Annotated in this window: 103 protein-coding genes, 1 tRNA gene and 3 rRNA genes (1 of these 107 running past the window's edge); 81 read left to right on the top strand and 26 right to left on the bottom strand. The window is 67.0% G+C overall.

What is annotated here, in order from left to right; genetic code table 11:
• The 4 genes from ACQVDU_RS09550 to ACQVDU_RS09535 all read left to right on the top strand — a co-directional run.
• Positions 1-780: the 3' portion of a Dyp-type peroxidase gene (locus ACQVDU_RS09550; protein WP_300591140.1), read on the top strand. It extends 504 nt beyond the left edge of the window; only the last 780 of its 1284 coding nucleotides appear in the window; its start codon lies beyond the left edge, outside the window; its stop codon occupies positions 778-780.
• Positions 781-828: 48 nt separating this feature from the next.
• On the top strand, positions 829-1728 hold the full coding sequence (locus ACQVDU_RS09545; RefSeq protein WP_443476985.1) for an alpha/beta fold hydrolase: 900 nt from the start codon (positions 829-831) through the stop codon (positions 1726-1728).
• Positions 1729-1841: 113 nt separating this feature from the next.
• A complete protein-coding gene (locus ACQVDU_RS09540) occupies positions 1842-3038 on the top strand; it encodes an LLM class flavin-dependent oxidoreductase (RefSeq protein WP_443477046.1) in 1197 nt (398 codons plus the stop codon).
• A 1-nt stretch (position 3039) separates the two neighbouring features.
• Positions 3040-3681, top strand: coding sequence for an FMN reductase (locus tag ACQVDU_RS09535; RefSeq protein WP_443476984.1), 642 nt, complete (start codon positions 3040-3042; stop codon positions 3679-3681).
• Between the two features lie 53 nt (positions 3682-3734).
• On the opposite strand, the gene ACQVDU_RS09530 is transcribed toward ACQVDU_RS09535, so the two are convergent.
• From ACQVDU_RS09530 to ACQVDU_RS09515, 4 genes are all read right to left on the bottom strand, one after another.
• Entirely contained in the window at positions 3735-5750 is a 2016-nt protein-coding gene (locus ACQVDU_RS09530) for a PTS fructose transporter subunit IIABC (RefSeq protein ID WP_443476983.1), read from the bottom strand.
• A gap of 20 nt (positions 5751-5770) precedes the next feature.
• Positions 5771-6736 (bottom strand): 1-phosphofructokinase family hexose kinase, encoded by a 966-nt coding sequence (locus tag ACQVDU_RS09525; RefSeq protein ID WP_443476982.1) that lies wholly within the window; start codon positions 6734-6736, stop codon positions 5771-5773.
• Positions 6733-7515 (bottom strand): DeoR/GlpR family DNA-binding transcription regulator, encoded by a 783-nt coding sequence (locus tag ACQVDU_RS09520; protein ID WP_363496563.1) that lies wholly within the window; start codon positions 7513-7515, stop codon positions 6733-6735. Before ACQVDU_RS09520 ends, ACQVDU_RS09525 begins: the two co-directional genes overlap by 4 nt.
• Positions 7516-7702: 187 nt before the next feature.
• Positions 7703-8329 carry a DedA family protein gene (locus ACQVDU_RS09515; RefSeq protein ID WP_363496560.1) on the bottom strand — a complete coding sequence of 209 codons (627 nt, stop codon included), beginning with the start codon at positions 8327-8329 and terminating at the stop codon, positions 7703-7705.
• 139 nt (positions 8330-8468) lie between these two features.
• Here ACQVDU_RS09515 and ACQVDU_RS09510 point away from each other — a divergent pair, with 139 nt between their 5' ends.
• The 6 genes from ACQVDU_RS09510 to ACQVDU_RS09485 all read left to right on the top strand — a co-directional run bounded on the left by ACQVDU_RS09510 (position 8469) and on the right by ACQVDU_RS09485 (position 16286).
• Entirely contained in the window at positions 8469-10547 is a 2079-nt protein-coding gene (locus tag ACQVDU_RS09510) for a glycosyltransferase (protein WP_443476981.1), read from the top strand.
• A gap of 244 nt (positions 10548-10791) precedes the next feature.
• Positions 10792-13071, top strand: coding sequence for a polyribonucleotide nucleotidyltransferase (locus tag ACQVDU_RS09505; protein WP_443476980.1), 2280 nt, complete (start codon positions 10792-10794; stop codon positions 13069-13071).
• A gap of 200 nt (positions 13072-13271) precedes the next feature.
• The gene (locus ACQVDU_RS09500; RefSeq protein ID WP_443476979.1) at positions 13272-14297 is read left to right on the top strand and encodes an aldo/keto reductase; all 1026 of its coding nucleotides are present in this window, start codon (positions 13272-13274) and stop codon (positions 14295-14297) included.
• A 64-nt stretch (positions 14298-14361) separates the two neighbouring features.
• Positions 14362-14964: a histidine phosphatase family protein gene (locus ACQVDU_RS09495; RefSeq protein ID WP_443476978.1), complete on the top strand. Its 603-nt coding sequence runs from the start codon at positions 14362-14364 to the stop codon at positions 14962-14964.
• A 42-nt stretch (positions 14965-15006) separates the two neighbouring features.
• A complete protein-coding gene (gene dapB / locus ACQVDU_RS09490; protein ID WP_443476977.1) occupies positions 15007-15837 on the top strand; it encodes a 4-hydroxy-tetrahydrodipicolinate reductase in 831 nt (276 codons plus the stop codon).
• Positions 15834-16286, top strand: a complete 453-nt coding sequence (locus ACQVDU_RS09485) for a tetratricopeptide repeat protein (protein ID WP_443476976.1) — start codon at positions 15834-15836, stop codon at positions 16284-16286. The genes dapB and ACQVDU_RS09485 overlap by 4 nt, the downstream gene beginning before the upstream one ends.
• A gap of 15 nt (positions 16287-16301) precedes the next feature.
• Here the strand turns inward: ACQVDU_RS09485 and ACQVDU_RS09480 are convergent, their stop codons facing one another.
• From ACQVDU_RS09480 to ACQVDU_RS09465, 4 genes are all read right to left on the bottom strand, one after another.
• Complete coding sequence (locus tag ACQVDU_RS09480; RefSeq protein ID WP_443476975.1) at positions 16302-17213, bottom strand: TIGR01777 family oxidoreductase; 912 nt, start codon at positions 17211-17213, stop codon at positions 16302-16304.
• Positions 17206-17631 (bottom strand): OsmC family peroxiredoxin, encoded by a 426-nt coding sequence (locus ACQVDU_RS09475; RefSeq protein ID WP_195693419.1) that lies wholly within the window; start codon positions 17629-17631, stop codon positions 17206-17208. The genes ACQVDU_RS09480 and ACQVDU_RS09475 overlap by 8 nt, the downstream gene beginning before the upstream one ends.
• Before the next feature lie 116 nt (positions 17632-17747).
• The gene (locus ACQVDU_RS09470; protein WP_443476974.1) at positions 17748-18215 is read right to left on the bottom strand and encodes a DUF4395 domain-containing protein; all 468 of its coding nucleotides are present in this window, start codon (positions 18213-18215) and stop codon (positions 17748-17750) included.
• Positions 18208-18645, bottom strand: a complete 438-nt coding sequence (locus ACQVDU_RS09465; RefSeq protein ID WP_443476973.1) for a TlpA family protein disulfide reductase — start codon at positions 18643-18645, stop codon at positions 18208-18210. Before ACQVDU_RS09465 ends, ACQVDU_RS09470 begins: the two co-directional genes overlap by 8 nt.
• A 145-nt stretch (positions 18646-18790) precedes the next feature.
• On the opposite strand from ACQVDU_RS09465, the gene thyX reads away from it, so the two are divergent.
• Together thyX and ACQVDU_RS09455 are read left to right on the top strand one after the other, a co-directional pair.
• Positions 18791-19516 carry an FAD-dependent thymidylate synthase gene (gene thyX, locus ACQVDU_RS09460; protein WP_300591421.1) on the top strand — a complete coding sequence of 242 codons (726 nt, stop codon included), beginning with the start codon at positions 18791-18793 and terminating at the stop codon, positions 19514-19516.
• Positions 19517-19544: 28 nt separating this feature from the next.
• Positions 19545-20309, top strand: a complete 765-nt coding sequence (locus ACQVDU_RS09455) for an SDR family NAD(P)-dependent oxidoreductase (RefSeq protein WP_443476972.1) — start codon at positions 19545-19547, stop codon at positions 20307-20309.
• Positions 20310-20315: 6 nt separating this feature from the next.
• Here ACQVDU_RS09455 and ACQVDU_RS09450 read toward each other — a convergent pair whose 3' ends face one another.
• Complete coding sequence (locus ACQVDU_RS09450) at positions 20316-20861, bottom strand: NUDIX domain-containing protein (RefSeq protein ID WP_443476971.1); 546 nt, start codon at positions 20859-20861, stop codon at positions 20316-20318.
• A gap of 56 nt (positions 20862-20917) precedes the next feature.
• Between ACQVDU_RS09450 and dapA the strand changes: the two genes are divergently transcribed.
• From dapA to dapF, 13 genes are all read left to right on the top strand, one after another.
• Complete coding sequence (gene dapA / locus ACQVDU_RS09445) at positions 20918-21895, top strand: 4-hydroxy-tetrahydrodipicolinate synthase (RefSeq protein WP_341579469.1); 978 nt, start codon at positions 20918-20920, stop codon at positions 21893-21895.
• 23 nt (positions 21896-21918) lie between these two features.
• The gene (locus tag ACQVDU_RS09440) at positions 21919-23595 is read left to right on the top strand and encodes a ribonuclease J (protein ID WP_363496521.1); all 1677 of its coding nucleotides are present in this window, start codon (positions 21919-21921) and stop codon (positions 23593-23595) included.
• A 52-nt stretch (positions 23596-23647) separates the two neighbouring features.
• Positions 23648-24142, top strand: coding sequence for a GNAT family N-acetyltransferase (locus tag ACQVDU_RS09435; protein WP_300591426.1), 495 nt, complete (start codon positions 23648-23650; stop codon positions 24140-24142).
• Between the two features lie 78 nt (positions 24143-24220).
• Positions 24221-26887, top strand: a complete 2667-nt coding sequence (locus ACQVDU_RS09430) for a DNA translocase FtsK 4TM domain-containing protein (RefSeq protein ID WP_443476970.1) — start codon at positions 24221-24223, stop codon at positions 26885-26887.
• 48 nt (positions 26888-26935) lie between these two features.
• A complete protein-coding gene (pgsA, locus tag ACQVDU_RS09425; RefSeq protein WP_443476969.1) occupies positions 26936-27526 on the top strand; it encodes a CDP-diacylglycerol--glycerol-3-phosphate 3-phosphatidyltransferase in 591 nt (196 codons plus the stop codon).
• Positions 27523-28014 carry a CinA family protein gene (locus ACQVDU_RS09420; RefSeq protein WP_443476968.1) on the top strand — a complete coding sequence of 164 codons (492 nt, stop codon included), beginning with the start codon at positions 27523-27525 and terminating at the stop codon, positions 28012-28014. Before pgsA ends, ACQVDU_RS09420 begins: the two co-directional genes overlap by 4 nt.
• Positions 28015-28192: 178 nt before the next feature.
• A complete protein-coding gene (locus ACQVDU_RS09415; RefSeq protein WP_195693428.1) occupies positions 28193-28501 on the top strand; it encodes a helix-turn-helix domain-containing protein in 309 nt (102 codons plus the stop codon).
• Positions 28502-28518: 17 nt separating this feature from the next.
• The gene (locus ACQVDU_RS09410) at positions 28519-28740 is read left to right on the top strand and encodes a DUF3046 domain-containing protein (RefSeq protein ID WP_443476967.1); all 222 of its coding nucleotides are present in this window, start codon (positions 28519-28521) and stop codon (positions 28738-28740) included.
• A 260-nt stretch (positions 28741-29000) separates the two neighbouring features.
• A complete protein-coding gene (gene recA, locus ACQVDU_RS09405; protein WP_331790378.1) occupies positions 29001-30050 on the top strand; it encodes a recombinase RecA in 1050 nt (349 codons plus the stop codon).
• A gap of 2 nt (positions 30051-30052) precedes the next feature.
• Entirely contained in the window at positions 30053-30775 is a 723-nt protein-coding gene (locus ACQVDU_RS09400; protein WP_443476966.1) for a regulatory protein RecX, read from the top strand.
• A gap of 113 nt (positions 30776-30888) precedes the next feature.
• Positions 30889-32436 carry a tRNA (N6-isopentenyl adenosine(37)-C2)-methylthiotransferase MiaB gene (miaB, locus tag ACQVDU_RS09395; protein ID WP_443476965.1) on the top strand — a complete coding sequence of 516 codons (1548 nt, stop codon included), beginning with the start codon at positions 30889-30891 and terminating at the stop codon, positions 32434-32436.
• A 132-nt stretch (positions 32437-32568) separates the two neighbouring features.
• Entirely contained in the window at positions 32569-33480 is a 912-nt protein-coding gene (gene miaA, locus ACQVDU_RS09390; protein WP_443477045.1) for a tRNA (adenosine(37)-N6)-dimethylallyltransferase MiaA, read from the top strand.
• Positions 33481-33530: 50 nt separating this feature from the next.
• Complete coding sequence (gene dapF / locus ACQVDU_RS09385; RefSeq protein WP_443476964.1) at positions 33531-34403, top strand: diaminopimelate epimerase; 873 nt, start codon at positions 33531-33533, stop codon at positions 34401-34403.
• A 17-nt stretch (positions 34404-34420) separates the two neighbouring features.
• Here dapF and ACQVDU_RS09380 read toward each other — a convergent pair whose 3' ends face one another.
• Entirely contained in the window at positions 34421-35062 is a 642-nt protein-coding gene (locus tag ACQVDU_RS09380; RefSeq protein ID WP_300592883.1) for a class I SAM-dependent methyltransferase, read from the bottom strand.
• A gap of 85 nt (positions 35063-35147) precedes the next feature.
• On the opposite strand from ACQVDU_RS09380, the gene hflX reads away from it, so the two are divergent.
• Positions 35148-36695: a GTPase HflX gene (gene hflX / locus ACQVDU_RS09375; RefSeq protein WP_443477044.1), complete on the top strand. Its 1548-nt coding sequence runs from the start codon at positions 35148-35150 to the stop codon at positions 36693-36695.
• Here hflX and ACQVDU_RS09370 read toward each other — a convergent pair.
• The 3 genes from ACQVDU_RS09370 to lexA form a co-directional block, all read right to left on the bottom strand.
• Positions 36658-38598: a prolyl oligopeptidase family serine peptidase gene (locus ACQVDU_RS09370; RefSeq protein ID WP_443476963.1), complete on the bottom strand. Its 1941-nt coding sequence runs from the start codon at positions 38596-38598 to the stop codon at positions 36658-36660. The two genes, hflX and ACQVDU_RS09370, sit on opposite strands and share 38 nt — an antisense overlap.
• Before the next feature lie 10 nt (positions 38599-38608).
• On the bottom strand, positions 38609-39979 hold the full coding sequence (locus ACQVDU_RS09365) for a hypothetical protein (RefSeq protein WP_443476962.1): 1371 nt from the start codon (positions 39977-39979) through the stop codon (positions 38609-38611).
• A gap of 63 nt (positions 39980-40042) precedes the next feature.
• On the bottom strand, positions 40043-40723 hold the full coding sequence (gene lexA / locus ACQVDU_RS09360) for a transcriptional repressor LexA (protein WP_292712095.1): 681 nt from the start codon (positions 40721-40723) through the stop codon (positions 40043-40045).
• A 266-nt stretch (positions 40724-40989) separates the two neighbouring features.
• Here lexA and ACQVDU_RS09355 point away from each other — a divergent pair, with 266 nt between their 5' ends.
• The 6 genes from ACQVDU_RS09355 to ACQVDU_RS09330 all read left to right on the top strand — a co-directional run bounded on the left by ACQVDU_RS09355 (position 40990) and on the right by ACQVDU_RS09330 (position 45378).
• Entirely contained in the window at positions 40990-41364 is a 375-nt protein-coding gene (locus ACQVDU_RS09355) for a LysM peptidoglycan-binding domain-containing protein (RefSeq protein WP_331790370.1), read from the top strand.
• A 43-nt stretch (positions 41365-41407) separates the two neighbouring features.
• The gene (locus tag ACQVDU_RS09350; RefSeq protein ID WP_443476961.1) at positions 41408-42502 is read left to right on the top strand and encodes a histidinol-phosphate transaminase; all 1095 of its coding nucleotides are present in this window, start codon (positions 41408-41410) and stop codon (positions 42500-42502) included.
• Positions 42499-43104: an imidazoleglycerol-phosphate dehydratase HisB gene (gene hisB, locus ACQVDU_RS09345; RefSeq protein ID WP_292712100.1), complete on the top strand. Its 606-nt coding sequence runs from the start codon at positions 42499-42501 to the stop codon at positions 43102-43104. The genes ACQVDU_RS09350 and hisB overlap by 4 nt, the downstream gene beginning before the upstream one ends.
• Before the next feature lie 17 nt (positions 43105-43121).
• Positions 43122-43769, top strand: coding sequence for an imidazole glycerol phosphate synthase subunit HisH (gene hisH / locus ACQVDU_RS09340; RefSeq protein ID WP_292712163.1), 648 nt, complete (start codon positions 43122-43124; stop codon positions 43767-43769).
• 63 nt (positions 43770-43832) lie between these two features.
• Positions 43833-44579, top strand: a complete 747-nt coding sequence (priA, locus tag ACQVDU_RS09335) for a bifunctional 1-(5-phosphoribosyl)-5-((5-phosphoribosylamino)methylideneamino)imidazole-4-carboxamide isomerase/phosphoribosylanthranilate isomerase PriA (protein WP_341579451.1) — start codon at positions 43833-43835, stop codon at positions 44577-44579.
• A complete protein-coding gene (locus tag ACQVDU_RS09330; RefSeq protein ID WP_300594220.1) occupies positions 44563-45378 on the top strand; it encodes an SseB family protein in 816 nt (271 codons plus the stop codon). The genes priA and ACQVDU_RS09330 overlap by 17 nt, the downstream gene beginning before the upstream one ends.
• A gap of 34 nt (positions 45379-45412) precedes the next feature.
• Here ACQVDU_RS09330 and ACQVDU_RS09325 read toward each other — a convergent pair whose 3' ends face one another.
• The gene (locus ACQVDU_RS09325) at positions 45413-45832 is read right to left on the bottom strand and encodes a DUF1844 domain-containing protein (RefSeq protein ID WP_443477043.1); all 420 of its coding nucleotides are present in this window, start codon (positions 45830-45832) and stop codon (positions 45413-45415) included.
• 287 nt (positions 45833-46119) lie between these two features.
• On the opposite strand from ACQVDU_RS09325, the gene infC reads away from it, so the two are divergent.
• From infC to ACQVDU_RS09150, 35 genes are all read left to right on the top strand, one after another.
• Positions 46120-46737 (top strand): translation initiation factor IF-3, encoded by a 618-nt coding sequence (gene infC / locus ACQVDU_RS09320; protein WP_292712167.1) that lies wholly within the window; start codon positions 46120-46122, stop codon positions 46735-46737.
• Positions 46738-46783: 46 nt separating this feature from the next.
• Complete coding sequence (gene rpmI / locus ACQVDU_RS09315) at positions 46784-46978, top strand: 50S ribosomal protein L35 (RefSeq protein ID WP_228177767.1); 195 nt, start codon at positions 46784-46786, stop codon at positions 46976-46978.
• Positions 46979-47008: 30 nt separating this feature from the next.
• Positions 47009-47392 carry a 50S ribosomal protein L20 gene (rplT, locus tag ACQVDU_RS09310; RefSeq protein ID WP_228177768.1) on the top strand — a complete coding sequence of 128 codons (384 nt, stop codon included), beginning with the start codon at positions 47009-47011 and terminating at the stop codon, positions 47390-47392.
• 127 nt (positions 47393-47519) lie between these two features.
• Positions 47520-48323 carry a TrmH family RNA methyltransferase gene (locus tag ACQVDU_RS09305; RefSeq protein WP_292712106.1) on the top strand — a complete coding sequence of 268 codons (804 nt, stop codon included), beginning with the start codon at positions 47520-47522 and terminating at the stop codon, positions 48321-48323.
• A 72-nt stretch (positions 48324-48395) separates the two neighbouring features.
• Positions 48396-49043 (top strand): LuxR C-terminal-related transcriptional regulator, encoded by a 648-nt coding sequence (locus ACQVDU_RS09300; RefSeq protein WP_443476960.1) that lies wholly within the window; start codon positions 48396-48398, stop codon positions 49041-49043.
• The gene (locus ACQVDU_RS09295; RefSeq protein WP_443476959.1) at positions 49036-51243 is read left to right on the top strand and encodes an ATP-binding protein; all 2208 of its coding nucleotides are present in this window, start codon (positions 49036-49038) and stop codon (positions 51241-51243) included. Before ACQVDU_RS09300 ends, ACQVDU_RS09295 begins: the two co-directional genes overlap by 8 nt.
• A 184-nt stretch (positions 51244-51427) precedes the next feature.
• Positions 51428-52468, top strand: a complete 1041-nt coding sequence (gene pheS, locus ACQVDU_RS09290; protein WP_443476958.1) for a phenylalanine--tRNA ligase subunit alpha — start codon at positions 51428-51430, stop codon at positions 52466-52468.
• Positions 52468-55002, top strand: coding sequence for a phenylalanine--tRNA ligase subunit beta (gene pheT / locus ACQVDU_RS09285; RefSeq protein ID WP_443476957.1), 2535 nt, complete (start codon positions 52468-52470; stop codon positions 55000-55002). The genes pheS and pheT overlap by 1 nt, the downstream gene beginning before the upstream one ends.
• A 130-nt stretch (positions 55003-55132) precedes the next feature.
• Complete coding sequence (locus ACQVDU_RS09280; protein ID WP_443476956.1) at positions 55133-58033, top strand: MMPL family transporter; 2901 nt, start codon at positions 55133-55135, stop codon at positions 58031-58033.
• A complete protein-coding gene (locus tag ACQVDU_RS09275) occupies positions 58030-59862 on the top strand; it encodes a hypothetical protein (RefSeq protein WP_443476955.1) in 1833 nt (610 codons plus the stop codon). Before ACQVDU_RS09280 ends, ACQVDU_RS09275 begins: the two co-directional genes overlap by 4 nt.
• A 226-nt stretch (positions 59863-60088) precedes the next feature.
• Positions 60089-61132, top strand: coding sequence for an N-acetyl-gamma-glutamyl-phosphate reductase (gene argC / locus ACQVDU_RS09270; RefSeq protein ID WP_443476954.1), 1044 nt, complete (start codon positions 60089-60091; stop codon positions 61130-61132).
• The gene (gene argJ / locus ACQVDU_RS09265; RefSeq protein ID WP_300592717.1) at positions 61129-62286 is read left to right on the top strand and encodes a bifunctional glutamate N-acetyltransferase/amino-acid acetyltransferase ArgJ; all 1158 of its coding nucleotides are present in this window, start codon (positions 61129-61131) and stop codon (positions 62284-62286) included. Before argC ends, argJ begins: the two co-directional genes overlap by 4 nt.
• Positions 62283-63182 (top strand): acetylglutamate kinase, encoded by a 900-nt coding sequence (gene argB, locus ACQVDU_RS09260; RefSeq protein WP_292712125.1) that lies wholly within the window; start codon positions 62283-62285, stop codon positions 63180-63182. The genes argJ and argB overlap by 4 nt, the downstream gene beginning before the upstream one ends.
• Before the next feature lie 32 nt (positions 63183-63214).
• Entirely contained in the window at positions 63215-64474 is a 1260-nt protein-coding gene (locus tag ACQVDU_RS09255) for an acetylornithine transaminase (protein ID WP_443477042.1), read from the top strand.
• On the top strand, positions 64471-65394 hold the full coding sequence (argF, locus tag ACQVDU_RS09250; protein ID WP_300592726.1) for an ornithine carbamoyltransferase: 924 nt from the start codon (positions 64471-64473) through the stop codon (positions 65392-65394). The genes ACQVDU_RS09255 and argF overlap by 4 nt, the downstream gene beginning before the upstream one ends.
• The gene (locus ACQVDU_RS09245; RefSeq protein ID WP_443476953.1) at positions 65373-66458 is read left to right on the top strand and encodes a heparan-alpha-glucosaminide N-acetyltransferase domain-containing protein; all 1086 of its coding nucleotides are present in this window, start codon (positions 65373-65375) and stop codon (positions 66456-66458) included. The genes argF and ACQVDU_RS09245 overlap by 22 nt, the downstream gene beginning before the upstream one ends.
• On the top strand, positions 66455-67882 hold the full coding sequence (gene argH, locus ACQVDU_RS09240) for an argininosuccinate lyase (RefSeq protein ID WP_300592732.1): 1428 nt from the start codon (positions 66455-66457) through the stop codon (positions 67880-67882). Before ACQVDU_RS09245 ends, argH begins: the two co-directional genes overlap by 4 nt.
• Positions 67883-67951: 69 nt before the next feature.
• Complete coding sequence (locus ACQVDU_RS09235; protein ID WP_363496438.1) at positions 67952-68596, top strand: SatD family protein; 645 nt, start codon at positions 67952-67954, stop codon at positions 68594-68596.
• A complete protein-coding gene (locus ACQVDU_RS09230) occupies positions 68593-69291 on the top strand; it encodes a hypothetical protein (protein ID WP_363496435.1) in 699 nt (232 codons plus the stop codon). Before ACQVDU_RS09235 ends, ACQVDU_RS09230 begins: the two co-directional genes overlap by 4 nt.
• Before the next feature lie 40 nt (positions 69292-69331).
• Complete coding sequence (gene tyrS, locus ACQVDU_RS09225) at positions 69332-70660, top strand: tyrosine--tRNA ligase (RefSeq protein WP_363496432.1); 1329 nt, start codon at positions 69332-69334, stop codon at positions 70658-70660.
• A gap of 513 nt (positions 70661-71173) precedes the next feature.
• Positions 71174-72695 (top strand): 16S ribosomal RNA (locus tag ACQVDU_RS09220).
• Positions 72696-73096: 401 nt separating this feature from the next.
• A 23S ribosomal RNA gene (locus tag ACQVDU_RS09215) occupies positions 73097-76198 on the top strand.
• Between the two features lie 102 nt (positions 76199-76300).
• Positions 76301-76417 (top strand): 5S ribosomal RNA (gene rrf, locus ACQVDU_RS09210).
• Together the 16S, 23S and 5S rRNA genes form the textbook arrangement of a ribosomal RNA operon.
• A 126-nt stretch (positions 76418-76543) precedes the next feature.
• A complete protein-coding gene (locus ACQVDU_RS09205) occupies positions 76544-76960 on the top strand; it encodes a hypothetical protein (protein ID WP_363496429.1) in 417 nt (138 codons plus the stop codon).
• A 59-nt stretch (positions 76961-77019) separates the two neighbouring features.
• Positions 77020-77673 (top strand): hypothetical protein, encoded by a 654-nt coding sequence (locus tag ACQVDU_RS09200; protein WP_443476952.1) that lies wholly within the window; start codon positions 77020-77022, stop codon positions 77671-77673.
• Positions 77673-78707, top strand: a complete 1035-nt coding sequence (locus tag ACQVDU_RS09195) for an HAD-IIA family hydrolase (RefSeq protein ID WP_443476951.1) — start codon at positions 77673-77675, stop codon at positions 78705-78707. The genes ACQVDU_RS09200 and ACQVDU_RS09195 overlap by 1 nt, the downstream gene beginning before the upstream one ends.
• Positions 78708-78764: 57 nt before the next feature.
• Positions 78765-78986 (top strand): hypothetical protein, encoded by a 222-nt coding sequence (locus tag ACQVDU_RS09190; protein ID WP_443476950.1) that lies wholly within the window; start codon positions 78765-78767, stop codon positions 78984-78986.
• Positions 78987-78996: 10 nt separating this feature from the next.
• Positions 78997-79797 (top strand): TlyA family RNA methyltransferase, encoded by an 801-nt coding sequence (locus ACQVDU_RS09185; RefSeq protein ID WP_443476949.1) that lies wholly within the window; start codon positions 78997-78999, stop codon positions 79795-79797.
• Positions 79794-80717, top strand: a complete 924-nt coding sequence (locus tag ACQVDU_RS09180) for an NAD kinase (RefSeq protein WP_443476948.1) — start codon at positions 79794-79796, stop codon at positions 80715-80717. The genes ACQVDU_RS09185 and ACQVDU_RS09180 overlap by 4 nt, the downstream gene beginning before the upstream one ends.
• The gene (gene recN / locus ACQVDU_RS09175) at positions 80714-82411 is read left to right on the top strand and encodes a DNA repair protein RecN (RefSeq protein WP_443477041.1); all 1698 of its coding nucleotides are present in this window, start codon (positions 80714-80716) and stop codon (positions 82409-82411) included. Before ACQVDU_RS09180 ends, recN begins: the two co-directional genes overlap by 4 nt.
• Before the next feature lie 17 nt (positions 82412-82428).
• Positions 82429-84180 carry a CTP synthase gene (locus ACQVDU_RS09170; RefSeq protein ID WP_443477040.1) on the top strand — a complete coding sequence of 584 codons (1752 nt, stop codon included), beginning with the start codon at positions 82429-82431 and terminating at the stop codon, positions 84178-84180.
• A gap of 7 nt (positions 84181-84187) precedes the next feature.
• The gene (locus ACQVDU_RS09165) at positions 84188-84778 is read left to right on the top strand and encodes an NUDIX domain-containing protein (protein WP_300594650.1); all 591 of its coding nucleotides are present in this window, start codon (positions 84188-84190) and stop codon (positions 84776-84778) included.
• Positions 84779-84780: 2 nt separating this feature from the next.
• Positions 84781-85704 carry a site-specific tyrosine recombinase XerD gene (gene xerD / locus ACQVDU_RS09160; protein WP_443476947.1) on the top strand — a complete coding sequence of 308 codons (924 nt, stop codon included), beginning with the start codon at positions 84781-84783 and terminating at the stop codon, positions 85702-85704.
• Positions 85705-85758: 54 nt separating this feature from the next.
• Positions 85759-86985 (top strand): aminotransferase class V-fold PLP-dependent enzyme, encoded by a 1227-nt coding sequence (locus ACQVDU_RS09155; RefSeq protein ID WP_443476946.1) that lies wholly within the window; start codon positions 85759-85761, stop codon positions 86983-86985.
• Positions 86986-86989: 4 nt separating this feature from the next.
• Positions 86990-88072 carry a DsbA family protein gene (locus tag ACQVDU_RS09150; RefSeq protein WP_443476945.1) on the top strand — a complete coding sequence of 361 codons (1083 nt, stop codon included), beginning with the start codon at positions 86990-86992 and terminating at the stop codon, positions 88070-88072.
• Between the two features lies 1 nt (position 88073).
• On the opposite strand, the gene ACQVDU_RS09145 is transcribed toward ACQVDU_RS09150, so the two are convergent.
• A complete protein-coding gene (locus ACQVDU_RS09145; RefSeq protein ID WP_443476944.1) occupies positions 88074-89018 on the bottom strand; it encodes an NAD-dependent epimerase/dehydratase family protein in 945 nt (314 codons plus the stop codon).
• A gap of 76 nt (positions 89019-89094) precedes the next feature.
• On the opposite strand from ACQVDU_RS09145, the gene ACQVDU_RS09140 reads away from it, so the two are divergent.
• Genes ACQVDU_RS09140 through der form a run of 7 tightly spaced genes read left to right on the top strand, consistent with a single transcriptional unit; the run spans position 89095 to position 95655 of the window.
• Complete coding sequence (locus tag ACQVDU_RS09140) at positions 89095-89997, top strand: ParA family protein (protein ID WP_292713229.1); 903 nt, start codon at positions 89095-89097, stop codon at positions 89995-89997.
• On the top strand, positions 89981-90826 hold the full coding sequence (locus ACQVDU_RS09135) for a segregation and condensation protein A (RefSeq protein ID WP_443476943.1): 846 nt from the start codon (positions 89981-89983) through the stop codon (positions 90824-90826). The genes ACQVDU_RS09140 and ACQVDU_RS09135 overlap by 17 nt, the downstream gene beginning before the upstream one ends.
• Positions 90816-91400 (top strand): SMC-Scp complex subunit ScpB, encoded by a 585-nt coding sequence (gene scpB / locus ACQVDU_RS09130; RefSeq protein ID WP_443476942.1) that lies wholly within the window; start codon positions 90816-90818, stop codon positions 91398-91400. Before ACQVDU_RS09135 ends, scpB begins: the two co-directional genes overlap by 11 nt.
• Positions 91397-92236, top strand: a complete 840-nt coding sequence (locus tag ACQVDU_RS09125; protein ID WP_443476941.1) for a pseudouridine synthase — start codon at positions 91397-91399, stop codon at positions 92234-92236. The genes scpB and ACQVDU_RS09125 overlap by 4 nt, the downstream gene beginning before the upstream one ends.
• Positions 92233-93366, top strand: coding sequence for a prephenate dehydrogenase (locus ACQVDU_RS09120; RefSeq protein WP_300593447.1), 1134 nt, complete (start codon positions 92233-92235; stop codon positions 93364-93366). Before ACQVDU_RS09125 ends, ACQVDU_RS09120 begins: the two co-directional genes overlap by 4 nt.
• The gene (gene cmk / locus ACQVDU_RS09115) at positions 93359-94117 is read left to right on the top strand and encodes a (d)CMP kinase (RefSeq protein ID WP_300593444.1); all 759 of its coding nucleotides are present in this window, start codon (positions 93359-93361) and stop codon (positions 94115-94117) included. The genes ACQVDU_RS09120 and cmk overlap by 8 nt, the downstream gene beginning before the upstream one ends.
• A 2-nt stretch (positions 94118-94119) precedes the next feature.
• On the top strand, positions 94120-95655 hold the full coding sequence (gene der / locus ACQVDU_RS09110) for a ribosome biogenesis GTPase Der (protein ID WP_443476940.1): 1536 nt from the start codon (positions 94120-94122) through the stop codon (positions 95653-95655).
• Positions 95656-95718: 63 nt separating this feature from the next.
• Here der and ACQVDU_RS09105 read toward each other — a convergent pair whose 3' ends face one another.
• Positions 95719-96483 carry an anaerobic ribonucleoside-triphosphate reductase activating protein gene (locus ACQVDU_RS09105; protein ID WP_300593439.1) on the bottom strand — a complete coding sequence of 255 codons (765 nt, stop codon included), beginning with the start codon at positions 96481-96483 and terminating at the stop codon, positions 95719-95721.
• On the bottom strand, positions 96480-98321 hold the full coding sequence (locus ACQVDU_RS09100) for a ribonucleoside triphosphate reductase (protein ID WP_300593437.1): 1842 nt from the start codon (positions 98319-98321) through the stop codon (positions 96480-96482). Before ACQVDU_RS09100 ends, ACQVDU_RS09105 begins: the two co-directional genes overlap by 4 nt.
• Before the next feature lie 408 nt (positions 98322-98729).
• Between ACQVDU_RS09100 and ACQVDU_RS09095 the strand changes: the two genes are divergently transcribed.
• Both ACQVDU_RS09095 and ACQVDU_RS09090 read left to right on the top strand, forming a co-directional pair.
• Positions 98730-101207: an FAD-dependent oxidoreductase gene (locus tag ACQVDU_RS09095; protein WP_300593434.1), complete on the top strand. Its 2478-nt coding sequence runs from the start codon at positions 98730-98732 to the stop codon at positions 101205-101207.
• Between the two features lie 227 nt (positions 101208-101434).
• Positions 101435-102388 carry an NUDIX domain-containing protein gene (locus ACQVDU_RS09090; RefSeq protein ID WP_443476939.1) on the top strand — a complete coding sequence of 318 codons (954 nt, stop codon included), beginning with the start codon at positions 101435-101437 and terminating at the stop codon, positions 102386-102388.
• A gap of 7 nt (positions 102389-102395) precedes the next feature.
• On the opposite strand, the gene ACQVDU_RS09085 is transcribed toward ACQVDU_RS09090, so the two are convergent.
• Together ACQVDU_RS09085 and ACQVDU_RS09080 are read right to left on the bottom strand one after the other, a co-directional pair.
• A complete protein-coding gene (locus ACQVDU_RS09085; protein WP_292727525.1) occupies positions 102396-102770 on the bottom strand; it encodes an RNA-binding S4 domain-containing protein in 375 nt (124 codons plus the stop codon).
• Positions 102767-103486 (bottom strand): lysoplasmalogenase family protein, encoded by a 720-nt coding sequence (locus ACQVDU_RS09080; RefSeq protein ID WP_443476938.1) that lies wholly within the window; start codon positions 103484-103486, stop codon positions 102767-102769. The genes ACQVDU_RS09085 and ACQVDU_RS09080 overlap by 4 nt, the downstream gene beginning before the upstream one ends.
• Before the next feature lie 221 nt (positions 103487-103707).
• Here ACQVDU_RS09080 and trxA point away from each other — a divergent pair, with 221 nt between their 5' ends.
• From trxA to ACQVDU_RS09060, 4 genes are all read left to right on the top strand, one after another.
• A complete protein-coding gene (trxA, locus tag ACQVDU_RS09075; protein WP_443476937.1) occupies positions 103708-104022 on the top strand; it encodes a thioredoxin in 315 nt (104 codons plus the stop codon).
• Between the two features lie 69 nt (positions 104023-104091).
• A tRNA-Pro gene (locus ACQVDU_RS09070) sits at positions 104092-104165 on the top strand.
• A 691-nt stretch (positions 104166-104856) separates the two neighbouring features.
• Positions 104857-105591: an NYN domain-containing protein gene (locus ACQVDU_RS09065; protein WP_300591359.1), complete on the top strand. Its 735-nt coding sequence runs from the start codon at positions 104857-104859 to the stop codon at positions 105589-105591.
• Between the two features lie 99 nt (positions 105592-105690).
• Positions 105691-108078, top strand: a complete 2388-nt coding sequence (locus tag ACQVDU_RS09060) for a TOTE conflict system archaeo-eukaryotic primase domain-containing protein (RefSeq protein ID WP_443476936.1) — start codon at positions 105691-105693, stop codon at positions 108076-108078.
• Positions 108079-108085: 7 nt separating this feature from the next.
• On the opposite strand, the gene ACQVDU_RS09055 is transcribed toward ACQVDU_RS09060, so the two are convergent.
• The 7 genes from ACQVDU_RS09055 to ACQVDU_RS09025 form a co-directional block, all read right to left on the bottom strand.
• Positions 108086-108352, bottom strand: a complete 267-nt coding sequence (locus tag ACQVDU_RS09055) for a helix-turn-helix domain-containing protein (protein WP_300591362.1) — start codon at positions 108350-108352, stop codon at positions 108086-108088.
• Positions 108353-108651: 299 nt separating this feature from the next.
• Positions 108652-109218 carry a LysM peptidoglycan-binding domain-containing protein gene (locus ACQVDU_RS09050; protein WP_300591363.1) on the bottom strand — a complete coding sequence of 189 codons (567 nt, stop codon included), beginning with the start codon at positions 109216-109218 and terminating at the stop codon, positions 108652-108654.
• Positions 109219-109259: 41 nt separating this feature from the next.
• Positions 109260-109919 carry a response regulator gene (locus tag ACQVDU_RS09045; RefSeq protein ID WP_300591364.1) on the bottom strand — a complete coding sequence of 220 codons (660 nt, stop codon included), beginning with the start codon at positions 109917-109919 and terminating at the stop codon, positions 109260-109262.
• Positions 109916-111151 (bottom strand): sensor histidine kinase, encoded by a 1236-nt coding sequence (locus tag ACQVDU_RS09040; protein WP_443476935.1) that lies wholly within the window; start codon positions 111149-111151, stop codon positions 109916-109918. The genes ACQVDU_RS09045 and ACQVDU_RS09040 overlap by 4 nt, the downstream gene beginning before the upstream one ends.
• 65 nt (positions 111152-111216) lie before the next feature.
• Complete coding sequence (locus ACQVDU_RS09035; RefSeq protein WP_443476934.1) at positions 111217-112437, bottom strand: serine hydrolase domain-containing protein; 1221 nt, start codon at positions 112435-112437, stop codon at positions 111217-111219.
• 17 nt (positions 112438-112454) lie between these two features.
• Positions 112455-113279: a hypothetical protein gene (locus tag ACQVDU_RS09030; protein ID WP_300591367.1), complete on the bottom strand. Its 825-nt coding sequence runs from the start codon at positions 113277-113279 to the stop codon at positions 112455-112457.
• Positions 113279-114010, bottom strand: coding sequence for an ATP-binding cassette domain-containing protein (locus ACQVDU_RS09025; RefSeq protein WP_300591368.1), 732 nt, complete (start codon positions 114008-114010; stop codon positions 113279-113281). The genes ACQVDU_RS09030 and ACQVDU_RS09025 overlap by 1 nt, the downstream gene beginning before the upstream one ends.
• Before the next feature lie 265 nt (positions 114011-114275).
• Between ACQVDU_RS09025 and ACQVDU_RS09020 the strand changes: the two genes are divergently transcribed.
• Positions 114276-115187, top strand: coding sequence for a L,D-transpeptidase (locus ACQVDU_RS09020; RefSeq protein ID WP_300591369.1), 912 nt, complete (start codon positions 114276-114278; stop codon positions 115185-115187).
• Positions 115188-115343: the final 156 nt, after the last annotated feature.

Here is a 115343-nt window from a genome sequence, read left to right as displayed (position 1 = left end):
GCGCTCCCTCCGTTCCTCGGCGACGACCTCGACCCCGGTCACACCGGGGGAGACCTGTGCGTTCAGGCGTGCGCCGATGATCCGCAGGTGGCGGTGCATGCCGTGCGCAACCTCAGTCGCATCGCTTTCGGGCGCGCGCGGCTTCGGTGGTCGCAGCTGGGGTACGGGCGAACCTCGCGCACATCGGCGACAAGCAAGACTCCCCGGAATCTCTTCGGCTTCAAGGACGGCACCGCCAACATCCTCGCGGATGACACGGCAGCCCTCGACGAGCACGTGTGGGTGTCCGCCAACGACGGACCGACATGGCTCGCGGGGGGCTCGTATCTCGTGGCGCGCAAGATCGCCATGAAGATCGAGACGTGGGATCGCGTGCGCCTGGCGGAGCAGGAGCGCGTCACCGGGCGCGCGAAGGGAACCGGGGCTCCCCTCAGTGGCGGTGACGAATTCGCGCCGCCCGACTTTGCGGCATCCGGTGCGGCGGGGCTCGCGATCGATCCGCGTTCGCACGTCTCCCGGGCCCATCCGGCCAACAACGGCGGGATCCGGATGCTGCGGCGCGGATACAACTACGTCGACGGCAATACGGCGCTGGGACGCCTCGATGCCGGACTGTTCTTCCTCGGTTACGTGCGCTCGCCGGATCGATTCATCACGGTGCAGCGCTCGGTGGCGACGGATCTGATGATGGAGTACGTCACGACCGTGGGCTCGGGCATCTGGGCAGTGCCTCCAGCGCCGAGTGAGGGATCTTTCGTCGGCGCGGGGCTGTTCTCCTAGCGGCGAATGCTGCCTGTGTGGGGAGGGCTGGAGTAGTCTCGGGCGTCGATGACGCTTACCGATGACGCCCGCGAGCGGGACGCGGCGATTCCCGATCTCGACTGGCGGGTCTTTCCCGCCGGCACTGTGCGTGACCACTTCTCTGCGCCGAGCGGGAGGCTCGCGCGGGTGGGTCTCGGAAGCGGTGCACGCGGTCGTGTCGTGCTCTTCCCGGGTGTGACGGGGTCCAAAGAGGACTTCACCCTCATGTTGCCGCTGCTCGCTGAGGCCGGCTACCGCGTGGAGGCTTACGATCTCGCTGGGCAGTATGAGTCACGGGATGCCGGTCCCGAGAACCTCGATCCGCCCCGCGCCCGCTACGACTATCCGCTGTTCATCAATGACCTGACCGCCGTCCTCGAGAGCGGGCCGCGAGCGCACGTCCTCGGGTATTCGTTCGCGGGACTCGTGTCGCAGCTGATCGTCGCTGCGCGGCCGGAGCTGTTTTCCTCGCTCACGCTGTTGTCGACGCCGCCGGCGACCGGACAAGTGTTCCGGGGGGTGAAGCGGATCGGCCGCTTCAGCAGTCTCGCGGGCCCGCGAAGCGGCGCATCCCTCATGCTGTGGGGCATCCGTAACAACTTGAACCGGGTCCCCCCGCAACGCATCGCCTTCGTTCGTGAGCGGTTCGCTCTCACCCGACGAGAAAGTGTCGATCACATCGTCGGGCTCATGATGCGGATGCCGGACGTCGCCGATGCGGTGCGCGCAGCATCCGTGCCCACGCTCGTCGCGACGGGCGCCCACGACCTGTGGCCGACCGAGCAGTATCTGTCGTACGCGCAGAGCATCGGTGCGCAGGTGGCGGTCTACGAGACGGGACACAGTCCCTGTGAAACAGCACCGCACCAACTGGTGCGCGACATGCTCGCGATGTTCGCCGAGATAGACGGCCCCATGGATCGGTGAGGTCTCGAGGCCGGCGGGAATAGATTCGACGCGGTCGCGTTACACGAGATACATTCACTTGCATAGATCGGCCGCACACCCCGCGACCGGGACCGGAGAGCACGATGAGCCAGATGCAGTTCGGGATCTTCACCGTCAGCGACATCACGGAAGACCCCACGACAGGTCACACCCCCAGCGAGGCCGAGCGGATCCGCGCGACGCTGCAGATCGCCAAGCACGCCGAGGAGGTGGGGCTGGATGTCTTCGCCCTCGGCGAGCATCACAACCCGCCGTTCTGGTCGTCCTCGCCGACGACGACGCTCGCCTACATCGCAGGCCAAACCGAGCGCATTCTGCTCTCGACCGCCACGACACTCATCACCACCAACGACCCCGTGAAGATCGCCGAAGACTATGCGATGCTTCAGCACGTCTCGGGCGGACGGGCGGACCTCATCCTCGGACGCGGTAACACCGGCCCCGTGTACCCCTGGTTCGGCAAGGACATCCGTCAGGGCCTGAACCTCGCCGTCGAGAACTACGCCCTGCTCCACCGGCTGTGGCGTGAGGATGTCGTCGACTGGCAGGGTCAATTCCGCACGCCGCTGCAGGGTTTCACCTCGACGCCGCGCCCGCTCGATGGCGTGCCGCCCTTCGTCTGGCACGGCTCGATCCGCACTCCCGAAATCGCCGAGCAGGCCGCCTACTACGGCGACGGGTTCTTCGCGAACAACATCTTCTGGCCCAAGGAGCACTTCCAGCGGCTGGTCGCCCTCTACCGTGAGCGGTTCGAGCACTACGGGCACGGCACTCAGGAGCAGGCGATTGTCGGGCTCGGTGGGCAGGTTTACATGCACCGCAACTCTCAGGAGGCGGTCCGCGAATTCCGTCCGTACTTCGACAACGCGCCGGTCTACGGCAATGGACCGAGCCTGGAGGACTTCACCGAGATGACGCCGCTGACGGTGGGTTCGCCGCAGCAGGTCATCGATCGGTACGCGGCGATGCGGGAGCACTTCGGTGACTACCAGCGCCAGATGTTCCTGATCGACCACGCGGGTCTGCCCCTCAAGGCCGTCCTCGAGCAACTCGACATCCTCGGCGGTGAGGTCGTACCGGTGCTCCGCAAGGAGCTCGCGAAGGATCGTCCGGAAGGCGTCGCTGACGCTCCGACTCACGAGAGCCTGGTGGTAGCGGCCGGGGGCGCGCGCGAGGCTCGGCCGCGGCCCAACCGCGGCGACAACGTCACCGGCGGTTCCCCGTACCGTGACAGCGCGCCGCTGGCGGGTGCCGCATTCGGTGCCGCAGCGACACGTCAGGGGGCGTGAGATGACCACGCGCCGCATCGCGGTCGTCACCGCGGGGCTCTCGAACCCGTCATCCACGAGGCTCCTCGCCGACAGGCTAGCGGAGGCCGTTCGTGCACAGCTGGCCGAACGCGAGATCGAGGTCGGGGTGGATGTGATCGAGCTGCGTGAGCACGCTCACGCGATCACCGACAATCTCCTCACCGGGTTCGCCCGCCCCGAGCTTGCTGAAGCGATCGAGACCGTGACCTCGGCAGATGCCCTCATCGCCGTCACGCCCATCTTCACGACGAGCTACTCCGGGCTGTTCAAGTCGTTCCTCGACATCCTGGACCCGGACTCGTTGCGGGGGATGCCGGTGCTGCTGGCAGCAACCGGCGGGTCGCCACGGCACTCGCTGGCCCTCGAGTACGCGATGCGCCCCCTGTTCACCTATCTGCACGCTGACCCGGTCTCGACATCCGTGTTCGCGGCATCGGAGGACTGGGCCGGCGGCGAGGGAGCATCCTCGCTGCGTTCGCGCACCGAGCGTGCCGCGGGAGAGCTCGCGGATGCCGTCGCTCGTCGGGGCGCAACAGTCGCTGAGGACCCGTTCGACCCGGCTACCTACCTCGGCGAGGGTCGCTCGTTCGAGAGCCTGCTCGGCGGACTCACCGCCGACTGACGCAGATACACGAATGCCCCGGCCGCACCCGACGGCCGGGGCATCGTGGGTTCTCAGGCGCGGACTGCGCCGCTGGCCAGCACGCCGCTGGCCTCAGTGTCGTCGGCAGCTCCCGCGGCTTCGACAGTCGCGGCGCTCGGGCGGCGACCGATGCGCTTAAGGCCGATGACCGCGACAGCGGTGATCACGGCGCCGATCGCAATGGACAGCAAGAACCACAGGATGTTCCCGATGGCGAAGAGTACGAATACTCCGCCGTGGGGCGCCTGCGAGGTGACCCCGAAGGCCATCGAGAGGGCGCCGGTGACGGCGCCACCGAGCATGGACGCGGGGATGACGCGCAGTGGGTCGGCTGCTGCGAAGGGGATAGCACCCTCCGAGATGAAGGATGCACCCAGCAGCCACGCCGCGACACCGTTCTCGCGCTCCACCGGAGTGAACTGCTTACGGGCAAGCACCGTCGATGCGAGCGCGAGTCCGAGTGGCGGAACCATGCCCGACGCCATGACGGCAGCCATGATCTCGAGCGGCACCTGGTTCGCCAGTGACGCGGCCCCGAGGCCCGCGACCGCGAACGAGTACGCGACCTTGTTGACGGGCCCGCCGAGGTCGAAGCACATCATGAGGCCGAGGATGACGCCGAGCAGCACGATTCCGACGCCGGTCAGGCTGTTCAGCCAGTCGGTCAGTGTAGTCATGAGCCAGGCGATCGGCCCGCCCAGGAACAGGATCATGGCTCCGGATGCGGCGATCGATGCCAACAGCGGAATGATGACGACCGGCATCAGCCCACGAAGCCAGCGGGGTGCCGGGATACGGGTGAGTGAGGCTGCCACGAGGCCCGCGAGCAAACCACCGACGATGCCGCCGAGGAATCCGGCGTTCATCATGACGGCGATCGTGCCGACCACGAACCCCGGCGCGATGCCGGGCCGGTCGGCCATCGCGTAGGCGATGAATCCTGCAAGGGCCGGCACGAGGAAGCCCATGGAAGCTGCACCGATGACAAACGCGACGGCGCCGATGTAGGTCCAGAAGCCGCCGTCGGGAAGGTTCCACAGGGATGACGAAGCGACGATGTCGCCGGCCGTCGCATTGATGTCGTATCCCGCCAGGCCAAAGCCGATGGCGATGAGCAGACCACCGCCGGCAACGAAGGGGATCATGTAGCTGACGCCGGTGAGAAGCCAGCGTTGCAGCTTGCGCCCGGCGTGTTCGCTGGCGGTGTCGGTTGTCGCCGTCGTGGTCTCGGTACCCGCGACCCGCGCAGCATGCGGGTTCGCGGCTGCGGCCAACGCCTCGTCGATCATGGCTCCGGGAGCTTCGACTCCACGCTTGACGGGGCCTTGAACGACCGGCTTTCCGGCGAAGCGTGCCCGATCGCGAACATCCACGTCCACCGCGAAGATCACGGCGTCGGCTGCGGCGATGACGGCTGGATCGAGCGCGGTCGATCCGCTCGAACCCTGCGTCTCGACCTCGAGGCGGATGCCGCGCTTCTTCGCCTCGGCGACGAGGGCGTCGGCAGCCATGTAGGTGTGGGCGATGCCGGTCGGGCAGGCGGTGACTGCGACGAGCACGCGCTCACCCGACGCCGCCGGTGCCGCGGTGGTCGCAGCAGGCGCCGGGGCGATCGCCTCATCGATAAGGCCGACGACCTCGGGCGCCGAGGTCGCGGCGCGCAGGGACTCCACGAACTCTTCCCGCACCAGCGCGCGGGCGATCGTGGAGAGGATCGCGAGGTGATCGGTGTCGGCTCCGACCGGTGCGGCGATGAAGAACACGAGATCGCTCGGGTCATCGTCGCCGAAGTCCACCGGGTCCGAGAGCCGTGCGAACGCGAGGGTGGGCTCCGTCACGGCGGCGGTGCGGCAGTGGGGGATCGCAATCCCGCCGGGCATACCGGTCGAGGTCTGCGCCTCGCGGGCGTGGGCGTCTGCCGCAAGCGCGTGCGCATCCGTTGTGCGACCCGCGCCCGCGACGATGGTGCTGAGGGCATCGATGACGTCCCCGGATGTCGCGCCCAACGCGACATCGAGAGCGACAAGCTCCGGGGTGATGATGGACATGTTCTCTCCTTTGATGAACGTCACGGTGCTGTGACCGTGGCGGGCAGGTGGATCTCGGTGACCGTGACCTGGTCAGGGCGGGTGTCTGTGGGGCGCGGGATGGTAGTCCCGGGCAGGGAGACGGCGGCCGAGCCGTACGCCACGGCGCGTGCGAGCCGCGCAGCGGGCGAGAGCCCCTCCGTGTCGGCGATGAGGTAGCCCGCCAGCGACGAGTCGCCGGCGCCGACCGTGCTGCGGGCGATCACTGGTCGGTGGGTGGCGTGCCAGGCGCCATCGGCGAAGGCGAGGACCGCGCCCGCGGCGCCGAGCGTTGCCAGCACGGCGACGATTCCGTCGGTCCGCAGTGCTGCGCTCGCGCTCGCCACGGCTTCCGGTGTTCCGAGAGCAGCGGGGTCCGATCCGGTCAACTCCGCGAGTTCCTCGATGTTGGGTTTGATCAGATCGATCCGCACGCCCGCGGTGCGCAGCGCTGCAAGCGGCGCACCCGAGGTGTCGACCGCGATGCGGATGCCGGGCGCGGCGATCCGCGCCGTCCGTGCCAGATCGGCGAGCAGTTCGACATCGGCACCCGGGGGGAGCGAACCGGCAAGAACCAGCCAGCTCGCCCGGGTTGCCTCGGCGGCCACGACATCGTGAAGGGCTGCCACGGCGGCGGTGCTCAGCGGTGAACCGGGTTCGTTGATCTTCGTGGTCGTGCCGTCGGGCTCGGCCAGCGAGATATTGGTGCGCACGGTGGCGCCCGGATCCACGGTGACAACTGCCAGTCCGCTCTCGACGAGTTCGCGCACGTACGGATCGTGGTAGTCGGCCCGCACGATCGCCCGTGTCGGTATGGATGCGTGAGCCAACGCCCGCGAGACGTTCACGCCCTTTCCGGCTGCCTGCGAGGTGACACCGCTCGCGCGAAGGACAGCGTCGCGCTCGAGTCGGGAGGGAAGTTGGATGGTGCGATCAACGCTCGGGTTGATCGTGACGGTGACGATCATGCTCGCACCAGATCCACGTCGGCGGCCCGCAGCGCTTCGCTCAGGTCGGCATCCGGTTCGCCGTCGGTCACGAGGGCGTCGATGTCATCGAGGCCTCCGAAGCGCACGAGAGATTCTTCGCCGAGCTTCGATGCGTCGGCAACGACGATCACCCGCCGCGCCGAGGCTACAGCGGCTCGCTTGACCTCAGCCTCGGCTTCGTCAGGTGTGCTCAACCCGAACTGTGCGTGCACGGCATTGGTCCCGATGATCGCCACATCCGGCCGCAAGCCGGCGATCTGCTCGATGGCTCCCGCGCCGACCAGGGCGCCGGTCAGCGCCCGAAGTCGTCCGCCGATCACGCGCACGGCAGGGGTCGTCAGGTGGCTCAGCGTCGACGCGGTGATCACGGAGTTGGTGATGAGCGTGAGCGAGGCGTTGCCGTCTTCTCGAGCGGCGAGAAGCCGCGCGACGCGGGCTGCCGTTGAACCGGCATCAATGTGAACGGCCCCGCCGAGACCGCGGGGGATCAGATCGAGCGCCGCCGCGGCGATGCGTTCCTTGGCCTCGGTTGCGGTGGCTTCGCGGGCAGCCAGGCTCGGCTCTGCGGCGCTCGTTCGGCCCGCGGGGACGGCGCCGCCGTGCACGCGGAGGAGCACGCCGTCGGCCTGGAGCTGGTCGAGGTCGCGGCGGATCGTCTCCTGTGCGACGCCGAACAGGGCTGACAGGGCGGTTACCGAGGCGCGACCCTCGTCGGTGACGATTCCAGCGATGCGCTGCTGGCGCTCCGTCGCGTACATGACTGTTCTCCCACCCGGCGTCATCCCTGACGTCGAAATCTGTGTATGTGTGAGAGTAGCTGTGAATGTGTTGGTTTACAAGAGTCGATCTGCATTTCGGGCGCGCCGTCCTGAGATCGCTGACGTGCTGCACTCGCCCGAGTGGGGCTGGGTGGCGACCGTGGGGTGTCTCGAACCGGGGTGCGAGCTAGGCGGGAGCGTCTTCTGTGCCGGAAGAGCGGCTGTCTCGCGCGGATGAAAGCCGCGTGACGATCAGGTCGACGATCAGGCCCAACACGATCGCGACCCCGATGGAGATGAGGACGGCAACGACGGGTCCGCCCGGAACGAGCTGTCCGACGATCGCGCCGACGGCGGCCTGGTACACCGCCCACCCCGTGGCTGCCGCGGCAACGAGAACGAGATAGCGAGGAGCCGGAACCCGCGATGCACCAGCGGTCAGGTTCACCGCCAGTCGGGCGAACGGGATGAAACGGGCGGTGAAGACCACGGTTGCGCTCGATCGATGCAGGCGGCGGTGCGCCCACCCGATCGCGGCGCTCACTCTGCGGCCCCGCATCCACGCCCACCGGTCCAGCCCGACGCGGCGCCCGACGGCGTACACGATCATGTCGCCGAGGAAGGCCGCGAGCGCTGCCAGGAGCACGACACCCAGCAGGGGGGGCGAGCCGACGGTCACCGCGAGTGCGCCGAAGGCGGTCACGGCGACCTCTCCCGGGACGACCACGAGGAGGCTGTCGGCGAGGACGAGAGCGAACATGAGGGGAAGCGCCCAGGCGCTACCGGCAACGTGCGTCAGCACCTCATCGATCACACCTCTGAGGTAACACGCGAGGGTGAACGGAGACGGAACGGGGCACGTCCGGTGACGCGATGGCGTGCATCCGGTGAACTCTCGGCAACCGTGCCTGCCTCAGCGTGTTCGGCGATCCGACACGCGTCACCCTGGAGACGTGAGAGTCGCGGTATTGGCGGAATCGTTCCTCCCCCACATGAACGGAGTCACCGGCTCGGTGCTCCAGATCCTTCGTCATCTGGCGAACGAAGGGCACGAGACCCTCGTCATCGCACCCAAGGCCGGCGACGTCGAGGTGGATCTGCACGGCGCTGATCTGTCCGGCGCTCGCACGACCATGCTCCGGTCAGTGCCGTTGCCCTCGTACCCACAAGTTCGCGTCGTGTTCGCTCGCGCGGCGAAGCTTGCGGCGCACCTGCGCGAGTTCCGGCCCGATGTCATTCACCTGGCATCGCCGTTCGTGCTCGGCTGGCAAGGAACGGCTGCCGCCGACGCGCTCAAGGTTCCCGTTGTCGCGGTCTACCAGACGGATGTAGTCGCGTACGCCCAGAAGTACGGGCTTCCGGCTGCGACGTCGATCGTGCAATCGCACCTGACGCGACTGCACCGCCGCTCGACGTTGACCCTGGTGCCGTCGTCGGCGAGCATGTCCCAGCTTGAAGATCTCGGCATCGATCGCCTGCGCCGGTGGGGGCGGGGAGTGGATGCCGTGCGCTTTGCTCCTGAGCATCGCAGCGCCAGCTGGCGGCAGCGCATCGCCCAGGGTGAGGCGATCATCGGTTATGTCGGGCGGCTCGCCCCCGAGAAGCAGGTCGAAGATCTCGCCGCCCTGCACGATCTTCCGGGAACCCGGCTGGTCATCGTCGGTGATGGACCCTCGCGACCCGCGCTCGAGCGCGCCCTGCCGCGTGCTGTCTTTCTCGGACACCTCTCCGGTGATGCGCTGGGCGAGGCCATGGCCTCGTTCGACGTTTTCGTCCACCCCGGCGAAAGCGAAACGTTCGGCCAGACGATCCAGGAGGCGCTCGCGGCGGGAGTCCCGGTTGTCGCGACGGGAACAGGCGGACCGGTCGATCTCGTTCGCAGCAGCGTCGACGGATGGCTCTATCGGCCGGGAGACCTCGCCGACCTCCGTGCGCGGGTGGCAGACCTCGTCGGCGACGACGCCAAGCGGCGCGCGTTTGCGACCGCGGCGCGCGAGTCCGTGCGCGATCGCACCTGGGAGGCCCTGGGCCGCCAGCTCGTCGGCCACTACGCCGAGGCTCGGATGCTGCGCCCGATCGACGACTCTTTGTTCGCCCGCGCCGCGACGCGACCGGCAGCGCCGCCAGCGCCAGCGACCGAGGGGGCACCCCGCTGGTGCCGTTTCGTTGCTCTCGGGGATTCTCTGACCGAGGGACTGTGCGACACCTCGCGGATGCCGAGGGGTCAGTACCGCGGGTGGGCCGACCGCCTCGCGGATCTGCTGGCCGGCGCCCGAGAGGCGAGACTTCCGGCGACCGCGGAGCCGTTCCGGTATGCGAATCTTGCCGTGCGCAGCCGCAAGATCCGGGACCTCCTCGTCGAGCAACTACCGCGTGCGCTGGAGATGGAGCCGGATCTGGTGTCGGTCTTCATGGGCGCGAACGACCTGGTCAGCCGCGGCGCCGATCCGCTCACCCTGGCCAAGGGACTCGAGCGGGCTGTCGTGGAGTTGCGCTCCCGTGGCATCGACGTGCTGCTGGTCAGCATCGTGCTGCCTCGGCGCCGGGCCGCGATGATCTTCGCCCGACGCGTCGCGATCTATAACTCCGAGATTCGACGCATAGCCGCCGACACCGGCTGCATGCTGCTCGATCTTGAGGCCCAGCCGGCGATCAGCGACCTGGACATGTGGGCCGATGACAAGGTCCACTTCCGATCGAAGGGCCATCGGTTCGTTGCCTATCGGGCCGCCGAGGCTCTGGGGGTGCCCTACGCTGACGAGCTCGCGAATCTCGACTCAGCCTTCCACGACGATGACACTCCCAACCCGCGCGGCTGGGTGCGTCGCGATGCCGCGCCCTGGCTCTGGCGGCGGCTTCGCGGGCGCACCGCCGGAGACGGCCTGAGCGCAAAGCACGCAGACTACGTCACGATCTCACGGCGACCGATCTCGACGCCGCCGCCGCTTGTCGCACCGGATTCCGGACCGCGCCCGGTGCAGCAATCGCCGGAGCGGCGGCCGGTCGACCCGGTGCGGCCAGCGCGGCCCTGATAGGATCGTTCGGGTTGCCTTACGGCATCCGCTCAACTTCACAGTGAGCTTCATGGAGCAGGCCGGCAGCGAGCTGGTCCCCTGTGGTGGGTTCCCCGTCTTTTGTGCCGGGTGGCTTTCTACTGGTGGCCAGCGCCGGCGAGAACGCGGGATGCCGCGCGTCGAACACTGCCTGTTCCTGCTCCTTCGCACGTTCTCGCGCGCCATTCGGGCGGGCGAGTCGAAACAAAGAAGGAGAGACCTCTTGGAAGGTCCTGAAATCACCGCCGCCGAAGCCGTCCTCGACAACGGACGTTTTGGCACCCGCACGATCCGGTTCGAGACCGGACGCCTGGCACAGCAGGCGCAGGGCGCTGTTGCCGCCTACCTCGATGAAGAGACGATGCTCCTGTCGGCCACCAGCGCCGGCAAGCACCCCCGTGAGGGCTTCGATTTCTTCCCGCTGACCGTCGACGTCGAAGAGCGTTCGTACGCTGCAGGCAAGATTCCCGGCTCGTTCTTCCGTCGTGAAGGACGTCCCTCCACCGAGGCGATCCTCGTGTGCCGTCTGATCGACCGGCCCCTGCGTCCGTCGTTCGTCGACGGCCTTCGCAACGAAGTGCAGATCGTCGTCACCGTGCTCTCGATCGCGCCTGGCGAGTTCTACGACGCGCTCGCGATCAACGCCGCCTCGCTGTCGACCCAGATCTCGGGGCTGCCCTTCTCGGGCCCGATCGCGGGTGTGCGTCTCGCGCTCATCCCCGGTCACGGCGAGCACGCCGACCAGTGGGTAGCGTTCCCGAAGGCCGAGCAGCTCGAGGATGCCGTCTTCGACCTGATCGTCGCCGGGCGCGTCCTGCCCGACGGTGACGTCGCGATCATGATGGTCGAGGCTGAGGCAACCGAGGGCAGCTGGAACCTCATCAAGGGTGGCGCCACCAAGCCCAGCGAAGAGGTCGTTGCGCAGGGCTTGGAGGCCGCCAAGCCCTTCATCAAGGAGCTCGTCGCAGCGCAGAACGTCGTCGCGAATACCGCCGCGAAGGAGATCCAGCCTTACCCGGTCTTCCCCGCCTACGCCGACGAGACCTACGACTTCGTCGCCGGGCGCGCCTACGACAAGCTCGTCCCGATCTACCAGATCGCCGACAAGGTCGAGCGTCAGAACGCCGACGACGAGCTGAAGGATGCCGTCAAGGCAGAGCTGGTCGCAGCCGTTGATGCTGGCGAGCTGCCCGAGACGGCGCTGGGTGAGTTCTCGGCAGCGTACAAGTCGGTGACGAAGAAGATCGTCCGCGGTCGCATCCTCACCGAGGGCGTGCGCATCGACGGTCGTGGACTTGCCGACATCCGTCCGCTGGATGCCGAGGTCCAGGTGATCCCGCGCGTGCACGGTTCGGCGATCTTCCAGCGCGGTGAGACCCAGATCCTGGGCGTCACGACGCTGAACATGCTCAAGATGGAGCAGCAGATCGATTCGCTCTCGCCCACGACGAGCAAGCGCTACATGCACCACTACAACTTCCCGCCGTATTCGACCGGTGAGACCGGCCGAGTGGGTAGCCCGAAGCGTCGCGAGATCGGCCACGGGTTCCTGGCCGAGCGCGCGCTCGTGCCGGTGCTGCCTCCGCGCGAGGAGTTCCCCTACGCCATCCGCCAGGTTTCCGAGGCGCTCGGCTCCAACGGGTCCACCTCGATGGGCTCGGTGTGCGCATCGACGCTGTCGCTGCTGAACGCGGGTGTGCCGCTTCGCGCACCCGTCGCCGGTATCGCGATGGGCCTGGTCTCAGACGAGGTCGACGGTCAGACTCGCTACGCGGCGCTGACCGACATCCTGGGTGCTGAGGACGCGCTCGGTGACATGGACTTCAAGGTCGCCGGCACGAGCGAGTTCGTCACGGCGATTCAGCTGGACACGAAGCTCGACGGCATCCCGTCGTCGGTGCTGTCGGCAGCTCTCACGCAGGCCAAGGAAGCGCGTCTGACGATCCTGAACGTCATCAACGCCGCCATCGACGGCCCCGACGAGATGGCCCCGACCGCTCCGCGCGTGATCAGCGTGCAGATCCCCGTCGACAAGATCGGCGAGCTCATCGGCCCCAAGGGCAAGACGATCAACGCGATCCAGGATGCGACCGGCGCCGATATCTCCATCGAGGAGGACGGCACCGTCTACATCGGCGCGACCGACGGCCCGTCCGCCGAGGCCGCCCGCGCACAGGTCAACGCGATCGCCAACCCCACCAACCCCGAGGTCGGCGAGCAGTTCCTGGGCACGGTCGTGAAGATCGCAACGTTCGGTGCGTTCGTCTCCCTGCTCCCGGGTAAGGACGGCCTGCTGCACATCAGCGAGGTCCGCAAGCTCGCCGGTGGCAAGCGTGTCGAGAACGTCGACGACGTCCTCTCGGTCGGGCAGAAGCTCCTGGTCAAGATCACCAAGATCGACGACCGCGGCAAGCTCTCGCTCGAGCCCGTCATCGACGAGCCCGCCGATCAGGAAGGCCGCGCTGCGGCGAATGAGGGCCCGGAGGCTCCGGCCGAAGGCTGATCCCTGTTTCGAGAACGCCCGTCCCGCTGGGGGCGGGCGTTCTCGCATTCTGGCGTGATCGAAGTGTTATGTAATATTCACGCCTGTGTCGCCTGGCGCCGCCGCGCCGCCGCCAGTACGCCGTACCCTCGAAACACGCGCCGGGGAGCGCGTCGGCATCCGTGACTCACCACCGCGGATACCGTGAAGGGGGTGAGGGAATGGCTGTTTTCGGCGTCGGTGCCGCGGCAACGGCAGGAGCCGGGGCAGTGAACCCCGCCCATCCCTCCGCCCCGATTCCCGTCCTGGGCCAGCCGCTCGGCTCGAACGTGCGCGTCGATCTCGGCGAGACCGGGATGTCGGTCTTCCCGCTGATCCTCGGCGGCGGTGAGTTCGGCTGGACCGTCGACGCGGCCACGAGCCACGAGATCCTCGACACCTATGTGCGTGCGGGCGGCAACGCCGTACACACGGCCGACAGCTTCTCGGGTGGTCGCAGCGAACACATCATCGGCAGATGGATGGCAGACCGCGGCATCCGCGATGACATCGTGCTTGCCGTGCGGGTCGGTGCCCACCCCGATCACCCGGGGCTCGGCCCTGTCGACCTCGTGCGGGCCGCAGAGGCCTCGCTCACGCGCCTCGGTACCGACCGCATTGATGTCCTCTACCTCGACGCTCGGGCAGACACGACCACCGCGGTGGAGGAGACGCTCGCCACCGCTGAGTGGCTCATCAGCGCGGGCAAGGTCCGCGCGATCGGGGCGATCGGGTATCAGGCTGCGCAGCTCGTGGAGGCTCGAATCCTGTGCTCCGCAGGGTACCCCCGGATCTCGGTTCTTGATGTTCCCTTCAACGTCCTGCGGCGGCACGAGTTCGACAGCGATCTGCGGCTGGTCGCCAGCGCTCAGTCGATGGCGGTGACGCCCTCTCACGCCCTCGAGCACGGGTTCTTGTCGGGTCTGCACCGCGACCGTCTCAACGGACCGCTGTCGGTTCGGGCGAAGCAGATCACAGCGAACGTCAACCGACGCGGCACACGCACCCTGAAGGCGCTGGATGCGATTGCCGCGGAGCTGGGCGTCACCAACGCCTCAGTCGCCGTTGCCTGGCTTCTCGCTCAGCGCATCATTACGGCCCCGATCATCAACGCGTTCGCCCCCCACCAGGTCGACGAGCTCGTGCAGGGCGTGGGCGTGCGGCTCACGCGAGCCCAGCTGGCAGATATCGCCCGCGCGGCGGACTGAGACCACCCGCCCGGGCCGAGAGGTTAGGGTAGGACTGTTCCGAGCACGTCGAGGAAGCGGCCCCGTGACCCACTACATCTACCTCGTTCGCCACGGTGAGCATCTGGATGCCGAGCATGGCCTGATCGACGGACCCCTGTCACCCCGCGGCAAGCGGCAGGCAGCTCTGTTGGCCGACCGCCTGTCGGGGATCCCTTTCAACGCGCTCTGGCATTCCCCGCTCGATCGTGCCGCCGAGACAGCGCGGGCAATCGCCGAGCGAATGCCGGCCCTCACCCCGACCCCGTCGGCCCTGCTGTTCGATTGCGTTCCCACGGGCATGGTTGAGGAGACCCCGGCTGTGTTTGAGCCGTTCTTCGGAGCGGTCACCGAAGAAGAGGTCGAAGCGGGTCGTGCGCAAATGGCCGACGCCGTCAACGCCTTCCTCGTGCGCAAATCCGGTGAAGTGCACGAACTGCTCGTGACCCACAACTTCGTCATCGGATGGTTCGTTCGCGAGGTCTTGCAGGCGCCCGAGTGGAAGTGGATGACGCTGAATCAGGCGAACTGCGGTCTGACGGTGCTGGCCCAGAAGCAGGGGAGACCGTGGACGCTGCTGTCTCACAACGACCTCGCCCATATTCCGGTCGAAGACCGCACCGGGCTTCCCGAGGCTTACGCGTTCTGAGCGTGCGCTGCGCGGCCGGATGCCGCGGATAGGCTGGAACCCATGACCACACGCGTCGCCATCGTCGGTGCCACGGGCAAGCTCGGCGGAATCATCCGCGATGTTGTTGCTGCTGAGCCCGGATTCGAGGTCCATGCTGAGCTCAACTCGCGCTCAGCGATGTCAGCCCTTGACGGCGCCGATCTCGTCGTGGATGCAACGATTCCCGCCGTGTCGATCGAGGTGGTGCGCGCCGCAGCGCAGCGCGGGCTCGATATCATCGTCGGGACCTCGGGGTGGTCGGCCGAGCGTATCGCGCGGGTGCGGCCCGAGATCGAACAGGCTGGCATCAGGGCGGTATTCATTCCGAACTTCTCGCTCGGATCCGTGATCGGTTCAGCGCTCTCTGCCGCCGCTGCTCCCTTCTTCCCGTCGATCGAGATCATCGAAGCGCACCGCGAGACCAAGATCGACTCGCCGTCAGGAACGGCGGTGCGTACCGCTGAACTGATCGCTGCGGCCCGTGCAGATGCAGGCCCGGTCGCCGCTCCCCACGTCGACCAGCGCGCACGAGGTCAGCAGGTCGCGAGCGTGCCCATTCACTCCCTCCGGCGGCCGGGAGTGGTCGCGAGTCAGAACGTCGTGCTCTCGGGGCCGGGGGAGACACTCACCCTCACCCACGACACCATCGACCCTGCAGCCGCCTATGCGCCGGGCATCCGGCTCGTGCTCGGAGCTGTCGCCGGTCGCGTTGCCGGCGTCGAGCCCGGCAGTGTCGTCATCGGGCTTGACACCTTCCTTGACATCGGCATCCGCCTGCCGTCATTTGTCGACCAGGCCCCCGTGGACGAGGGCGGCGTGCCGGGGCAGGTAGCCCGCGCCACCGGCGCATGAGTTCGCGCATCGCCGTCGGAGTGATGGCGGCGCTTCTGCTGCTGTACATCGTGCTGGTCGCTCAGCGGGCGTGGCTGTTGCTGATCAGCGGCGACCCGGTCGGTGTGGCGATGGGGGCGGTGCTGGTCGTCTTGCCGGTGATCGCGGTCTGGGCGCTGTGGCGCGAGCTGTGGTTCGGCGTGCGCGCCGAACAGCTCGGGCGACGTCTCGAGGCCGAGGGTGAGCTTCCGGACGATCTCGTCACGGTTCGCCCCAGCGGGCGAGTGATGCGCTCGGATGGGGACGCGCTGTTTCCTCGCTTCAAGGCCGACGTCGAAGACGCTCCGGAGGACTGGCGAGCCTGGTACCGATTGGGGATCGTCTACGACGCCGCGGGGGACCGGCGCCGAGCCCGGGAGGCCGTGAGAACAGCCATTCGGATCGAGCGCGACCAGGGGCGGCAGAACTGACCCGGCTGCGGCTTATCAGTTCTTGCCGACGGCTGCCCGAACCGCGTTCTCGGCCGTCTCGTGCGTCCACGTAAAGCCGGATGCTGCGAGCGCTTCGGGGATGACGTACGCGTCCGTGGTCAGCAGCGACTCGGTCGGGTCTGATCCCAGCACGAGCTTGAGGCCCCACTCAGGTACCCGCAGCAGGTACGGACGGTTCAACTCACGGGCAAGCGCGAAGCCGATGTCATTCGCGGTTGCACGGGTCGGTCCGCACATGTTCACGGGCCCTGTCGTGCCGCTGTCGATGATGTGCCGGATCGCTCGGACCTCGTCATCTAGCGAGATCCAGGGCCAGACTTGAGTTCCTCGCCCCAAGGGGCCGCCGAGTCCGAGCCTTGTGAGCAGGATCAGGGGCTTGAGTACACCATCGCGGTGGATGATGGGCGCCGTCCGTAGCGTCGTGACCCGCGCCTGTTCACCGGCACCGTAGGCGGCGCTCTCCCACTCACCGCACAGGTCGGCGAGGAATCCGTCGCCACGCGGGGCGTCCTCGGCGATGGCGCCGGGAGGGTAAGCGCCGTAAAAGCCCACTGCGGAGGCTGACACGAAATGCGGGGCGTTCTCGCCCAGCTCGCGAACGGCACGTGCCAGGGCTCGCGTCGGCGTGACCCGCGACCACAGCAGTGTGTGCTTGTAGGACGAGCTCCACGGGAATCGGCCGATGCTGGCTCCGTTCAAGCCGATAACCGCGTCTGCGCCGTCCAGCACTGCCGGGTCGAGCACGTCGGAGTCGACGAGCCACGGTACCTCGTCAGCACCCGGATCGGGGGTGCGGACGAGGGTCGTCACGCGGACACCGTCGGCCCGCAGACTCTCGGCGAGCGCCCGGCCGATGAGGCCGGACGCTCCGCCGATGACGACGTGTCGCAGAGCGGACTCAGGCAAGCGTCGCCTCGAGGGTGATCTCGATTCCCGCGAGGGCTGCCGAGACCGGGCATCCGGCCTTCGCGGCGTTCGCGATGCGGTCGAAGTCCTCCTGCGACAGGCCCGGCACGGATGCGTGCACGTTGAGGTGGCTTCCGGTGATTCCGGTGCCGGGGATGAAGGTGACAGCGGCCGAGCAGCGCACCGACTCGGGCGGGGTGCCGTTCTGGGTGAGCTCGTGCGAGAACGCCATGCTGAAGCAGGAAGCGTGAGCTGCCGCGATGAGTTCTTCGGGCGTGGTGACCGTCGAGGAGCCTTCGCTACGGGCCTTCCAGTTGACATCGAACGTGCCGAGGTGGGAACTGTCGAACGTCACTGTTCCCGACCCGTCGGTCAGGCTTCCGTTCCAGACGGTGGTGGCTTCGCTCGTCACGGACATGGGGACCTCCCTGGTCGTCACGCACCCGGAGTGGGCGCTTCCGCGGTCAGCCTAATGGCGTTTCGCGGGGGAGGGCAGGCTCGTGACAAAACCCGCGCGCTGGCCGGATGCCTGGATCAGGCGGCGCCGGCGGGGCGCCGACCGAGAACTCCCGCTCGCTGCAGCACGAGGTAGAGCTGGCATCCCAGGCACAGCCCGAACACGGCGTTGAGGAACGCTGCGACGAACGCTGCAGCGGCTGCTGCAGGAACTCCCCAGGGCACGCCGACAAGGAACAGGAGAATGCCGATCGCGGTGACGAACAGGCCCACCCCCTGCGCGAAGCGGGGCGGGCGGGGATCTTCGAGCTCGCTGGGCGGCGCCAGGCGGGGCTGGATGAGGGCGCGATACAGAGCGCCCCACGGGGCGGTGCGCGGCGAGACGACACCCCACAGGAACAGCAGGGCGATCGCGACCAGCAGTACGAAGGCCGCGATACTGGCGCCGGTCAGTCCGAGGAACACGTCGATGAGGAGCAGGACGGAGGTGATCGCGGCGGCGAACCGCGGACCCCGAGGGTCGATACCGCGGGCTTTGTCAGGCATGGGCGCTCTCTGTCGTCAGTCGCTGAAGCTCGAGCTCGAGCACGTGGCGGTTCGGCACGCCGCCGAATCGAGTCTGGACTGCGCCATCACGGTCGAGCACGAGGGTCGTGGGGGTCTGCAGCACGTTGAAGTGGCGCGCGATATCGGGGCGATGGGTGAGGTCGACATCCAGATGGCGAACTCCGGGACGCGACGCGGCGATCTCGGCGAGCGTGCGGTGGACCCCGGGGCATCTGCTGCACATCTCGGTGCTGAACTGCAGCAGTGTTGCCGCGTCCCCGAGTCGGTCCGCGCCGAGGCGTGCGGGTTCGACGATCTCATGGTTGACATCCCGCCGTGCGCGCCCCTGACGGGTGCGCAGCAGGATGCCGATCACGGCGCTGACCGCGACCAGAACGGCGATGCCCACGAGAGCAGAGACGGGTTCCACGGCATCCCACACTAAGCGACCTGGGCCGGGGAGGGGCGCACGTGACGGACTGTGACACGACGGCGGGCAGAACGCCGGTTGCAGGAGGCAGGACGCGCCCGGCGCGCACCGTGCCGCGCGAGGTTGCGCGAGTAGGGTGTGAGCCGTGACCGACATCGAGTTTCGCAGCGACGTGACCGTCGAGCTTGTCCGAGCCAGTGCCGCAGATTCCGACGTCTTGTTCGCGGCGCGGGTATCCACCCTGGGCGAACAGACCCTCGGCGATGCGGCAGCGGGGGTTGAAGCATCCGACCGCGACCGCGGATTGATCAACTACCTGATGCGCGACCGGCACGGTTCACCGTTCGAGCACAACTCGATGACCTTCTACGTGCAGGCGCCGATCTTCGTGTTCCGCGAGTTCATGCGGCACCGGATCGCCTCCTACAACGAGGAATCCGGGCGCTACCGCGAACTGCGGCCGGTGTTCTACGTTCCAGCCCCCGAGCGCAAGCTCGTGCAGGTCGGAAAGCCCGGCGCGTACGACTTCATCGACGGCACCCCCGAGCAGACCGAGATCGTCGACGAGGCGACACGCGAAGCATCCGTGCACGCGTTCGCGGCGTATCAACGGATGTTGGATGCCGGCGTCGCCCGCGAGGTTGCGCGCATCGTGCTGCCGCTGAACACTTACTCGTCGATGTACGTCACGATGAACGCCCGGTCGCTCATGAACTTCTTGTCGCTGCGAACCAAGGTCGAAGGCTCGCACTTCCCCTCGTTCCCGCAGCGAGAGATCGAGATGTGCGCCGAGAAGATGGAAGACCTGTGGGCGACGCTGATGCCGATGACCCACGCCGCGTTCGCAGCCAACGGACGCGTCGCTCCGTGATGGCTTGCCCCAGGATCCGCTGAGTCGCATGCCGAAGACCGTTCTCGTCACCGGGGCAAGCTCAGGGCTCGGCGCCGAGTATTCTCGCCGCCTCGCCGCACGGGGGGCCGATGTCGTGCTCGTGGGTCGGGACAGGGCAGCCCTGGATGCCGTTGCCACCGAGATCCGTGATCGCTACCGCGTTCAGGCCGAGACCCTCGTTGCCGACCTGACGAAGCCGCGGCAGCGGGCGAAGGTCGAAGCCCGGTTGACCGACCCCGAGCGCCCCATCGAGGTCCTGGTGAACAACGCCGGGTTCGGGTTGCCCCTCGCGTTCGAACGCAACGACATCGATGACGAGGCGCGGCATCTGGAGCTGCATGTTGAGGTGCCGATGCGGCTCATGCACGCGGCCCTCGGGCCGATGCTCAGCCGTGGTCACGGGCGAATCATCAATGTCGCATCCGTGGCCGCCTATACACCGCGATCGACCTATGGCGCCGTCAAGCGCTGGGTGGTCGAGTTCTCACGCTGGGCTAACGCTGCCTATGCGCCGTCCGGGGTGACGGTGACCGCGGTCTGTCCCGGCTTCACCCACACGAACTTCCACGAGCGGATGGGGCTGGCGCCGGGCCGCGAGGGCGTGGCCGATTGGCTCTGGCTCGATGCCGACGTCGTTGTCGAGCAATCCCTGCGCGATGCGGCCCGCGGCCGGGCCGTCTCGATCCCGTCGGTGAAGTGGAAGGCGATCACCGCCGTCGCGCGCCTGCTGCCGGCATCCGTCTCTGCAGCCGCGGGCCGCCGCGGTCGCTGAGACTCGTCAGTTCACGCGCCCCAGGTGGATGGCGGCGAACATCAGCGCCGCGATCGTCTCGCCGTCGCTGATCTCGCCATCACGAATCATCCCCAGCACCTCGGGGAATGGCACCCACGACACCTCGTCGATCCCCTCCTCGTGGCGCTCCGTCGCATCGGCTCCGGCGATGGGCTCGAGGCCGGTAGCGAGGAAGACGTGCTCGGGGGCGTCGGCGATGCCGTTGAGGGCATACATGAAGCCGATCTCGGTGAACTCGCTCGCCTGGAGCCCGGTCTCTTCACGCAGCTCGCGCTCCGCAGCGTCCCGCGGAGCCTCGCCGTCGGTGCCGCCCGCGGGAACCTCGATGGATCGGTTGCCGGTTGGATAGCGCTCGAGGGTGACCAGGCAGACCCGGTCGTGCGCATCGACGGCCACGACGAAAACTGCCGGATGCTGCATCCTGACCACGCCATAGATCCCTGCGCCGGCAGGGCCGCTGACGCTGTCTTCTCGAACCGCGATCCATCGGTTCTCATAGATCGATCTCGAGGATTCTGTGCGCCACGACATGGCACCAGGCTAGAGCGCCGAGGCGCCGCCGGATGCCGAACCGATAGCCTGAACCCATGACGCACTCGACAAACCCGTTCGGGCAGGTGCTCGTCGCGCTGGTCACTCCCATGACCGCCGACGGCGAGGTCGACTGGCCGGCGGTCGAGAAGCACATCGACGATGTGATCGGCGCCGGGGCCGACGGCATCGTCGTGACGGGAACCACGGGGGAGACCTCGACCCTGACTGACGCCGAGAAGATTCGCCTCGTCGAGGTCGGCAAGGATGTCGCGGCAGGCCGTGCCGCCATCATCACCGGCGGCGGCTCCAACGAGACCGCCCACGCGATCGAGCTTTACAAGGCCAGCGAGAAGGTCGGCGCCGACGGCATCATGATCGTCACGCCGTACTACAACAAGCCGACTCAGGCCGGCATCCTGACCCACTTCCGTCTCGTCGCCGACGCCACGGACCTCCCCGTCATCCTCTACGACATCCCGGGCCGAACCGGAGTTCCGATCCAGTACGAGACGATCCTGCGGCTCGCCAAGCACCCGAACATCCTCGCCATCAAGGACGCCAAGGGCGACTTCAGCGAGGTCAGCCGCGTGCTGAACCAGACCGACCTGATGTACTTCTCGGGCGACGATGCGAACGTGCTGCCACACCTGTCGATCGGGGCGACCGGCCTGATCGGGGTGACCGCCAACATCGCCGCGCAGCCCTACCGGGTGATCGTGGATGCCGTCAACGCCGGTGACCTGGCGGTAGCAACTGCGGCCCACCGCCAGCTCGAGCCGCTCGTGCGGGCCGTCATGACCCACGTTCCCGGCACCGTCTCGGCCAAGTACATCCTCCACGGGCTCGGCCGGATCACCAGCCCGCGCGTGCGCCTGCCGTTGGTGGGCCCGGAGGAGTGGGAAGCCGCCAAGATCGAGGACGAACTCGCTCTTGTCTCGGGTGTTCCCGGTGTCGATTTCTCGAACTTCCGCCCTGACCGCAACGCTGCCGCCGGCGGCGCCCTGCCCAAGGTCTCGGGCACCACGCGCTGATTCGCAGCGCCGATAGGAGTCGCATGTCCAACGCTGTTCTCGCCCCGCCCCCGCTCGAATCGGGGACGCTGCGCGTCATCCCGCTCGGGGGTCTCGGCGAGGTCGGCCGCAACATGACCATCTTCGAGTTCGACGGCAAGATCCTCGTCCTGGACTGCGGCGTGCTCTTCCCCGAGGAACACCAGCCGGGCGTGGATCTGATCCTCCCCGACTTCGAACCGCTCAAGTCGCGCCTCGACGACATCGTCGGCATCGTGCTCACGCACGGCCATGAGGACCACATCGGCGCCGTTCCGTACCTGCTCAAGCTCAAGGGTGATCTGCCGCTGATCGGCTCGGGGCTTACCCTTGCCCTCACAGAGGCCAAGCTCAAGGAGCACCGCCTGCGTCCCTACACCCTCACGGTGAAGGAGGGACAGGTCGAGCGTCTGGGCCCCTTCGAGCTCGAGTTCGTGGCGGTCAACCACTCGATTCCCGACGCGCTCGCGGTTGCCATCCGAACCGAGGCGGGTACGGTGCTGGCCACCGGCGATTTCAAGATGGACCAGCTCCCGCTGGATGGGCGCCTGACCGACCTGCGTGCGTTCTCGCGCCTCGGTGAAGCCGGGGTCGACCTCTTCCTCGTCGACTCCACCAACGCCGACGTGCCGGGATTCACGCCACTGGAGAAAGAGATCGGTCCGGTCCTTGACCAGGTGATCGGCAAGGCACCGCGCCGCGTCATCGTCGCAAGCTTTTCCAGCCACGTTCACCGCGTTCAGCAGGTGATGGATGCCGCAGCTGCCCACGGACGCCGTTTGGCGCTGCTCGGTCGCAGCATGGTGCGCAACATGACGATCGCCGAAGACCTCGGCTACCTGCACGTGCCCGACGGCCTTCTGATCGACTACAAGAAGGCGCGGAATCTGCCCGACGACCAGATCGTCTACATGTCGACGGGGTCGCAGGGAGAGCCGATGGCGGTGCTCTCGCGTATGGCCAACCTCGACCACGAGATCGAGCCCGGACCCGGCGACACCGTCATTCTCGCTTCGAGTCTGATCCCCGGCAACGAGAACGCCGTCTACCGGGTCATCGATGGGCTCACCAAGCTCGGCGCCAACGTCGTGCACAAGGCCAACGCCAAGGTCCACGTGTCGGGTCACGCTGCAGCGGGGGAGCTGCTCTACTGCTACAACATCCTGAAACCGCGCAACGTGCTGCCCGTCCACGGCGAGTACCGGCACCTGATGGCCAATGCTCAGCTTGCACAGCAGACCGGCGTCCCGGCCGAGAACACGATCGTCGCCGAGAACGGGTCGGTCATCGACCTGCGCGACGGTGTCGCGCGCAACGTCGGTCAGCTCGATCTCGGGTTCGTCTACGTCGACGGATCAAGCGTTGGTGAGATCACCGACGCCGATCTCAAAGACCGTCGCATTCTGGGCGAAGAGGGCTTCATCTCGGTGATCGTCGTCGTGGATGCCGCGACCGGCCGCATCATTTCCGGCCCCGAGGTCCACGCGCGAGGCTTTGCGGAGGACGCGGCAGTTTTCGAGAGTGTGAAGCCCAAGATCGCTGCAGCGCTCGCCGAAGCCGCGCAGTCCGGTGTGCGAGACAACCATGCGCTCTCACAGGTCGTGCGCCGAACGATTGGCCGGTGGGTCAACCAGTCCCTGCGTCGCCGACCGATGATCGTGCCGCTGGTCATCGAGGCCTGAGCTTCGGGGCCACCCCATCGGCGGTGGTTCGGCCACTCGCTACAATCACGGCATGCCCGCCACCTTCAGCATCCGCCCGGCGACCGCCGCCGACGGCGCGTTCCTGGGTGACATGGTCGTCGAGGCTGCGAACTGGTCTCCGGGGCGCTCGCGGCCGCGATACGAGGTGCTGACCGCCCCCGAGCACGGCAGGTACGTCTCGGGCTGGATTCGCCCGGGGGATGCGGGGTTCGTTGCGTCGGATCCGCAGGGCGAGCCGATCGGGGCGGCGTGGTATCGGATGTTTCCCCGATCCGATCCGGGGTTCGGCTACGTCGGGACGGGCGTTCCCGAGCTGATCATCGGGGTGCGGCCCATCTGGCGCGCGCACGGGGTCGGCCGCGCACTCCTGCGTTCACTGTCAGACAAAGCCCGTGCCGAGGGCTTCGCGCGGCTGAGCCTGAGTGTGGAGCGCGGCAACTTCGCGGCGGTCTTCTACCGCACGGAGGGTTTCGCGGTCGTCCAGAGCGGCTTCGGCCGCGACACCATGGTCAAGCGCCTGCGCTGAGAGGGCAGAACAGGGGCGGATGCCGACAGGCCGCGTCGTTCCGCGGAATTGTCGGTGGTCGCACCTACCGTGGAGGTCATGCCGAGGAGTAGCACCAAGACCTCGACCTCTGGTCGTGCGCCCGCCAAGGGTTCGCGTTCGCGCGCGTCAGCGCCGGCGCCCAAGCGGTACGTCGGTGACGAGGAGCGTCCCGCACTGATCGTGCGGATGTGGATGGGCCTGGCGCACGCGACCGGCGGGATGTTCCGCGCGTTCGGTCCCGAGACCCTCGAGAAAGACCAGCGCCGCGACGGATTCCCCTTCTTCCTCGGGCTCCTGGCAATCGCCGGTGCGGTCGTGGAGTGGTTCTTCATCGGCTCGGATGTCGGTGAGACGATCTCCGCCTACTCGGTCGGCGCGCTCGTCGGCCGCGTCGCCTTCGTGCTGCCGGTGCTGCTGGTGATCCTCGCGGGCTGGTTGTTCCGGCATCCGGCATCCGTTCACGACAACGGCAGGATCGGAATCGGTTTCGGCCTCATCATCCTGGTCATCGCGGCGTTCGCGCACGTCTACGGCGGCCGTCCGCAGCCGCGTGACGGCTTGCCCGCGCTCAGTGCCGCGGGAGGCGTCTTCGGCTGGATGCTGGGGGAGCCGCTCGCTCTGGGATTGACCTCGATCGGTGCGGGCATCGTGCTGAGCCTGCTCGGCATCCTCAGCATCCTGATCCTCACCAAGACGCCACCCAACCGTATCGGCAGGCGTCTGGGTGACCTCTATGCCTGGATGTTCGGTGCCGACCGTGCCACGGGCCCCGCCGAGTCGACCGATACCGACGAGACCGAGTCTGCCGAGCGTACGTCCTTGCCGTGGTGGCGTCGGAACAGCTCGGGGCGCGAGCAGGATCCCGATGGCGGCATGTCGACGGATGACTTCCTCACCGAACTCCTTCCGCCGGGCCCGCCCGAGGGAGGCTTCGATCAGGCCTTCGCGGCGGTGGCGTCGGATGCGCCGGCCCCCGATGCCCTCACCGAGGTCATCGATCCTGCCGTCCTCGACGGCGCGAAGAAGGCGGTCCGCGCTTCGCACACGGGCCTGCAGGATGACGACGCCGATGATGAGGATGCCGCGCTTCCCGGCGTGATCGGCATCGGAAGCGACGCTCCCCGCTCGGCTCCGACCGCGCCCTACCGTCTCCCGTCGGTGAACAACCTCTCGGCAGGAACTCCCGCGAAGTCGCGTTCGGAGGCCAACGACGCGGTGGTCCGAGCAATCACGAGTGTCTTCGAGGAGTTTTCGATCAACGCGCGGGTGACGGGCTTCTCCCGCGGACCGACAGTCACGCAGTACGAGATCGAGCTCGGCCCCGGCGTGAAGGTCGAGCGCATCACGGCGCTCACCAACAACATCGCTTACGCCGTCGCATCCAACGAGGTTCGTATCCTCGCGCCCATCCCCGGCAAGAGCGCGATCGGGGTCGAGATCCCCAACGCCGACCGTGAGATCGTCACGCTTGGCGACGTCCTGCGTTCGGCGGCTGCCACCGGGTCCACGCATCCGATGACGATCGGGGTGGGCAAGGATGTCGGCGGCGGATTCGTCATCGCGAACCTCGCCAAGATGCCCCACCTTCTGGTGGCAGGCTCCACGGGTTCTGGAAAGTCGAGCTTCGTGAACTCGATGATCACGAGCCTGCTGATGCGGGCCAAGCCGTCCGAGGTACGGATGGTCCTGATCGACCCCAAGCGCGTCGAACTGACCTCGTACGCAGGCGTGCCGCACCTGATCACGCCCATCATCACGAACCCCAAGAAGGCTGCCGAAGCCCTCCAGTGGGTCGTGAAAGAGATGGACATGCGCTACGACGACCTCGCGTCGTTCGGGTTCCGCCACATCGACGACTTCAACCGCGCTGTCGTCGCCGGTGAAGTGAAGCTGCCGCCCGGGAGCGAGCGTGTTCTCAAGCCCTACCCGTACCTCTTGGTCGTGGTCGACGAGCTCGCCGACCTCATGATGGTCGCCCCACGCGACGTCGAAGACTCGATCGTGCGTATCACCCAGCTGGCGCGAGCGAGCGGCATCCATCTCGTACTGGCGACCCAGCGACCCTCTGTGGATGTCGTGACCGGCCTCATCAAGGCCAACGTGCCCTCGCGTCTGGCCTTCGCGGTAACCAGCGTCACCGACTCTCGCGTCATCCTCGACCAGCCCGGCGCTGACCGCCTGATCGGCCAGGGCGATGCCCTCTTCCTGCCGATGGGGGCTTCCAAGACCCTCCGCGTGCAGGGTGCGTGGGTCAGTGAGTCCGAGATCGAGAAGGTCGTCGCTCATGTGACCGGGCAGGCGCGCCCCGAGTATCGCTCGGACGTGCAGGCAGCGGCCGAGAAGAAAGAAGTGGATGCCGACATCGGTGACGACCTCGAACTGCTGCTGGCTGCAGCAGAACTCGTCGTCTCGACGCAGTTCGGCTCGACCTCGATGCTCCAGCGCAAGCTCCGGGTCGGCTTCGCGAAGGCTGGCCGCCTGATGGATCTGCTCGAATCGCGGGAGATCGTCGGTCCTTCCGAGGGCTCAAAGGCGCGCGATGTGCTCGTGACGGCCGAGCAGCTGCCGGACGTGCTTGCGCGCCTGCGCGGCGAGGACGCGCCAGGTGTGGCATCCGAGGACCCGTACGGTCCTGACGCGGTCGATGGGCAGTTCGCCGGGTACGAGGTCGTTGACGGTGACGACGGCAGCGAGGATGCCTGGGGGCAGACCGGCCGCGACTGACCGGTCTCATCACGCGAGCGCGCGGGCCTCGCGCAGTAGGCTCGGCCCATGGCGATTCCGCGGCAGCTGCCCAACGCGATCACGATCGTGCGCATCCTCATGGCGCCGGTCTTCCTCTGGATGTTGCTGGCGGACGGGGGATCGGACGGTGCGCTCCGGTGGTGGGCTGCGGTGATCTTCATCGTCGCCATCGCCACGGACGGGATCGACGGGTATCTTGCCCGCAAGTACGAGATCGTCACTGACCTCGGCAAGCTCCTGGACCCGATCGCCGACAAGGTGCTCACGGGGTTCGCGTTCATCGGACTGTCGATCCTCGGCGAGTTGCCCTGGTGGATCACCATCGTGGTTCTGATTCGCGAGGTCGGAATCACGATCTATCGCTTCATTGTGGTGAGCGATCATGTTCTGGCTGCAGCCTGGATGGGAAAGCTCAAGACCGTCGCGCAGGCTGTTGCGCTCTCGCTCGCCCTGCTGCCGCTGTGGAACCTCGTCGGTGACTGGATCTTCTGGGTCAACGGCGTGGCGATGGCGATCGCCGTCATCCTGACCATCGCGAGCGGGATCGACTATGTCGTCACCGAGGTCCGAGCCGCTCGCGCGCGGCGGGGTGAGGTGGCGCGCTCGGCGGAGTCATGACGCCCGACGTCTCCGCGGATGCGTCCGAGGTCCTCGCGACACTTCGCTCCCGAGGATGGCGGCTGGGTGTTGCCGAGTCCCTCACCGGCGGCGCGCTCGCTTCGGCGTTCGTGTCGATCCCAGGAGCATCGGACGTCCTGCGCGGCGGCATCGTCGCGTACGCCACCGATCTGAAGGCAAGCCTTCTCGGGGTTGATACCGCGCTCCTGCACCGCGCGGGTGCGGTGCACCCCGAGGTTGCGGTTCAGATGGCCCGCGGCATCCGGGTCGCCACCGCTCACGATGGTGTCCTCGCCGAGGTCGGGATCGCCACAACCGGGGTCGCGGGACCTGACCCGCAAGACGGAGCACCGGTCGGACGCGTTTATGTTGCCGTCGTGACACCCGAACGCGAGGCGGTCACCGAGCTTCAACTCGCCGGTGGCCGGGCGGCGATTCGTGCGGAAGCGGTCGCGGCCGCCCTCGAGATGCTGCGCGTTTCGCTCTGAGCGAGCGCGGGCCGGAAGCGGGAACACCCGATGTTTCGGATGCGTTACTTTCGGTGATTCCCACCCATTCCCCAGAAGGCGGCGTTAGTGTGACCTACATCGGTGTTGTACTGTTGTCCACCCGCGACACCAGCGGAATCACCACCAACAGAAGCGGTCAGTGAGGAGGGGACCCGAGATGGTACTGGTACGTCAAGAGATCGGCGAAGTCCTGCGCGACTTCCGTCAGCAGAAGGGTCGCACCCTCCGTCAGGTCGCCAGCCGCGCAAGCGTCGCGCTGGGTTACTTGAGCGAAGTGGAGCGCGGCCAGAAGGAAGCCTCGAGCGAGATCCTCGCCTCTGTAGCCGAAGCGCTCGATGTTCCTATCTCGACGATCATGCGCGAAGTCGGTGACCGCCTCGCCGTACTCGAGGGCCTGCAGACCTTCCCCGATGTCGTCCCCGACGAGCTTGTCGCGTCGATGGACGCCGAGCTCTCGTTGCGCTGACCAGCGCCGCGATCTGCATGCGTCGTAGCGAATTCGATCGCGCCGTCACCGACGAGTTCGGTGCGCAGTCAGCTGCACTTCTCGCGGACCTCGTTCTGACCGGCGTCGGTGGGCGCACCGCGACCGAGGCGCTCACCGCTGGTGTTCCGCCGCGGGAGGTGTGGCTCGCGCTGTGCGCAGAGACGGACGTGCCCGCGCAACGCCGGTACGGCGTCGGTCGCCTCGAACCTCGCCGCTGATGTGACGGCGTGTCGTCGAAGATCTGTTCGATGACCCCGTAGTCTCCTGCACAAGTGGAGTCGAGAAGGCGTTCCCTCACGACACGCGGACGGACCGGCAGCGATGTCGGAGCCCCCACGTACCGTGAGCAGCGTCGAACGACACCACACGCCTTGTCGGGCTGATGCTCATCCGAGTCGCAGCGCGACAGCCTACAGGCGGCCGATTCTCCGGAGCCGGACAGACCGACGACGGACCGAGTGCTGAAGGAGCACACGCCATGCCCACACCCGCAGACCGCGAGAAGGCGCTCGATTCAGCGCTCGCGCAGATCGACAGGCAGTTCGGAAAGGGCTCGGTGATGCGACTGGGCAGCGACGAGCGCGCACCGGTCGAGGTCATCCCGACCGGCTCCATCGCCCTTGACGTGGCACTGGGCGTCGGTGGACTACCGCGCGGTCGGATCATCGAAATCTACGGTCCGGAGTCATCGGGAAAGACGACTCTCACCCTCCATGCCATCGCCAACGTCCAGAAGGCTGGTGGCATTGCTGCGTTCATTGACGCTGAGCACGCGCTCGATCCCGACTACGCACAGAAGCTTGGCGTCGACATCGATCAGCTTCTCGTCTCACAGCCTGACACGGGAGAGCAGGCGCTGGAGATCGCCGACATGCTGATCCGATCGGGAGCCATCGATCTGGTGGTCATCGACTCGGTCGCCGCGCTCGTGCCCAAGGCTGAGATCGAGGGCGAAATGGGTGACTCGCACGTCGGTCTGCAGGCTCGCCTCATGTCCCAGGCGTTGCGCAAGCTCACCGGTGGCTTGAACCAGACCAAGACGACGGCGATCTTCATCAACCAGCTGCGCGAGAAGATCGGCGTCTTCTTCGGTTCACCCGAGACCACTGCCGGTGGAAAGGCGCTGAAGTTCTATGCGTCGGTGCGCCTGGACATCCGCCGGATCGAGACGCTGAAGGACGGCACGGATGCCGTCGGTAACCGCACGCGGGTCAAGGTCGTCAAGAACAAGATGGCGCCGCCGTTCAAGCAGGCCGAGTTCGACATCCTCTACGGCACGGGCATCTCTCGCGAGGGGAGCCTCATCGACTTCGGCGTGGAGCATGGCATCGTGAAGAAGTCCGGAGCCTGGTACACCTACGAGGGCGAGCAACTGGGGCAGGGCAAAGAGAACGCACGATCGTTCCTGCTCAAGAACGAAGACATCGCGGCCGACATCGAGACGAAGATCAAAGAGAAGCTCGGTATCGGCGGGGCAAAGCCCGCGGGTGATGTCGAAGACGAACTCGCCAAGCGGCGCCCGGCCTGATCATGACGCGTGAGACCGGGGGCGAGCAGTCGCTCGCCCCCGTCATCCCGCTGTTCGGTGACGGGGCCTTCTCTCGCGGCGCAGCTTCCCGCGACGCAGCCTCCAGCCATGATGACCTCTTCGGTGAAGATCACGGTGAAGCCTGCGCGGAACTGACCGCAGGCACGTGGCATTCGACGTGGGTCGATGACGACGATCTTGCTGAGGATGATGACGACTCCTACTTCGCCGACCCATACGGGGAATCTCGTGCGTCGTCAGCCGTCACCCGTGCTGCGCTCGATCGACTGATCAAGCGGTTGCGCCGGCGCGGACTGTCGGAGGCGGAAGCCACCGATGAGCTGGTCGCGGACGGCGTTGAGAAGGTCGTAGCAGAGGTGCTCGTGGCCGAACTCGTGGGAAAGAGATGGCTCGGCGATGCCGACCTCGCAGAGCAGCTCGTGCACACCGCGGTCACCAGACGTCGCGAAGGGCGGCGCGCGATCGCCCAGGTGCTCGCCAAGCGCCGCATTCCCCGTGACGTCGCTGATGCGGCGCTGGCCAGGCTCCCTGATGACGACGCCGAACGGGCTCTCGAATTCGCACGTCAAAAGGCTGGCGGATACCGTGGCATCGCTGTCGACGTCGCGATCCGGCGCCTGGTCGGTCAGCTGCAGCGACGCGGTTACCCACCGGGGGTGGCGATGACTGCGGCGCGGCTTGCACTGGCTGACCCCCGCGACTGAGCCCGACCCTCGGACCCACCGGCTGCGTGGATATCGGTGGCTTGCCGTCGCTGATGCGGAGCAGACGCGCACTCGGCCAGTACCCCGGAGCGGCTCGTAGAATGGCAGGCACTATGACCACCCCATCCGCTTCGCCGACGTTCATCGCGCCGTCCGCCGCAGCCGTGTCACCCACGGGAGCGGCGCGGACGTACGAGGTGCGCACCTTCGGCTGCCAGATGAACGTCCATGACTCCGAGCGACTCTCCGGGTCGCTCGAGAGCGCTGGCTACGTGCGCGCGGCTGCCGGTGACGAAGCCGACATCGTCGTCATCAACACCTGCGCGGTCCGTGACAATGCCGCGGGCAAGCTCTACGGCACGCTCGGGCACCTCAAGTCCCGCAAAGACAAGCGCGAGGGAATGCAGATCGCCGTCGGCGGATGCCTCGCGCAGATGGACAAGGAGCGGGTCCTCGAGAAGGCGCCGTGGGTGGACGTTGTCTTCGGCACGCACAACATGGGTTCGTTGCCGACTCTGCTCGAGCGTGCGCGGCACAACGAGGAAGCGGAGCTCGAGATCCTCGAGTCGCTCGAGATCTTCCCCTCGACTCTTCCCACCAAGCGCGACAGCGCGGCGTCGGGATGGGTGTCGATCTCGGTCGGATGCAACAACACCTGCACGTTCTGCATCGTTCCGAGTCTTCGTGGCAAGGAGAAGGATCGGCGCCCCGGCGACATCCTGAACGAGATCCGACTGCTCGTCGACGACGGGGCGATCGAAGTGACCCTCCTCGGGCAGAACGTTAACTCCTACGGTGTCGAGTTCGGCGACCGGCAGGCGTTCGGCAAGCTGCTGCGCGCGGCGGGGGAGATCGAGGGCCTCGAACGCATTCGTTTCACGAGTCCGCACCCTGCCGCGTTCACCGATGACGTGATCGATGCGATGGCCGAGACTCCCGCGGTCATGCCCCAGCTCCACATGCCCCTCCAGTCGGGAAGCGACCGGATCCTGCGAGCCATGCGCCGCTCGTATCGGAGCGACAGATTCCTCGGCATCCTTGACCGTGTGCGCGAACGAATTCCGCATGCCGCGATCTCCACCGACATCATCGTTGGGTTCCCGGGCGAGACCGACGAGGACTTCGAAGACACGATGCGAGTCGTTGAACGCGCCCGGTTCGCCAGTGCCTTCACCTTCCAGTACTCGATTCGGGAAGGAACCCCGGCGGCGACGATGGCCGACCAGGTTCCGAAGGCGGTCGTGCAGGAGCGTTACAACCGGCTCATCGAACTTCAGGAACGCATCAGTCTCGAAGAGAACCAGGCTCAAGTCGGCCGGGAGCTCGATGTGCTCGTTTCGACGGGCGAGGGCAAGAAGGATGCCGAAACCCGACGCCTGACGGGCCGCGCCGAAGACAACCGGCTCGTGCATTTCGAGGTGCCCGAAGGCTCGGATGTCCCGCGGCCCGGCGATGTCGTCACGGTCGCGGTGACCCATGCTGCGCCGTTCCACCTCCTCGCCGATGCGCCCGAGGGTGGACGACTTCGGGTTCGCCGCACGCGCGCCGGCGATGCGTGGGATCGGTCGCTCGCCGAGTCGTGCGCCGTGCCGAGCCCGTCCGCGTCCGGTGAGCGGCGTGCGGTCTCGCTGGGTGTGCCCTCGCTCCGTGTGAGCGCGTGACGCCAACCCCGCGGGTCCCAAGCCGCTGCATCTGCGGCACGTGTGTGCGTGCGCTGTTCATCTTTCCGCCGCAAACGCACACAACAACAGCACACGTGGGGATCGGCCGGCATGGACGCGAGCGCTGACGTGATGGCGGAGCCGACGCTCTGGGTCATCGTCGGGGCCACGGGAACCGGCAAAAGCGAGACGTCCCTCGCCCTGGCTGAGGAACTGACGCGGCGCGGGCGGCGCGCAGAGATCATCAACGCGGACGCCATGCAGTTGTACCGCGGCATGGACATCGGAACGGCCAAGCTCCCCGAGGCGGAGCGCAGGGGCATCCCGCACCACCTCCTCGACGTGCTGGAGGTCACCGAGGAGGCTGCCGTTGCGGCATATCAGCCCGCAGCACGTGCGGCGATCGCAGATATCCAGGAGCGCGGCGCGGAAGCGATCCTCGTCGGCGGATCAGGGCTCTACGTCTCCAGCGTCATCTACGACTTCCAGTTCCCCCCGCGCGACCCAGCGCGCCGAGCCGCGCTTGAAGCCGAAGCCGCCGAGCAGGGCATCGGCGTTCTCATGACCCGCCTTCGTCGCGTTGATCCCGAGACCGCCGCGCGGATCGACCCGGCGAACGAACGGCGCGTGATCCGCGCTCTCGAGGTCATCGAATCGGGAGGCGCCGGACACGGCGCTGCGCTGCCGGATCGACCGCTGACGTGGCATCCGCGAACTCGGATCCTCGGCCGACGCATGCCGAGAGAGGAACTTATCGCTCGCCTCGATACGCGCGTTGAACGGATGTGGGCAGGCGGGCTCCTCGGCGAGGTTGAGGCCCTCCGTGCCGCCGGCATCGAGCGCGGGGTGACCGCTCGCCGCGCCATCGGCTACGCCCAGGCCTTGGCTCAGCTGGCGGGAGATCTCTCGCAAGCAGAGGCAATCGCGCAGACCCAGGCCCTCACGCGCCGTTACGCCCGTCGCCAGGTGTCGTGGTTCCGGCGGTACGCCGGTGTCCACTGGCTTGAACCTGACGACGACGCTACCCGGATGCTGGACCTGTGACGGGATCACCCCGGGGCGAACACGCGGCGGTGCGCTTCTAGACTGAAGGCATGTCGACCCCCATCTCGTTCACCAAGGGCCACGGCACGGGCAACGACTTCGTCATCGTGCCCGACGCCGACGGGGACCTCGACCTGTCCGACGACCAGGTGGCGGCGCTGTGTGACCGACGGTTCGGGGTCGGCGCCGACGGGCTGCTGCGGGTCGTCCGCGCCGCGGCGATCCCCGAGGGCGCTGCAGCCACCGCCGCCGGCGTGGAGTGGTTCATGGACTACCGAAACGCCGACGGGTCGGCTGCGGAGATGTGCGGGAACGGCATCCGTGTCTTCGTGCGGTACCTCACCGCGGTCGGCTGGGCGGATGCCGCAGCAGGCCCGGTGCTGGTGGGTACCCGCGCCGGCATCAAGCCCGTGACAGTCCATGAGCGCGGCTTCGAAGTGGATCTCGGCGCCTTCCAGATCGACGAGTCCGAGGTTCTGGTTCGAGCTCGGCATCTCGACGTCGCGCGGCCTGGAATCGGGGTGGATGTCGGCAATCCGCACGTCGTGGTCGCCCTCCCCACTGCCGATGAACTTGCCGGCATCGATCTCACGCGCGTCCCGCAGCTCGAGCCGGCTCCCGTCGCGGGCGCCAATGTCGAATTCGTCGTGCCGAACGATCCTCTGGTCCAGGGCGGCACGGGGGGCCTCCGCATGCGAGTCTTCGAACGCGGCGTCGGTGAGACGCTGTCGTGCGGCACGGGGGTGGCTGCGGCTGCCCTCGCGGTGCGCCACTGGGCCGGCGCTGCAGCGCCTGACACCTGGCAGGTCGGTGTGCCCGGCGGGGAGCTCGGGGTTCGCGTGGCATCGGTGGACGGCGTCTCGCACGTCTTCCTCGCGGGGCCTGCCACCCTCGTCTTCTCCGGCGAGATGGCGCTGGCCTGACCTCGTGTGGGCCGGCGTCAGACGATGTCGATGGCAGCCGTCGGAGTAGACCCGTGGCGGCGCACTCGCAGCACCCGGAATCCCTTGGCTGTCGCAGAGCGATGCACCGAGTACCCGCGGTGGAAGGTCGTGGTCATCCACCGCTGAAGGGAATCCGAACCGAGGTTGCGCGAGACGACGAGCCACGCATCCGAGCGCTCGTCCAGTCGCGGGATCCAGTCCTCGAGCAGCCCGTGCAACTGATTCTTGCCCACCCGGATCGGAGGATTGGATCGGATCGTTCGAAAGACGACGTCGCCGGGAACATCGTCCGGCAGCACGGCGTTGACATTGGGGAGACCGAGTTCGCTCGCGTTTGTGCGGACGAGGTCCAAGGCTCGCTCGTTGACGTCGACCGCCCACACCGTGGCGTGGGGCGCATCCATCGCAAGGGTAAGCGCGATGGGCCCCCAGCCGCACCCGAGGTCGAGCAGATGTCCGCCTGCGGGCGGGGGAGGCGTGTTCTCCAGCAGGACGGTTGTTCCGATGTCGATGTGATCCGGGCTGAAGATCCCGCCGGCCGTCGTTACCTCGACGGGATGCCCCGCAATCGAGACACGAATGCGGCGGAGATTTTCGGGACTGGAAGGCGACGACGTGAAGTAGTGATCGCTCTCCATGGCGACGAGCGTAGCGGAGGACGGGCCGCCTCCGGGAGGCTAGAGTTTACGGATGCCTGATGGCGGGCATCCCACGGAAATGATGATGGACGAAATCCCAGACACCCAGACCAGCCCAGCGGCGCACCCTGTCGACCCCGTCGACCGGGTGCTCGAGCGTGCCCGCGGTCGATCGGACGTGTGGGTGTTCGGGGCCGCACAGGCTCTGCAAGATGCCGCCACGGCCGGCGGAGCGGACTCGGACGGCGACCAGTGGGATCGCGAAGAGCGCGCCGCGCTGCGACGCATCCCGGGCCTGTCGACTGAACTCGAAGACGTCACCGAGGTCGAGTACCGCCAGCTCCGGCTCGAGAACGTCGTCCTCGTCGGGGTGCACCCGCAGGGCGAGCAGGAGAACGCGGAGAACTCCCTCCGGGAGCTGGCGGCGCTTGCCGAGACCGCCGGTGCCGTCGTGCTCGATGGCGTTCTCCAGCGTCGCCCTCATCCCGATCCCGCCACCTACCTCGGGCGAGGCAAGGCCGAAGAGCTCCGCGACATCGTCGCCACGCTCGGTGCCGACACGGTGATCGCCGACACCGAGCTGGCGCCGAGCCAGCGCCGTGCACTCGAAGACGTCGTCAAGGTCAAGGTGATCGACCGCACCACCGTCATCCTCGACATCTTCAGCCAGCACGCCAAGAGCCGCGAGGGCAAGGCGCAGGTCGAGCTCGCGCAACTCGAGTACCTCCTGCCGCGCCTGCGTGGATGGGGCGAATCGATGAGCCGTCAGGCCGGTGGCCAGGTCGGCGCCGGCGGTGCGGGCATGGGCTCGCGCGGTCCCGGTGAGACCAAGATCGAACTCGACCGCCGCCGCATCCGCACCCGGATGGCGCAGCTGCGGCGACAGATCCGCGACTTCGCGCCGGCGCGGGACGCGAAGCGTGCTGAGCGCCGCCGCAACACGGTGCCCTCGGTTGCGATCGCCGGGTACACAAACGCGGGAAAGTCGAGCCTGCTCAATCGGCTCACGAACGCCGGTGTGCTGGTCGAGAACGCGTTGTTCGCGACGCTGGATGCGACGGTGCGGCGCACCGAGGCATCCGATGGTCGGGTCTACACGCTCACCGACACCGTCGGTTTCGTACGCAATCTCCCACACCAGCTGGTTGAAGCCTTCCGGTCGACTCTCGAGGAGGTCGGCCAATCGGATGTGATCGTGCACGTCGTGGATGCTTCACACCCCGATCCCGCGGCGCAGTTGGCCACCGTTCGTGACGTCATCGGCGATGTCGGAGCGCGCGACCTGCCCGAGATCGTCGTCTTCAACAAGGCCGACCTCGTCGACGAATCGACGCGCATGGTTCTTCGCGGATTGGAGCCAGCGGCGCTGTTTGCCTCTTCTCGCACGGGGGAGGGCATCGCCGAGCTTCGGGCTGCCATCGAGCGGGCGCTTCCGCTTCCGGCGGTCGAAGTGCACGCGATCGTCCCCTATGACCGCGGTGATCTGGTATCCGCGGCTCACGAGTCCGGGCATGTCATTGCCATCACGCACGAGGAGTCCGGGACGGCCCTGCACGCGTTCGTGTCCGAGAAGCTTGCGGCTGAGCTTGCGGCGTTCAGCTCAGCGTCAGCGGTGCAACGCCCGGCGGAGTGAACCCGAACACGGCACCCAGGAAGGCAAGCTCTGTTTCGAGGGCGTGGATGACGGTCTCGGCGCGCCGGAAGCCGTGGGCCTCTCCCTCGTACAGGACGTAGGCATGCGGGATCCCGCGTGCGGCCAGCGCCTCCCGAATCGCCTCTGCCTGTGCCGGGGGTACGACCTCGTCCTCGGCTCCCTGAAGCAGGAGCATGGGGACGTCGAAGCCCTCGGGATGTGACAGGGGAGAACGCTCCAGGTAGAGGTGTTCCGCCTCGGGGAGCGGGCCGATGAGGCCATCGAGGTACCGGGCCTCGAAGTCGTGGGTATCGGCGGCAAGTGCCCGAGCATCGCCGACGCCGTAGCGGGAGACTCCGGCGGCGAACATGTCCGTGCGGGCGATCGCAGCCAGGACGGTCCACCCTCCCGCTGAACCGCCGTCGATCGCGATCCGGGCGGGGTCTGCGAGGCCGGCATCCCCCAGTGCGAGCGCCGCGTCGCGAACGTCCTCGACATCGACGACACCCCACTGTCCCCGAAGCCGCTCGCGATAGGCGCGCCCGTAGCCGGACGACCCGCCGTAGTTGACATCCAGCACACCGATGCCGCGGCTGGCGAAGTAGGCGATCTTCGGGGATGCTGCCCCGCCGACGTGACCTGTCGGGCCACCGTGGACGAGCACGACGTAAGGTGGGAGCTCGTCCTCCGGAGCCGAAGCTGTCGGGTTCGTCGGGGGGAAGGCGAAGGCATGGACCTCGCCCCGGGGGCCTTCGGTGGTCAACTCGATCGGGTGCGGCGTCCACTCTGCCGGCCAGGTCTTCTCTCCGCCGGCGACGGTCTCCCACTGCGCTGTGGCGGCATCGACGAGCCATACTCCGGCAGCGCCGTCCGATCGCGATCCGATGACCAGAGCGCGCTCACCCGCGGCATCCTCAACCGATGCCCCCGAACTCACCGGCCCGCCGAGGTTTCGGATCTCACCGTCCGGGGCGATCGCGATGATCCTGTCGGTGCCGTGGGTGCTGACGCAGACGGCCGTGCCGTCGGTGGTCAGCGAATACCAACGGCCCCCGAGTGACCACAGCGGCCCGCCGGTGTCCTCCGGGACCGCGGCGACGCACCTCGGTCCATGAGAGGCCGACCAGGTGTGCAGGTTCCAGCGGTCCTCGGGGTCGTCGAGGAAGAAGAGGCGATCGTTGTCGGCCCACTCGGGTTGCAGTGGCGCTCGGTCCGGGCCACCGGTGATCGCCTGCCACGTCTGAATCCGACCGTCAACGAGACTGCCGAGACGGAGCTCGGTGCTGTCCCACGGCATGGCCGGATGATTCCAGGCGATCCAGGCGAGTTGGGATCCGTCGGGCGAAACGGCGGGATGGGCGACGAAGTCACTCCCGGCCACGACGGAGACGATCTGGTCCGCGTCGTTCGCGGCAGAACCGTCGCGCGGAACTCTCACCATGTCGCGAGCGGGCACGCCGGGCCGCGTGTGATCTTCTCGGATCGCCCACAGCTCTCCGGCGGCGAACCGCAGCCCGCCGAATCGCATCCGCGTCCCCACCGGCGTCAGGGCGCGCGGCTCAGACCCGGGGTCGAGGATCCAGATCCGCTGGTCGGTCTTCTCGACGAAGCACAACCCGCCGTCATCGGTCGCCGCCCACGCGCCGCCGCCGTACTCGTGCACGCGAGACCGAGCGTTCCACGGGGCAGGCAGGAGCTCTTCGACAGTCCCATCGGCCAGGCGACGGCGGACTGTCGTGCGCCCGCCCTCGGCAGGAGCGCTCTGTCCCCACCAGATCTCCTCGCCGTCCGGTGCCGCGACGAACGCCGCGCCTTCGAAGCGCGGGGATGCCGCTGCAACGGATGTCGCCGAGATCGGTGAGGGCCAGGTGCCGTAGGGGAGCCGGGGGAGGGAGGAATCCATGGTCTCCACGCTACGCGCGGTCGCTGGCGGGCTCCTCGACGATGATCTCTTCGGAGCCCTCTGCGTCGGGCACGTCCACCTCGATGACCTCCACCTCGACGATCTCGCGCCGCTGCAGCAACTCGAGGACCCAGGCGACGATGACGGTCACCAGGAACACCAGGACGACATCGCCGAAAGAAAGCGGTCGAAGTGCGAGGAGCCAGATGACCGCGAGGACGACCAGCACGATCCGGATCGCGACGCGGTACCGAGCGAGGAAGCGTCCGAAGGCGCCGGTGTCAAGGCCCCGTGCGGCGAGGGCGCCACGGATGGTTGCGTTGAAGCCGCTGACACCGCCGCGGGTGGCGGTGGCTGAGCGGCTCGATCCCATGAGCCAGCCGATTACCGCGATCACGACGCCGAGCAGCGCGATCACGAGCGCGCTTTGCGCCATGGACGCGGTGAGCTGCGCGTAGATGACGCCGAGAGCCGTGGGTGAGAGGTCGAGCTGGCCGGCGACCACGGTGCTTGCTGCAGCGCCGATACCGAAGCCGGCGGCGAGCATCCCGCCGCCGATGAAGAGCCCCACACCGGTACCGATGACGGCGACGCTGCGGCGCCGTGCGATGACGATGGCCAGGACGAACAGCGCGATGGTGACGATCGAGAGCCACCAGCCGACCGCGTCGGCAAGTGCGTACACGGTCCGGAAGGCGATGAGTGCTTCCCCGTCGCCGATGATGATCGTCTTGTCGATGCTCGGGATGAGCCCGGCAACGCCGACCCCGCTGTCGGTGAGGCGCTGCTTGACCTGGTCGATGATCGGCCCCAGGGCTATTCCGAGGCCGTCGCCATCGAGCACGAGGATTCCGCCGCCGTCGGCCGTCGCGACGGTCGTGATCGAGCGGTGGACCCCCCGAAGCGCGAAGGCCCAGACATCCGAGAACGCATCGGAAGCGACGATGCGCTCGACCGCAGAGTTGACGAGGTTCTGAACTCCCTGTGCCGCTGGAGCGCGCAGCGCGTTGAGTGCTGTGGCCGCTGCTGGAGGCAGCCCCAGGTTCTCGATACCGTCGAAGACCTGGTCGGTGAGTCCTGCGAAGTCGACCTGTGCGTCGATGGCGGCAGTCGCCTCATCGACGATGAGCTCCTGGACTGCGGGATCCTCGGTCAACGGCGCGAAGGTCGACACGAAAGCCTCTTCGTCGACCAGCTGTACGCGCGCCCACGTGGTCACCACCGATACCGGTACGAGAATCGTGGCGACCACGATCACGAATGCCGACAGCGCGGCGCGCCACCAGCCGCCGGATGGAGAGGTTCGTCCCGTCAGGCGGGCGTTCTCTGCCTCAAGGGCGCGGATGCGGGATTCGAGGTCTTCGGGCGTCGGCAAGCTCATGGGCCCCATTCTGGCGGAAAGTGCGCTCCCCGCGCCTCACCCGATTGTGGCGATTGATGCTGTTCAGACCGCTCGAAGCACCGCCACGACCTTGCCGAGAACAGTCGCTTCGTCACCCAGGATCGGCTCGAACGCGGAGTTGCGGGGGAGGAGCCAGGTGTGGCCGTCCCGTTGGCGAAACGCCTTGACCGTTGCTTCGCCGTCGAGCATTGCGGCGACGATGTCGCCGTTTTCTGCCGTCGCCTGAGAGCGCACGACGACCCAGTCGCCGTCACAGATCGCAGCGTCGATCATCGACTCGCCGCTCACGCGCAGCATGAACAGCTCTCCCTTGCCCACGAGCTGGCGCGGAAGCGGGAAGATCTCCTCGATCTGCTGATCGGCGGTGATCGGAACTCCCGCGGCGATGCGGCCGACGAGCGGAACCATGGCGGCGTCACCGACTGCCGGGGCGGAGTCCGCGGGGTTCTCGGCGGCCATGCCCGGAAGATCGATCAGCACTTCCATGGCCCGGGTCTTGCCGGCATCGCGTCGAAGGTATCCGCTCAGTTCGAGCTGGTTGAGCTGGTGCGTGACGCTCGAGAGGCTCTTGAGTCCGACCGCGTCGCCGATCTCGCGCATGCTCGGCGGGTAGCCGTTTCGGGCAATCGCTCGTTGGATCACCTCGAGAATGGCGAGCTGCTTCTCGCTGAGGCTGCGACGCCGCCGCGTGCCTGTGCGCTCCCGTGACGGCTCCTCGTTCATGTGCCCCGCTCCTGTTGCTGCTCGCATCCGTCCCGCACTCCCCTTCGAATGTCGGAGGTTGGTGATGACCTGTCTTCATCGAAACCGTAACCGCCTCGACACCGTTTCGCCTGTTCCGGTCCCGCGTGTCGTGTTCGAAGGATTCGCGGGAGGTTTCGCACTTGACAGACACAATACTCGAAGATAACTTCGGAATAGAGATTCGTATCCGCCTCTCCTGGCCGAGCGGTGGATGCGAATCTCTCCCCGAGATAACGGAGGATGACATGACGACGATTGCTCTCGGCTCCGCACCCACGACCATGACTGCGGTGCGACCCGCTGCGACCAGACTTCGGCTGACCGCTCGTGGTCGAGCCGTCCTGACGGTGCTCGCTGCGCTTCCGGCGGTCCTGGTCATCCTCGGGGTCATCTGGGGAGGCGGGGCAGCCCTGGCATCCCTCGATCCCTCGGCGCCGTCGGGAACCTTCGAGACGGTCACCGTTTCGGCGGGCGATTCCTTGTGGTCTATCGCACAGGAGATCGCCCCGGATGCCGACCCCCGCGAGGTCGTGGCCGAGATCTCCCGACTGAACGGCCTGACGGGAAGCGTCGTGAGCGCAGGGCAGCAGCTCGCTCTCCCGCTCGCGTATACGCAATGAGCAGGGCCGCAGAACCGGGTGTGCTGCTGTCGCGCACCGTACGATGGGACGGGTGACGATTCGCCTCGATGATCTCCCGCTCCGCGATGACCTGCGGGGCCTTACCCCCTATGGCGCGCCTCAGGCGCCACTGCCTGTCGCTCTGAACGTCAACGAGAACACCCACCCGGTGCCGCGGGAAGTCGCCGACGACATCCTGGATGCGATCGGGCGGGCTCTCGGCGAGATCAATCGTTACCCCGACCGCGAGTTCCGTGAGCTGCGTGAGGGATTCGCCGAGTACCTTCGCCACGGCCTCGTCGCCGACCAGATCTGGGCGGCGAACGGATCCAATGAAGTCCTTCAGCACGTCCTTCAGGCCTTCGGTGGGCCGGGGCGTCGTGCGTTCGGCTTCGCTCCCACCTATTCGATGTATCCGCTGCTGACGCGCGCGACGGGGGCCGAATGGGTGTCGGGGAGCCGTGGTACTGACTACACCGTGGATGTCGAATCGGCAGTCGACCAGATCACCGCAGCCGATCCCGACATCGTCTTCCTGTGTGCTCCCAACAATCCGACCGGGACCCCGATGAGCCTCGAGCTGATCGAGGCGGCCTACGAGGCAACGCGCGGGATCGTGATCGTCGACGAGGCCTATTTCGAGTTCGCGCCGAGAACTGCGCCCTCGGCGCTGTCCCTGCTGCCCGGTCGGGAGCGCCTCCTCATCTCGCGAACGATGAGCAAGGCATTTGCGTTCGCGGGAGCCCGGGTTGGCTACCTCGCCGCCGATCCCGCTGTGATCGACGCCCTGCGCTTGGTGCGGTTGCCCTACCACCTCAGCTCCCTCACCCAGGCGGCAGCGCTCGCCGCGCTCGCCCACGCCCCGGTGATGCTCCAGATGGTGGACGATATCGTGGCGCAGCGGGATCGCATCTCGGCGACCGTCGAGGCCCTCGGCTATCGCGCCTACGAATCGTGGACGAACTTCGTGCTCTTCAGCGGGGTGGAGGACTCCGGTCGCACATGGCAGCAGCTCTACGATCGCGGCATCCTCGTTCGCGACGTCGGAATCCCGCGAAGCCTGCGGGTGTCGGCGGGTACAGCAGAGGAGACCACAGCGTTTCTGGAAGCACTCGCGTCGATAGACTCTCGCGCATGAGCAGCAGCCGCACCGCAACACTCACGCGAGCCACGAGCGAGTCGCGCGTCGAGTTGAGTCTTGACCTCGACGGCACCGGCGCCAGCACCATCGACACCGGAGTTCCGTTCTACGATCACATGCTCACGGCGTTCGCGAAACACTCCCTGACCGACCTGACAGTCCGGGCCGAGGGCGACGTCGAGATCGACGCCCACCACACCGTCGAGGATGTCGCGATCGTGCTCGGTGACGCCATCCGTGAGGCTCTCGGCGACAAGGCGGGCATCTCGCGTTACGGTGACGCGCTCGTTCCGCTCGACGACGCCCTGGCGCAGGCCGTCGTCGACATCAGTGGGCGCCCCTACCTGGTGCACGACGGCGAGCCTGACGGGTTCGCACTGCACCTGATCGCTGGTCACTTCACGGGGTCGCTCGTGCGGCACACCTTCGAGGCGATCAGCTACCACGCCGGCCTCACGGTCCACCTTCGCGTCCTGGCTGGTCGCGACCCCCACCACATCGCCGAGGCCGAGTACAAAGCCTTCGCGCGCGCCTTCCGCCAGGCCAAGGCCTTCGACCCCCTCGTGCGCGGTATTCCGAGCACGAAGGGTGCGCTGTGACCGGGGAGCCGGCAACGATCGCACGACCGACGGTTGCCGTTTTGGACTACGGATCCGGCAACGTTCACTCCGCCGTCAAGGCACTGGCCCTGGCAGGGGCTGACGCCCAGTTGACAGCAGACCGCGACCTGATCATGGCTGCTGATGGGCTGGTCGTCCCGGGCGTCGGTGCCTTCCGCTCGGTTGTGGATGCTCTGCGTGACTCGCGTGCCGACCAGCTCATCGAGCGGCGCTTGGCAGGCGGACGCCCGGTGCTGGGGATCTGCGTCGGGATGCAGGTGATGTTCGAGCACGGTGTCGAACGCGGAGCGGACAGCCTCGGGCTCGGGCAGTGGCCCGGGGCGGTCACTGAACTCGACGCGCCGGTGCTCCCGCACATGGGATGGAACACCGTGGATGCGGGCGCCGGGTCGACGCTCTTTCGCGGCATCGAATCGGAGCGGTTCTACTTCGTCCACTCGTACGCCGCGCAACATTGGACCCTCGAGGCCCACGATCCCTTCCCCAGCGCGGTCGTGACCTGGGCAACGCACGGCGCGCCGTTTGTCGCAGCCGTCGAGAACGGCCCCTTGGCGGCGACGCAGTTCCACCCCGAGAAGTCGGGGGAGGCGGGCATCCGGTTGCTCGCGAATTGGATCACGAGCCTTCCCGCGGCTACCCTCTGAACTCGTGCCTGCCCCCGATTCTGATCGGCGTGCCGCGGGCTCCGTGAACCCGCCCGAGGAACCATGAACGACTTCGCGTCAACGCCCGAACTGATTCTGCTGCCCGCCGTCGACGTCGCCGACGGCAAGGCCGTGCGCCTGACCCAGGGCGCCGCCGGCTCGGAGACGAGCTACGGTGATCCGGTCGAGGCTGCCGTCGATTGGGCCCGCCAGGGTGCGCAATGGATTCACCTCGTCGACCTGGATGCCGCGTTTGGCCGCGGCAGCAACGCCGGAGTGATCCGCAAGGTCATCAAGCAGGTCAAGGGTGTTCACGTCGAGGTGTCGGGAGGCATCCGCGATGACCGCAGCCTGGAGCTCGCGATCGAGTACGGTGCCGAGCGCGTGAACCTCGGCACCGCGGCGCTCGAGAACCCGGAGTGGGCTGCAGACGTGATCGGCCGATACGGCGAACTGGTCGCCGTCGGGTTGGACGTGCGCGGCACGACCCTCGCGGCTCGCGGCTGGACGCAGGAGGGCGGCGACCTGTGGGCGGTGCTCGACCGCCTCGAGGATGCCGGGTGCAGCCGCTATGTCGTCACCGATGTGACCAAGGACGGCACGCTCCGCGGGCCCAACCTCGACCTGCTTCGCGAGGTCGCGACCCGCACTCCGAAGCCGGTCATCGCCTCGGGTGGCGTGGCAACGCTGGACGACATCGCGGCGCTGCGGGAGCTCGTCCCCCTCGGAGTCGAGGGCGCGATCGTCGGGAAGGCGCTGTATTCGGGTGCCTTCACCCTGGCCGAGGCACTGGATGTCGCCGGAGGCTGAGGACCCGCAGCGCAACCCGCATGCGCACGCCCACGGATCGGATCACACCGCCGACTCCGCCGGTTTCCCCTGGGCCGGCCGCAGCTTCGAGGCGAACCCCTTCGCCGGTGACGACGGGTCAGCCGACCCGGTGTTGATCGGTGCGATCGAGCGGTTCCGGACCGGTGAGGCTTCCGTCGTCGAGGTGATCGATGCCTACCGATCCGCGCGCCTTCTCATTCCCCTCGTCGCTGAGAAGGGCGACGAGGGTGTCGGTGCTCACGGGCTGACGGTGGACAAGACGCAGGAGTTATCGATCGTCACGGTCGCCGCTCCCGACGGCAGGCGCGTGCTTCCGGTGTTCTCGTCGGTATCGGCGATGAGCACGTGGGACCCGGCAGCGCGGCCAGTCCCGGCCGACGGGGTGCGCACGGCGGCAGCTGCTGTCGATGACGGCACTGACCTCATCGTCCTCGACCCCGGCTCCGAGACCGAGTTCGTCATCCGTCGCCCCGCCGTCTGGGCCATTGCGCAGGGCCACGAGTGGGAGCCCGCGCACACCTCACCGGAGGTCTTCGCCGGATTCCAGGAAAGCATCGGTGCGGAACTTTCCGTTCTCGATCTCTCGCTGGCACCCGCCGACCCGCAGGCGCGGGGGAGAGGCCCCGAGGTCCAGGTTCAGCTGGACATCATGCCCGGCCTTGACCGCGAAGAGCTGGATGCCGTGCTGCAGCGGCTCGCGAAGCGCTGGGCAGCCGATGACCGCATCGCGGTTCTCGTGGATTCCCTTGCCGTGAAGATCCGGCGCTCGGCGGTCTGAGTCGATCCCGGCGCGGGTGTTGACGCGCTTCGGCTCAGGTGACCGGACCGGTCCACTTCTCGCCCGGCCCCTTGCCGATGGGGTCAGGGATCACGGATGCTTCGCGGAACGCGAGCTGCAGCGAGCGCAGGCCATCGCGCAGCGAGCGAGCGTGCATGTCGCTGATCTCCGGAGCGCCGGCGGTGATCAAGCCCGCGAGTGCATTGATGAGCTTGCGGGCCTCGTCGAGGTCCTTCTGCCTGTCGGGGTCGTCGGCAAGCCCGACCTTCACGGCCGCAGCACTCATGAGGTGCACAGCGGTGGTCGTGATGACTTCGACAGCCGGGACGTCAGCGATATCTCTGGATGCAGCGGCAGCGGCCTCGGCATCCTCCTCCCAGCGTTGCTCGCGCTCGCGATCTCGGCGATCGGCCGATCGGCCGTCGGATGCTGCAGGGTCGGAAAAACCGGGAATCGTCGACACGTGTTGCCTTCTGCTAGACTCGTGCGGGCCCCGGAGCACTTTGCGCCGGACACGAAAGAGGATCACATCCCACCCGCGCTTGCCGCTCAAGGCTACCGGGTCCACGAACTCCGCTTCCCCCGGCAATCCGATTGCCTGGAGAAGTAGCGCTCGACGAGCTGTCGAGCGTCAGGGTGAATGAAGCCGATGCAGAGCGTCGAGCGGGTGGAGTGTTCTGATCTCATCCGCGGCGCACCTCGTGTCGCGGTGCCTTACACCCGCACAAAGAGGAGTTCCGCATCAGCGATCCCCGCATCAACGAGCGCATTCGCGTGCCCGAGGTCCGTTTGGTCGGTCCCGCAGGCGAACAGGTCGGTGTCGTTCGCATCGAAGTCGCGCAGCGTCTGGCTCAGGAGGCCGATCTCGATCTGGTCGAGGTTGCCCCGAACTCGAAGCCGCCCGTGGTCAAGATCATGGACTACGGCAAGTTCAAGTACGAGGCTGCGCAGAAGGCGAAGGAAGCGCGACGCAATCAGGCCAACACGGTCCTGAAGGAAGTCCGGTTCCGCCTGAAGATCGAGCCGCACGATTACGAGACCAAGCGCAAGCACGCGGAGTCGTTCCTGAAGGCCGGCGACAAGGTCAAGGCGATGATTCTGTTCCGTGGTCGCGAGCAGTCGCGCCCCGAGCAGGGTGTGCGCTTGCTCCGCAAGTTCGCCGAGGACGTCGCCGAGTTCGGCACTGTTGAATCGAGCCCCACGATCGACGGCCGCAACATGACGATGGTGATCGCACCGCACAAGAACAAGTCCGAGGCGAAGGCCGAGCAGAACGCACAGCGCGCTGCCACCAAGGAGGCGGCACGTCAGTCCGCCCGCGGTGAAGCCCCCGAGCCCACGGCCGCTCCCGCCGAGTAGGCCCCCAGACTCCCGCCCGGCGGGAACCACAACGAAGGAAAAGAAGATGCCGAAGCAGAAGACCCACTCGGGTGCCAAGAAGCGCTTCAAGGTCACCGGAACCGGGAAGATCAAGAAGCAGCAGGCGAACCTCCGCCACAACTTCGAGGGCAAGCCCACCAAGCGCACTCGCCGCCTGTCGGCGGACAAGATGCTCGCCCCCGGTGACGCGAAGGTCGCCAAGAAGCTTCTCGGCATCTGAGCGCCACGGTACGAACAGGAACGAAACGAAATGGCTAGAGTCAAGCGGGCTGTCAACGCCCACAAGAAGCGTCGCGTCATCCTTGAGCGCGCGTCCGGTTACCGCGGGCAGCGCTCGCGTCTGTACCGCAAGGCGAAGGAGCAGGTCACCCACTCGCTCGTTTACGCCTACCGTGACCGGCGCAAGCGTAAGGGCGACTTCCGTCGCCTGTGGATTCAGCGCATCAACGCTGCAAGCCGCCAGAACGGCCTCACCTACAACCGCTTCATCCAGGGTCTGAACCTGGCCGGTGTCCAGGTCGACCGCCGTATGCTCGCCGAGCTCGCGGTCAATGAGCCGAAGGTCTTCGCTTCGCTCGTCGACACCGCCAAGAAGGCGCTGCCCAGCGACGTCAACGCACCCAAGTCGGCCTGATCGGTCGCTCTTGCCTGAAGGGCGCCTCCCGTGCGGGAGGCGCCCTTCGTGTCGTTCGCGGAATATATGCTCGGTGGGCCCCGCAATGGCGCGGGAATCGCCGTCGCTGTACCTCTAAACTGGGCCCGTGCTGGAGAATCCGCGATCCCCACGCGTGCGCGCGGTCGCGAAGCTGTCCAAGCGCAGCGCGCGACAGGAGACCGGGCTGTTCTTGCTCGAGGGACCGCAGGCGGTTCGCGAGGCGCTGGCCTACCGGCCCGACGCGCTCGTGGAGCTCTACGCGACGCCCGGCGCGCTGGATCGGCACAGCGACATCCGGGATGCCGCCCGCGCGGCGGGACTGGACGTGGAGCTGGCAAGCGAAGCCGTCCTGGATGCCATGGCTGACACGGTGACGCCACAGGGGCTCGTGGCGGTCGCGCGTCAGACCCCATCTAGTGTGGCTGAGGTGTTCGCCGCCCATCCGCGGTTGGTCGCGATCTGCGAGCAGGTGCGGGATCCGGGAAACCTCGGGACCATCATCCGCGCGGCCGATGCGGCGGGCGCTGACGCCGTCGTCCTGACAGGCAAGTCGGTCGACCCGTACAACCCGAAAGTCGTCCGTTCCACGACCGGCTCGCTCTTCCACCTCCCGATCGCCATCGGGGTGGACTTGCCGGAGGCCGTCGAACAGGCGCACGCCGTCGGCATCCGGGTGGTGGCGGCAGACGTGGACGGGACCGACTTCCTGGCATCCCGCGACCTTCTCGCTGAGCCCACCGCGTGGCTGTTCGGCAACGAAGCGCGGGGGCTCGAAGAGGATGCGCTTTCGCACGCGGACCTCTCGTTGCGGCTTCCCATCTACGGCAAGGCCGAGTCCCTCAACCTGGCGACAGCGGCGAGTGTGTGTCTCTACGAGACCGCGTTCGCCCAGCGCAGCGCCCTCGCCTGAGCTGCATTTATGCCGGAACACGCCCGCGCGTGCGCCATACTCGGAAAGGGGGGCTTTTCTGGGAAGGTCGCTATGGTGCTGCCCGCGCGCGTTGCGGTCGTCGATGACCACGAACTCGTAGCGCTTGCTCTGCAATCGGTCCTGACCGACGTTGACGACCTCGACTTCGACCGGCACGCGCGCACCGTCGCTGCGCTGACCACTCGGCCCCGCGAGGCTGACGTTGTCGTGCTGGATCTGAGTCTGCGCGATGGGAGCGATCCGGCCGCTAATGTCGCCGCGCTGCGGCAGTGGGGGGCACGCGTGCTTGTCTTGACTTCGGCCGAAGACCCCTACCTGGTGCGCGAAGCATCTCGCACTGAGGCGCTCGGCATCCTTCGCAAGACCGCGCCTCGTACGGCGCTGGTCGACGCTCTGCGCTCCGTTGCTGCCGGCGACCATGTGCCGAGCACGGAATGGGCATCGGCAATCGATTCCGATCCGCTCGTCCACGCCGCCCCGCTGACCCCGCGGGAGCGAGAGGTGCTCGCACTTTACGCCTCCGGGATGGGCGCACGCGAGGTGGCAACGGCACTGTTCGTGAGTGAGAACACGGTCAACGATCATCTCCGCCGGATCCGGGCCGTGTACCACCATCTCGGTCGGCCCGCGGCCACGAAGGTCGAGCTCTACCGACGTGGACTCGAAGACGGCTTCTTCCCGGCGCCGCGCCGTGAGTGAATCACCGCATCGCGCCGAGTTGATCGCGCGGCGCGCCCTCATCGTGTGCGTCTCGCTCTCGGTGTTGGGAACGTTCGCCGGCGTTGTGCTCGCGCGTTCCACGTCGCCGACGGCCGCAGTACCTGCCTGGTACATGGCCCCCGTCATCGTGACCCTCGCGGTACTGATCGTCCCGGGCGCCGTTGTCGTCTGGTTGCCGCTGTCCGCCCTGCGCGTGGTCTCGGGGTTCGGCGCGGGGTGCTACATCGTCATGCTCGCCGGTTTCGGCCCCGCCCTGGCAGTGATCGACCCGGGCGTCGGCTCGGTCGCACTGCCTTGGGCCCTCGCCGTCTACGCTGGACCGGCATTGGCCGCCGTCGTCGCAGCCGGGGAGGGTGCGGGCCTGGTCGTAGCCGCCGCCTCGATGTGCACGGTGCCCATCTACCGGCTCGCCCTGGGGACCGGTGACGCGCTGGGCCCCGCCGTGAGTGATGTGCAGACCGCGCTGTGCGCGCTCGCCGTGTGCGTCGTCGGCGGCGCCCTTGTACGAGGGTCGATCCGTGTGGATGCCCTCGCGGCTCGCGCCGGGGAAGCCAGTGTCCGAGAAGCGGAAATCAGGGGGCGGGTCGCGGCACGCGCCCGGTCAGCGGCGTTCGTCCACGATGAGGTTCTTGTTGCGCTGCGGGCAGCGGCAGAGGGTGGCGCGATCGCACAGGCCGCCATCCAGCGGCAGGCCCGTCGTGCGCTCATGCTTGCCGATCGCTTTCACAGTGGCATGTCGGCAGATGCGGGGACCAGGAGCGACGATCTGTGGCTGGACGAGATCCGACGATGTGCCCTCGACGTCGATCCTCGGATCCGTGTTGAGGTGTCCGCGAGTGTTCAGCCGGTTTCCGTTCCCGGAGATGTCGCCGAGGCGCTGGTGCGAGCGGCGCGGCAGGCCCTCGACAACAGCGTGCACCACGCCGGACCCGCAGCGCGTGCTCTGCGGATCGAGCAGAGCGGCGACCGTGTTGTGGTCGACGTCTCGGACGACGGCACGGGGTTCGAGCCCGGCAAACTCCCGCCCGGCCGACTGGGTATCGGCATGAGTATCGTCGAGGCGATGCGCACCGTCGGAGGGCGGGCACGAGTGCAGTCGGCGCCGGGGTCCGGGACACGGGTCGTGCTCGAGTGGCAGCGAGCCACCGTCCCCGACGTTGCGCAGCACGAGGGTGAAAGCTTGGACCTGCCGACGGCGGTCCAGGCCTTCGAAGACGCGCGCTTCGGCCGCGGTCTTCGCGCACTTACGATCATGTTCTTCGCGTCGCAGGCTGTCATCGCCGGCATCGTCGGGGTCTCGGCCGGCCAGATGGCAGTGTCTGTCGGCGTACTCGTCGCACTGGCTGCGAGCGGGATCCTCATCGTGCGCGCGCGTGGCAGGGGTCGTACTGCAGGGGCACTGGTGACGGTCCTCCCGGTTGCGGCAGGTCTGACGGGTATCGCCCTCAACCCGGCGCCGGCGGGCTACGAGCAGGTCTGGTTTCTCCCTGCCGTCGGGCTCCTCCTCGGTGCGATTGCACTCCGGGCCCACCCTCTTGCCGCGACGATCGGTACGGTCGGGCTGCTTGCCGGGGCGATCCTGATCACCTCCCTCGCAGGCTCGCACAGCGTCGCGTTGGCCCTGGCGACGGCGCGAACCGTGCTCATCGTCTCGCTTGCGATTCTGATCGCGCTCGTCATTCAGCGTGCCCGCGATCTGAGCGTGCGAGCAAGCGAGCGCGCCGTGAGTGCCATCCGTGCGAGCGCAAGGGACGCTGCCGCGCAGCGGGAGATCGAGCGACGCGCGTCGGATCTGGATGTCCACGCGCGCCCGGTCCTCGAGCGACTGGCGGCAGGTGAGGTGCTCTCGCCGGCGGATCGCTCGTTCGCGGGGGCCGTCGAGGGGCGCCTGCGCGACGGCTACCGCGCCCACGCTCTCTCCCGCGAACCACTGGTCGACGCGGTCATGGATGCCCGGAGGCGGGGCGTCGATGTCGTTCTGCTCGATGACAGCGAAGACGCTGAGTACGCGGATGAGGTGTGTGCGGCAATCGCGGACTGGATGACTCCCTACGTGGAGCAGGCGCTCGAGCGATTTGTGGGTCGCCTGCTGCCACCCGGGCGCACCTTGGTTGCCCGGGCCGTCGTCGACGGGCAGACCGCCGGCTATCCGGCTCGCGGTGAATGGGGAGCTCGATGAGCGTCCACGTCTGAGGGTGCGGCGGCTCCCGGGTGGGGGAGACGGAGCCGCCGCGCACCCATCGTGTCGTCAGGGCCGCACGCTGGCAGGTTCAGAAACCACTGATTCTGGTGGTTTCGCCATCCTGTTCGCCGCCCTGGCACAAGAGAAGCGGCACTCTCCTGCCTCGGTAGACTCGACTCTCGTGTCCGACGCTCCAGAGATCACACCCGAGACCGTCGCCGCAGCGGCAGATGCGGCGCGCGCCGCGATCGCGGCCGCTGCCGATTCGGCATCCCTCAAGCAGGTCCGTGCCGCGCACGTCGGCGACGGCTCGCCGCTGGCGCGCCTGAACGCGTCGCTGCGTGATGTCGCTCCGGAGCACAAGGCCGAGTTCGGCAAGCTCATCGGGCAGGCGCGCGGGCAGGTCACGCAGGCGCTTGCCGCCCGGGAGGCCGAGCTGGAGGCTGCCGAGCTGGCGGCGCGGCTGGATGCCGAAGCGATCGACATCACCGCGTTGCCGACGCGTGCGCGGGTCGGTGCCCGGCATCCGCTCACGCTCCTGCAAGAGGAGATTTCGGACATCTTCGTCGGCATGGGCTGGGAGGTTGCCGAAGGCCCTGAGCTCGAGCACGAGTGGTTCAATTTCGACGCCCTCAACTTCGACGTCGATCACCCCGCGCGGCAGATGCAGGACACCTTCTTCGTCGACCCGATCGATCGGCACCTCGTGATGCGGACGCACACCAGCCCCGTGCAGGTGCGCTCCATGCTCGATCGCGAGCTTCCCGTGTACGTCGTGTGCCCCGGGCGGGTGTATCGCACAGACGAGTTCGACGCGACGCACCTCCCCGTCTTCTCGCAGGTCGAGGGGCTCGTGATTGATAAGGGCATCACGATGGCGCACCTGAAGGGCACGCTCGACCACTTCGCACGCGTCCTGTTCGGTCCCGAGGCAAAGACCCGCTTGCGTACCAACTACTTCCCGTTCACCGAGCCGAGCGCCGAGCTCGACCTCTGGCATCCCACCTTCAAGGGTGGTGCGCGCTGGATCGAGTGGGGCGGCTGCGGCATGGTCAACCCGAATGTGCTGCGCGCCGCGGGCATCGATCCCGAGGAGTACTCCGGGTTCGCGTTCGGCATGGGGATCGAACGCACGCTGATGTTCCGCAGCGATGTGAAAGACATGCGTGACATGGCCGAGGGCGATGTGCGATTCAGCGAGCAGTTCGGGATGGTGGTGTGATGCGCGTTCCGCTGTCGTGGCTGCGTGAGTTTGTCGAGGTTCCCGCTGAGGCAACCCCCGAAGATGTGCTTGCCGCGCTGGTGTCGGTCGGCTTCGAAGAAGAGGACGTTCACCGCTTCGAGCTGTCGGGTCCGATCGTGGTGGGCGAGGTTCTCGAGTTCGTCGAGGAGCCGCAGTCCAACGGCAAGACGATCCGCTGGTGCCGGGTGCGAGTCGCCGAGGGAGAGGGCACGGATGACGCGCCTGCCGTCCGCGGCATCGTCTGCGGTGCGAGCAACTTCTTCGCCGGCGACAAGGTCGTTGTCACCCTGCCCGGTGCCGTGCTGCCCGGTCCCTTCCCGATCGCTGCGCGCAAGACCTATGGACATGTCTCAGACGGCATGATCGCCTCGGCCAAGGAGCTGGGGCTCGGGCAGGACCACTCGGGCATCCTGCGTCTGGTCGAACTCGGCATCGACGCTCCGGTCGGCTCGGACGCGATCGCGCTGCTCGGGCTTGACGATGAGGCAGTCGAGATCAACGTCACCCCCGACCGCGGCTATGCGCTCTCGATTCGCGGTGTGGCGCGCGAGTACTCCCATGCCACGGGGGCATCATTTCGTGACCCCGCCGAGCGTCCGTGGGAGGACGTCGATCCCGGCGAGGGGTTCTCGATCGTGGTCGATGACGCGAACCCGATTCGCGGGCAGATCGGCGCTTCCGAATTCGTCGCGCGACTCGTGCGTGACGTCGATGCTTCCAAGCCGACCCCGCCGTGGATGATCACGCGGCTGACTCTCGCCGGTGTGCGACCGCTCGGCATCCTGATCGACATCACGAACTATGTGATGCTCGAGCTCGGAAACCCCATCCACGGCTACGACTACGACACTCTGCAGGGCGGGATCACCGTTCGTCGTGCCCATGCCGGCGAAACCCTCGAGACCCTCGATGGCCAGAGGCGCACGCTGGATGCCGAGGACCTCCTCATCACCGATGAGTCTGGTCCGATCGGTCTTGCCGGAGTGATGGGCGGGGCAACGACAGAGATGGGACCCGCGACCCGCACCGTGCTCATCGAGGCGGCCCGCTTCGACCCGGTGTCTATCGCGCGGACGGCGCGTCGGCACAAGCTGCCCTCGGAAGCGTCGCGGCGCTTCGAGCGCGGCGTGGACCCGGCCCTCCCGTTCGTCGCAGCCCGCCGCGTCGCCGACCTCATGGTGGAGCTGGCCGGGGGAACGCTGGACACCTCATTCGGTGGCGCCCTGCGCTCTGGCCACGAACAGGCGGCGATCGAACTGCCGCGCGGCTTCGTTTCGGGTCTGATCGGCGTCGACTACACGCCTGACCAGATCGTCGAGGCGCTCCGGCTGATCGGGTGCGACATCCAGGATGCCGGAACTGACCCGACTGCACCCTGGCTAGTCTTCCCACCGTCGTGGCGCCCCGACCTCACCGACCGGTGGACTCTCGCCGAGGAGGTCGCGCGTATCCACGGGCTCGACGAGGTGCCCTCCGTGCTGCCCACCCCGCCATCGGGGCGCGGGCTAACCACTGCCCAGCGCGCGCGCCGTCGTGTCTCGAACGCGCTGGCGGCTGCCGGATACGTCGAGACCCCGTCGTTCCCGTTCGCTACTGCCGAGGCAAACGACCTTCACGGCAGCGCCGACGGAGGCCATCTCCCGAGCATCAAGCTCGCGAACCCGCTCGACGGACAGTCGCCCTACCTGCGACGTTCGCTCGTTCCAGGCCTGCTGCAGGTCGCGCACCGCAACGTGTCGCGAGGGCTCGTGGATCTCGCCCTCTTCGAGACCGGTGTCGTGTTCCTGCCCGCTGCAGGCGTCGAGTACGGCACACCGTTCGTTCCGCCGTTGGGCATCCGGCCGGATGCCGCCACCCTCGCGGGTCTTGACGCGTCGATCCCGTCGCAGCCGCGCCACGTCGCGGTGTTGCTGACGGGAGCGCGGGTTGCCAAGCAGCCCGGCCAGAGCGCCGAGACCGCAGACCTCGCCGATGTCATCGATGCGGTTCGCACCGTGGCTTCTGCGGCGGGAGTCGACGTGACGATCGTCCAGACGCGGCGTGCGGCGCTGCACCCGGGGCGTGCCGGTGACGTTCGCATCGGCGATGTCACCGTCGGGTACGTGGGCGAGCTCCTGCCCGCTGTGGCTGCCGATGCAGATCTGCCCGGCCGTGTCATCGTTGCCGAGCTCGACCTCGACCTCGTGATCTCTCTCGCGGGGGAGCGTGTCGTGGCGGCATCCCTGTCGGGTTTCCCGGCGGCGACGCAGGATGTCTCGCTCGTCGTGCCGGAGGCGATTCCCGCAGCCGACGTCGAGGCGGCGCTCGTCTCGGGCGCCGGCGACCTGCTCGAGGCGGCGCGTCTGGTTGACGACTACCGAGGCCCGGGCATCGAACCCGGCACGAAGAGCCTCACCTACGCGCTGCGCTTCCGAGCCGCGGACCGCACCCTGACAGCGGCGGAGGCCACCGAGGCGAAGCTGGCAGGTGTCGCCGTGGCAGCCGAGCGGTTCGAGGCCCGCATCCGAGAGTAAGCGCCAGCTTCGCGTTCGGGTGTCGTGGCTCCCGCGGCGGCCGTACCCGGACCGCTACGCTGGCGAGGGGTCCGGGCGTTGAGGCCAGGCCCTCGCCGCCACCAGACGAACCCGAGAAGGAGCTGCGCCGATGTCGTCGTTCCTCTACCGCGTGGGCCGGTTCGCGGCCCGGCGTCGGTGGACCGTCATCGTCATCTGGGTGGCTGTTGTCGTTGGAGCCTCGGCACTGGCCGGAGTGCTTGGCAACCACCTCCAGTCGAGCTTCACCGTGCCCGGCACCCAGGCTCAGTCGGCACTGGATGCCCTGGAGCAGCGCTTCCCGCAGATCAGCGGCGCCAGCGCAAAGGTGGTCGTTTCCGCGCCCTCCGGCGGGCAGGTCTCGGCGAGTGAGGACCTGATCGCCACCGCCTGTGAAGACATCGCGGCCCTGGACGACGTGGTAGCAGTCACGTGCCCCTATGCCATGACCGCGAGCGGTTCGACGGCGGCCTCGGACGGCGCTGCCTCGCAGATCTCCGCCAACGGCGACATGGCGTTCATCGCCATGCAGCTCTCGGTAGCCGCGACCGACATCCCGGACTCGCTTGTCACCTCGGTGGCCCAGGCCACTGCACCACTCGCGGATGCTGGCCTCACCGTCGCGGTATCGGGACTCGCTGCGAGCGCGTCCTCGGGAGTCGACTGGACCGAGCTTGCCGGAATGGGCATCGCCTATGTCGTCTTGGCGATCACGTTCGGCTCCCTCATCGCCGCGGGGATTCCCCTGGTGACTGCCGCGCTCGGCGTCGGACTTGCCGCGAGCGCCATCACGATCGTCGGCGCCCTCGTACCGGTCTCTTCGACCGCCCCGGTCCTTGCGACGATGCTGGGCCTTGCGGTCGGTATCGACTACGCCCTCCTGATCACCTCCCGGCACCGCGACAACCTTCGGGAGGGCATGGATCCTCCCGAGTCGGTAGCGGTGGCCATCGCGACGGCGGGTACGGCTGTCGTGTTCGCGGGGATGACGGTCATGATCGCTCTCGTGGGACTCGGAGTGGCGGGGATTCCCTTCCTCACCGTCATGGGCCTCGGAGCTGCGGGCGCCGTGCTGACCGCGCTGTTGGTTGCTGTCACCCTGCTCCCGGCGATTCTTTCGCTGCTCGGGCGCCGCCTCATTCCACGAGGTCGGGCGGAGCGTCGCGCAGCTCGTCGCGGCGCGGAGCCGGCGCGCACGGCGCGGTGGGTGAAGATCGTCACGCGACAGCCGCTGCTGACCGCGCTCGGTGTCGCCGCGGTGCTCGCGGTGATCGCGATCCCGGCATCCGGGCTGCGTCTGACACTGCCCGATGCCGGCTACGACCCACCGGGCTCTGAAGCGCGGGTCGCCTATGACCTGCTCGACGAGGGCTTCGGCCCCGGTTTCAACGGGCCGCTGCTGGTCACCGCTGACATCTCTCGTACGCTGCAGATCGAGCAGGCTCTCACCGCTCTCGAGAATGCGTTCCAGGGCGTCCCTGGGATCGCCGCGGTCTCGCAGGCCTTCCCCAACGAAGCCCTGGACATGGCCGTCGTGACGATCACTCCCGACAGCTCCCCGTCCTCCGATCAGACAGCGCAGCTCGTGCAGACCCTGCGCGACCGTGCCGCGGCGTTCGAGGCGACGAACGGCTTCACCTATGAGATCACCGGCCAGACTGCCCTTGCCATCGACATCTCCGATCGCCTGGGCGCGGCGATGCTGCCGTTCGCGATCGTGGTCGTCGGGCTGAGCCTCGTGCTGCTGACCATCATGTTCCGCTCGATCGCCGTGCCGATCACCGCGACCTTCGGCTACCTCCTGACCGTGGGTGCGGGCCTGGGGATCGCCACCGTGGTGTTCGAGTGGGGGTGGGGCGCGTCTGTTCTCGGCGTCGGCAAGGTGGGCCCGGTGATCAGCTTCATGCCGATCCTTGTCATGGCGGTGCTGTTCGGGCTCGCGATGGATTATCACGTGTTCCTGGTGTCGCGGATGCGCGAGCGGTTCGTCAACACCGGCGACGCGCACACCGCTGTTTTGCAGGGGTTCTCCGCCTCCGCGCGGGTCATCACGGCCGCGGCGCTCATCATGTTCTCGGTCTTCTTCTCGTTCGTCCCCGGCGGCAACGCGATCATCCAGCCGATAGCGCTCGCCCTGGCCGTGGGTGTGCTCATCGACGCGTTCGTGGTGCGGATGACCCTCATCCCTGCGCTCATGGCTCTGTTGGGCGCCCGTGCCTGGTGGCTGCCGCGCTGGCTCGAGAAGGTCTTGCCGGATGCCGACATCGAGGGCGAGGCCGTGCGCCGGATGCTCGATCAGCGGACGTGGCGTGAGGCCGAGCGGGCGGTGCGCGGGAGCGGCATTCACGCACACGAGGCGACGTTCGGTGATTCAGCACCGCTCACCGTCGACCTGCCGGGGTCTGGAGTCCTCGTGGTCCATGGCCCCGAAGCCGCCGCCGTCTGTGCGGGGCTGTCTGGCCGGATTCCCGATGTCGGCGGTGACCTTGCGGTGGGTGGTCGACTCATTCCGTTCGAGAGAGAGCCCCTCTCTCGGGTCTCGGTTCTGGTTCCGGCGCTTCCCGCGCCCACGGACGCGAGCACTCTTGTCGAACATGTGCGGCGGCAGGTGCGCCTGGATGGCAGCCGCGGTGATCATCGTGATCGGGCACGCCGGGCGATCGAGCTGTGGGGCGAGCTGACGGGCGGGCCGAACGTGCTCGACGAGGTCGATGTGCCGATGGCGCGCCTGGACGAGCATCAGCGCTGGACGCTCGATGCCGCCGTCGCAATCGCATCGACGCCCGAGGTCACCGTTCTCGATCTGCAACGCCGAGCAGATCAGCCAGCGCTGCTGGGCCGCATCCTGCGCGCCGCGTCGCCCTCCACGACGCTCGTGGTCGCCGTCGGTGACGCGGTGGTCGAAGTGGCTGGTCACCTGGCACCTCACGGGCGTGCCGTGACTGTTCTCCGGGCAGACCGGTCAGCTGATGCTCCCGGCACGCAACACGCCAGCACGGAGGTCGTCGTATGACCGGGCTGTCGGGGCTTCTGGCCGGCGGTGGCCGAGGGCGTGCGATTGCGCTCGCGGTCTTCGCGATCCTCATCCCGCTGCTGGTCATGCTGACGCTGTTGCCGCGTCAGACCCAGGAACAGGTTCCCGTGGCGATCGTGAACCTCGATGTTCCGATCCAGAATGGGAGTACGCCCGTCGCCGCGGGCAAGCTCGTCACCGAGAACCTATTGACCGCGAGCGACGGGATCGCCTGGACCCTGACGGACACGACGACGGCAGATCAAGGACTCGCTGCGGGCACGTATCTCGCTGTCGTGACGATCCCAGCCGACTTCTCCCAGGACGTTGCGACCCTGGGAACTGATGCGCCGACGCAGGCTTCGCTGAGCGTACAGACGAGCACCCGCCACGGGTATCTGTCCGGAGTGCTGGCTGAGGCTCTGGCAGCGGGGCTGCCGCGCGGAGTGGAAGCTCAGCTCACCTCGGGCTACGTGTCCGGCACGCTGGAAGCGTTCACGGAATTGCACACCGGCATCGGTCAAGCCGCTGACGGCGCGAGCGAGCTCGTGGGGGGCATCGCTGATGCTGCCGGGGGAGCCGGGGTTCTCGCCCAGGGGCAGCGAGAGCTCGTCTCGGGGCTCGAGGGCATCGGAACAGTTCTTCGCGCCCTCCCGACGGGGGTCCGCGACCTGGGTGCGCTCAGCGCGGCAGCCGGGTCGGATGCCGCAGCTCTCGCGGGCTCGCTGGCCGGGGCTGCCATCGACGCCGAGGTGCTCTCACTCGCGCAGGATGCCGGAGTGGCAGACCTCGATGTGCTGGCCGCGCTGATCTCGGCTGATCCGACGGCACCAGCCGGCGACCTGCTTGATGACATCCTCGCGCTGCGGAGCGGCGCAGCCGCGGTCGCGTCGGACCTCCAGGATCAGGCGGGGGCGCTCGCCGGCGATGCGGCAGACGCCGCCGAACTTGCGGTCGGCGCCGACGCCGTGGCCGATCTTGCAGGACCGGCGGCATCGGCGCTCAGCCAGCTCTCGGCGGCTCAACAGGCCGCGGTGTCCGGCGCATCCGATCTCGCCGCCGGCACGGCAGAACTGGCTACCGGTCTCGACACCGCGGCTGGTGCCGCAGGTGAACTGGCGAGCGGCCTGGATGAGGCAGCCTCCAGCATCCCCAGCTACTCCAGTGCACAGCAGCAGAGCATCGCAAACACTGTGGCCTCCCCGATCGGGGTCACCACCGCGAGCATCGGTGGACCGGATTCTGCACTGGCGGCAGCGGTGGCGGCACTGGCTCCGGTGTCGCTGTGGCTGGGCGCGCTCGCGACCTTCCTGGTCGTTGCTCCCTTTGCGCGGGCGTCGCTGGTGACCCCTGCCACCTCCGCGCACATCGCCGCTGACGCTGCCTTGGTTGCCGTGGGAATCGCCGGCGTGCAGTCGGTGCTCGTCTGGCTGGGGGTTGCTGTCCTCGGTGTCGTCCCCGATCGGATCGCGGTGGCCTACGGGCTGACCCTTGCCGTCGCGGTGTCGTTCACGCTGTTCCACCAGGCCCTCACTGCCCTGTTCGGACGAGCTGGTCTCATCGTGTCGGTGCTCGCACTGGGCCTTCAGCTGGTAGCCGCGGGCACCCTGCAACCGGTGACCGAGGGGTCGCTGGCTGCCACGCCGTTCTCGATCCTGCCGCTGAGCGTTGCCCTGCAAGGCGCCGACGCTCTGGTGGGCGGCTCGCTGCACGAAGTGCTCGGGGCAGCCGTCGGTCTTCTCCTCTGGGCCGCCCTCGCCTTCGCAGGGACCGTGATCGGCGTGCGCCGTGCCCGCGCGCGGGCGGTCAACGCACTGCTTCCAGCGTGAGTGGGCGCGTCGATTTGCGGCGCCGAGGCCGAGATCGGTACTCTCGCGACATGCTTCCGGCACCGCACGACCTCGTCGCTTCCGCGACGGTGGTTCTCGTGCTGCGCCGACGTCTGGGCGGTCGCCGACTCTAGGCGACCCCGCTGCGTACTCGCGCGCGGCGGTGTCGCCACCTCCGGCTCTGTGCTTTCGATGCACGACGAACCCAGACAATAAGGTGGAATCCATGACCTACTCGGTCGCCGTCTCTGGCGCCTCCGGATATGCCGGCGGCGAGATCCTGCGGCTGCTGGCGCAGCATCCCGATATCGACATCCGCACCGTCACAGCCCACTCCAACGCCGGTCAGCCCCTCATCGAGCACCAGCCGCACCTGCGTTCGCTGTCTCACCTGACGCTGCAAGACACCACCCCGGAGATCCTCGCCGGCCACGACATCGTGTTCCTCGCCCTTCCCCACGGGCAGTCGGCGCAGTACACGGACGCCTTGGGCGACGTGCCGTTGGTGATCGACGCCGGAGCCGATCACCGGCTGCGCGACGCCGCGGCGTGGGAGCAGTTCTACGGTGGCCCGCACCCCGAGGCGTGGACCTATGGTGTGCCCGAACTGCCCGCCCCTGGCGGCAAGATCCGTGAAAGCCTCCGGGGCGCGACGCGGATCGCTGCTCCCGGCTGCAACGCCTCGACGGTGAGTCTGTCCCTCGCGCCGGGTGTGGCTGCCGGGGTGATCGATCCGACCGACATCGTCAGCGTGCTCGCCGTCGGCCCGTCGGGTGCGGGCAAGAGCCTCAAACCTCACCTGCTGGCAAGCGAAGTGCTCGGCAGCGCGAACCCGTATGCGGTAGGCGGTACACACCGGCACATCCCCGAGATTCACCAGGCACTGCAAGATGCCGGGGCCACCGAGGTCCGCATCTCGTTCACCCCCGTCATCGTCCCGATGGCCCGCGGAATCCTCGCCACCTCGACGGCGCCGATTGTCCCGGGTGCGACGGATGCCGACATCCGTGCCGCCTGGGAGCAGGCGTACGCCGATGAACCGTTCGTCCACGTGCTCCCGGAGGGACACGTCCCGCGAACGGCGGATGTCGTCGGAGCCAATACGGCGCTTCTCGGCCTCGCGATCGATCGTGCCGCGGGTCGGGTCGTGGTCGTCGCCGCTGTCGACAATCTCGTCAAGGGCACGGCGGGCGCCGCTGTCCAGTCCATGAACATCGCGCTCGGCCTTCCCGAGGACCGGGCCCTCACCACGAACGGAGTGGCACCGTGACCGTCACCGCGCCCGCAGGGTTCGAAGCGGCAGGCGTTGCCGCTGGACTCAAGTCCACCGGCAAGCCGGATGTCGCCGTCGTGGTCAACCGTGGTCCACTCACTGTCGGTGCTGCGGTGTTCACGAGCAACCGCGCCAAGGCGAACCCGATCCTGTGGTCGCAGCAGGCCATCCAAGACGGCGTCGTCGAAGCCATCGTGCTGAACTCGGGCGGCGCGAACTGCTTCACCGGTTCGTTCGGGTTTCTGACGACCCACCTGACGGCCGAGCGCGCCGCCGAACTGCTCGGAGTGAGTGCTGGCGACATCCAGGTGTGCTCTACCGGGCTCATCGGCACCGGTGATCAGGTGTTCCGCGACAAGGTACTCGCGGGTACCGAGGCCGCGATCGGTGCGCTGTCTTCGGACGGCGGCGAGGATGCTGCCCGCGCGATCATGACGACAGACTCGCGGCCGAAGACCACCACCGTCACCGGTGACGGGTGGACGATCGGTGGAATGGCCAAGGGCGCCGGGATGCTGGCCCCCGGGCTTGCGACGATGCTCGTGGTCCTGACCACCGACGCCGTCCTGACCTCGGCAGAAGCCGACGAGCACCTGCGTGCCGCGACACGGGTGAGCTTCGACCGCCTCGACTCCGACGGGTGCATGTCAACGAACGATCAGGTGACCCTGATGGTCAGCGGCGCGAGCGGGGTCACGCCGACACCGGAGGCGTTCCGCAGCGCGCTCATCGCCGTCTGCACCGACCTCGCGACCCAGTTGCAGTCGGATGCCGAAGGCGCGAGCCACGACATCACGATCGAGGTGATCCACGCGGCATCCGAAGATGACGCGGTCGAGGTCGGCAGGTCGGTTGCGCGCAACAACCTCTTCAAGGCTGCCATCTTCGGCAACGACCCGAACTGGGGTCGCGTGCTGGCAGCGATCGGCACAACGGCTGCCGAGTTCGACCCCTACGCCGTGGATGTCGAGATGAACGGCATCCGGGTGTGCTCCAACGGGGGACCCGACCAGCCGCGGGAGCTCGTGGACCTTACTCCGCGGGCGACGAAGGTCGTCATCGATCTGAAGGTCGGCGACGCTTCAGCCACGATCTACACCAACGACCTCACCCACGACTACGTTCACGAGAACAGTGCCTACTCGTCATGACTGACCTACAAGAGACCACCCCCGATGAGGCAGCCGAGAAGGCAGCCGTCCTGATCGAGTCGCTGCCCTGGCTCAAGCGCTTTCGCGACCAGATCGTCGTCGTCAAGTACGGCGGCAACGCGATGGTCTCCGAAGAACTGCAGCGCACGGTCGCCGAAGACATTGCGTACCTCCGCTATGTCGGCGTCAAGCCGGTCGTCGTCCACGGCGGCGGCCCGCAGATCTCCCGGATGCTGGAGCGCCTCGACATCCCGAGCGAGTTCCAGGGCGGCTACCGGGTGACCAGTACCGAAGCGGTCTCCGTCGTCCGCATGGTGCTCACCGGCCACATCAACCCGCAGCTGGTCTCGAAGATCAATGCTCACGGCCCGTTCGCCACCGGTCTGTCGGGCGAAGACGCTGGCCTGTTCGGCGGCCGCCGCCGTGGGGTGGTCATCAACGGCGAAGAGGTCGATCTCGGCTCGGTCGGCGATGTCGTCCACGTGAATCCGACGGCAGTTCTCGACCACCTCGCCGCCGGTCGCATCCCCGTTGTGTCCTCGATAGCGCCCGACCTCGATCGGCCCGGGCACACGCTGAACGTCAACGCCGACGCCGCGGCAGCGGCGCTCGCTGTGGCGCTGAACGCCGCCAAGCTCGTCATCCTCACCGACGTTCCGGGGCTGTATGCCGACTGGCCGAACCGCGACTCGCTGGTCTCGCACCTGACCTCGACCGAACTGCGGACGATGCTCCCGACGCTGGAGTCGGGGATGGTCCCCAAGATGCAGGCATGTCTGGACGCCGTCGATGGGGGAGTCGACACGGCGGCGATCATCGACGGGCGCGTGCCTCACTCGCTCCTGATCGAAGTGTTCACCAGCAAGGGCATCGGAACCGAAGTGGTCAGCGCATGAGCGCAGTACTCCCCGAGACGAAAAGAGGCGCAATGAACGACGAGGCAGAGGCATCGACTCCGGCATCCTGGCAGCACGATGCCCGGCGCGACCTTCTTGCCAACGCCGGCGACCGCCTCGCCCTGTTCACCCGCGGCGAGGGCGCCTACCTCTGGGATGATGCGGGCAAGCGCTACCTGGACTTTCTCGCGGGCATCGCGGTGAACTCCCTCGGCCACGCACACCCGGCGTTCGTCGAGGCGGTTTCTGCTCAGGCCGCGACCCTCGCGCACGTGTCGAACTATTTCGCGACCCCGCCGCAGCTCGCCTTGGCGGCGAGGCTCAAGCGCCTCGCTGGCACGGGCGAGTCCGGCCGCGTCTACTTCTCGAACTCGGGAGCGGAGGCCAACGAAGCGGCGTTCAAGCTCGCCCGACTGCATGGCGGAGCCGACAGGCCACGCATCCTCGCTCTCACCGACGCCTTCCACGGCCGCACGATGGGCACTCTCGCCCTCACGGGCAAGCCGGCTATGCAGCAACCGTTCCTTCCGATGGTTCCCGGTGTTGAGCTCCTGGACTCGACAGTTGAGGCCCTCGAGGCTGCGATGGATGACTCGGTGGCCGCGCTCATCCTCGAACCCATCAAGGGGGAGGCGGGTGTTCTGCCGCTCCCGGACGGCTACCTCGAGGCGGCCCGCGAGCTGACCCGGCGCCACGGCGCGCTTCTCATCCTCGATGAGATCCAGACCGGCGCTGGCCGCACCGGCGAGTGGTTCGCGTTCCAGCACACCGGCATCACCCCGGATGCCATCACCGTTGCCAAGGGCATCGGGGGCGGGTTCCCGATCGGTGCGCTCATCACGTACGGTGCGGCGAGCGACCTGTTCTACCCCGGCACCCACGGTTCGACGTTCGGCGGTAACGCGCTGGCCACCGCGGTTGCCGGGGCGGTACTGGAGGAGATCGAGCGCGCCGACTTGGTGAGCAACGCGCGCACGCGGGGCGCGCAGGTGCGAGACGGCATCCTCGCGATCGATTCCCCGCTGATTGCCGGATGCCGCGGGCAGGGCCTGCTTCTGGGCGTGGCTCTCTCGCGTCCCGTTGCGAAAGCAGTCGTCGCAGCGGCGCAGGAACACGGACTCATCGTCAATGCCGCCAACGATGAGACGATTCGGATCGCGCCGGCCCTTACGATCGGCGACGTTGAGATCGACGAGTTCTTGACCCTGTTCACCGCGTCCCTGGCAACCGTGACCGACGCCCTCCTGCTCGATGAGACCTCGCAGCCCGACGACAAGGAAGCCGCGCAATGACCCGCCACCTGCTTCGTGACGATGACCTGACCCCGACAGAGCAGGCGGAGATCCTCGCTCTTGCTGCGGAGCTGAAGAAGGATCGCTGGCAGGTCCAGCCGCTGGCGGGTCCGCAGACCGTCGCGGTGATCTTCGACAAGTCCTCGACGCGTACCCGTGTGTCGTTTGCCGTGGGCATCGCCGATCTCGGCGGGTCGCCGCTGATCATCTCGACGGCCAACAGTCAGCTGGGTGGCAAGGAGACCCCTGCCGACACCGCCCGCGTGCTCGAGCGGCAGGTCGCCGCGATCGTCTGGCGCACCTATGCGCAGGCCGGGCTCGAAGAGATGGCCGCCGGAACCCGGGTGCCCGTCATCAATGCGCTCAGCGACGATTTCCATCCGTGTCAGATCCTGGCCGACCTGCTCACGATCCAGGAGCACAAGGGTGAGCTGAAGGGTCTCACGCTGGCCTTCTTCGGGGACGGGCGCACGAACATGGGGCAGTCCTATGTGCTCGGCGGGGTCACCGCCGGGATGCACGTGCGCGTCGCCTCACCGGTGGAGTATGCGCCACGCGAGGATGTCGTTGCCGATGCCGACCGCCGGGCAGAGCAGACCGGTGGCTCGGTCGCGCTTTACACCGACCCCAACGAGGCTGCCGCCGGCGCAGACATCATCGTCACCGACACCTGGGTCTCGATGGGCAAGGAGGACGAGAAGCTGCAGCGGCTTCGCGACCTGACGCCGTACAAGGTGTCGCAAGAGCTCATGAGCCTTGCCAAGGACGACGCGATCTTCATCCACTGTCTGCCCGCCGACCGCGGGTACGAAGTGGATGCCGAGGTCATCGATGGTCCGCAGAGCGTCGTGTGGGACGAAGCCGAGAACAGACTCCACGCGCAGAAGGCGCTCCTGGTGTGGTTGCTGCAACAGCAGTAGCCGATCGGGTCGTCGGGAATCTCCGGCGCCTGGACGGGCCACCACGGATCCCGGGGCTCGACCTGGCCCGCGGACTCGCGGTGATCGGGATGCTCGCAGCCCACCTGTTCACGCTGCCCGAGATCGACTGGACCGATCCGGCGACCTGGGGCGGGATTGCCGGTGGTCGCTCATCGATTCTGTTTGCGACACTCGCCGGGGTCTCGATCTCGATCGTTACCACCGGCCCTCGCGCTCCCCGCGAACCCGGTCGGTGGCTGGCGTGGCGAGCGCTCGTGCTCTGGGTCATCGGTATCGCCCTCATCCTCACAGGCGTACCGGTGTACGTCATCCTGCCCGCCTACGCAATCCTGTTCGCCGCGGCGATCCCGTTCGTGCGCGTACGCACCGGGGCCCTGTGGATCTGGGCTGTCGCGGTGGCGACGGTCGTGCCATGGCTGCTTCCGCCAATCGAGGCGGCTTCGTTCTGGGACACGGCGCCGGGCGAGGCTCTGTTCCTCGTGACCGGATGGGCCTATCCTGCTCCGCTGTGGCTTGCGTTTCTGCTGGCCGGAATGGCGATCGGGCGCCTCGATCTCACGCGCGTAGCGGTGCTGTGGATCACCGCGGGCGTGGGCATGGCGGTTGCCGCGGTGGCAGAAACGCTCGCCGTCGTGCTTCCGGCCCCCGAAGATGACTATCTCGGCCAGGTGTGGCGAGCGAGCGAGCATAGCGGCGGCATCCTCGAGGTGTGGGGCTCGGGCGGGTTCGCGATCGCGATCATCGCGCTGTGCGTGCTGGTGTGCCGCACCGTCCTGCGAGCCCTCGTACTTCCGATCCGGACGCTGGGTGCCATGCCGCTGACGGCGTACTCCGCGCAGATCGTCGTCTGGGCGGTGTGGGCGTTCGTGGCGCTGGGAACGACCTCCGACCTCTTCGGGTTCCGCGCCCTGAACCCGTTCTGGCCGATGACCCTCGGGATCATCGCAGCCTGTCTCGTGTGGGCGCTGCTCCTTGGACGTGGTCCCCTCGAACGGCTGGTCGATCGGGTGTCGCGGCCGCGCGCGGATAGGCTGGCAGGATGACTGCGACGGGTGATGCAACGCACGATGGTGCCCTCTGGGGTGCGCGATTCGCTTCGGGCCCCTCGCCCGAGCTTGCAGCCCTGAGCGTCTCCACCCACTTCGACTGGGCGCTCGCCGCGTACGACATCCGAGGATCGCGTGCCCACGCATCGGCCCTCGAGGCCGCGGGCTATCTCAGCGCCGACGAAGCTGCCAGCATGCGCGTCGGTCTCGACGAGCTCGCGGCTGCCGTTGCCCGTGGCGACGTCGTTGCCCGGCCTCAGGACGAAGACGTCCACGGTGCGCTCGAGCAGGCGCTCATCGAGATCGTCGGTCCCGAGCTCGGCGGAAAGCTCCGGGCCGGACGCAGCCGCAACGACCAGATCGCAACGCTGGTGCGGATGTACCTCCTCGACCACACGCGGATGCTGGTGCGTGAGATCGTCCGTCTCATCGACGCCATCGTCGCCCAGGCCGAGGCGCACCCCGCCGCCATCATGCCGGGGCGCACTCACCTGCAGCACGCGCAACCGATTCTGCTCGCGCACCACCTGCTCGCTCACGCGTGGCCACTCGTGCGCGACCTCGAACGACTTCGCGATTGGTCGGCGCGGGCGTCGGTGTCGCCGTACGGCGGGGGAGCGCTCGCCGGATCGACCCTGGGTCTTGACCCCGCACTGGTCGCTGCAGAATTGGGGCTCTCTCGGCCCGCAGAGAACTCTCTGGACGGTACCGCGGCGCGCGACGTCGTCGCCGAGTTCGCGTTCATTGCCGCCCAGATCGGCGTCGATCTGTCGCGCTTTGCCGAAGACATCATCGTGTGGAACACGCGCGAGTTCGGTTTCGTCACGCTCGACGACGGCTACTCGACAGGCTCGAGCATCATGCCGCAGAAGAAGAACCCCGATATCGCCGAACTGGCGAGGGGGAAGGCCGGCCGCCTGATCGGAAACCTCACCGGGCTGCTCGCGACACTCAAGGGTCTGCCCCTGGCGTACAACCGCGATCTGCAGGAAGACAAGGAGCCCATCTTCGATTCGGTGCGCACTCTCGAGACCGTCCTGCCCGCCTTCGCCGGGATGGTCGCGACCCTGCGCTTCGACACCGGCCGGATGGCGGAGCTCGCGCCGCAGGGCTTCTCACTTGCCACGGACGTCGCGGAGTGGCTCGTTCGAGAAGGTGTTCCCTTCCGGGATGCTCATGAGATCTCCGGGAAGCTCGTGCAGGCATGTGAGGCCCGTGGAATCGGACTCGAAGACGCCGACGATGACCTGCTGGCCGAGGTCTCGCCGCGGCTCACGCCGGGAGTTCGCGACGTGCTGACGATCGAAGGATCGGTTGCCAGTAGGACCGGCGCCGGCGGAACTGCTCCGGTGCGGGTCGCCGAGCAGCGCGCGGAACTGATTTCCCGCGTTCAGGACGCCGCGCACGCGCTGGGGCTGTGACGGGACTGATCGATCCCAAAAATCAGTTCCACGCTTATTATCTTGCTTCATAAGCGCTAGGCTGATTCCGTGACCATCGCGGTGATCGCTGACATCGTCGGATCCCGGCGCCTTGCCGACCGGGATGCTGCGCAGCGCGAGCTGGAGGCGACGATTGCGCGCGTCCACGCCGAACGGCCGACGGCGCTCGTGCCGCTGACGGCGACCTTCGCTGACGAACTCCAGGCGGTCTTCGCGGAGTTGGATCACGCGCTTGCGTGGCTGCTGCTGCTTCAGCTCGCGCTTCCCGAAGAGATCGAACTGCGCTTCGGGATCGGCATCGGCGCCGTGGGGGCCGTCTCGTCTGCAACCGGTCACATCTCCGACGGTCCCGGTTGGTGGTCAGCCCGGGACGCGGTCGAGGCCGTGCACCGGCTTCAGGATCGTGCCGTACCGCGCGCCCGGACGCGCGTTGTCGCAGCTCCGGGGGAGGATGCCGCCATGGCCGAGCGCGTCCGATCCGTCAACGCATACCTGCTTGTCCGCGATGAGATCGTCGGCGCGATGTCGCCGCGCACACGCCGCCTCGCCTACGGCCGCTGCCTTGGCCGCACACAACACGACCTCGCCGCACAGGAGGGGATCACGCAGTCGGCGGTCTCCCAGGCACTCGCCACCGGCGGTGCCGCAGGACTTGTTGCGGGATTCCAGATCCTGGACGGCGCGTCCGGATGATCGCCGCAGGCATTGTCCTCCTGGCGGTCGGCTGCCTCGACCTCACGCGGCGTTCGCTGATCGGGGTGTCTCGCGCCGTTGTTCTGGCGGTGCTCGGAGTGGCCCTTCTCGTCGCCTCGGCGGGCGCGGATGCCGCGGTCTGGAGCTTCGTTGCCGCCGGCGTAGCGGCGGTCTGGGCGCTGGCTACCCCGGATCGACGTGGCGGGCGTGCCGGCTTCTGGCCCGTCGCCCTCGTGGTGGCTGTCGCTGCCCTCTCCGTCGCGCTCCTGGGCGTCCGAGAAGACCAGGGGCCGCTTGGTGAGGTGTGGCCCTCCGGCTCGCCGCTCGGCGCAGTGAGCCTGGACGTCGCCGTCCTGGTCGTCGGCGCGCTCGTCTTCCTGCTCGAATCGGGCAATGTGATCGTGCGGATCGCGCTTCGGGACGGTGACGTGCCCGTAGAAGAACGTGCGTCCACACTCAAGGGCGGACGACTCATCGGTCCGATCGAGCGTGTGCTCGTCTTCGCACTCACTCTCACGGGCGCGTTCACGCTCCTGGCCGCGGTGCTCGCAGCGAAGGGGATCGTCCGCTTTCCTGAGATCTCTCGGGACGGAGAGGGCGGCATCCGCGCCGAGTACTTCCTCATCGGGAGCCTCGTGAGCTGGACGACCGCCCTCGCGGTGGCTTTCCTCGGCTGGTGGGGGAGCTCGATCTGACTCCCCGGTCAGCAGTGGGCGCGCTGCTAGCCTGAGAATCGTGGCAGAACTGACGACCGATTCCCCCGTCCGCGCGTTGGAGCCGGTGAATGATCCTTCGTTCGAATCGGTGTGGGACGAGATCGTCTGGCGCGGTCTGGTGCATGTATCCACCGATCAGGAGGCCTTGCGCGAGCTGCTGGGGGGCGAGCCGATCACGTACTACTGCGGGTTCGACCCGACCGCACCGAGCCTGCACCTGGGAAACCTCGTGCAGCTGCTGTTGCTGCGCCGTCTGCAGCTTGCTGGCCATCGCCCCCTGGGACTTGTCGGCGGGTCGACGGGGCTCATCGGCGATCCGCGACCGACGGCCGAGCGCACGTTGAACACGCCGGAGACCGTGCGGGAGTGGGTGACGCGGCTGCGCGCGCAGGTCGAGAAGTTCCTCAGCTTCGAGGGCGAGAACGCCGCCCGCATCGTCAACAACCTCGACTGGACCGCGCCGCTGTCGGCAATCGACTTCCTGCGGGAGATCGGCAAGCACTACCGGGTCGGCACGATGCTGAAGAAGGATGCCGTCAGCGCCCGACTGAACTCGGAGGCGGGGATCAGCTACACCGAGTTCAGCTACCAGATCCTGCAGGGAATGGACTTCCTGGAGCTCTACCGCACCTACGGGTGCGTGCTGCAGACCGGCGGCAGCGACCAGTGGGGCAACCTCACCAGCGGGGTGGATCTCGTCCACCATGTCGAGCATGTGGGAGTTCACGCGATCGGGACGCCGCTGATCACCAACAGCGACGGCACGAAGTTCGGCAAGAGCGAGGGCAATGCGATCTGGCTGGATGCCGCGATGTGCTCTCCGTACCGGATGTACCAGTTCTGGCTCAACACGGACGACGCCGACGTCATCACGCGGATGAAGATCTTCACGTTCCTCACCCGCGAAGAGATCGAGGAGTACGAACGACTCGTCGAGGTGGAGCCCTACCGTCGGGCAGCGCAGCGGCGGCTCGCTCTCGAGGTCACGACGACCGTGCATGGCGCAGAGGCGACGGCGGGAGTGATCGCCGCCTCCGAGGCCTTGTTCGGGCACGGTGATCTCACATCGCTGGATGCCGAGGTCCTTCGCACCGCGCTGGAGGAGTTGCCGCACGTGCAGGGGACGGTGGAGATGACCGTCGTCGAGGCGCTCGTCGCAACTGGACTTGTCACCAGTCTCTCCGAGGCTCGCCGTGCTGTCGCGCAGGGCGGAGTGTCGCTCGACGGCAACCGTGTCGACGACGACGGTGCACTGGTCACGGGCGGGCTGCCCGGGGGAGTGTCGGTGGTGCGCCGCGGAAAGAAGACGCTGGCCGGCGTCTTCGTTGACCCGCGTAAATCCGCGTGATGCGGCGCGACACGCCCGGGATGCGGCCAGGATTTGTCACGTTGTTCACATCCGCGTAATGTCTTACTTGTTCGCCCCAAAGGAGCGCGGTGAGGCTGAGAGCCTCCCCTCCTCAAGCAGTGAACCACCCCCCAACATCAAGACTCCTTGTGAGTCGCAGACCTCCGGGTCTACGATGGGGGATCCGCTCTTCGCGGTGGTCTTGTCGACCGCTCGAGCGAGTCTGAGACTCGCCGGACGCCGATTTGACAGCCACGGAGAAACGGATAAGATAGAGAAGTTGCCCTGCGGGGAGGTCGAGAGACCGAAAGCAGGAGCATCCGATCCTTGAGAACTCAACAGCGTGCACTTGTCAAATGCCAAAAAACCTCGATTCAGCTTCGGCTGAATGAGATTCCTTTGGATCAAAGTCCGGCACTTCGGTGCCGGCAACGGATAGTCAGCAATGACATCCCTTTGGTCAGATCAAACTCGCTGCTTCAGTCAATTTCCGGCTGATCGCAGCAAATTTCTTTCACGGAGAGTTTGATCCTGGCTCAGGATGAACGCTGGCGGCGTGCTTAACACATGCAAGTCGAACGGTGAAGCAGAGCTTGCTCTGTGGATCAGTGGCGAACGGGTGAGTAACACGTGAGCAATCTGCCCCTGACTCTGGGATAAGCGCTGGAAACGGCGTCTAATACCGGATACGAGCTGCGAAGGCATCTTCAGCAGCTGGAAAGAATTTCGGTCAGGGATGAGCTCGCGGCCTATCAGCTTGTTGGTGAGGTAACGGCTCACCAAGGCGTCGACGGGTAGCCGGCCTGAGAGGGTGACCGGCCACACTGGGACTGAGACACGGCCCAGACTCCTACGGGAGGCAGCAGTGGGGAATATTGCACAATGGGCGAAAGCCTGATGCAGCAACGCCGCGTGAGGGACGACGGCCTTCGGGTTGTAAACCTCTTTTAGCAGGAAAGAAGCGAAAGTGACGGTACCTGCAGAAAAAGCGCCGGCTAACTACGTGCCAGCAGCCGCGGTAATACGTAGGGCGCAAGCGTTATCCGGAATTATTGGGCGTAAAGAGCTCGTAGGCGGTCTGTCGCGTCTGCTGTGAAAACCCGAGGCTCAACCTCGGGCCTGCAGTGGGTACGGGCAGACTAGAGTGCGGTAGGGGAGATTGGAATTCCTGGTGTAGCGGTGGAATGCGCAGATATCAGGAGGAACACCGATGGCGAAGGCAGATCTCTGGGCCGTAACTGACGCTGAGGAGCGAAAGGGTGGGGAGCAAACAGGCTTAGATACCCTGGTAGTCCACCCCGTAAACGTTGGGAACTAGTTGTGGGGTCCATTCCACGGATTCCGTGACGCAGCTAACGCATTAAGTTCCCCGCCTGGGGAGTACGGCCGCAAGGCTAAAACTCAAAGGAATTGACGGGGACCCGCACAAGCGGCGGAGCATGCGGATTAATTCGATGCAACGCGAAGAACCTTACCAAGGCTTGACATATACGAGAACGCTGCAGAAATGTAGAACTCTTTGGACACTCGTAAACAGGTGGTGCATGGTTGTCGTCAGCTCGTGTCGTGAGATGTTGGGTTAAGTCCCGCAACGAGCGCAACCCTCGTTCTATGTTGCCAGCACGTAATGGTGGGAACTCATGGGATACTGCCGGGGTCAACTCGGAGGAAGGTGGGGATGACGTCAAATCATCATGCCCCTTATGTCTTGGGCTTCACGCATGCTACAATGGCCGGTACAAAGGGCTGCAATACCGCGAGGTGGAGCGAATCCCAAAAAGCCGGTCCCAGTTCGGATTGAGGTCTGCAACTCGACCTCATGAAGTCGGAGTCGCTAGTAATCGCAGATCAGCAACGCTGCGGTGAATACGTTCCCGGGTCTTGTACACACCGCCCGTCAAGTCATGAAAGTCGGTAACACCTGAAGCCGGTGGCCCAACCCTTGTGGAGGGAGCCGTCGAAGGTGGGATCGGTAATTAGGACTAAGTCGTAACAAGGTAGCCGTACCGGAAGGTGCGGCTGGATCACCTCCTTTCTAAGGAGCATCTGGCACCCTAGGGTGTCCAGGCGCCGGATCGAGACGAACGTTCTCGCCGGTTAGCTCATGGGTGGAACATTTGACGAGGTGTCGATCGAAGATCGCCCCGCTCAGTACGTCCTTCGGGACTGGAACCGCGGATCGTGAACGATCGACACATGCACGCTGTTGGGTCCTGAGGGACCGGATGCCGCGATAGCGGCAGCTGAACCTCAGGGCCTTTTCTGGCGGTCGCACAGCGACACGCGGGAGAGGTACCGCCCGTACTTTGAGAACTACACAGTGGACGCGAGCATCTTTTGAACTGATTTTTCAGTTCATATTGATGATCTTAAAGATCATTAATCAATTTCGAGTTGGACTTCGGTCCAAACCGATTCTTGATAAAACTCATGTGATTTCAAGTCTTTAAGAGCAAACGGTGGATGCCTTGGCATCTGGAGCCGAAGAAGGACGTAGCAATCTGCGATAAGCCTCGGGGAGTGGATAAGCACACTTTGATCCGAGGATCTCCGAATGGGGAAACCCCGCTGGGCGGCGTGCCGACCCAGTGACTCCCGCCTGAATATATAGGGCGGGTAGAGGGAACGTGGGGAAGTGAAACATCTCAGTACCCACAGGAAGAGAAAGCAACCGCGATTCCGTTAGTAGTGGCGAGCGAAACCGGAACAGGCTAAACCGAGTACGTGTGATATCCGGCAGGAGTTGCGTATTCGGGGTTGTGGGACTTTTCGTGCTGTTCTGCCGATCAGCAAGCGTTACAAGAAGGTATAGACGAATGGCATTGAAAGGCCAGTCATAGAGGGTGCCAACCCCGTAGTCGAAATGCCTCCCTTGGCGCGAGAAGTATCCCAAGTAGCACGGGGCCCGAGAAATCCCGTGTGAATCTGTCAGGACCACCTGATAAGCCTAAATACTCCCAGATGACCGATAGCGGACAAGTACCGTGAGGGAAAGGTGAAAAGTACCCCGGGAGGGGAGTGAAATAGTACCTGAAACCGTTTGCTTACAAACCGTTGGAGCAGTCCTAGCAGCTGTGACAGCGTGCCTTTTGAAGAATGAGCCTGCGAGTTAGCGATATGTGGCGAGGTTAACCCGTGTGGGGTAGCCGTAGCGAAAGCGAGTCTGAATAGGGCGATCCAGTCGCATGTCCTAGACCCGAAGCGAAGTGATCTATCCATGGCCAGGCTGAAGCGACGGTAAGACGTCGTGGAGGGCCGAACCCACTTAGGTTGAAAACTGAGGGGATGAGCTGTGGATAGGGGTGAAAGGCCAATCAAACTTCGTGATAGCTGGTTCTCTCCGAAATGCATTTAGGTGCAGCGTTGCGTGTTTCTTGCCGGAGGTAGAGCTACTGGATGGCCGATGGGCCCTACAAGGTTACTGACGTCAGCCAAACTCCGAATGCCGGTAAGTGAGAGCGCAGCAGTGAGACTGTGGGGGATAAGCTTCATAGTCGAGAGGGAAACAACCCAGACCACCAACTAAGGTCCCTAAGCGCGTGCTAAGTGGGAAAGGATGTGGAGTTGCTCAGACAACCAGGAGGTTGGCTTAGAAGCAGCCACCCTTGAAAGAGTGCGTAATAGCTCACTGGTCAAGTGATTCCGCGCCGACAATGTAACGGGGCTCAAGCACGCCACCGAAGTTGTGGCATTGACATTATTGGTAGGCCTTCGTGGTCCAGCCGTGTTGATGGGTAGGAGAGCGTCGTGTGGCCAGCGAAGCGGCGGTGTGAACCAGCCGTGGAGGCTACACGAGTGAGAATGCAGGCATGAGTAGCGAAAGACGTGTGAGAAACACGTCCTCCGAAAGACCAAGGGTTCCAGGGTCAAGCTAATCTTCCCTGGGTAAGTCGGGACCTAAGGCGAGGCCGACAGGCGTAGTCGATGGACAACGGGTTGATATTCCCGTACCGGCGAAGAACCGCCCCAATCAATCCAGTGGTGCTAAATGCCCGAATCCCTTTGTACGATCCCTTCGGGGTGAGGCATTGGGCCTAGCGCATGAACCCATGCTGGTGCGGTTAGCGTATTAACAGGTGTGACGCAGGAAGGTAGCCCAAGCCAGGCGATGGTTGTCCTGGTGCAAGTGCGTAGGCCGAGTGATAGGCAAATCCGTCACTCTTATGGCTGAGACACGATGCGGATAAAAAGTGGGTGATCCTATGCTGCCAAGAAAAGCATCGACGCGAGGTTCTAGCCGCCCGTACCCCAAACCGACTCAGGTGGTCAGGTAGAGAATACCAAGGAGATCGAGAGAATCGTGGTTAAGGAACTCGGCAAAATGCCCCCGTAACTTCGGGAGAAGGGGGGCCTTCGACGTATTAGGACTTGCTCCGAAAGCGTTTGGAGGCCGCAGAGACTAGTGGGTAGCGACTGTTTACTAAAAACACAGGTCCGTGCCAAGTCGCAAGACGATGTATACGGACTGACGCCTGCCCGGTGCTGGAAGGTTAAGAGGACCGGTTAGCCGCAAGGCGAAGCTGAGAATTTAAGCCCCAGTAAACGGCGGTGGTAACTATAACCATCCTAAGGTAGCGAAATTCCTTGTCGGGTAAGTTCCGACCTGCACGAATGGCGTAACGACTTCCCAACTGTCTCAACCGCGAACTCGGCGAAATTGCACTACGAGTAAAGATGCTCGTTACGCGCAGCAGGACGGAAAGACCCCGTGACCTTTACTACAGCTTGGTATTGGTGTTCGGTGTGGCTTGTGTAGGATAGGTGGGAGACTTTGAAGCAGGGACGCCAGTTCTTGTGGAGTCATTGTTGAAATACCACTCTGGTCACTCTGGATGTCTAACTTAGAACCGTAATCCGGTTCAGGGACAGTGCCTGGTGGGTAGTTTAACTGGGGCGGTTGCCTCCCAAAAAGTAACGGAGGCGCCCAAAGGTTCCCTCAACCTGGTTGGCAATCAGGTGGCGAGTGTAAGTGCACAAGGGAGCTTGACTGTGAGACTGACAGGTCGAGCAGGGACGAAAGTCGGGACTAGTGATCCGGCAGTGGCTTGTGGAAGCGCTGTCGCTCAACGGATAAAAGGTACCTCGGGGATAACAGGCTGATCTTGCCCAAGAGTCCATATCGACGGCATGGTTTGGCACCTCGATGTCGGCTCGTCGCATCCTGGGGCTGGAGTAGGTCCCAAGGGTTGGGCTGTTCGCCCATTAAAGCGGTACGCGAGCTGGGTTTAGAACGTCGTGAGACAGTTCGGTCCCTATCCGCTGCGCGCGTAGGAAGTTTGAGAGGATCTGACCCTAGTACGAGAGGACCGGGTTGGACGAACCTCTGGTGTGTCAGTTGTTCCGCCAGGAGCACCGCTGATTAGCTACGTTCGGGATGGATAACCGCTGAAAGCATCTAAGCGGGAAGCCGGCCTCAAGATGAGACTTCCATGCCTACGGGCGAGAGGCTCCCAGCAGACTACTGGGTTGATAGGCCAGATGTGGAAGCGTGGTAACACGTGCAGCTGACTGGTACTAATAAGCCGATGACTTGATAACACACCGTTTTTTGGTGCTTGCGTCCACTGAGTGGTTCTCGATGTACGGTCGAGAACCGCATGACAATGACTTTTGTTGTGCAGACTGAAACATCAATAGTGTTTCGGCGGCCATAGCGAGAGGGAAACGCCCGGTCCCATTCCGAACCCGGAAGCTAAGCCTCTCAGCGCCGATGGTACTGCAGGGGGGACCCTGTGGGAGAGTAGGACACCGCCGGACTTCTTTCACGAAATGGCCACCCATCGTTGGGTGGCCATTTCGCGTTAACGGGCCGTTGCATGGTGCATGCACGCCACTGTGGAAGGATCGGGCAGGACATGGCAGAGGACAACGCCGCTGAGGCGGATGATTCTTCGCGCGGCAGCCGAAACCAGAGGCCTTCACGTCCTCGGGGAGAGCGTGGGCCCGCCCGGGGTGGGCGTCCTGATCGTGCCGGTGGCGATCGACGCAGCGGGGCAGATCGTCAGCCCTCGCGCGATGCGGCCGGTCGTCGCTCTCCGAGCGGTGGCCGAGACGGCGCGTCGCGCTCGAGCGACGGGCGGCCACCGCGTTCCGACGACCGTGGCAGGCCACGCAGCACGGATCGTGACGGTGCGGGCAAACGCCCCTCGGGCGCCGGTCGGTCTTCTGAGCGCGGGCGTCCCGATCGTGCTGGGCGTCCGGATCGTCCGCCCCGTGTCGAAGACGATCGGGAGCGCGGGCCGGAGGTCCCCGAGGAGATCACGGCGCGAGATCTTGCGGCGCCGGCACGCAACGAGCTGAAGACCCTGAGCAAAGAGAACGCGGATGCCGTCGCTCGTCACCTCGCCATGGCGGCGCGGGTGATTGATACCGATCCGACGCTCGCGCACGCGCACGCACAGGCTGCGGTTAAGCGCGCAGGACGCATTGCTGTGGTTCGTGAGACGGCGGCGATCACTGCGTACGCGACCGGCGACTTTGCGCTCGCACTGCGTGAACTGCGTACTTACCGTCGTATCTCGGGCAGGGATGACCAGATCGCCCTGATGGTCGACAGCGAGCGCGGGGTTGGTCGGCCTGATCGCGCCCTGGAGGCCGGGCGAGCTGTTGACCGTGCCGCGCTCCCAGCGGGCGTGCGGGTCGAGCTTGCGATTGCGATGTCTGGTGCGCGTCTGGATCTCGGCGAGCCCGAGCGTGCACTGAGCGAACTCGATATTCCAGAGCTTGACCCAGACCGCGCGTTTGAGTGGTCGCCGGCGCTCTTTGCTGCGCGTGCGACAGTTCTGGAGGAACTGGGGCGCATCGAGGAAGCGCAGGAGTGGCAGCGGCGCGCGATCATCGCCGCTGACGCTCTGGATGTGGCAGCCGGCTACGCCGAGAGCGAAGAGCTGTTCGTCGAGGACATCGAACCCGAAGAGACGGTGCCTGCGGAGGAGCCCACCTCACCGGCTAACACCGGGAATCCGGCATCCGACCCGGAAAGTGGTGCCGACCGCCTCGACGGGCCCCGCTGATGGCGGTGTTCTCGCGTCGCCGCGCCTCGTCAACGCCGCTTGATGGGGTGGATGTGGTCCTGGCCGACCTCGACGGTGTTGTCTACGCCGGAGCCGGTGCGCTGCCGTGGGCAGTAGAGAGCCTGTCCGGGCTGGGACAACGGCGTCTGGGGTTCATCACCAACAACGCGTCCCGCACCGATGAGGCTGTCGCCGAGCACCTGCGGGAGCTGGGGCTTGCGGTGGAGGCATCTGACGTCGTCACGAGCCCGCAGGCTGCCATGCGCCTGCTTCGCAGTCGTGTCGAACCGGGTGCGACCATTCTCGTCGTCGGCGGGGAAGGTCTCGTCGTCGAACTCGAGAAGGCAGGATACGTCGTCAGCCGCAGCGCCGAGGACTCCCCGGCCGCCGTCGTTCAGGGATTTGCGCCTGATGTGGGCTGGAAGCAGCTGGCAGAGGCCGCCTTCGCGCTGAAGATTCCGGAAGACGAGGGTGGGATCCCCTGGATCGCGACGAACACCGACTGGACGATCCCGCAGGCGCGCGGCATTGCGCCGGGCAACGGTACTCTGGTATCAGCGGTTCACACCGCGGTCGGTCGCTTAGCGACGGTCGCGGGAAAGCCCGAAACCCCCATCTTCGAAGAAGCCGTCGCCCGGTTCGGCGCAGAGCATCCGCTCTTCATCGGAGACCGTCTCGACACCGACATCCTCGGTGCGTGCCGGGCGGGAATCGCCTCGGCCCTGGTGCTGACGGGTATCGATCGGCCCAAGCATGTGCTTGCAGCTCCGGCCGGATCGCAGCCGACCTTCATCCTCGGTGACCTTCGGGAGCTGTCGGAGCCCTACCCCGAGGCGGTGACCCGTGATGGGGTGACCGACGTGCGCGGCGCTCGGGTTCGCATTGATGGCCCGGACGTCGAGATCCTGGCGGAGGGAGAGCGCCCCATCGACCTGCTGCGCGCGGGAGCTGCGGCAATCTGGGGGACAGGGCGTGCGATCTTCGGGTTCCGTGTGCCCGAGCGCCTCTACGCGGATCCGTTCCACCGCCCCTGAACCCTCAGCTGGCTCGTTACGCGCGGGAGGTGCTGTCGCGCCCGTAGTCTGGGTGTCATGCTCAGCGACGATCGTTCCGACGAGGATGCCGCTTCCAACCTGGCCGGGACCGGCGACGACGTGCCCGATGCCACCGCTCCGCGCCCCGACGAGGATCTGCTCTCACGGCTCGACATCGTCGAGTCGCAGCCGCTGTCTGACCGTGCGGCGGCGTACGAAGCGATCCACGAGGATCTGGCGCGGCGCCTGGAGCACAATCCCGACCTCCCTCATCGGTGATCTCTCGCCGATGACGCCCCGACTGGATGCCGAGCTCGCCGCTCGCGGTCTGGCACGCTCGCGAACGCACGCCGCGCGACTGATCTCCGCGGGCAGCGTCACCGTCGATGGGCGCGGAGTCGTGAAGCCGTCCGCGGCTGTGGACGCGGCATCCGTCATCGAGGTCGCAGCCGACGATCACTACGTCAGTCGCGGCGCGCACAAGCTCAGTGCCGCGCTCGATGCCTTCGCGGTGGACGTCGCGGGCAAAGTCGCGCTTGACCTCGGTGCGTCAACCGGCGGGTTCACGCAGGTCCTGCGGGAGCGGGGAGCGGCACCTGTCATTGCCGTCGACGTCGGCCACGGACAGCTCGCGCCCACTGTCGCCTCTGACCCCGAGGTCATCTCGGTCGAGGGTTTCAACGTGCGCTACATGGATGCCGAAACACTGCGTTCGGCATCCGGGGTGGAGTCTCAGCCCCAGATCGTGGTGGGAGATCTCTCCTTCATCTCTCTGGGGCACGTGCTTCCCGCGATGTGCCGCGTCGCTGCGGCGGACGCCGACATCATCCTGCTCGTGAAGCCGCAGTTCGAGGTTGGGCGCACCGGCATCCGCGAAGGGGTCGTGACCGACGCGGGGCTGCGTTCCGAGGCGGTCATGGGCGTGCTCTGGTCTGCGTGGGATGCGGGACTCGGCACCCTCGGGGTGATCTCCTCCCCGATCGTGGGAACCCACGGGAACCTGGAGTACCTCGTGCATCTTGCCGCGTCGCGGGGGAGCAATCCGACAGAATGGATCAGCACGGTGAATCAGCTGACGGGAGCACGATGACCAACGAGGGCCGCAACATCCTCGTGGTCGCGCACGCGCTCCGCCCCGAAACGGTCGACGCAGCTGCCCGCGTGATCGGCGCGCTCCGTGAGGCTGGCGCAACCCCCGTACTGTCCGCCGACGATCGAGCTGAGCTCGGTACCGCGATCCCCGGCCCGCTCGCCGTGCTGGGGGCCGATGTCGCCGTCGCCGACATCGAGCTGGCGATCGTCCTCGGGGGCGATGGCACGATCCTGCGGGCCGCAGAGCTCGTGCGCGAGGGCAGCGCCCCCGTCCTCGGGATCAACATGGGTCACGTTGGCTTCCTGGCCGAGATCGAGCGCGATGACATGGACGAGGCTGTCCGGCGGGTCATCGACCGCGACTATACGGTCGAGGAACGTCTCGCGCTGCAGGTTCGCATCAAGGACCGCGACGAGCAGGTCATCTACGAGACGTGGGCGCTGAACGAAGCAACCGTTGAAAAGGCTAGCCGGGAGCGGATGCTCGAGGTCGTGATCGAGATCGACGGACGGCCGCTGTCGTCGTTCGGCTGCGACGGCATCGTCGTGTCGACCCCCACGGGCTCGACCGCCTACAACTTCTCCGCCGGCGGTCCGGTGATCTGGCCGGGAGTCGAGGCGATCGCCGTCGTTCCCCTGTCGGCGCACGCGCTGTTTGCCAAGCCGCTCGTGATCGCTCCCGAGCACACCGTGGCTGTCGAGTTGCTCGAGCGCACGAACGGCACCGGCATCCTGTGGTGCGACGGTCGCCGTTCCCACGATCTACCGGCCGGCGCCCGCGTCGTCGTGCGCCGATCGGAGCATCCCGTGCGGCTTGCGCGGCTGCATCCCGCGTCGTTCACCGATCGACTCGTCAAGAAGTTCCGCCTGCCCGTCGAAGGATGGCGCGGCCCGTCACCCGCGGCGGAGAGTTCGTGATCGAGCAGATGACCCTGCGGGACCTGGGCGTGATCGCCGAGGCCACCCTGCCGATCGGTCCCGGGTTCACTGCCATCACGGGTGAGACCGGCGCGGGCAAGACGATGGTCGTCACGGGCCTCGGACTGCTTCTCGGTCAGCGCTCAGACAGCGGCGCTGTGCGCGCGGGGGCGGCGCAGGCATCCGTGGAGGGCGTGTGGATCGTGCCGCAGGATGGGCCTGTGGCCGAGCGCGTGCGGGAGGCTGGCGCGGATGTCGAACCGATCGATGAGACCCGAGCCGAGCTGATCGTCGGACGCACCATCTCGACCGAGGGACGCAGCCGCGCCGCAGTCGGCGGGCGAGCAGCTCCCGCGGCGGTCTTGTCGGATCTTGCTGATGACCTGGTGGTGGTGCACGGGCAGTCCGAACAGCTGCGGCTACGCTCCAGTGCCGCGCAGCGCGACGCGCTCGACAGGTTCGGGGGAGCGGATGTCGCCGAGGCCCTCGAGGCGTATCGGGAACGGTTCGCGACGTGGGAGCGGCTGGACGAGCAGCTCACGACACTCGTCGCCGATCGCGACGCTCGTGCGGCCGAAGCAGAGGAACTCCGGGCCGCAATCGCGGTGATCGAGGCCGCCGCCCCGCGCGCCGGCGAGGATGCTGAGCTCACGCAGCGGGCCGAGCGACTCGCGAACGCCGAGGCGCTGCGGGAAGCTGCGGCGCTGGCTCATGCGGCCCTGACAGCCGAAGACGAGGCAACAGACGCGACGACCCTTGTGGGGGAGGCGCGGCGTGCCCTGGAGCGTGCCGCGGGAAGTGACCCCGAGCTCGAGCGTCTCGCCGAGCAGGTAGCCGAGATCGGGTACCGGCTCGTCGATGTCTCGGCTTCGCTCGCTGGGTACCTCGCCGACCTCGATGAATCGGGTCCGCACGAACTCGCCGCCGTCGAGGAGCGCCGTGCTGCACTGTCCGAACTGGTGCGCGCGCACGGCTCCCTGGACGAGGCGATCGCGCTTCTGGAAACCGGGTCGGCTCGGCTCGCAGAGCTCGACGACGACGGCGAAAGAGTCGAGCGACTCACCCGGGAACGGGAGGAGGCGGCATCCGCTCTCGACGATGCTGCGGCTGCCCTTACGGCAGCGCGCACGACAGCTGCCGCGCGCCTCGGAAAGCTTGTGACCGCAGAGCTGCACGCTCTCGCGATGCCGGATGCCGAGGTCGAGGTCTCGGTCACCCCCACAGCCCCCAGCCGGTCGGGGCGCGACGAGGTAGCGATCCTCCTGGCGCCTCACCCGGGTTCGTCACCACGTCCGGTCTCGCGCAGCGCATCCGGCGGTGAGCTCAGTCGCGTCATGCTCGCGATCGAGGTCGTGATCGCCCGCGTCGATGCCGTACCCACCTTCGTTTTCGACGAAGTGGATGCCGGGATCGGCGGCGCTGCGGCGATCGAGGTGGGAAGGCGCCTGGCGCGGCTGGCGCAGACATCCCAGGTGATCGCGGTGACCCACCTCGCGCAGGTCGCCGCGTTCGCGACCAACCATCTGAGCGTGGTCAAAGCCAGTGATGGCGCGGTCACGGCATCCGGGGTTCACCAGCTCACCGGCGCCGCCCGTGAGGCTGAGATGGCGCGACTGCTGTCGGGGATGCCAGACTCCGAGGCAGCGCTCACTCACGCCCGCGAGTTGCTCGACCTGGGCACGATTGCCGACTGATAGGATCGAAGCCCGTGATGCAGACCCCGAGTGACTCGCACGGTTCCCCTTCGGATGACGCCCCGGCGTCCCTTTCTTCCACCGTCGAAGACCGCTCGTCGGGCCTCACGACGACGAAGCACATCTTCGTCACGGGAGGAGTCGTTTCCTCGCTCGGCAAGGGCCTGACTGCCGCAAGCCTCGGCAATCTGCTCACCGCGCGCGGCCTGCGGGTCGTGATGCAGAAGCTCGACCCGTACCTGAACGTCGATCCTGGAACAATGAACCCGTTCCAGCACGGCGAGGTCTTCGTGACCGATGACGGTGCTGAGACCGACCTCGACATCGGGCATTACGAGCGGTTCCTCGACATCGACCTGAGCCAAGCGGCCAACGTCACGACTGGGCAGATCTACTCGCAGGTCATCGCCCGCGAGCGCCGGGGTGAGTACCTCGGCGACACGGTGCAGGTCATCCCGCACATCACCGACGAGATCAAGCGGCGCATGCGGTTGCAGGCGACCGAGGACCCGCAGCCCGATGTCATCATCACCGAGATCGGCGGCACCGTCGGTGACATCGAGTCACAGCCGTTCATCGAGTCAGCGCGCCAGATCCGGCATGAACTGGGCCGCAAGAACGTCTTCTTCGTGCATGTCTCGCTCGTGCCGTTCATGGGCGCCTCGGGGGAGCAGAAGACCAAGCCCACGCAGCACTCCGTCGCCACGCTGCGCTCGATCGGCATCCAGCCCGACGCGCTCGTGCTGCGCAGCGATCGCCCCGTGACCGAGGCGAACAAGCGCAAGATCGCCCTCATGTGCGACGTCGACGAAGGTGCCGTCGTCAACGCGGTCGACGTGCCGAGCATCTACGACATCCCGACGATGCTGCACGATCAGGGGCTGGATGACTACATCGTCGACGCGCTCGATATCGAGAAGGCCGCCCGCGTGGACTGGACACGCTGGAGCCGCGTGCTGCAGGCAGTGCACAATCCCAGGCACGAGGTCACGATCGGCCTCGTCGGAAAGTACATCGATCTTCCTGACGCCTACCTGTCGGTGACGGAGGCCCTCAAGGCCGGTGGGTTCGCGCACGAGACCCACGTCAAGATCACCTGGATTCCCTCGGATCTGTGCGAGACCCCGGACGGCGCGGCGAAGGCGCTCGCGTCGGTCGATGGGATCGTCGTTCCCGGCGGTTTCGGCATCCGGGGGATCGAGGGCAAGCTCGGTGCGCTGCGTTTCGCGCGCGAGCAGGGCATCCCGACGCTCGGCCTGTGCCTGGGCCTGCAGTGCATGGTGATCGAGTACGCCCGCAACATGGCGGACCTCCCGGGTGCGTCTTCGAGCGAGTTCGATCCCGACACCGATTTTCCGGTCATCGCGACGATGGCCGAGCAGGTCGACATCATCGATCACGGCGATCTCGGCGGCACGATGCGGCTCGGGCTGTATCCGGCGCAGCTCGATGAGGGCTCGATTGCGGCCGAAGTCTACGAATCGACACGGGTCTCAGAGCGCCACCGTCACCGGTACGAGGTCAACAACGCCTATCGTGACCGTCTCGCCACCGCGGGTCTGCGTTTCTCGGGACTCTCTCCCGACCGGAACCTTGTCGAGTACGTCGAGTTGCCGCGCGAGGTGCACCCGTACTACATCGCGACCCAGGCCCACCCCGAGCTGCGTTCGCGGCCGACGGCGCCGCATCCGCTGTTTCGCGGGCTCGTGAGCGCGGCCCTGGACCGCCACCGCGCGAGCGAGCTCTTCGACGTCGAATCGGATGAGTGAGAATCGGATGACTGACAGGGTGAGCGGCGCAGTGCGCGATGAGCCGTTCGAGGCTCCCGTCGTCTCGTCGACGCTCGTTCACGAGGGCCGGGTGTGGGATGTGCGCAGCGACACCGTCAGCTATGGCGGGGCCGAGATCGTGCGCGAGTACGTCGATCACCCGGGGGCGGCGGCTGTGGTCGCGATCGACGACGAGGGTCGGATGTTGCTGATCCAGCAGTATCGGCATCCGATTCGTCACCGGGACTGGGAGGTGCCGGCGGGACTGCTCGATGTCGCCGGCGAACCGCCGATGGCGACGGCGCAGCGGGAGCTTGCCGAGGAGGCTGACCTTGTTGCCGCGTCGTGCCAGCCGCTCGTGAGCATCTTCACGACACCGGGCGGCAACGACGAGGTCGTGCACCTGTTCCTTGCGCGCGGATTGAGCGCGGCGCCACAGGTGCACGAGCGCGAGGACGAGGAAGCCGACATTCGGCTCGAGTGGGTGCCCATCGATGAGGTCATCACGGGTGTTCTCGAGGGGAGCCTGCGAAACGGCATCCTCGCGGTGGGGGTGCTCGCCGCCGCCGAAGTGCTGCGTCGCGAACGCCAGGGCTGAGGATGCAGCTCGATCGGGCGCTCGACACGTACCTGCGCCACGTCACGATCGAGCGGGGCCTGTCGGCGCACACCGTAGCCGCCTATCGCCGCGACCTCGGACCGTACCGGCAGTGGCTCGCAGGTCGCGGGATCGACGACTCGACCCAGGTCACCGCGGCGCTCGTGACGGAGTTCATCGCCGAGCGTGCGGCATCCGACCCGCCGCCGGCTGCGACAAGCCTGGCGCGTCTGCAGTCGTCGGTGCGGGGGATGCATCGGTTTCTCGTGGTCGAGGGCATCGACCCCCTCGACCCGACGACCCACGTGAGGCCGCCGAAGATGCCCCGCCGCCTCCCGAAGGCGCTCACGATCGCCCAGGTCGAGGCTTTGCTGGCGGCTGCGGGCCCCGAGCCTGCGGCAGCGACACCCGGCGATCTCGTGGCGCTGCGGGACCGTGCCCTTCTCGAACTGCTGTACGCGACGGGTGCGCGCGTGTCAGAGGCCGTCGGGCTTGATGTCGACGATGTGACTGATGGCGACATCCTGCGGGTGCGCGGCAAGGGCTCGAACGAGCGCATCGTTCCTATCGGCTCGTACGCGCGGGCCGCGGTGGATGCCTACCTCACCCGGGCACGTCCCGAACTCGCCCGGCGCGGCAAGGCCAGCCCGCGGCTGTTCCTCGGAGCGCGCGGGGCACCCTTGTCCCGCCAGAGCGCCTGGCTCGTCATCCAGGCAGCCGCCGAACGCGCCAACCTCGAGGCGCACGTATCACCGCACACGCTGCGGCATTCGTTCGCGACGCATCTGCTGCAGGGCGGTGCCGACGTCCGCGTCGTGCAGGAACTCCTCGGCCATGCGTCAGTCGCGACGACCCAGATCTACACGCACGTCAGCGTCGATGCGCTCCGCGATGTGTATGCCACCTCGCACCCTCGCGCGCGCTGAGCATCTCAATTGTCACGGCGCCTGTTTAGGGCGGCATCCGTCCACCTATGGAGCATGGACAGTGTGAGAATCCGTCGCTCGCGTCCCCCCGCAGCCTCGCCCACCGGGCAGCGCTATGGGTTCCCGTACCTCAGCGCAGATGAGATCTACCTCGACTCCGCCTGCCAGACTCTCCGCCCCCAGCCGGTGATCGATGCGCTGACCGAGTACTACCGTGAGTATGGCGCGTGCGGTGAGCGCACCCACTACGCGTGGGGGAGACGCGTCGACGAACGCGTGACGGCGACACGAGACGCGCTCGTGCGGCTGCTTGCCCTGCCCCCGCGTCGGTACCGCACCAGCTTCACGCTGAACACGACGTACGGCATCAATCTGCTGTTGCTCCAGTTGCCGGTCGGGCGCTACACCCGCATCGTCACGAGCCACACCGAACACAACTCGGTCTTCGTCCCCGTGATGCGCTACGCGCAGCGCGCCGGTGTGCCGCGCATTCTCCTGGAGCGGGACCCCGACGGAGCCCTGCGCTCCTCGCCGGCAGATCTTGAGCGCGCCATCGTCGTCGTTTCCGCGATGAACAACGTCGACGGGACCGTCACCCCCGGCCTCGACCAGCTCGTGGCCGATACCCATCGCGCCGGGGGGATCGTGATCGTGGATGCCGCACAAGCCGCCTCCCACGCGATCTCAGCGGTGCGCGGCATCCCCGCCGACGCGATCTGCTTCTCCGCCCACAAGATGTATGGGGCTTCCCTCGGCGTCATCGTCGCGGCGACGACTCTGCTCGAAGAGCTCGAGCTGCAGTTCGTCGGTGGTGGCCAGGTCGCCGCGGTCGGGGAGGACGGGGTGCAGTGGCGAACCGAGCTCGAGTCGCGCCTGGAACCGGGTCTGCAAGCCTGGGGCGAGATCATCGCGCTGGGGGCGGCTCTGGACTGGCTCGACGCCTTCGAACGGGCAACCGGGCAGAGCCCCGAGGCACACGAGCATGCGCTCGCCGAGCACCTGTTCGCTGGGCTTGCCGAGATGCCGCATGTGCGGCTGTTCTCACCGCGCCCCTCGAGCGTGCTCTCGATCGTCCCGGAGCGGGTGGATGCCCACCGCCTCGCGGTGTTCCTCTCGAAGGCCAACATCTCGGTGCGCAGCGGCCACTTCTGCGCCCACCACTGGTTGCGCGATGTCGCGCAGGTACCGCCGCTCGTGCGCTTCAGTCTCGGCGCCCACAACACCCTCGCTGACGTCGAGCGCACCCTCGAGGTGACGGGACGACTGATGAAAGGACTGTGACAGCGTGCTGTGCATCGCCGCGTTCATCGTGCTGCTCGTCCTGAGCGCAGTCTCCGCTCGCTACCGCAGGCTGCTCGGCAAGGCAGCGTCGTGCACCTGGCGCCGGGTCACCCTGCGCCCCTGCGACACCACCTTCCGCGATGACCTGAAGAACTCGCTCCTGGCGCCGCTTGCCGTTCGTTCGCCGCGCCTGGTCAGGCCCGCCAGTATCGCGATCGAGGTTCTCGCCTGGATCATGGTGCTCTCGATGATCGTCAGCTTGTACATCGTCGGTCGCAGCGGTCTGAACCTCTTCGTGTACGGCACCTGCGACAAGCAGAATGCACAAGCATGCACGCTTTCGGCGGAAGTCTGCAGCGTGGGTGACGGCACCACGCCCTTCTGGGACTCCATCCTCGCGGGCAACGTCATCGGCGCCTTCGGTGACGAGTTCGCCTCGCTCGGCGATACGTTCTCGGCCATTCCCAGCCGCCTGCGCACCTGGGAGGGGGCGGAGTTCGCCTCGGCCTCGGCGACCTACCTCGAGGGATATCGTGAGGGCCTGCCCGTGGCTGTCGAGGTGATCGATCCCGGATGCCGCTTCTGTGCGCAGCTGTTCCGCAACGTCGAGGAGTCGGGCCTGGCGCAGACGCACAACGTCACCTACCTCGTCTATCCGATCGCCTCCAGCTGGGGCGACAAGTTCGAGCACTCTGCGCTCATCGCCCGGTACCTCACCGCGATCCAGTTTCACGAGCGCGAGGCGGCGCTGGCGGGGGAGAACACCACTGACTGGCTCATCCTTGAGCAGATCTTCGGCGGAAAGAACGCCAGCCGCGAGGACTGGCAGGTGTGGTTCAACGAGACAGCTACCGACGAGGAGGCTGTCGCGCAGCTCCACACGTGGCTCTCGGATGCCGGGTACGACGCCGCAGGGATCGCCCAGATCGATGACCTTGCCGCCTCGCCTGAGGTCGCCGATTCCCTCGCCGCCGTCCGTCAGAGCGTTGAGGACGACATCCGGACCGTCTCGATTCCGACCATGATTCTCGATGGGCGCCTGCGTACCGGGGTCGTCTCGATCGACGATCTGCGCGCGGCGCGCTGACTCAGGGCAGGCGGTTACGCCACGCGGTAGCAGTCTGGGCGACGAGGCGCTCCCAGCCGCTCGGCTCGATGCCGAAGGTCGCTTCGGTGTCGGTCGCGTCGACCTCGAACGGCGCATCGAACTGATACAGCATCCCGTCGACTTCGCGAAGGAGCGGGACGACCAGACCGCCGGTCTTGAGGAGCCACCGCGGCACCACACGCAGTCGCGGCTCGGGGGCGCCGACTGCCGTGCTCAGTTGCCGGAGCGCCTCGCGGACACTGACGGGCGGATTGCTCGGCACGAGCCACGGCCGGCCCCATGCCCGGTCGTCGCGACCGAGTGCCGCGAGGGTTCGCGCGACGTCGTCGATCGCCGTCCACGCGTGTGGCACATCAGGGTCGGCGAACACGGACGCGGGCTTGCCGGCGAGCGTCGAGTGGGCGTATCTCGCCAGGAGCCCGCTGGCAACGGGGAGGGTGGGGCCGATGTAATCGGATGCGCGGGCCTCCGTCGCACGGATGCGGCCTGCCTCGTGTGCGGAGCGCGCGTCTTCCCACATTCGGGTCCGCAGTGCACCCTTGTGATCGGTGGGATTCAACGGCATCTGTGCGGTCATCGGGACCATGACCGGGCCGTACCCGTAGAGGTTCGACATCGTCACAAGAACGGCGCCCGTGGATTCCGCCGCGGCGAGCAGGGCCGAAGCCAGCGGCGGCCAGAGCCGCTCCCACTGGGTATAGCTGCCGGGATTCGCGCAGTTGTAGATCGCTGCCGCACCGGAGGCGATGCGGCTGAGTGCCTCAGGGTCCGAAGCATCGGCGGCTACCGACCTGACGCCGTCGCTGCCCGGGCCGCTGCCGGAGCGGGTGACGACGATCACGGGCTCTGCGTCGTCTGCGAGGATGCGCGCGAGAGACGACCCGACAGGGCCGGCTCCGACGATGACGTGGGGTGCGCGGGACATGGCCCGAGTGTAGGCCGAACGCGCACGGCACGCCTCGCGGTCGGTGAACGCTCGGTGACTAGAATCGATCAACGGCATGGCGAAGTCAGGAGAGTCGGTGGCGGGCAGCAAACGAGGCGCGACGGCGGGTGCGGAATCCGACATCCTCGGCCCCACCGGTCGCCCCTATCGGGGCTTCGACACTCCGAAGCCGCTGTCCTCGCACGGTCCAGCCCGGATCATCGCCCTGTGCAACCAGAAGGGTGGCGTCGGCAAGACCACCACCACCATCAATCTGGCGGCATCTCTTGCCGAGTACGGGCGCAGCGTCCTCGCCGTGGACTTCGACCCCCAGGGGGCGCTGACTGCGGGTCTGGGTATCCCCACCCACGATGTGCCGACCGTTTACGACCTGCTGCTGGACACCAAGCGAGACCCCCACGACGCGATCATTCCGTCGGCGGTGCCAGGGCTCGACGTCCTTCCCGCCAACATCGATCTGTCGGCGGCGGAAGTGCACCTGGTCAACGAGGTAGCACGCGAGACGATTCTTGCCCGCGTGTTGCGCAAGGTCGCGGGGGAGTATGACGTCATCCTCATCGACTGCCAGCCTTCGCTGGGCCTGCTGACCGTGAACGCGCTTACCGCCAGCCACGGCGTGATCATTCCGCTGGAGTGCGAGTACTTCGCCCTGCGCGGGGTTGCGCTGCTCATCGAGACGATCGATAAGGTCCGCGACCGCCTGAACCCCGACATCCGGCTCGATGGGGTTCTGGCGACCATGTACGACCCGCGCACGCTCCACTCGCGCGAGGTGCTCGAGCGCGTCGTCGAGGCGTTCGGCGATGACGTCTTGGAGACCGTGATCGGCCGCACCGTCAAGTTCCCCGACGCGTCGGTGTCGGGGATGCCGATCACGACGTTCGCTCCCGAACACGCCGCGGCCCAGGCCTATCTGCGGCTCGCGCGAGAGCTCGTCGCCCGTGGCGCCGTCGCCTGAGCCCTCGAGCGCGACGGAGGCCGCTCTCGATTCCTCGGCCGGGGCGGACGGCGGGTTCCGCGTCACGCTCGATGTCTTCGACGGCCCGTTCGACCTGCTGCTGACCCTCATCACCAAACGCGAACTCGACATCACCGAGGTCTCGCTCAGTGAGGTCACCAACGAGTTCATCGCCCATGTGCGCGCCCTCGGGCCAGAGCACGACCTGGACGAGTCGTCGCAGTTCCTGGTTGTTGCAGCAACGCTTCTGGACATGAAGGTCGCGGGACTTCTGCCGCAGGGCGAGCTGGTGGATGCCGAGAGCGTCGCGCTGCTCGAAGCCCGCGACCTGCTCTTTGCCCGACTGCTGCAGTACCGCGCGTTCAAGGAGGTCTCGGCGTGGTTCGGGCGCAGCCTCGTACGCGAGGACACACGTCACGCGCGCACCGTGAGGCTCGATGCGAAGTACCGGGATGCCGTCCCGGAACTGGTCTGGACGCTTTCTGCCCAGGACTTCGCAGCGCTCGCGATGCTCGCCTTCGCGCCGAAGGAGATTCCCCATGTGGGGCTCGATCACCTGCACGCGCCGCTGGTCAGCATCCGGGAACAGGCTGCTGTCGTCGTGACGATGCTTCGAAGCTCCGGCTCGCTGAACTTTCGCGAACTGATCGCCGGCGTCGACCAACCCGGGATCGTGGTGGCCCGCTTCCTGTCGGTGCTCGAGCTGTATCGGCACGCGGCACTCTCGTTCGAGCAGGTCGAACCTCTCGGTGAACTCACGCTGCGCTGGACCGCTGAGCGGTGGTCGGACGAGAACCTTGCCACACTGGGAGCCGACTATGACCGATGACACGACTTCAGAATTCGCCTCTGACATCACGCGCCGGCTCGAAGCGATCATGATGATCCTCGACGAACCCCACAGCCTCGTGAGCCTTGCCGCGGCCGTCGGCGCACCGGTGCCTGCCGTACGTCAGGCGATCGAGAGCCTCGTCGCGGACTATGACGGTCTGACCGGCGGACCCAAGCGCGGGTTCGAACTCCGCGAAGTCGGCGGTGGTTGGCGGCTGTATGTGCGGGAAGAGTTCGACGATCTCGTGAGCGACTTCGTCGGAACGCAGGCTCCGTCGCGGCTCTCGCAGGCGGCCCTCGAGACGCTCGCCGTGATCGCCTACAAGCAGCCCGTCACCCGCGGTCAGGTCGCGGCGATCCGTGCCGTCAACGTCGATTCGGTGGTGCGGACGCTCCTGTCGCGAGGCCTCATCACCGAGGTGTTCACAGACCCCGATACCGGGGCGATCCACTACGGCACGACCGATGCCCTGCTCGTGAACCTTGGTATCAACTCGCTCGATGAACTCCCGCACATCTCACCCCTACTCGATGACGGTGCAGACGGTTTCGCGGGGGAGTCAATCCGATGACGGCCTCCGGATTCCCGTCAGAGAGCCCCGACGGGGTGCGCCTGCAGAAGGTGCTCGCCGCGGCCGGTGTCGCATCGCGCCGCGTTTCTGAGCAGCTGATCGCGGCGGGACGCGTTCGGGTGAACGGGCGGGCCGTGACCGAACTCGGGACGCGTATCGATCCGACCACGGACCTCGTAGATGTCGACGGCGTCGCGGTGCAGCTCGATGAGAGCAAGCGCTATGTCGTGCTCAACAAGCCGCGCGGCGTCGTCAGTTCGATGCGCGACGAGCGGGGCAGGCCGGACCTGCGCGAATACGCGGCGGAGTGGTCGGAGCGACTCTTCAACGTCGGACGCCTGGATGCCGATACGAGCGGGCTGCTCGTTCTCACGAACGACGGCGACCTCGCGCATGTGCTCTCGCACCCCTCGTTCGGGGTGACGAAGGTGTATATCGCCAAGGTCGAAGGTCGCGTGACGCCGCAGACGATTGCGCGGCTGACCCGTGGTGTGACGCTCGAGGACGGACCGATCGCCGCCGACAAGGCGCGGCTGCTGTCAGCATCCGATGCCGGAGGCGGCTCGCTCGTGGAACTCACCCTGCACTCGGGCCGCAACCGCATCGTGCGACGGATGATGGCCGAGGTCGGGCATCCGGTCGTGGAACTCGTGCGTCGCCAGTTCGGCCCGCTGCACCTGGGAAGCCTCCCGGTTGGGGCTGTGCGGGAGTTGACTACAGTAGAACGTGGCGCATTGCTGACTCTTGCGCGCCGCGAGGGTGACCCGCAGCAAGAGACCCCGCGCCACGAGGCTGACGACTCTTCGTCGCCCGATTCTCAGGAGATTTCCCCGTGACGAGCACCGATACGTCAGCTGTGACCGGCGACGGTTCGCTGACCCCGCGCGTCACCGGCACGGTGCGCGTCGTCGGCGCGGGGCTCCTCGGCGCCAGCGTCGGACACGCACTGCGAGCGCGGGGCGTCGATGTCGTGCTCGAGGATGCCTCGCCATCGCAACTGCGTCTGGCGATCGACTACGGCGCGGGCCGTGCTGCGACGCCCGACGACAATCCGACGCTCATCGTCGTCGCGGTTCCGCCGGATGTCGTCGCCGACGTCGTCGAGCGGGAGCTGCGCACGTTCCCCGGTGCCGTCGTGACGGATGTCGCGAGCGTCAAGCTGGAGCCCCTGCAGGAGCTCCGAGATCGCGGCGTCGATCTCACCCACTACATCGGGTCGCATCCGCTTGCCGGTCGTGAGCGGGGCGGCGCGATTTCGGCGCGGGCCGATCTGTTCATCGGAAGCCCGTGGGTGGTGTGCCGTGACGGCAAGACCCCGGCATCCGACCTCGCGCTCGTCGAGGCGCTCGCGCTGGATCTCGGCGCGACGCCGATCGAGATGACCCCCGAAGACCACGATCGTTCGGTCGCGCTTGTCTCCCACGTTCCCCAGCTGGTGGCGAGCCTGCTGGCGGGCCGGTTCACCGACGCCCCCGATGGATCGTTGCGGCTCGCCGGTCAGGGTGTTCGCGACACGACCCGGATCGCCGCGTCGGCTCCCGAGCTGTGGGTCCAGATCCTGGCGGCCAACGCCGCCCCTGTCGTCGACATCCTCGACGCACTGTCGCAGGATCTCGCGGCCGTCGCCGAGGCGCTGCGGGCTCCCGAGGCTCCCGGCTCCCGGCGCGAGATCGCCGACACGATCCGTCGCGGCAACGAGGGCGTGGAGCGCCTGCCCGGCAAGCACGGTCAGAACCGTCGTTTCGCTTCCCTCGTGGTGATGGTGGATGACACGGCAGGGCAGCTCGGGCGCCTCTTCGGTGACCTTGGTGCGCTCGCGGTCAACGTTGAGGATTTCCGGTTGGAGCACTCGCCGGGGGCTCCGTTCGGCCTTGCCGAGATCGCTGTTGCGCCCTCCGTGCTGCGCGACGCGACGGCCGGACTCGAAGAGCGCGGATGGAAGATCGCGAGCACCACCAATGACTGACGCCTCTCACACCGCTGCCGACACAGCCGACTCCGACGTCGTCATCGTCGCGGTTGACGGCCCCGCAGGCAGCGGCAAGTCCAGCGTGTCGAAGCAGGTGGCTCGTGCGCTCGGGTTCGGCTACCTCGACACGGGAGCGGCGTATCGGGCTCTTGCCTGGCATGCGCTGGCGCGCGAGGTCGATACCTCCGATGCCACCGCTGTGTTGGAAGCTGTCAGCGACTTCGACTTTCGCATCTCCCTTGACCCCGACGACTACTGGGTGCGATCGGGCGAGGTCGATGTGACCGAGGCTATTCGTGAGCAGCGGGTGACGGATGCCGTGAGCGGCGTCGCCCGGGTCCCTGCGATCCGGCGGACGATCAATGCGGCGTTCCGGCGACTGGTGGCGGCATCCGGTCGCCCCGGCGTCGTTGTGGAGGGCCGGGACATCACGACAGTTGTTGCTCCGGATGCGCCGGCGCGGATCCTGCTGACAGCCGACCCCGCGGTCCGAGCAGCGCGGCGCAGCGCCGAGATCAGCGGTTCGACGGCGGCGGAGGTCGCCGAGGCGTTGCGACGCCGCGATTCGTCGGACTCGAAGGTCGTGGACTTCCTGACTGCCGCTCCGGGAGTCGTCGTGGTCGATTCGACCGCGTTGGATTTTGACGAGACGGTGGCCGAAGTGCTCACCGTCGCCCGCCGGGAACTCGCGGGCGCCTCGATCGAGGGCGCCGACCGAGCAGCCCCCGGCGCGGAGGGGAAGGACTGACAATGACCACCACTGGTGATGAGTTCGACGAGACAGCGGCGGGAGACGACAACCTCGCCGATACTCTCGCGGATCTCGACGAGGAACTCGCCGAGTCGCGGGCTGCAGCGCTGCGAGCGACCCTGGACGACTACGACCTCGATGAGGATGACGCCGCGGTACTCGCGGGGCTTGTTGCCGGCGAGGACGGTATCGAGTACCTGCCGGCGCTGCCGGTCGTCGCAATCGTCGGCCGTCCGAACGTCGGCAAGTCGGCACTCGTAAACCGCATCCTCGGCCGTCGCGAGGCTGTCGTCGAGGACACTCCCGGTGTCACGCGTGACCGCGTGACCTACAAGGCCGAATGGATGGACCGCCGCTTCACCCTCGTCGACACCGGAGGGTGGGAGCCCGACGCGCGCGGTATCGACCGGTCGGTGGCGGCGCAAGCCGAGGTCGCGATCGATCTCTCGGATGTCGTGCTGTTCGTGGTCGACGCCATGGTCGGGGCTACCTCGACCGACGAGCACGTCGTCAAGTTGCTGCGTAAGAGCGGCAAGCCGATCTTCCTCGTCGCGAACAAGATCGACGACGCCCGCCAGGAGCCCGAGGCTGCCGCCCTGTGGAACCTGGGACTCGGGCAGCCGCATCCGGTTTCCGCGATCCACGGGCGCGGCGTCGCTGACCTGCTCGACGAGATCATGAAGGTGCTGCCGGATGTTTCAGCGGTCGCCAAGCACGAGATCGGTGGACCGCGCCGCGTCGCGATCCTCGGTCGCCCCAACGTGGGCAAGTCGTCGCTCCTGAACAAGGCAGCAGGCGAAGAGCGCGTCGTCGTCAACGATCTCGCGGGAACGACGCGCGACCCGGTCGACGAGATCGTTGAGATCGGCGGGCGCCTGTGGACCTTCGTCGACACTGCCGGCATCCGTCGCCGCGTTCACCTGCAGCAGGGTGCCGACTTCTACGCGTCGCTTCGCACCTCTGCGGCGCTCGAGAAGGCTGAGGTTGCTGTCGTGGTGCTCGATGTCAGCCAGCCGCTCAGTGAGCAGGACGTGCGGATCATCGACCTCGTCCTCGAGTCAGGGCGAGCGCTCGTGCTCGCGTTCAACAAGTGGGACCTGCTCGCGACGCCCGAACTCGAGAACCAGGATCGTCGCCGGTACCTCGAGCGGGAGATCGAACAGGATCTCGCTCACGTCTCATGGGCGCCGCGCGTCAACATTTCGGCGCGCACCGGACGACACCTTGAGAAGCTCGTTCCGGCGCTCGAGACGGCGCTGACATCGTGGGATCAGCGGATTCCAACCGGCAAGTTCAATGCGTTCCTCGCTGAGCTTGTCGCCGAGCACCCCCACCCGCTGCGCGGTGGCAAGCAGCCCCGCATCCTGTTCGGCACCCAGGCGGCGACCCGCCCGCCGACCTTTGTGCTTTTCACGACCGGGTTCCTCGACGCCGGCTATCGCCGGTTCATTCAGCGTCGATTGCGCGAGCTGTTCGGATTCGAGGGGACACCGATCGTGCTCAACATGCGAGTCCGCGAGCGCCGCCAGCGCTGAGCGTTCGGGCGCTTTGCGTCACGCTCTCGCGCGTCGGTCGTGGGAGGGTCTTGACAATCGCGATCAGCGCGTGAGGACGCTGGGGAATGCTCCGGCGAACTCGGCGGCGATCATCTCGACCAGGTCGTGGGTCGTCGCGGTGGAGGGGCAGGGCGGGGCATCCGAGCGGCTGCCCATGTCCCGGGCTCGCTGCAGGGCCCACCACCGAACACCTTCGGCGAGGAGCTGTTCACCGAGGAGGCGCAGCCGGTCGGCGTCGGTGAGCCTCGGGTCGACGGTCGTGCGCACCTCGTACGCCAGGGGGTGGTCGCTGCCGGCGCGGGCACGTGCGGCATCCAGCACGAGTCGCAGCGACCGCCACGCATGGATGCCGCTGCCGCGCCGCTGCGTGACGGTGGCGTAGTCGTCGGCGGACGCCTTGATGTCGAGGCCTACCCAGTCGACAGCGGGGAGGGCGGCATCCAACCGCTGCGGGAAAGCTCCCCCGGTATGCAGGCCGACGCGCAGGCCGAGGCGTCGCGCATCGTCTATGGCGGGCAGGAGCGCGGTCTGCATCGTCGGCTCGCCGCCGGAGAAGACGACGCCATCGAGCTGTCCACGACGCTGTTCGAGGAACGCGAGGACCTCGCGCCACGTGATCGTGCCTGCGCTGTGGGAGTCGATCAGGTCGGGGTTGTGGCAGTAGACGCAGTCCCACGGACAGCCCTGGAGGAAGACGGTCGCGACGAGGCGGTCGGGCCAGTCCGAACCCGAGAATCGCGTGAGCCCGGCGATGCTCAGCTCGTCGGCGAGAAGGGGGGCGATGACGGTCACTGGTGTGCCACTCATGGCCGTGCTGCATCTTTCGTGGCTCGGTGTGCGTCGAAGTAGACCCGCTCAGCGGCTTCGCCCTGCTTGCCGATGTTGAACGATGACACCGGCCGGAAGTAGCCCATGACGCGCGTCCACACCTCGCAGTCTCGACCGCAGCGCGGGCAGAGCGGATGATCGCCCGAGACGTATCCGTGTGCGGGACAGATCGAGAAGGTCGGTGTGACGGTGAGGTAGGGGAGCCGGAACCGTTCGAGCGAGCGCCGAACGAGGTTCTTGCAGACGGATCCCGACGCGACAGCTTCGCCGAGGTACAGGTGCAGCACGGTCCCGCCGGTGTAGAGCTGCTGCAGCGGCTCTTGCAGCTGCATCGCCTCGAACGGGTCGTCGGTGTAGCCGACCGGGAGTTGCGAGGAGTTCGTGTAGTACGGGTGGTCGGCGGTGCCGGCATGGCGGATGCCGTCGGTGTCGCTCTCGTCGCCGAAGCGGGCGATGTCCAGGCGTGCGAACCGGTAGGTCGCGCTCTCGGCGGGTGTGGCCTCGAGGTTGTACATGTGCCCCGTCTGCTCTTGGAATTCGACCATGCGGGCGCGAACGTGCTCGAGCAGCCACGTCGCGAGGTTCATGCCTTCGTCATCCGTGACGTCGTGCGCGTCGAGGGTGTAGTTGCGGACGAACTCGTTGATGCCGTTGACGCCGATGGTCGAGAAGTGGTTGTCGAGGGTGCCGAGGTAGCGCTTCGTGTAGGGGAAGAGGCCGCCGTCGATGTGACGGCCGATGACCTCGCGCTTTGCCTCGAGGCTGTCGCGGGCGACCTCGAGCAGCGCGTCGAGGCGGCGCAGGACGCCGTCGGCGTCGCCGGGAAAGAGGTAGCCCAGGCGTGCGCAGTTGACCGTCACGACCCCGACGGATCCGGTCTGCTCGGCCGATCCGAACAGACCGTTGCCGCGTTTGAGCAGCTCGGTCAGGTCGAGCTGCAACCGGCAGCACATCGAGCGGATCATGTGCGGGTCAAGGTCTGAGTTGACGAAGTTCTGGAAGTAGGGGAGTCCGTAGCGCGCGGTCATCGCGAAGAGGGCGTCGACGTTCGGGCCGTCCCAGTCGAAGTCCTTCGTGATGTTGTAGGTCGGGATGGGGAAGGTGAAGGCCCGGCCGTCGGCATCCCCGGTCGCGTAGACCTCGATGAAGGCGCGGTTGATGATCGCCATTTCGTCGGCGAGGTCGCCGTAGGTGAAGGGTTGGACGACGCCGCCGATGAGCGGATGCTGGTCGGCTAGGTCATCGGGACACGTCCAGTCGAAGGTGAGGTTCGTGAAGGGCGTCTGCGTGCCCCAGCGGGAGGGGACGTTGAGGTTGAAGACGAACTCCTGCACGGCTTGGCGCACCTGTTCGTCCGAGAGTCCGTCGATCCGGACGAACGGCGCGAGGTAGGTGTCCACGGAGCTGAAAGCCTGCGCGCCGGCCCACTCGTTTTGCAGCGTGCCGAGGAAGTTGACCATCTGGCCCATGGCTGCCGAGAGGTGCCGTGGGGGAGCAGAGGAGATGCGCCCGGGGATACCGTTGAAGCCTTGCTCGAGGAGCGCGCGGAGCGACCATCCGGCGCAGTAGCCCGCGAACATGTCGAGATCGTGGATGTGGATGTCGCCATCGCGGTGCGCGGCTCCAGCCTCGGGCGCGTAGACCTCGTCGAGCCAGTAGTTGGCGATGACCTTGCCCGCTGTGTTGAGGATCATGCCGCCCAGTGAGTAGCCCTGGTTGGCGTTGGCGTTCACACGCCAGTCAGACTGCGACAGGTACTCGTTGATCGTTTCGGAGACGGCGACGGTACGTGGCGTGGCGGAGATACGACGGTTCATCGGCGGCTTCTTTCGGGGTGCGGTGGCGCTGGTTTGAAAGCTCTCGCGCAGTGCGGGATGCCACTATATGCAGCGCTCAATCTCGTTCGCGACACAATATGTGGTGTCATACATGGTCAGACCACATGGTGTCATGCATCCTTGTGGCGGGGTACAGCCTCGCGTGTCGGTCCAGGCGAAATCGCGACGGGGGAGTATGTGCCCGGAGCCCATCTCTTTCGGTCGCGCCGTGTTGCGGGTGTTGCGTGCTGGATGCCACAACACGGCGCGACTGAACGGATTGGCATCGGGCGGGCTATTCGCACGCCCCGCGACGAGGGACCTTTGCCCCTGACTGCGGATATACCCCCGGGAGTACCTTCATCTCGGAGCCGCGAACTGCTGCGGCCCGAATGCGAGGAGAACACCATGAAGATCGTCGTCGTCGGAGGAGTCGCCGGCGGAGCATCCGTCGCGGCGAGGGCTCGCCGTCTGGACGAGTCGGCTGAGATCGTCGTTCTCGAGCGGGGCGAGTACGTATCGTTCGCGAACTGCGGTCTGCCGTACCACATCGGCGGTGTCATCGCCGATCGCAGCCGGCTCCTGCTCCAGACACCCGAGAGTCTTCGCGAATCGCTCGACATCGATGTGCGCATCGGCCAGGATGTCGTCGGTCTTGACCCCGCGGCCCAGACGGTGACGGTGCGCGAGGTCGCGACCGGGCGCGAGTACACCGAGTCTTACGACGCGCTCGCGCTATGCCAGGGCGCCGATCCGCTGCAGCTTCCGCTTCCGGGCATCGACCTTCCCGGCATCCACACCCTGCGAAACGTCACTGACATGGACGCCATCAAGTCGCGCCTTGACAAGGCTCTCGCCGCTGCCGCGGCGCAGGGCCGTGCCGCGAAGACCGTGGTCATCGGCGCGGGCTACATCGGCATCGAGATGGCCGAGAACCTCATTCACCGCGGAGCCGAGGTCACCCTCGTCGAGCTTGCCGACCAGATCCTGCCGCCCCTCGATAAGGACGTCTCGATTCCGGTCGAGCAGCACGCTCGGGGGCGGGGGGTCGAACTGCAGCTCGGCACTGCTGCGGCTGCCTTCACCCGGGCATCCGACGGGATGCTCCGGGTCGAACTCAACAACGGCCGGTCGCTGGCGGCAGACCTGGTCGTGCTCTCGGCGGGCGTGCGACCCAACGTGGGTCTGGCCCGCGAGGCGGGGCTCGAGATCGGAGAGCGCGGCGGGATCGTCGTCGACACGCACATGCGCACCTCCGACCCGCACATCTGGGCGGCGGGAGATGCCGTCGAGACGGCCCACACGGTGCTGCCGGGGCGCTGGATCACCCCTCTTGCCGGACCCGCGAACCGCGAGGCGCGCGTGGCAGCCGAGAACATCTGCGGCCGCACGACCGAGTATCTCTCGACCCAGGGCACCTCCATCGTGAAGGTGTTCGACATGACCGCGGGCGCGACGGGTGCCAACGAGCGGCAACTCGAGCGGGCTGGCGTTGACTACCTCACCGCGCACGTGCATCCGTCGGGGCACGCCGGCTACTACCCGGGCACGGCGCAGATGCACATCAAGGTCACGTTCTCGCCCTCGGACGGCAAACTGCTCGGCGCGCAGATCGCCGGGTTCGACGGGGTCGACAAGCGGCTGGATGTCTTCGCGACGGCGATCAGGCTCGGCGCGACAGTCCACGATCTCGAGCACCTCGAGCTCGCGTACGCGCCGCCGTTCGGTTCGGCGAAGGACCCCGTCAACATGGCGGGATTCGTCGCGAGTAACGTGCTCAGCGGTGACCTGAAGCTCTGGTACGCGAAGGACTACCCGGCAGCGACCGACGGATGCCGCATCATCGACGTGCGCACCGACGTCGAATACGACATCTGGCACATCTCGGGAGCCGAGAACGTGCCTCTCGGCATCCTTCGCGAGGCGTGCGAGAGCTGGGACCGCGATGTCCCCATCCGTCTGTACTGCGCTGTCGGGTTCCGCAGCTACCTCGCGTACCGGGCGCTCGTGCAGCGCGGGTTCACCGATGTGCGGACGCTCTCGGGCGGCTCGACGACCTTCCGCTTCTTCCACGACCTCGAACCCGTCGGTTTCGTCGCCAAGCCTGCCGAGATTCACTATGCCGAGGCATCCGACCTGCTCGCTCAGGTGAAGGGGTCGGGGCAGGTGGTCGACCTCGACTGCACGGGGCTCGCGTGCCCCGGCCCGATCATGAAGCTCACGAAGCAGATGGATGAGCTGCAGCCGGGTGACGACGTCGTCGTGCACGTCTCGGACCCCGGGTTTGCGCACGACGCGCCGGCGTGGGCCGCGAGCCACGGCCACGAGATGCTCGCGATCTCACCCGAGGGTCCGGGGTATGTCGCGACCTTCCGCAAGAGCGCGGGAACGGATGCCCCGCGGGCCCTGCAGACGCTGAATCAGACATCCTTCGTTGTCTTCTCGGGAGATCTCGACAAGGCGATCGCCGCCTTCATCATCGCGAACGGTGCGCTCGCGATGGGGCAGAAGGTGTCGATGTTCTTCACGTTCTGGGGGCTGAACATGCTGCGCCGGCACGATGCGCCGCCGCGCGAGAAGAAGGTCATGGACCGGATGTTTGCCATGATGATGCCTTCGGATGCCGGCCACCTGCCGCTGTCTCAGATGAACATGGCGGGCATGGGGCCGAAGATGATCAAGGACGTGATGAAGCAGCACAACGTCCCGACTCTCGAGGAGCTCATGGCATCCGCGCGCGAGGGCGGTGCGCAGCTGGTCGCGTGCACGATGACGATGGATCTGCTCGGCATCGCCGAGAGCGACCTGCAGGACGGCATCGACTTTGGTGGCGTGGCGACCTTCCTCGGCGAGGCTCAGAAGTCCGGGACGACCCTGTTCATCTAGTGCGCGGGGCGCTTCGGGGCGTTCGGTCGCGCCGTGGTGCGGGTTTGGCGAGCCGGAGGTCGCAGTTCGCCGCGACTGAACGGGGGAATGTGCCCGAGTGGTGGTGTTCTCTGTCTTCGGTCGCGCCGTGGTGCGGGTTTAGCGAAACGGATGCCGCACGTCGGCGCGACCGAAATGGAAGATGGCTCGCGACCAGGGGAGCCCGCTCGGTGTGACAGGCTGAGATCGTGACGATCGAACCCCCGGCTCCCGGAGAGCCGCGCCGCCCGATGGGCCCGCGCGATCCCGGTGACGCATGGGTGATCGCGCCGACGGGGGAGCGCTACTGGGGTCGGTTCGGCGCGGCGGGTCTTCTTGCCGTGGATGCCGAGCGCGGCATCCTGTTGCAGCACCGCGTCGGCTGGAGCCACCACGGCGGAACCTGGGCGCTGCCCGGCGGCGCGCGACACGAGAACGAGGATGCCGGTGTGGCGGCGCTCCGCGAGGCGCGCGAGGAAGCCGCGGTGCCGCGGGATGCCGTTCGCCAGCGTTTCTGGAGCGTGCTCGACCTCGGGATCTGGTCGTACACGACAGTGATCGCCGACGTCATCGAGCCGTTCGACCCGCAGATTGCGGATGCCGAGAGCGTTGCCCTCGAGTGGGTTCCGGTAGAGGAGGTGGCCGAGAGGCCGCTGCATCCGGGGTTCGCGTCGGCGTGGGAGCACCTTGGCCCGCTGCTGTCGGTGCGCCCGGCCGTCGTGATCGATGCGGCGAACGTCGTGGGTTCGGTGCCCGACGGATGGTGGCGAGACCGCGCGGGGGCTGCAGGTCGGCTCATCGACCGGGTCGGTCAGTGGCAAGCGCGCGGGGTGGATGCCGACGCGCTCGAGCTTCCGGGCGCGCACTGGTTCCCTGACGTGTCGATCGTGCTCGAGGGGCAGGCCAAGGCCGCGGGCCTGCTCGAGGGGCAGGCCAAAGGCGCGGCTCTGCCTGCGGATGACTCAGGCGCCGGCATCCGTGTGGTGCTGGCCCCCGGCGAGGGGGATGACGAGATCGTCGCCGAGACGCAGCGGCGGGTCGCGAGCGGCGAACAGGTCGTCGTCGTGACGAGTGACCGGGGACTCGCCGATAGGGTCAGCGCCGCAGGTGCCCGGGTCGTCGGTGCCGGTTGGCTGCTCGATCAGCTCGACGAGCGCGCGTAGCCCAGCGTTATTCGGCGGACCGGCCCCGCAGCCGGTCGATGTCGCGACGTTCGCGCTTGGTCGGCCTCCCTGCGCCGCGGTCGCGAACCGGGACGAACGGGGTCTCTTCCCGAGACGGGCGGGCCGGCGTACGGTCGTCGACCGCGAGGGCTGCCGCCGGTGCTCCGACGCGCTTGGTTAGCAGCTGCTTGACGACGAGGATGCGGTCGAAGCCTGCGATCCGGACGCGCAGCTCATCGCCGATCCGCACGGGCTGGGCCGCCTTCGCGCGGTCCCCACCGACCCGCACATGCCCCGCGCGGCATGCCGCTGTCGCTGCTGATCGGGTCTTGTAGACCCGGACTGCCCAGAGCCAGGCATCCACGCGAACGGAGTCGGTCACACCGTCGATTCTCTCGCGGCCCGCGCCGCGTGGGTCGCGATCACCGCTCCCACGGCGATGAGCCCCTGCCCGAGGGTGTAGGTGATCATGACGAGGGCGCTGCTGCCCGACGGCATCGTTTCGGGGAGGAAGAGCCGGAACGCGAGCACGGTGTCGGAGATGAGGAAGAACGCTCCACCCCACGCAATGGCCGGATGGCATCGGGTGGACAGGACGGCTGTGCCACCGAGAACGAGTCCGTAGATCGCGACTGCCACGGCAAGTCCGCCGAGGGCCGGCCAGAGGTAGACGACCAGGACGACCCACCACACCGCGTAGACCGCAGACCACCACGGCAGCCGCCGAACCGCGAGGAACCGCCAGAACAACACGATGTAGGCGATATGCGCGAGACCGAAGCACAGGAGCATCGCTGGGAGTTCGTCATCCAGAAACGGGAAGAAGGTCGCGGCGCCGTCGCCGAGCCACGACAGCGCGAGAGCGACGAACATCAGCGTGTAGGGGGCACCCCACTGCGAGCCCCGGCCACCCCAGAGCACAGCCACGGCAAGCAGCGGCATGAGCGCGAGCTTGGTGGGGCCGCTCACGGCATCCCACCCCGACAGCAGCGCCGTGACGTGCACGATCGACACCGCAACGTAGGGCAGGAACCCCCACCACCAGCGCGGTGAGAGGTCGGATGCGGCGACTCGGGTCGTAGCGGCATCAGCGGTCACAGACACTCCTTCGTGTTGGGAACCGCTCCCACCCTATTGCCGCTGAGCGTGCGAGAGGTAGCGCTTGCGGCCGAGTGATCGCGACAATGAACGGGGAGGGAGTCAAGATGGCGGAATCGATAGTGGTGGCATGTCCGTCGTGTGGTGCGAAGAATCGGGTCCCGGCGGCCCGTGCCGGGAAAGTCCGCTGCGCGTCGTGCCACGCGGATCTGCCCTGGCTCGTGGACGCCGACGATGCCTCGTTCGACGCTGTCGTCGGTGACGCTACGCTTCCGGTGCTGGTGGACGTGTGGGCGCCGTGGTGCGGCCCGTGCCGGATGGTGTCGCCGATCGTCGAGCAGATGTCGCGGGACTTCGCCGGAAAGCTGAAGGTCGTCAAGGCGAACTCGGATGAGTCGCCGCGCGTCTCGCAGCGTCACGGCATCCAGAGCATCCCGACTCTGCTGCTGTACCGGAACGGTGCGGAGCAGTCGCGGCAGATCGGTGCCCTTCCGGCACCGCAGCTGCGCCAGTGGGTGGCCGCCCAGGTCGGTTAGGGCTGGGTTCGTGCGCTGCCGCCACGACCGGCTAGGATAGGGGAGTTGTCCGCGCTTCGGTGCGGGTTCCGGGATGTGGCGCAGCTTGGTAGCGCACTTGACTGGGGGTCAAGGGGTCGCAGGTTCAAATCCTGTCATCCCGACGGATACACGACGAAGTCTCTCATCGGACGTCAGAAAATGCCTGATGAGGATCTTCTTCTTGCAACCTTGACTCTTGTGTTGAGGGTGAAGGGCTTGTCGCCATCTCGGCAACAGTTCGGAGAGAAATACCTGGCTACGCCGTGAATCCAGGGTTCGTCTTGTTTTCTTTCCCGTCAGGTACCTTGTGGGAAGTCAACCAGGCGGATCGTCGTCGGGTTACCCTGAGGTGCTTTCTGTCCAGGCGAGCAACAGCGCCTGCGCGAGAAGCTTCGCGTCGGGTTCGGGGCGGACGAGACTTCGGAGGCGGATCTCGTCTCGGCCGCGTCTGCCGCGCGTCGGCCCGCGCCGCGGGGACACGGGAGGCGCCGTTCGCCTGTCGTGATCGACGGCTTCCTGCGCGTCGAGGAACTCCTGGAAGGCGACGCTCGCTCGCCTCGGCAGGTCTCGATCGCGTGTGACGATTCGGCGGCGGTGTTCGGCCACGGCGCTCCTGCGCAGCGGCTTCGATGGGAGATAGAACGCGTGGAGTAGCCATTGCTTCGTCGGGGTCAGACGGGATAGCGCGGGCCCTCCTGTCGCCCAGTCGGAGCACAGAAGCAGGCGTCTTTCCCAGTAGGTGTCGTCATCGAGGTGTGGCATGTCGCACCGGTTCGCGTCTCGACGTCAGTGGTCGCTTCTATGCTCGTCCGTATGAGGGTCGGCGTCTACATCGACGGGTACAACCTGTACTACGGTGCGCGCGGGCTCTGCGGGCGGTCGACGCCGGGATGGCGCTGGCTGGATCTGCGAGGCATGATCGAGAGTGTGATCGCCACCCGTTCGCACTGGGGAGAGGTGACGATCGAGAACGTCACCTACTGCACGGCCCGGATCAGCGGTGCGAGCAACCCCGAGGGGCAGCGGGAGCAGGACGTGTACCTGCGGGCTCTGGCGCACACGGGCTCGGCGACGAGGATCAGCTTCGGAACGTACGTCGCGCGCGTGTCGACGGCGCCGCTGGCCGTCAAAGGACGCAACAGCAAACCTGTTCTCGTCGAACCGGACTGGCCGATCATGATTCAGGACCACAGCGGCCAGGACGTCCCGGGCGCGACGTTCATGGCCTCCGTCGCCCGGCGCGAGGAGAAGGGCAGCGACGTGAACGTCGCCTCCCATCTGCTGATCGACGTGCTCACCCGTAGGGTGGATGCGGCCGTCGTCATCAGCAATGACAGCGACCTCGCCTACCCGATCGGCGTCGCGCGCGAGCACGTTCCCGTCGGCCTGATCAACCCGACGAAAGGGGTCCGCGCGGGCAAGCTCGCAGGGACGCCGACCGAAGGCGCAGGCAACCACTGGTGGTACCGTCTTGAGCCCGATGACCTCTACGCGCATCAGCTCCCGAACGTGATCTCGTCCCGGATCACGAAGCCCGCACCATGGTGACGAGTGCTAACATGGGGTCATACCACCCGGCGCCTCTGGCGCCGGGTCTTTTCTTTGCGCATCACCGACGGTCCGGGGGCGCGCGGTAGCCTGGGAGCCGTGCGCCGTCCGGAGACCACCGCTGAGATCGATGCCCTGCGGACACGGATCGCGAGACTGGAGCGGGAACTTGCAGAAGCCCGCGAACAGCTGAGGGAGCTTCAGCGAGAGGAGCCGGTCGGCGCGCGCCCTCGCTCCGATCTGCTTCCTACCGTCACGGCGGCCTCGTCGAGCGCCGAGAAGCTCGCCTTGTTCCGAGCGCGCTTCACCGGCAGGAACGACGTCTACGCAACGCGCTGGACCAGCGCGCGCACGGGGAAGTCCGGCTGGAGCCCTGCCGTGCGCGGCGGCTTCTACACCGGCTCCGAGACCGCTGCTGACTACCTGCCACTCGATGAGCGCACGATCGAACGGCATCTGCGGGGCGCGGCTGCTCCTGGGGAGCGCGAGTTCCATATCGGTCTCTACCCGATGCTCGAAGGCGACCAGTGCAGGCTTCTCGTCTGCGATTTCGACGACGCAGAGTGGCGGCACGATGCCGCGGCCTTCGTCGCAGAGTGCGAGCAGGTTGGGATCCACGCGCTCACCGAGGTCTCCCGTTCCGGCGAAGGCGCGCATGTCTGGATCTTCTTCGAGGACGTGCTCCCCGCCATGACGGCTCGCGCAGCCGGGATGCGGCTCCTGCGCGCTGCGATGACCCGCAGGCCGGCGATGGACTTCCGCAGCTACGACCGCTTCTTTCCCTCGCAGGACACGCTGCCCGAACGATCCTCAGGGCGGGCGCGCCTGGGCAACCTCATCGCGTTGCCCTTGCAAGGCGACTGCCGCCGACGCGGGACGACCGTGTTCGTCGACCCCGACACATGGCGTCCGCACGAGGACCAATTCGCGGCACTCGCGTCGACGACGCCCGTCTCCGCAGAACGAATCAGGGAACTTGGAGCGACGAGCCACGCAGAGGCGCGCGTGGGGCCCGCCGAGTCGTTGGGCGCCAGGCCACGGCGAGCGAGCATCCGAGCGGCCGCGCGCGGAACCGCGCATAGGTCGCTGAAGCTTCGCCGCGATGCTCTGCTGCACGTCCCGACGGCACACCTTCCGGGCATCGTGATCACCGAGCTCAAGCACATGGCATCGGTGCCCAACCCCGAGTTCTATCGCAAGCAAGCACAGCGGTTCAGCACCTTCGGGACGCCACGCCTGGTCACCAGCTTCGAGCACGACGAGCACGAGCTGCGGCTACCACGGGGGCTTACCGACGAAACCGTGGCGCTCCTCGCGGATGCGGGATTTCAGGCAGCGATCGAGGCAACAGCGACGGCACAGACACGTCTGGAGCTGACATTCACGGGGCAGCTGCGAGAGAAGCAACAGGAAGCCGTCGACGCGCTCCTCGCACATGACACCGGAGTGCTCGTTGCACCGCCCGGGGCGGGCAAGACGGTCATGGCCTGCGCGCTCACCGCCGAGCGCGCCAGGCCGACGGCGATCCTCGTGAACCGGGCCGAACTGCTCACACAGTGGCGTGAGCGTCTTCAGCAGTTCCTCGGCCTCACCGACAAGCAGATCGGACAGCTGGGAGCCGGGCGTCGGAAGCGGCGAGGTGTCGTGGACCTGATCATGATGCAGTCCGTCTCGCACCGGAACGCCGACCCTGCGGTGCTGGAAGAGTACGGGCAGATCATCGTCGACGAGTGCCATGCCGTCGCCGCTCCCGCGACCGAGGCCGCCCTGCGCAATGTCAGCGAACGCTACTGGGTCGGGCTGACAGCGACCCCCTACCGTGCCGATCAGATGAACGGCCTGATCACGATGCAGTGCGGGCCGGTGCGGCACGTGCTCGACTCTCAGGAGCGAGCGGAGCGCAAGCTGATCGTCCACGAGACGACCTTCCGCACGGACGAGCCCGGGACAGACGGGCCGTCTATCCAAGCGATCTACTCGGAGCTCGCCGCCGATCCCGAACGCAACGCGATGATCGCCCGGCACATCAATGAGGCGGTCGCCCAGGGGCGGACGTGCCTCGTCCTGACGAACAGGCTCGAGCATCTCGACGCGCTCGCAGATGCATTGAAGGGATGCGCGGCGCCAGTGGTCGGGCTCCATGGGCGCCTCCCCACCGCGGAACGCCGGAGCATTAGAGCGTCTCTCAACGAGATGGAAGCACGGCAGCAGCCATACGTGCTCCTCGCCATCGACAAGGTCGCCGGCGAAGGGCTCGATCTCCCGGCGCTCAACACGCTGTTCCTAGGAGTTCCGGTCTCCTTCAAGGGGCGAGTGATCCAGCAGATCGGACGCATCACCCGCGGGCATGATGCCAGTCACCTCCCCGCCACCGTTCATGACTACCGCGACATGTACGTACCGCTTCTGGAGCGCATGTACTCGCGACGACGGCGCATCATGGCGAAGGAGGGCTTCGTGACGGCGGGGCCCTCCGAAGAGGAGTAGGTGCCGTTCATCGACGAGGACGCAGTACCCGTCTGATCGTGGATTCGCTCACTCCGTACATCTCCATCAGCTCGCGTCGGGTCGCCCCGCTGGCGAACAGACGCCGAGCCTCGGCCTTCTGCTCCTCGCTCAGGGCTGCGCGCTTCGACTTGGCGGTGAGGTCGAACCCGGCGCGCCGGAGCGTGTCGCGGACGGTGTTGCGGCGCACGTTGTACCGATTGGCAAGCTCATACGTGGATGCTCCGACCTCATAGTCATCGATGATGAGCCTCATGACCGATCGATGCAGTGCGTTTTGCTGGGGGATTGGCCGGTCATCCGCTTCCCGCGTCGAGCCTCGCGCAGTGGCCAGGAGTTCGGCCAGTTCCGCGGTTCTCCGCCCTTGTTGGCAGTAGTTTCGCAGCATTCCCGCGAGCGGATTCAGGTGGGCCCACGCCGCCGGAGGCTCCGCGCGCCGCGTAGCGGCGTGTGGAGTGGCGGTGGGGCGCATCCCGACCGACGCGTGCTGCCGGAGGCTCCGCGTCCCGCGAAGCGGCGTGTGGTGTGGCTGCCGGGTCGCCCTCCGTGCGGCGCTCAGGGTGCCGGAGGTGCGTAGGCGTCGTCAGGTGACCACGTCACAGTGGGGTCGGGGCGGAGCACCAGGATGTCGCCCGGCTGGATCGTCTTTCCTGGAGGCATGCGGTGGTTGTAGACCCCGACGGTGATGTAGTCGATGCAGAAGCGCTCGCCGATAGCGGCTAGTGCGTCGCCGGGCTGCACCGTGTAGGTCTCGATCCGCCCGTGTTCGTCGTAGCCCACCGGGCCGGCTGCGTACCCTGACGCTCCCATGTCGGTCAGCTCTCCGAGGAGCTTCCCAGGCCCCTCCCGGTCGATGGCGATCATCGCGTTGGTTGCGCAGTCTCCGGGGCCAATCGCAGAGAACGTGTGGCCATCGATCGTCTGGAGGTCCGGTCCGCTGGGCGGTGAGGGCGTCGTCGTTTCCGTGAGGGGAGCGGCGCCTGCGGTCGCTGCATCCGTCTCATCCGGGGATGCTGAGAGAAGCCCCGACGATGCTGAGCACCCCGTAATGATGCTGATGCCGAGACCGACACTGGCGATACCGGCGACGGCTCGAAGAGCGATCCTGGTGACGCGGCTCATGCGCTTCACCCTACGCTCGAGGGCGCGGAACATTCGCCCGCTCAGCGGACCTCGACCACGCCAGCTCGGATGCCCCACAGCACAGCCTGCAGGCGGTCGCGAGCCCCCGTCTTCTGAAGGAGGCCCGCGAGGTGATACTTCACGGTCGTCGGTTCAACGTAGAGGCGGTCAGCGATTTCGGCGTTGGAGAGTCCTTCGGCAAGCAGCAGTAAGACGTCAAGCTCTCGGTCGGTGAGCGGCGTGTCGGGCTCTCGCGACGGATCGGCGTCCGGGCGTCGGCGCTCTGCGAACTCGTGCAGAATCCGACGGGTGAGGCGCTGGTCGAGGGTTCCACCGCCGGCCGCGACGGATCGGACGGCGGCGAGCAGGGTCGGTTCATCGGCGCCCTTGAGGAGGAAGCCCGCAGCGCCGGCCTCGAGCGCGGCGAAGACATCCGCGTCCACGTCGAAGGTCGTGAGCATGAGTACCTCCGTTGCCAGCGTTGGGTCATCGACGATCGCGCGGGTCGCGGCGATTCCGTCTGTGCCAGGCATCCGGATGTCCATACAGACGACGTCGGGCCGCAACTCGCGCGCACGAGCCAAGGCGTCGGCGCCGTCGACGGCTTCTCCGACCACCTCGATGTCGTCTTCAAGGCCGAGGATCACCGCCAGACCGGCGCGGACGACGGCCTGGTCGTCGGCGATCAGAACACGGATCACGGTGCCTCCCGTGGGTCGAGGGGAAGGACGAGTTCGTTTCGCCATCCACCGGTGCTCGTCGGGCCGGTGTGCAGTCGGGCTCCGACCAGCTGCGCGCGCTCCGCCATGCCGGAGAGCCCATAGCCGGCCCGCTTTGCGTGGACGGATTGTCGCGCTGAGTCTGCGCCGGCCGGCGCCTGATTCGAGACTGTCAGCGTCACGGCATCCTGACCGAAATCGACATGGACGGTAGAGGCGGCGCCGGGCGCGTGACGAGCGGCATTGGCGAGTGACTCCTGAACCATACGGTAGGCGGTGGACTCGGCGAGCGGCCCGAGCGGATGTGGCGTTCCGGTGATATTCGCGCTCACGCTCTGGCCTCGCGCTCGCGCTGCGTTGACCAGTGCGGTGATTCGCGCGATGTTGGGAACAGGGCGGGGGTCGCCCGAGGCATCGTCGTCGCTGCGGAGTAACCCGACCGTTCGGCGAAGGTCAGCGAGCGCGAGTCGAGCATCTTCCTGAACACTCTGCATCATCTCGCGCGCTCGATCCGGGTCGCTGCGGGTGAGAGCTGTCGCCGCCTGGGCGCTCACGATGATCCCCGACAGATGGTGACCGGCGATGTCGTGGAGTTCGCGAGCGAGTGCAGTGCGCTCGGCGCGCACTTCGCGCTCGGCGCGTTCGATGCGTTCCTGCTCGAGCATCCTCGCCCGGTCCTCGAGCGCGCGCGCCAAGCGCTCGCGTCCGCGCATGTACTCGGCCACCGCGGCGGGCGCCACGTAGAGCACGGCAATCCGCGCCAATGCCGTGACCACGATGACGAGCCATGGTTCGCGTGACGCGACCAGCATCGCAGCGCCGCCGGCGAGAGTTGTGACAACGACGCCGGTGCTCAGCGCGGTGGCTTGCGCAGTACGAGCGCAGTGCCGCGCGACGGTGTAGGCCCCGAAGACGACCGCCAGGGATCCGATACCGAGCTCTCCCGCGGTGGTCGCCAGGATGACAGCGTCGAGGGTGACCACGGCTCCGAACGCGACGAGGGGCATTCGGTGGCGCAGGAGCAGAGCGAGGGCCTGGAGCGCGACGAGCCCGGCGTATGCCAGTGGTGAAGCGCCGCCCGGGAGAGATTCCGGTATGTCGGCGGCCCAGAGGTCGATCCCGATGAAGCCGACCGCGCCGGCAAACACGAGTATCGGCGGGAGCGCGGCGCGCGCGTTCGCCAGGAACGTCGAGGAGCGCGCCGCGGGAGACATGGTGCGAGTCAACCACGCCGGGTGCCGCTCTCGGGGAGCAGCACCCGGCGTGATGGTATCGGAACTCAGCTCGCGCACAGCGTGGCATCCAGGGCGTCGACCACGATCCGGTACTGCTCGAGCAGCGCTTCGTGATCGTCAGGCGAGACGACCGCCCACGGCAGCGCAGTTACGGCGATCGTCACAGCCGCGCCATCGGGGCCGACGGCGTTGCGGGTCTGCGTTCCTGGGATATCGCCGCCGTGACCCCACGCGAGTCCGCCACAGCTGAGGTGCCAGCTCTGCAGGCCGAGCCCGTAGGCGCCATCGGGCCACAGTTCGTCACCGGCCGGAACCGTCGTCTGCATCAGCGCGAGAGCCGTGTCGCTGAGCAGCTCCCCGCCGACGAGCGCCGACATGAACGTGTTGAGCTCGCGTGGCGTGGAGACCATGGCCCCGGCTGCCCACGCGAACGAGGTGTCCATCTCCGAGATGTCCCGCAGGTCGCCGGGAGTCTGGGCGTGATAGCCGACCGGATGCTCACCGCGCAGCATCCATTCCCCCGGGGAGGGGAAATAGGTGTGCTCGAGGCCGAGCGGAGCCGCGATGCGCTCGTCGATCTGTTGGGCCAGAGCACGGTCGGTGACCGCTTCGATCAGCAGGCCCAGCACGAGATAGTTGGTGTTGCTGTACTCCCATCTCGCGCCGGGCTCGAATACCGCTGGGCGAGTAAGGGCGATCTCGAGCATGTCGCGGGGAGAGATGTATCGCTTCTGCGCGGCGAAGGCGTCCGCGGCGATCTGATCCGCATACTCCGGCAAGCCGCTCGTGTGCTGCAGCAGCTGGCGCACGGTGATGCGCGCGCCGTCGATCCCGTCACCAGCGATGAGCCCCGGCAGGTAGGTGTCGATCGGCGCGTCCAGGTCAATTCGGCCTTCATCGACCAGCTGCAGCACGATCGTGGCGACGAACATCTTCGTGTTGCTGGCGATGCGCACTTCGCCGTCGACCGGTGGAGGCGTCCCGGTAGCGAGGTCTGCCATCCCGACCGCGGCATCGTAGGTTTCGCCATCGGGTTGCGTGATCGAGGCCAGTGCGGCCGGGTATCCAGCATCCACCAAGGACTGCATTCTGGTTTCCAGAGCGGCGGATGCCGCGTCGACCGCCTCCGCCGGCACAGCTGTCGCGCGAACCAGGGCGCCAGCGGCGACCATGGACGCGACCAGGACTGCTGCAGCGGAGACCGCGATCGTTGTGCGCAGTCTGCGTCCTTTACCGGACGAGGACTCACGAGGTGTGGTGTTCATCATCATCTCCCGTGTCCTCAGATGTCACGCCGCGAGAGCGCGACGGACGCCGCGGCCAGGAGGGTGGTCGTCAGAGCGATTAGCGCACCGATCGCTACGAGCAGTGGCACGTCGGGCGAGCCGCCATGGATGACGTTCTGCGCCAGAGCGACGGGGAGGTACTGCGTCCATAGGGGTGTCACGCCACCGCCGATCAGCTCCATCATGGAGGCGAGGATCGGTTCGAACAGCAGCGCGGCCAGCACCGTGATGACACCCGCGAGTTGTGTGCGGACCAGGATGCCGACTGCTAGACCGATCACGGTCAAGAGCATTATCGCTAGGACGCCGCGGCCGATAGAAGCGAGGATGTCGCCAGCGCCGATCGTCAGCGGGTTTCCGGTCACCATCAGGGTTGCCAGCAGCATGGTGAAGCTCGCCAGTCCCATGAGGATGCCGATACCGACGCCGCCTAATCCGACGGCGGCCGCCTTCCCGATGACGAGCCGTCCACGCCGGGGTGACGCCAGGACCGCACCCACGATGCCGCCGTAACGGTCATCGCTCGCACCGGCGAGGACTCCCAACAACACGACAGCGATCAGCGCAATCCCGATCGAACCGCCGCCAATCGAGGCGCCGAGCGGATTGATCGTGTCGAGCTGCGCCGCCGCGGTCGCGAGGTCCAGGCCTGGGAAGTCTGACCCCAGCGCCTCGGCGCCCGGACCGATATCACCGCGGGCGAGCGCGGGGAGGACGGTGACGAAGATCAGCTGTGTCACCACGAGTCCGACGAGTGCGATCGTGGCGCTCATCTTGGTCGCGGTCGTCGTGACGAGACTCAAGAGCTCTGCCCGGAACATCAGCGCACCCCCGTCGTTCCCGTGACACTGGGGTAGAAGCCCTCAAGGTCGTTGCCAGATGCGGCGACGGCTTCCTGCACGGAGAGGTCGGCGACAACGCGGCCGTCGGCGATCACGACGATGTCATCGGCGATGTCTTGGACATCCCCGAGAAGGTGGGAGGAGAGCAGCACACTGCCCCCGGCGTCGGCGAACGCACGCAGTCGGTCGCGAAGCCACCGCATGCCCGCGGGGTCGAGCCCGTTCGAGGGTTCATCCAGCACGAGTAGCCGGGGCCGAGCCAGCAGCGCCGCGGCAATCGCGATGCGTTGCTTCATGCCCAGGGAGTAGCCCCCGGCACGCCGGTCGGCGTCGGCTGTCATGCCGACCTCGGCGAGGACGGCATCCACGCGCTCGGCCTCGACGGCGGCGCGCGCTGCGGCGATGCGCAGGTGTTGGCGCCCTGTGCGAGCAGGATGCAACCCGCCGGCGTCGAGGACTGCCCCGACCGTCTGTGCCGGCCGTTCCATCTCCCGGTAGGGCTGGCCGAAGATGAGCCCCTTGCCCGAGTCGGGGGCGGCGAGCCCCAGGAGTAGACGGATTGTCGTGGTCTTGCCAGCACCGTTCGGGCCGAGAAGTCCGACAACGCGTCCAGGGCTGGTTGTGAAGGTCGCGCCCTCGAGGCGAGGCCGACCGCGGAAGGTCTTCCGGAGGTTCTGCGCGAAGAGCGGCGGTGAGGTTGGTTTTGTCATGACCCTAGCCTCGCGACGGGGGAGTTCGCACGCCCCAGCCCGAGGGCCAGTCGCCCCTGACCGAATGGCCAGTTTCGGCGCGCGGATGCCGCGACGCCGCGCTACTGCCTCGTGGCCAGCTCGCTTCCGGAGATGCCGTCATGTTCGACGCGCGGCGGCGACGGCGGTGCGGTGATCAATGCCGGCGTGATGCGCGGAGTCGACTCCAACCACGGAAGAAGCGTCGACGCTTGCGGACCTTATCGTCGGCGCTGACGATGGATGCATGGCCACGACGCGCGCGCTCGACCGACGGAACGCGGGATGGGTAGCGCTCGCCGTCGCTGGGGTGCTCGTGGCCGCGGCGCTCGTCTTCATATTGATTGTCGCGTCCGGGCTGGGCGAACCGCTCGCGGCAGCGCCGAGCCCCACACCCACGGCGACCGTCGAGCCGTCGCCAACGCCGACACCGACTCAGTTCGGGCCCGCCGCGGACACGACCGCCTACGACCTTGCCGGACTCCCCGAGATCACCGTCTTCGCCGTCGTCCCAGAGCTACCCGTCGACGACGATCCGTTCGGAGTGCTGACCGACGTCGCCGCTCGCGCGACGGGCACCGCGGCCCCTGTTTTCGCCGAGCCCGGTGGCGCTCCGGTGGCCTCCCTCCCGCGTGACTCGTACTACGACGGCACCGTGGTGCCGGTGATCGAGCAGTACGACGCATGGGTGAAGGTCATGCTCGTGGGCCGTCAGGCCTATCCATCCGGGGGAAACTCCGGGCAACTCACCGGATGGCTCCGGACGCAGGACGTCGAGTTGACGGCGCAAGAGGCCGTGATCGAGGTTTCTCTCAGCGACCGCACCATCGACATCGTTCGGGGCGAGGACCGCCAGCGCGTCGCCGCCGACTTCGGGTCCGGCGTGGAGGCGACCCCGACGCCCCTCGGTCGTTCGTTCATCATGACGGTGCGCACCGAGCCGAGCTTCGCGTACACGAGGGGGAATCCGATCACCTACCTCTCGGTGCAGAGTCCCACGCTTGACGGGTTCGACGGCGGCGATGTCGCCGTCACCGCCTTCCACTATCACGACACGCGTTCTGGCCAGGTGTCGAACGGATGCCTGCGCGTCGACGAAGCGGCAGCCCACGCGCTCGCCGCACTTCCGCTCGGAACTCCGGTGATGATCCGCGAATGACACTCGCACGGATGCCGCGGCTCAGCTGTTTAGATCAGCGAGCCCACGCCCGCTCGTCGGATAGTTGCCACTGGCACTAAGCCTCGATCCACCGATGGACGGGGCGTTGAGCGAGCGTCGTGACGTAGAAATGCCCCTCTGATCAGGAAGAATAGA

The organism is Microbacterium sp. F2, assembly GCF_052274505.1.
Lineage (GTDB): Bacteria > Actinomycetota > Actinomycetes > Actinomycetales > Microbacteriaceae > Microbacterium.
Note: the sequence above shows the minus strand (reverse complement) of the source record. Positions and strands in the feature narration are given on the sequence as shown.

Bases quoted from the DNA above. Each gene is read 5' to 3' on its own strand.
- ACQVDU_RS09545 (WP_443476985.1), top strand. From the start codon at position 829: ATGACGCTTACCGATGACGCCCGCGAGCGGGACGCGGCGATTCCCGAT.
- ACQVDU_RS09540 (WP_443477046.1), top strand. From the start codon at position 1,842: ATGCAGTTCGGGATCTTCACCGTCAGCGACATCACGGAAGACCCCACG.
- ACQVDU_RS09535 (WP_443476984.1), top strand. From the start codon at position 3,040: ATGACCACGCGCCGCATCGCGGTCGTCACCGCGGGGCTCTCGAACCCG.
- ACQVDU_RS09530 (WP_443476983.1), bottom strand. From the start codon at position 5,750: ATGTCCATCATCACCCCGGAGCTTGTCGCTCTCGATGTCGCGTTGGGC.
- ACQVDU_RS09525 (WP_443476982.1), bottom strand. From the start codon at position 6,736: ATGATCGTCACCGTCACGATCAACCCGAGCGTTGATCGCACCATCCAA.
- ACQVDU_RS09520 (WP_363496563.1), bottom strand. From the start codon at position 7,515: ATGTACGCGACGGAGCGCCAGCAGCGCATCGCTGGAATCGTCACCGAC.
- ACQVDU_RS09500 (WP_443476979.1), top strand. From the start codon at position 13,272: ATGGCTGTTTTCGGCGTCGGTGCCGCGGCAACGGCAGGAGCCGGGGCA.
- dapB (WP_443476977.1), top strand. From the start codon at position 15,007: ATGACCACACGCGTCGCCATCGTCGGTGCCACGGGCAAGCTCGGCGGA.
- ACQVDU_RS09485 (WP_443476976.1), top strand. From the start codon at position 15,834: ATGAGTTCGCGCATCGCCGTCGGAGTGATGGCGGCGCTTCTGCTGCTG.
- ACQVDU_RS09475 (WP_195693419.1), bottom strand. From the start codon at position 17,631: ATGTCCGTGACGAGCGAAGCCACCACCGTCTGGAACGGAAGCCTGACC.
- ACQVDU_RS09470 (WP_443476974.1), bottom strand. From the start codon at position 18,215: ATGCCTGACAAAGCCCGCGGTATCGACCCTCGGGGTCCGCGGTTCGCC.
- ACQVDU_RS09455 (WP_443476972.1), top strand. From the start codon at position 19,545: ATGCCGAAGACCGTTCTCGTCACCGGGGCAAGCTCAGGGCTCGGCGCC.
- ACQVDU_RS09450 (WP_443476971.1), bottom strand. From the start codon at position 20,861: ATGTCGTGGCGCACAGAATCCTCGAGATCGATCTATGAGAACCGATGG.
- dapA (WP_341579469.1), top strand. From the start codon at position 20,918: ATGACGCACTCGACAAACCCGTTCGGGCAGGTGCTCGTCGCGCTGGTC.
- ACQVDU_RS09440 (WP_363496521.1), top strand. From the start codon at position 21,919: ATGTCCAACGCTGTTCTCGCCCCGCCCCCGCTCGAATCGGGGACGCTG.
- ACQVDU_RS09435 (WP_300591426.1), top strand. From the start codon at position 23,648: ATGCCCGCCACCTTCAGCATCCGCCCGGCGACCGCCGCCGACGGCGCG.
- ACQVDU_RS09430 (WP_443476970.1), top strand. From the start codon at position 24,221: ATGCCGAGGAGTAGCACCAAGACCTCGACCTCTGGTCGTGCGCCCGCC.
- pgsA (WP_443476969.1), top strand. From the start codon at position 26,936: ATGGCGATTCCGCGGCAGCTGCCCAACGCGATCACGATCGTGCGCATC.
- ACQVDU_RS09420 (WP_443476968.1), top strand. From the start codon at position 27,523: ATGACGCCCGACGTCTCCGCGGATGCGTCCGAGGTCCTCGCGACACTT.
- ACQVDU_RS09415 (WP_195693428.1), top strand. From the start codon at position 28,193: ATGGTACTGGTACGTCAAGAGATCGGCGAAGTCCTGCGCGACTTCCGT.
- ACQVDU_RS09410 (WP_443476967.1), top strand. From the start codon at position 28,519: ATGCGTCGTAGCGAATTCGATCGCGCCGTCACCGACGAGTTCGGTGCG.
- recA (WP_331790378.1), top strand. From the start codon at position 29,001: ATGCCCACACCCGCAGACCGCGAGAAGGCGCTCGATTCAGCGCTCGCG.
- ACQVDU_RS09400 (WP_443476966.1), top strand. From the start codon at position 30,053: ATGACGCGTGAGACCGGGGGCGAGCAGTCGCTCGCCCCCGTCATCCCG.
- miaB (WP_443476965.1), top strand. From the start codon at position 30,889: ATGACCACCCCATCCGCTTCGCCGACGTTCATCGCGCCGTCCGCCGCA.
- miaA (WP_443477045.1), top strand. From the start codon at position 32,569: ATGGCGGAGCCGACGCTCTGGGTCATCGTCGGGGCCACGGGAACCGGC.
- dapF (WP_443476964.1), top strand. From the start codon at position 33,531: ATGTCGACCCCCATCTCGTTCACCAAGGGCCACGGCACGGGCAACGAC.
- ACQVDU_RS09380 (WP_300592883.1), bottom strand. From the start codon at position 35,062: ATGGAGAGCGATCACTACTTCACGTCGTCGCCTTCCAGTCCCGAAAAT.
- hflX (WP_443477044.1), top strand. From the start codon at position 35,148: ATGGACGAAATCCCAGACACCCAGACCAGCCCAGCGGCGCACCCTGTC.
- ACQVDU_RS09370 (WP_443476963.1), bottom strand. From the start codon at position 38,598: ATGGATTCCTCCCTCCCCCGGCTCCCCTACGGCACCTGGCCCTCACCG.
- ACQVDU_RS09365 (WP_443476962.1), bottom strand. From the start codon at position 39,979: ATGAGCTTGCCGACGCCCGAAGACCTCGAATCCCGCATCCGCGCCCTT.
- lexA (WP_292712095.1), bottom strand. From the start codon at position 40,723: ATGAACGAGGAGCCGTCACGGGAGCGCACAGGCACGCGGCGGCGTCGC.
- ACQVDU_RS09355 (WP_331790370.1), top strand. From the start codon at position 40,990: ATGACGACGATTGCTCTCGGCTCCGCACCCACGACCATGACTGCGGTG.
- ACQVDU_RS09350 (WP_443476961.1), top strand. From the start codon at position 41,408: ATGGGACGGGTGACGATTCGCCTCGATGATCTCCCGCTCCGCGATGAC.
- hisB (WP_292712100.1), top strand. From the start codon at position 42,499: ATGAGCAGCAGCCGCACCGCAACACTCACGCGAGCCACGAGCGAGTCG.
- priA (WP_341579451.1), top strand. From the start codon at position 43,833: ATGAACGACTTCGCGTCAACGCCCGAACTGATTCTGCTGCCCGCCGTC.
- ACQVDU_RS09330 (WP_300594220.1), top strand. From the start codon at position 44,563: ATGTCGCCGGAGGCTGAGGACCCGCAGCGCAACCCGCATGCGCACGCC.
- rpmI (WP_228177767.1), top strand. From the start codon at position 46,784: ATGCCGAAGCAGAAGACCCACTCGGGTGCCAAGAAGCGCTTCAAGGTC.
- rplT (WP_228177768.1), top strand. From the start codon at position 47,009: ATGGCTAGAGTCAAGCGGGCTGTCAACGCCCACAAGAAGCGTCGCGTC.
- ACQVDU_RS09300 (WP_443476960.1), top strand. From the start codon at position 48,396: ATGGTGCTGCCCGCGCGCGTTGCGGTCGTCGATGACCACGAACTCGTA.
- pheT (WP_443476957.1), top strand. From the start codon at position 52,468: ATGCGCGTTCCGCTGTCGTGGCTGCGTGAGTTTGTCGAGGTTCCCGCT.
- ACQVDU_RS09280 (WP_443476956.1), top strand. From the start codon at position 55,133: ATGTCGTCGTTCCTCTACCGCGTGGGCCGGTTCGCGGCCCGGCGTCGG.
- ACQVDU_RS09275 (WP_443476955.1), top strand. From the start codon at position 58,030: ATGACCGGGCTGTCGGGGCTTCTGGCCGGCGGTGGCCGAGGGCGTGCG.
- argC (WP_443476954.1), top strand. From the start codon at position 60,089: ATGACCTACTCGGTCGCCGTCTCTGGCGCCTCCGGATATGCCGGCGGC.
- argB (WP_292712125.1), top strand. From the start codon at position 62,283: ATGACTGACCTACAAGAGACCACCCCCGATGAGGCAGCCGAGAAGGCA.
- ACQVDU_RS09255 (WP_443477042.1), top strand. From the start codon at position 63,215: ATGAACGACGAGGCAGAGGCATCGACTCCGGCATCCTGGCAGCACGAT.
- argF (WP_300592726.1), top strand. From the start codon at position 64,471: ATGACCCGCCACCTGCTTCGTGACGATGACCTGACCCCGACAGAGCAG.
- argH (WP_300592732.1), top strand. From the start codon at position 66,455: ATGACTGCGACGGGTGATGCAACGCACGATGGTGCCCTCTGGGGTGCG.
- ACQVDU_RS09230 (WP_363496435.1), top strand. From the start codon at position 68,593: ATGATCGCCGCAGGCATTGTCCTCCTGGCGGTCGGCTGCCTCGACCTC.
- ACQVDU_RS09205 (WP_363496429.1), top strand. From the start codon at position 76,544: ATGATTCTTCGCGCGGCAGCCGAAACCAGAGGCCTTCACGTCCTCGGG.
- ACQVDU_RS09195 (WP_443476951.1), top strand. From the start codon at position 77,673: ATGGCGGTGTTCTCGCGTCGCCGCGCCTCGTCAACGCCGCTTGATGGG.
- ACQVDU_RS09190 (WP_443476950.1), top strand. From the start codon at position 78,765: ATGCTCAGCGACGATCGTTCCGACGAGGATGCCGCTTCCAACCTGGCC.
- ACQVDU_RS09185 (WP_443476949.1), top strand. From the start codon at position 78,997: ATGACGCCCCGACTGGATGCCGAGCTCGCCGCTCGCGGTCTGGCACGC.
- ACQVDU_RS09180 (WP_443476948.1), top strand. From the start codon at position 79,794: ATGACCAACGAGGGCCGCAACATCCTCGTGGTCGCGCACGCGCTCCGC.
- ACQVDU_RS09170 (WP_443477040.1), top strand. From the start codon at position 82,429: ATGCAGACCCCGAGTGACTCGCACGGTTCCCCTTCGGATGACGCCCCG.
- ACQVDU_RS09165 (WP_300594650.1), top strand. From the start codon at position 84,188: ATGACTGACAGGGTGAGCGGCGCAGTGCGCGATGAGCCGTTCGAGGCT.
- xerD (WP_443476947.1), top strand. From the start codon at position 84,781: ATGCAGCTCGATCGGGCGCTCGACACGTACCTGCGCCACGTCACGATC.
- ACQVDU_RS09155 (WP_443476946.1), top strand. From the start codon at position 85,759: ATGGACAGTGTGAGAATCCGTCGCTCGCGTCCCCCCGCAGCCTCGCCC.
- ACQVDU_RS09145 (WP_443476944.1), bottom strand. From the start codon at position 89,018: ATGTCCCGCGCACCCCACGTCATCGTCGGAGCCGGCCCTGTCGGGTCG.
- ACQVDU_RS09140 (WP_292713229.1), top strand. From the start codon at position 89,095: ATGGCGAAGTCAGGAGAGTCGGTGGCGGGCAGCAAACGAGGCGCGACG.
- scpB (WP_443476942.1), top strand. From the start codon at position 90,816: ATGACCGATGACACGACTTCAGAATTCGCCTCTGACATCACGCGCCGG.
- ACQVDU_RS09125 (WP_443476941.1), top strand. From the start codon at position 91,397: ATGACGGCCTCCGGATTCCCGTCAGAGAGCCCCGACGGGGTGCGCCTG.
- cmk (WP_300593444.1), top strand. From the start codon at position 93,359: ATGACTGACGCCTCTCACACCGCTGCCGACACAGCCGACTCCGACGTC.
- der (WP_443476940.1), top strand. From the start codon at position 94,120: ATGACCACCACTGGTGATGAGTTCGACGAGACAGCGGCGGGAGACGAC.
- ACQVDU_RS09105 (WP_300593439.1), bottom strand. From the start codon at position 96,483: ATGAGTGGCACACCAGTGACCGTCATCGCCCCCCTTCTCGCCGACGAG.
- ACQVDU_RS09100 (WP_300593437.1), bottom strand. From the start codon at position 98,321: ATGAACCGTCGTATCTCCGCCACGCCACGTACCGTCGCCGTCTCCGAA.
- ACQVDU_RS09095 (WP_300593434.1), top strand. From the start codon at position 98,730: ATGAAGATCGTCGTCGTCGGAGGAGTCGCCGGCGGAGCATCCGTCGCG.
- ACQVDU_RS09065 (WP_300591359.1), top strand. From the start codon at position 104,857: ATGAGGGTCGGCGTCTACATCGACGGGTACAACCTGTACTACGGTGCG.
- ACQVDU_RS09055 (WP_300591362.1), bottom strand. From the start codon at position 108,352: ATGAGGCTCATCATCGATGACTATGAGGTCGGAGCATCCACGTATGAG.
- ACQVDU_RS09050 (WP_300591363.1), bottom strand. From the start codon at position 109,218: ATGAGCCGCGTCACCAGGATCGCTCTTCGAGCCGTCGCCGGTATCGCC.
- ACQVDU_RS09040 (WP_443476935.1), bottom strand. From the start codon at position 111,151: ATGTCTCCCGCGGCGCGCTCCTCGACGTTCCTGGCGAACGCGCGCGCC.
- ACQVDU_RS09035 (WP_443476934.1), bottom strand. From the start codon at position 112,437: ATGAACACCACACCTCGTGAGTCCTCGTCCGGTAAAGGACGCAGACTG.
- ACQVDU_RS09030 (WP_300591367.1), bottom strand. From the start codon at position 113,279: ATGTTCCGGGCAGAGCTCTTGAGTCTCGTCACGACGACCGCGACCAAG.
- ACQVDU_RS09025 (WP_300591368.1), bottom strand. From the start codon at position 114,010: ATGACAAAACCAACCTCACCGCCGCTCTTCGCGCAGAACCTCCGGAAG.
- ACQVDU_RS09020 (WP_300591369.1), top strand. From the start codon at position 114,276: ATGGCCACGACGCGCGCGCTCGACCGACGGAACGCGGGATGGGTAGCG.